Raw genomic sequence first — 114,923 nt, forward strand, 5'->3', positions numbered from 1 at the left:
CAGGCATCGGTGGAGTAGGCATGGGTCGTACCCCCAGGTCAGAGGGTGTTGCGACATTCCCCTGACCTCACCGACCGGTCGATGGTTCAGAAGTGACCGCTCGGCCGCGTCAGGGGCGGTCGGCGAGGCGAGCGAGGGCCAGGACCAGCCCGGCGGCGGCCACGGCCGGGGCGACGACCCAGGGGTGGGCGTCCGCGGCGACGAGGCCGAACGACGTGCTCAGCAGCAGCAGCGCGCCCGCACCCCCGGCGAGGGTCAGCGTGGTGCTCCGTGCCCGCGAGAGGGCGGGGGCGTCGCGCTGCAGCAGCACCGCCAGCACCGCACCGCCGACGAGGGTGAGCACCAGCCCCGCCTGCCCTGAGGTCTCGGGCAGGGCCGGGGAGGCCACGAAGGCCCCCACCAGCAGGGCCATGCCCACCTGCAGCCAGGTCCGGTCGGTGCTGCCGACCTCGAACGTCCTACCTGTGCCTGTCCCTGTGCCGGTGCCTGCCGGTGTGGCGGGCACGTGGTGGTCGGCTCCCATGTCGCACTCCCTCTCCGCGGGCTGCCCGAACAGCCCGTCGCGCGCGACGCTACCCGGCGTCCAGCGGCCGGTCCAGGGGGTCGCGCGGGTCAGGCGAAGGCGGCGACCGCCGCCTCGCAGAACGCGTCGAGGTCGCCGGGGTTGCGGCTGGTGACCAGCGTCCACCCGTTGTGCTCGCAGGTGAACGACTCCTCGTCGACCCAGGTGGCGCCGGCGTTGCGGATGTCGGTCTGCAGGCTCGGGAAGCTGGTCAGCGTCTTGCCCTCGAGGCGCCCGGTCTCCACCAGGGTCCACGGGCCGTGGCAGATCGACGCCACCGGCTTGCCCGCGCCGATGACCTCGCGCATGAAGGCCACCGCGTCCTCCTCGACGCGCAGGGCGTCGGCGTTGGTGGTCCCTCCGGGCAGCACCACGGCGTCGAAGGTCGCCGGGTCCGCGTCGCCGAGGGCGAGCGTCGCCTCGAAGGTGCCGGCCTCGTTGACGTCGCTCTCGAACGCCTGCACCTTGCCGGTCTCGGGTGCGATCAGCACGGCGGTCGCGCCGGCGTCCTCGACGGCCTGCCAGGGCTGGGTCAGCTCGGGCTGCTCCACGCCCGACTGGGCCACGATGAACGCCACGCGCTTGCCGGTCAGGTCGTTGCTCATCAGGTCCTCCTGGGGTCGGGGCCTCGGGCCCGCGTCTGGGGGTCGTCGTACGTCGCTGTGCGTGCCCTCCACTGCACCAGCCGGTCCGGCGGCGTTCGACACCCCCAGGGGTGGGCGGGGGCGCTGCAGCGGGGCGGGTAGACAGGAGGCATGCAGACACGAGAGATCGGCAACGACACCGTCGGGCGCGTCCAGGTCGGGGCGATCGGGCTGGGCCTGATGACCTTCGACCAGTCCGGCACCCAGCCGCGCGAGCAGCTGCTCGACACGATGCGCGCGGCGCTCGACGCGGGCGTGACGCTCTGGGACACCGCCGACGCCTACGGCCCCGGCGACGAGCTGGGTGCCGACGCCCAGGGCGCCAACGAGCGCCTGGTCGCCGGTCTGATCGACGAGCTCGGGGTCCGCGACCAGGTGCTGCTGGCCACCAAGGGTGGCCACGTGCGCGCCGGGGGAGGCGCGTGGGCGCTCGACAGCTCCGCCGCCCACCTGCGCTCGGCCGTCGACGCCAGCCTCGACCGGCTCGGCGTCGACCAGATCGCGCTGTGGCAGCACCACCGCCCCGACCCCGAGGTGCCCTACGAGGACGTCGTCGGCACCCTCAAGGAGATCGCCGACTCGGGCAAGGTCGCCCGCGTCGGTCTCTCCAACGCCGACCCCGCCCAGATCCGCCTGGCCCACTCGGTGCTCGGCGACCGGCTGGTCAGCGTGCAGAACCAGTTCTCGCCCGCCTTCCGCTCCAGCGCGCCCGAGATCGACGTGTGCGAGGAGCTGGGCCTGGCGTTCCTGCCGTGGAGCCCGCTCGGCGGCCTCTCCGACGCCAAGGGGCTCGCCGAGAAGCACCCCGGCTTCGCCCGCGTCGCCGAGGACCGCGGGATCAGCGCCCAGCAGGTCGCCCTGGCCTGGGAGCTCGCCCAGTCGCCCGTGGTCATCCCGATCCCCGGCGCCAAGCGGCCCCAGTCGATCACCGACTCCGCCGCCGCCGCCGAGATCGTCCTGAGCCCCGACGAGCTGGCGGCGCTCGACGCGTCCTGAGGCCCACCGGCGGCCCCTACCCGAGGGGGTCGGTGGGGCAGTCGCGGCCGGGGAGGTGCTCCGCGCACTCCGCGGCGCTGAGCCCGCGGCTCACCCGGTCGGCCGCGATCCGTCGCAGCTCGTCGAGCTCCAGCGCCCACACCCGCACGAACGACTCCCCGAGCCCAGCCGTGGCCAGGTGCCGACCGTCGGGCGAGAGGGCGACGTCGGTGAGCTCGTGGTCCAGGGCGGGCAGCCGCAGCGTCGGGGTCCCGTCGGCGGCGTCCCACACGATGGCCGTGCCGTCGAGGCCGGCGGTGGCGAGCCGGTGCCCGTCGCTGCTCCACACCACGTCCCCCACTCCGGCGGCGTGGCCCTCGAGCTCGAAGGCCACCTGTCCGCCGGGCAGGTCGAGCACACGGGAGGAACCGCTGGGGTTGGCGACAGCCACCCGCCGCCCGTCGGGTGCCACGGCGATCCGGTGGCCGGGTTCCGTCGGCAGGGCCTGGCTCTCCCCGGAGTCGACGTCCCAGGTGACCAGCTCCCAGTCCGTCGGCCGGTTGCGCTGCACGGGCCGGTGCATCGCCAGCACGGTCCGCTGGTCCGGGCCGAACACGGGGTCCAGGAACCCGAACCCCGGCTCGGCCGGCAGACGGGCGAGCTCCGCACCCTCGCGCGAGCGCAGCTCCAGGTGGTGGTCGGTGGCCAGTGCGACCAGCTGCCCGTCCCGGCTCAGGGCGGGCCTGGCCTGCCACTGCCCGCTCGGTGTGGTGAAGAGGGGCCGCCCGCTGGGCACGTCCCAGACGACGGCCCCCTGCCGGGTGTGGCCGCTCGCCGCGGTGCTGCCGTCCGCACTCACCGTGAGCGCCCCCGGCCGCCCACCGGTCCGCGCCCGCCGGGGCGGGGCCTCCAGGCGTCCCCCCGGGTCCTGCGTGACGTCGGACCACACGAGCAACGACCCGCCTGGGCCGGGCGTGAACAGCCGTCCGGACCGGTCGTACGCCAGGCCGCCGGCCTCGCCGGGGGCGGTGGCGAGGTGGGCGACCTCGGCGTCGCCGCCCGACCCGACGTCCCAGACGGCGGTCCGGGCCGCCAGATGGTCACCGGAGACCAGGCTCGAGCCGTCGGGTGAGAACGCCAGACCGACCACGCCGGCGTTGGTCGAGGTGCCGGCGAGCGAGAGCGACAGGTGCGTGCCCGCCCGGGTCAGCGTGTGCACCCGGATCTGACCGTCGAAGCCGCCCGAGGCGAGACGACCGGAGTCGGGGGACCAGGCCAGGGCCGTGACGGCGCTGCCCGCCTCGGTCATGGTGTGCCGGGTGCGTCCGGTCGCGGCGTCGATGACGCGCACCACCTGGAAGCCGGACGTCGCCAGCCAGCGGCCGTCGGGACTCCACGCCACCGCCTCGAGCGGGCCGTCGTGGCCACGGATCCGGTACTCGGTGCGACCGGTGCCGACCCGGACGACACGTGCCCGGCGCCCGTCGAGCGTGGCGACCGCGACCAGCTCGCCGTCGGGGCTCAGGGACGTGTCGTGCGGCCGTCCCGGGACGCGGACCTCCCGCACCGCTGGGCCAGCGCCCGGCGTGGCGAGGGTGGCGACCCGGACCCGGTTCCCACCCGGCCACGCGGCCGCGAGCCGCAGCGGGCCCCGCTGCGCGAACGACGGGCCCCAGGCCTCGCCCCTGCCGGCCAGCTCGAACACCGGGTCGCGCGCGCCGGGCTCCCACACCCTGAGCGCGCCGTCGTCACCGGCCGTGGCCAGCAGCTCGTCAGGACCGAAGGCCACGTCGTTGACGTCGATGTCGTGGCCCGGGAAGCTGGCGACGGTCGCGCCCGTGGCGGCGTCGCGGACGTCCACGAGGCCGGTGTCCTCCGGGCCCTCGGTGGCGATCAGGTCCCCGGTGCCGCTCCAGGACACGTTGCCGCCGACCCCCTCGGCGACGAGGACCACGCGCGAGGAGCGAACGGCCGCGTGCAAGGCCTCCACGGCGAGCCGGGGCACGGCTCCAGCCCCCGTCGCCCCGGGTGAGGTCGCCTCGAGCGCCAGCAGCACCGCGAGCTCCGGGTCCTCCGGCTGCACGGCCTGGGAGGCAGCGCTCAAGGCGCGGATCGACGCCAGTCGAGCCTGCTCGTCCGCGCGCCCGCTCTCCCGCAGCGCGACGCCGCCGGCGCCCACCGCCACCAGCAGCAGGACCAGCACCCCGGTGAGCAGGGCGCGCAGTCGTCGGTTGGTCCTGGTCTGCGCGGCGAGCCGCTCCTCGGCCGCGCGGGACTCGGCCTCCGACAGTGCGCTGGAGGCGTCCAGGAACGCCGCCTCGGTCGCGCTGAGCTGCGCGGTCGTCGTACGCCGCCACTCGAGCGCACGGGCCAGCCGCTCGCCCCGGTACAGCTCGCTGTCGGGGCGACCCATGCCCTGCCAGGAGTCGGCGGCCACGCTGAGGTGGCTGAGCAGCAGCTGGCCCTCCGCGTCGGCCTCCAACCAGCCGCGCAGACGGGGCCAGGCGCGGGCCAGCGACTCGTGGGCCAGGGCGACGACCTCGTCGTCGGAGGTGAGCAGGCGGGCGGCGGCGAGCACCTCGACGACCTGGGCGTGCGCGGGGTCGGGCGCGGCGATCCGTCGCGGCAGCGGGTGGTGGGCGGGCTCGTGGCCGGCCTGCGGCAGGACCAGGCGCAGCAGCAGGTCGCGGACAGCGCGCTGCTGGTCGTCGTCGAGACCCGAGAACACCCGCTCCGCCGTCTGGGCCACGGCGCCCTGGATGCCGCCCGAGGCGCGGTAGCCCTCGACGGTCAGGGTGCGGCCCTCGCGCTGGTCCCACGTCTGCGCCAGCGTGTGCGACAGCAGCGGCAGCGCACCCGGCTCGCCGGACACCTCGTGGACGAGCAGGTCGGTCAGGCCCGGCTCCACGAGCAGTCCCGCCTGCCGGGCCGGGCCCTCGACCGCGACCCGCAGGTCGTCCTCGTCCATGGGGCCGAGCAGGTGCAGCCCCTCCTCGAGCAGCCGGGCGAACGGTCGGTGCGTGGACAGGTCGGTGAGGCGGTCGGCGCGCAGCGCGAGCACCACCTCGGCGCCCGGGGCCCGCACGGCGGCGAGGGCGTCGAGGAAGGCTGCCCGCTCGTCGGGGTCGTTGCACACGGTGACCACCTCCTCGACCTGGTCGACGACCAGCACCGCGTGCGGCCGGAGCCCACCTGCTCGGCCCAGGGCCGCGAGGGGGTGGGGACCGGGGGTCATCACCGCCAGCGACCGGCCGGCGCGCACCAGCGAGGCGGCCACCCCGGCACGCACCAGCGAGGACTTGCCGCTGCCGGACGGGCCCACCACCGCGAGCGTGGCGGCGCGGCCCAGGACCTCCAGGCACGTGGACACCTCGTGGTCGCGCCCGAAGTAGCGCTCGGAGTCGTCGACGTCGTAGAAGAGCAGGCCCGGGTACGGGCAGGTGGTGGCCGCCGCGTCCGGGGGCGCCGGGAGCAGGCCCGGGTCCTGCTGCAGGATCGACGCCTCCAGCCGCAGCAAGTCCTCGCCGGGGTCCAGCCCCAGGTCCTCGGCCAGCACGACCCGGCAGCGGCGCAGGGTCGCCAGCGCGTCGCCCTGGTGCCCGGCCTGGTACTGCGCCCGCGCCAACAGCGCCCACCGCGACTCCCGGTAGGGCTGCTCGGTCACCAGCCGGCCGGCCTCGGCGAGCATCTCGCGCCCGGTCCCGGTCTGCAGCGACGTCTCGACTGCCAGCTCCTCGGCGTCGCGGCGCAGCTCCTCCCAGTGCCGGGCCGCGGCCTCGCCGGGTGCCCAGCCCGCCAGGTCCGCGAGGGCCGGCCCGGACCACAGGGCCAGCGCCTGCTCGACGGTGTAGCGGGCGCGCTCGGGCTCGTGCAGGGCCAGGAGCTCGCGGGCACGGTGCAGCAGCTGCTCGAACCTCTGCGTGTCGACGGACTCCTCGGGCAGGTCCAGGACGTAGCCGTGGCGGGTGGTGCGGACCGCGGCGGGCCCCAGCGCCTTGCGGATCCGCACCACGCAGCCCTGCACGACCTTCGGCCAGGTGGCCGGGGGCTCCTGGCCCCACAGCGCGTCGGCCAGGCGGTCCGGGCTCACCGCGCGGCGCGGGGTCATCGCCAGCACGGCCAGCACCACCCGGTCGCGGGGGGACAGCGGCCCGCCGTCGGCGGAGACCGTCAGAGGACCGAGCACGCTCACGTCCATCCTTCGAGAGTCCCCCCGGCCCCGCGCGGGGTCAACACCGCTGTTACCGCGCTGACACCGCTCGTGGTCGCCCCGACACCGTCCGGCGGCACAACTGAGGAGTCCCGCCCGTCGGGACCCCAGGCACCACGAGTGGTGCACCCCCGGAAGAAGTGGACGAACCGATGACCGATCCCCTCACCACCCGGTACGACGCCCGCGTGCTCGTCACCGCCCTGCTGCTCACCATGATCGTCGCCCTGCTCGGCAACCCCGCCCCGGCAGGCGGGGCGACGATCCCCGTCCCCGTCCCCGTGCCGCGGCCACCGGTCCCGGTGGAGACCTCGGCGCCGGCCCACCCGCCGCGGGTGACACCGGACGCCGCCGAGCGTCGTTACGCCAGCTGCATGACCGGCGCCCCCAGGACCCCGCGAGGCTACGAGGTGCGCGCCGACCGGTGCCGGGAACGGGTCGCCGCCGGGCGCCTCTGAGCCCCGCCGGGGGAGTGGGGGGCTCCCCCGGCGCCGTACGCTGCGGACCGTGCGCGCAGTGCTGCTGGAGACCTTCGGCGGACCCCTGTCGGTCGCCGACCTGCCCGACCCGGCCTGCCCCGAGGACGGGGTGGTGGTGCGGGTCGGGGCCACCGGGCTGTGCCGCAGCGACTGGCACGCCTGGCAGGGCCACGACGACGGCGTCCGCCTGCCGCACGTGCCGGGCCACGAGCTCGCCGGCACGGTGGTCGAGGTCGGCCCGGCCGTCTCGACGGTGGCGGTCGGCGACCGGGTGACCACCCCGTTCGTGCTGGCCTGCGGCACCTGTGCCACCTGCCGGCGCGGCGACCAGCAGGTCTGCGAGCGCCAGGAGCAGCCCGGCTTCACCGGGTGGGGCTCCTTCGCCGATCTGGTGGCGCTGCCGCGCGCCGAGGTCAACCTGGTGCGGCTGCCCGACGAGGTGCCCGACGACGTGGCCGCGGGCCTCGGCTGCCGGGTGGCGACGGCGTACCGGGCGGTCGCGCAGGTCGGGGGAGTGCGTCCCGGTGAGCGGGTCGTGGTGCACGGCTGCGGCGGCGTCGGGCTCGCGGCGGTGATGGTGGCCCGGGCGCTCGGCGCCGAGGTGTACGCCGTCGACCCCGCCCCGGCCTCCCGCGACCTGGCCGCGCGGCTCGGCGCGGTGCCGGTCGACCCTGCGGCCGGAGCGGTGGTCGAGGCGCTGGTCGACCTCACCGGCGGTGGCGCCGACGTCTCGCTCGACGCCTTCGGGGCCGCCTCGGTCGCGAGCGCCTCGTTGCGCTGCCTGCGCCCGCGCGGCCGGCACGTGCAGGTGGGTCTCCTCGGCGGAGCCGACGCCGGCGCCGGGGCCGACCTGGGGCTCGTGGTCGCCCGCGAGCTGCAGGTGCTGGGCAGCCACGGCCTCTCAGCCACCGGCTACCCCGAGCTGCTCGCCCTCGTCGCCGACGGCACCCTGCGCCCCGACCTGCTGCTGCGCGACCGGGTGGGGCTCGCCGAGGGCGCCCGCCGCCTCGCCGCCCTGGGCGAGCCCGGCGCCGGCGCCGGCGGCGCCACCGTCGTCCTGCCCCACCGCTGACCCGGCCCGAATCTCACGCTGACCCGGCGCAGATCTCACGCCGACCCGTCACATTCCTCCCCCTAGGAGGGAAGTAGCGCCGGCTCGGCGGGGAAGTAGCGCCGGCTCGGCGGGGAAGTGGCGCCGGCTCGGCGGGGAAGTGGCGCCGGCTCGCGGCTACCCGGCGACGCCGCTGGGCGGGTCGAGGTGGCCGGTGCGCCACAGACCGCCGTTGGTCTCGAGCCAGCGCTGGGCGTCGCGGCGGCCCAGGGCGGCCGCCTCGTCGAAGAAGTCGGGGTCGAACATCAGGTAGGACAGCAGCTCGCCCTGGAGCGGGCTGTCGCTGCCCAGCAGCCGGTGCATCACCTGCAGGTCGGGGTCGCCGATGGTGCGGCGCACCGTGCCGTGGTTGGCGCGGAAGACGTCCATCGCGACCTGGGCCAGCTCCTCGCCCTGCTCGGGGGCGACGGCGGCGTAGGGGAGCACCCGCTGCGGCGCACGCCCGCGCGCACGCCGGTGCCGTTCGAGGTGCGGCGCCAGGTCGGGGTCGTCGACCAGCACGTTGGTCTCGGCGAGGCGGCGCAGGTCGTGGCGCAGCGGGTCGTCCATCACCGCGCCCAGCAGCGTCGCGCCGCCGTCGCCCAGGTCGACGGCCTGCTGGTCGCGCTCGGCGTCGGGCTGCGCGGGGCGGATGCTGCCGGTGCCCACGACCACCACCCGGTCGGCGCCGAGCTCGACCGCGGGAGCGAGCGGCACCCGGCGCCGGGTCGCCCCGTCGACGTACCACCCGGCCGCCTCGGCGGGCTCCTCGACCTGCACCGAGGGGAACAGCGCCGGGATCGCCGCGGAGGCCATCAGGTGCTCGACACCGGTGCGGGCGCGCACGTAGGCGCGGTGGTGCTCGGCCGGCGGCACCGGCAGGTCGCCGTACGCGCCCGTGGCCTCGGTGAACATGGTGACCCGGCCGGTGCGCACCGCGGTGGCCGTCAGCGCGAGCGCCTCCACCCGGCCGGCGTCGACGTTGTCGTGCAGGGCGTCCCAGTCGATGGCGCGGTCCAGGGTCGCGGCCAGCGGTGCGGTGCCGAAGAGCCCCCGCAACCGGAAGCCGGTCAGGCCCAGCGTCTCGGAGGCGTAGCGGGCCAGCACCACCGGCGCCTGGCGCCACAGCGGCTGCATCACCTGCTTCTTGGTGGCCTGGGCCAGCACCTCGAGCAGCCGCGCCCCCTGCTCCTCGGCGTCGAGGTGGGCGGTGGAGGTGAGCGCGGCGCTGAGCAGCGCCCCGGCGCTGGTGCCGACCAGCAGCGTGGGGCGGTGGCCGTCGGCCTCGAGCGCCGGCAGCAGCACCCCCAGGGCCCCCACCTGGTACGCCGACCGGGCGCCGCCGGCGTCGAGCACCAGGCAAGTGCGGCCATCGGTGGGGTGGTCGGCGGGCTGGGCGGTGGAGTCGGCGGTGGAGTCGGCGGCCATCCCCCGAGACTCTCACGCGCCGGCCCTCACGCGATCTGGGTGCGCCCCCCGGGCAGCCGCTTCGCGGCGCTGAGGCGGGCGGCGGCCCCGGACCGGGTGCCGGCCTCCCATGCGGCGACCCCGCCGTCGAGCCCGGTGCGTCGACGACCGGCCTGCCACGAGCCGCGCGCGGTCGAGGTGCGGCCGTAGAAGTCGGCGACCTCGGCCTCCTTCTCGGCCAGCACCAGCGCGGTCGAGGCGCCCGGGTCGGCCTCGGCGGCCTCGAGCCGCTCCCGCTCGGCGCGGGCCTCGGCGTCACGGCGAGCCGCCCACAGCCGGGCCGCGATCTGCTCGACGAACGCCTCGTAGAACGCCAGCCGCGCCGTCTTCTTGCTCGGTGGCGCGAAGGTGCCGGTGCGGGGGTTCCACACGGCGGCGTCGACGAGGTGGGCGTCGCTGGCCAGGAAGGCCCCGGCGTCGTGGACCATCTGCAGCGCCAGGTGCACGTAGAGCGCCTCGACCACCTCGAGGTCGGAGGGGAAGCCGTAGGCGTAGACGGTGGTGGAGTTGCGGGCGACGTCGGCGCGCACGTCGTTGGGCTGCGCGCAGGCCAGGAAGAGCGCCACCAGGCGCGAGTTGCCCATCGCCCGGGCCTCGCCGATCGTGATCGTGCGCTGCACCGGCTCGGCGCGCTGCTCCTGGCGCTCGGTGTGCTGGCGGGCCGTGGCCAGGTCGATCGACCACCGGGTGGAGAGGTACTGCGCCTTGGCCAGGAACGCCTCGGCCTCCTCGGGCGTGGAGGCCGCCTCGGCCTGGGCCAGCACCTTGGCCAGCTTGTCGATGAACGCGCTCACAGCGGTGCTCCTGTCGTCACGCCGCGCTCGGCCAGGGCCACGCGCAGCAGGTGGGCGGCCTCGGGGCCGATGACGTGCTCGTAGAGGTGCAGCAGGTGGGCCAGGAACAGCGGTCCGTGGGCGGGCCGGTCGAGGCACAGGTGGTGGGCCAGCTCGTGCAGCACCGTCGTCTCGGTCAGCGCCCACCGCCCGCCGGCGGCGTACGGCGGCACCGCGATGGTCGGGCCGCCCGCAGCCCGGGGCTCGTAGTGGGCCGCGCGGGCGCCGCGGCGCTCGCGCACCCCGACCGGCACCGAGGCCCGCGGCAGCGCGGCGACCGGGGGGTGCGCCAGGACCCGCTCGAGGTACGCCGGCACGTCGGCGACGTCGCCGAACTTGCGCAGGCCCGGCAGCACCAGCGTCGAGCCGTAGTGCTCGATCGTGCCGCCCCGCTCGAGCACCCGGCCCACGGCGTCCTCGGCGTCGTACACCGTCGAGCGGTGCCGGTCGCGGGGCGTGGCGGTGGCGCTCACGGTGGTCTCCTCTCGGGTGCGGTCCGGGGTCTGCGGGGTCCTTCCTACCCGCTCGCGCCGACAGGCCCACGTCGTCGTCCACAGGCGGTCGGGTCATGATGGGGTGGTGCGCTTCACCGAGAACGAGATGACCCAGGCGATGGCGGGGGCGGCCAAGTCCGTGCTGGCCACGCGCAAGGACGTGCGCAAGCAGAAGCTCGACGTCGACGACGTGTGGGAGCAGATGTCGCGCTACGAGCGCTTCCAGGTGCTCGACGCCCTCGGCGACCAGGTGCTGCCGGTGCTGGTGGCGCTGCCCGACGTCGAGGTCGAGCCGGGCACCCGGCCCACCTTCACCGACGAGCAGGTGCGCGAGACGGTCGAGGCCGGGGTCGGCGACGTGGGCCGGCTGCAGCGCGCCGTGCTGGTGCGCACCCGCATCGCGCTGGTCAACGCGGCGCTCGCGGCGATCCCTCCGCGCCAGGACCCCGACGCGCTCATCGTCCCCGACCACCTCTGAGGCCGACCCGGCTCGTTCGAACCGCCGGCTCGCGCTCAGGCGGGGTCGGTGGGCGCTGCGGCCTGCACGTCGCCGACGCGCGAGGTGCCGCCGCTGGTGCCCAGCGAGCGCGCGATGGCCTCGTCGAGGCCCAGGAACGTGTGCCCGGGCACCAGCTCACGACGTACGTCGTCCTCGCCGCACACCATGTCGTGCGAGAGGCTCTCGGCCAGCGCGACGACGGTGCCGCGCGGCATCCCGGTCAGCAGGGCGCTGGCCCGGCCCACGACCCACATCGGGACGCCCGGGACCATCGGGCGCCAGCGGCGCAGCCCGGCGACCTTCGCGTAGCGCGCGAGCAGGTCGGGGTAGGACAGCACCTCGTCGGCGCCCAGGTCGTAGGCCCGGTTGCGCGGCTCGCCGTCGATGGCGGCGGCCAGCACCGTGACGACGTCCTCGACGGAGACCGGCTGCAGCCGGCGCTTCATCCAGCTCGGCACCGGCGTGATCGGCAGCCGGTCGCTGAGGCGGCGCAGCAGCTCGAAGGAGGTCGACCCGGAGCCGACGATCATCGCCGCGCGCAGCACCGTGGCCGGCACCGACGCGTCGAGGAAGACCTGCTCGACCTCGGCGCGCGAGCGCAGGTGGTCGGAGAGCTCGCCGGGCGGGATCAGCCCGGAGAGGTAGACGATGCGCCCGACGCCCGCGGCCTCGGCGGCGCGGGCGACCCGCTCGGCCGCCTCGCGGTCCTTGCGCACGAACTCGCCCGAGGCCATCGAGTGCACGAGGTAGACGACCGCGTCGGCGCCCTCGACGGCCTTCGCGACGAGCTCCTCGTCGGTGATGTCGAAGCGGCGTGCCTCGACCTGCGCGCCCCAGGGGTAGTCCTCGAGCGCCTCCTCGTCACGGGTGGCGGCGAGCACCTCGTGCCCGGCCTCGAGCAGCACCGGGACCAGCCGCGAGCCGACGTACCCGGTGGAGCCGGTGACCAGGACGCGGCTCACGACCGTGCCTCGGGGCGTACGACGCGCTGGCGGGGGGCGGCAGAGGAGCGGGCGGGAGTGGGAGTCACCGTCGCAACGTAGCGGGGCCGGGGGACCGCCCGGCACCCCCGGAAGGGGCGGGTGGCGGCTCACCCGGGGTGATGTCCGGGCCCGGTGGCGTGCCTAGCGTGGGGGTGACCGACAGCACCGAGACCCGAGGACGCCACCGTGAACCTGCTCGACCCCTTCGGGCTGCTCGCCGGGGCCCTGCCGCTGCCCGCCCGACCCGTCGACGACCCGCGGGTCGTCCTGGTCACCGGTGCCACGAGCGGCATCGGCGAGGCCACCGCCCTGCGCGCCGCCGCCGAGGGCCACGACCTGGTGCTGGTCGCCCGGCGCGAGGAGAAGCTGCAGGAGGTGGCCCGCGCCTGCGACGAGGCCGGCGCGGCCTCCACGCAGGTGGTGCCCACCGACCTCTCCGACGACGACGAGGTCGCCGCGATGGTCGCCACCGTGCTGGAGCGCCACGAGCGCATCGACACGGTCCTGCACTGCGCCGGCGTCGTGTCCTACGGGCGCACCGAGGACACCTCGGCCGCCGACTTCGCCGACGTCGTGTCCACCAACCTGCTCGGCACCGCCTGCGTCGCGCGCCACGTGCTGCCGGTGCTGCGCCGCCAGCGGCGCGGCGACCTGGTCGTCGTCGGGTCGCTGCTGGGCTACATCGCGGTGCCCGAGATGACGCCGTACGTCGTGAGCAAGTGGGGGGTGCGCGCCCTGGTGCGCCAGCTGCGCATCGAGAACGTCGACCTGCCGCACGTGCGGATCAGCCACGTCTCGCCCGGCAGCGTCGACACCCCGATCTACGACAACGCCCTCGACTCCGCGGGCGCGGTCAACACCCCGCCGCCGCCGACGATCAGCCCCGAGCGGGTCGCGCGGGTGGTGCTGGCCCAGGTCGGGTCGCGCCGGGCCACCCGGCAGACGGCGCTGAGCAACTACGGCCTGATGGCGGTCTTCACGATGGCGCCGGCGGCGGCGTACGACCGGCTCGTCGGCCCGCTCTTCCACGTCGCCTCGCGGCGCAAGCAGCCCCAGGACAGCACGGCATGAGCCGGGTGGTGATGGTCGTCGGGGGCACCTCCGGCATCGGGCTGGCCACCGCCCAGCAGGTCGTCGCCGACGGCGGCACCGCGGTGGTCGTGGCCCGCCACGCCGGCCGCGTCGAGGAGGTGGCCGCCGGCCTGACCCGCACGGGCCCGGGCCGCGCCACCGGCACCGCCGCCGACGTGACCGACGAGGCCTCGGTGCGGGCCGCGGTCGACGGCTGCCTGGCCGAGCACGGCCGCCTCGACGCCCTGGTGCTGACCGCCCAGGTGGTCGCCTACGGCACCGTCGAGGAGGTGCCCCCGGAGATCTTCGGGCGGGTCCTCGACACCGGGCTGCGCGGCACCCAGCACGTGGCCCGCGCGGTGCTGCCGCACTTCCGCGCGCACGGCGGCGCCCTGGTCGTGGTCAGCTCGCTGCTCGGCCAGATCGCGGTGCCCTCGATGGGCGCCTACTGCGCCGCCAAGTGGGGCCAGCTGGCGCTGGTGCGCGGGCTGCAGGCCGAGCTGCGCGGCGAGCGCGGGGTCAGCGTCTCGCTGGTGCTGCCCGGGGCCGTCGACACGCCCGTCTACCAGCAGTCCGCGACGTACGCCGGCCGGGCCGGACACGCCCCGCCGCCCGTCGTCGGCCCCGACCGGGTCGCGCGGGCCTGCCTGCGCGCCATCGACCGGCCGCGCCGCCAGGTGCACGTCGGGCCCGCCAACCGGCTCACCGTGCTCGGCTTCCGGCTGCTGCCCGGCGTCTACGACCGCCTCGCCCCGGTGCTGGTGCGCCGGGTGGCGCTGCGCGGGCGCCGGGTCGAGCCGCACACCGGCAACGTCGAGGAGCCCCGCCCCGAGCTCGAGGGCGTGCGCGGCGGCTGGTCGCTGCTGGGGCGCCGCGGCCGCTAGCCCGCCTCGGCGCGCCAGCGCTCGGCCACCTCGGCGCCGGTGAGCACGTCCTGGCGGTGCTGGGTCTCGAGCATGGCCAGCGTGTGGTCGTGCTCCGACCAGTCCACCGAGGCGGTCGCGTCGGAGACCAGCGTCGCCTGGAGGTCGAGTGCGAACGCGTCGCGCGCCGTGGCCGCGATGCAGGACTCGGTCGAGACGCCGCACAGCACCACCCGCCGCACCCCGGCGTCCCGGAGACGCTCGGCGAGGTCGGTGCCGAAGAAGGCGCTGTCGCGGGTCTTCTCGACGACCTCGGCGCCGTCGGGGTCGAGCCCCTCGACCCGCTCGACGCCCTCGGTGCCGCGCTCGACGACCCCCTGGCCGTCCTCGTGCATGGTCAGGGTCCAGGTGCTGCGGTCGGTCTCGTGCACGGTCTGCACCTCCACGACCGGCACGCCGAACTCGCGGGCCGCCCGCACCAGGTCGTTGCAGGTCGCCACCAGGTCCTCGCGGCAGCGGTCGAGCTCGGGGTCGGCGAAGTAGTCGCGCTGCAGGTCGATCAGCAGCAGCGCCTCGGACGGTGCGGGCACGGGGTCTCCTCCTCGATTCGCAGGACGGCCGGACCATGCTGCGACCGGCTCCACCCCGGCGACCACACCCTCGAGGACGACCCGCGCCGCCCCGTGCCGCCCCGTGCCACCCTGCGCCACCCGGCGCCGCCCCGGGTCAGCCGGTGTTGCGCAGCCCCGCGGCGATCCCGTTGATGGTCAGCAGCAGCGCCCGCTGCAGCTCCGCCGGCGGCTCCTGCCCCTCGGGCACGGCGCGCACCCGCGCCAGCAGCGAGACCTGCAGGGCGTGCAGCGGCGCCAGGTAGGAGTCGCGCAGCTCGAGGGTCTGGCGCAGCACCGGCGCGCCCTCGAGCAGCTCGTCCTGGCCGGTCACGCGCAGCACCTCGGCGACGGTGCGCGCGTGCTCCTCGCGCACCCGCTCGAAGAGCGCGGCCGAGTCGTCGTCGACGAGGGTCCGCACGTAGCGCGCGGCGATCTCGAGGTCGGTCTTGGCCAGCGTCATCTGCACGTTGGACAGGAAGGTGCGGAAGAACGGCCACGAGGCGTACATCTCGCGCAGCACCTCGTCGCGCCCGGCCTCCCGCGCGGCCGCCAGCCCCGACCCGACGCCGTACCAGCCGGGCAGGATCATCCGCGACTGCGTCCAGCCGAAGACCCACGGGATCGCGCGGAGGTCGTCGAGGCCGCCCTCGCCGCCGGGGCGCTTGGCCGGGCGCGAGCCGATGTTCATCTTGCCGAGCTCGTCGACGGGGGTGGCGGCCACGAAGAAGCGCACCAGCCCCGGGTCGCGCACCAGGGCGCGGTACGCCGTCTGGCCGCCCGCCGCGACGACGTCCATGGTGTCGTCCCAGCCGTCGAGCACCTCACGGGGCAGCAGCCGGTCGCGGTGCAGCACCGACGCCTCCACGACCGCCGCCAGCGCGCCCTCGAGGTTGTAGCGGCCCAGCTCGGGCAGCAGGTACTTGTCGGAGATGACCTCGCCCTGCTCGGTCACCTTGATCGGGCCGTCGAGGCTGCCGTTGGGCTGCGACAGGATCGCCTCGGCGGTCGGCCCGCCACCGCGGCCCACCGAGCCGCCGCGGCCGTGGAAGAGCCGCAGCAGCACGCCGTGGCGCTGCGCGACGTCGCGCAGCGCGCGCTGGGCGCGGTGGATCTGCCACTGCGAGGCCGCGATGCCGGCGTCCTTGGAGGAGTCGGAGTAGCCCAGCATGATCTCCTGCACGTCGCCGCGCGCCGTCACCACGCGGCGGTACGACGGGTCGCTGAGCAGTGCGTCGAGGAGCGGGCCGGCGATCTCGAGCTCGGCGACGGTCTCGAAGAGCGGCGCGAAGCCGAGGCGGGCCGTCGCGGGCTCGGTCTCGGAGCCGAGGTCGACCAGCCCGGCCTCACGGGCGAGCACGACCACCGCGAAGAGGTCGTCGACGTCGTGGGTCATCGAGACGATGTAGGTCTCGACGACGTCGGGGCCGTAGGTGTCCTGGGCGTGGCGCAGCGTGTGCAGCAGCCGCAGCGAGGCCGCCGCGGGGCCGTCGGGCGGCACCTGGCCCGCCCCGACGAGCGGGCGGCGCCCGGCCATCTCGGCGCTCAGCACCCGGGTGCGGGCGTCGTGGTCGAGGTCGCCGTACGGCGTCTCGAGCTCGTCGAGGCGGTCGTAGAGCTCGGCGAGGGCCTCGTGGTGCTTCTCGGAGTGCTCGCGCACGTCGAGGGTGGCCATGCCGGTGCCGATCGCGGTGGCGGTGCGCAGCAGCCGCAGCACCGAGCCGTCGCCGGTGAGCCGGTCGCCGTCGGCGATCATCGAGTCGCGCACCAGTCGCAGGTCGTCGATCAGCTCGCCCAGGTGCAGGTAGTCGCGGCCCGGCTCGTGGGCCGTGGCGTTGGCGAGCCGGTCGCGGGTGCGCATCAGCCGCACCCGCACGAACGACAGCTTGAGCCGGTAGGGCTCCTCGGCGTTGAGCCGCCGGATGGTCGAGTAGGTGATCGGCAGCGCCTCGGCGTCGGCCTCGAGCGAGGCCAGCAGCTCCTCGCTGGCGCTGACGACACGGGTCGAGGCGGAGACCTCGGTGAGGATCTCCTCGACCTGCGCGACCAGCTCGCGCAGGCCGGTGTCGTGCTGCAGCGCCAGCACCTCGAGGGTCACCTCGGGGGTGACGTTGGGGTTGCCGTCGCGGTCGCCGCCGGCCCAGCTGCCGAAGCGCAGCGGACGCGCCGTGACCGGCAGCTCGACGCCGATCGCCCCCAGGCGCCGGTCGAGCTCCTGCAGCAGGTCGGGCACCACGCGCCGGGCGATCTGGCCCAGGTAGTACAGCGAGGTGCGGGCCTCGTCCTTGGGCTCGGGGCGCGCGATGCGCAGCTCGTCGGTCTGCCACAGCAGGTCGACCAGCTCGGCGAGACGGCGCTCGTGGCGCAGCGCGTCGCCGGGGCGGGCGCGCGGGTCCTCGGCGGCATGCACGACGTCGGCGATCTTGCGCAGCAGCCGCAGCACGGTGCGGCGGCTGGCCTCGGTCGGGTGGGCGGTGAAGACGGGGCGGTACTCCACGCGCTGCAGCACCTCGGAGACGAGGTCGACGTCGACGCTGCCGTCGTCGAGCGCCTTGCCGATGCGGTCGACCGCGACGGCGAGCGGACCCTCGTCCTCGGCGGTGACCTCCTGCCAGCGGTGCAGCTGCTCGGTGACGTTGACCAGCTGGAAGTAGCCGGTGAACGCGCGGGCCAGCACCACCGCGGTGTCGTCGTCGACCCCGGCCAGCAGGTCGTGCAGCGCCCCGTCGTCGGGCTCGCGCGCCAGCGCGCGCACCTGCTCGACGAGCGCGAGGAGCTCGGGGCCCTCGTGGCGGGTCAGCGCCTCGCCCAGCAGGGCTGCCAGCTGGCGCACCGAGGCGCGCAGGGCGGCGTGGTGCTCGTCGGAGGAGACTCCGGCGGCGAAGCGGGTCACGTCGGGCTGGTCGGTGTCGGCCATGCCCCCAGTCTCGCCTGCCTCGGGCATCGGCGGCAGGGGGTGCCCGCGGCGTGGGCACCCGCGGCCCGGCTGGGGGCGGGTGGCAGCATGCGAGGCATGGCTGCTCCCGACCCCGCTCCCGACCCCGCCCCCGCACTCGGCTCCGACCTCGGCTCGCCCCTCGACGTCGACCGGGTCCGGGGCTGGTTCCCGGCGCTGTGGTCCGGCCCGGGTGCGGGGGAGGCCCGCTTCGACGGGCCCGGCGGGTCGCTGGTGCCGAGCCGGGTGGCCGACGCCGTGGCCGACGCGATGACCGCCGGCATGTGCCAGCGCGGCTCGCTGACCCCGGTGCAGCGGCGTACCGAGGAGACGGTGGGGGCGGCCCGGGCCGCCCTCGGCGACCTGCTCGGCACCGACCCGCGCGGCGTGGTCGTCGGGCGCTCGATGACGGCGCTGACCTTCGAGATGGCCCGCACCCTCGCCCGGGGCTGGGGCCCCGGCGACGAGGTGGTCGTCAGCCGCCTCGACCACGACAGCAACATCCGGCCGTGGGTGCTGGCCGCCGAGGCGCGCGGCGCGACGGTGCGCTGGCTCGACTTCGACCCCGCCACCGCCGAGCTGCACGACGTGCGCGAGGTGCTCTCCGAGCGCACCCGCCTCGTCGCGGTCACCGCGGCCTCCAACCTCCTCGGCACCCGCCCCGACGTCGCGGCGATCAGCGCCGCGGCCCACGAGGTGGGCGCGCTGGTCTACGTCGACGCGGTGCACCTGGCCGCGCACGCGGTCGTCGACCGGACCGCGCTGGGGGCCGACCTGGTCGCCTGCTCGCCGTACAAGTTCTTCGGCCCGCACCTCGGCGCGGTCGCCGCCGACCCGGCGCTGCTGGAGACCCTGAGCCCCGACAAGCTGCTGCCCTCGACCGACGCGGTGCCCGAGCGCTTCGAGCTCGGCACCCTGCCCTACGAGATGCTCGCGGGCGTCACCGCGGCCGTCGACGCGCTCGCCGACCTCGTCGCGCAGCCCGCCGACCGGCCCCGCCGCGAGCGGCTCGCCGTGTCGCTGGCCGGCCTCGAGGTGCACGAGGAGACGCTGCTCGCCCGGCTGCTCGACGGGGTCGACCGGCTGCCGGGCGTGCGGGTGCACGGTGCCCCCGCCCGGCGTACGCCGACGGTGCTGCTCGGCGTCGAGGGGCACGACCCGGTCGCGGTGCAGGAGCACCTGGTCACCCACGACGTGCTCGCCCCCGCCGGCAGCTTCTACGCCCTCGAGGCCTCCCGGCACGCGGGCCTGGGCGACACCGGTGGCGTGCGCGTGGGCCTCTCGCCGTACACCACCGCCGACGAGGTCGACCGCCTCCTCGCCGGCCTCGCCTCCCTCTGACCCGGCGCAAATAGTGCGCTGACCCGGCGCGAATGTCGCGCCGACCCGGCGCAGATGTCGCGCCGAGCCGGCGCATATCGCCCACCGACCCGGCCCGGGCCGGCACGTCCGAGCGGCCGTCAGGTCGGCAGGACCTCGCCGCGCTCCTCGAGCAGGTCGGCGGGGGCGCTGAGCCGCCACGCCTCGAAGACCAGCTCGGCGAGCTCGTCGCGCTCGACGTGGCGCAGGTGCGCCACGACCCACCCGAAGCCGCCGGCGGTGAACTGCACCTCGAAGACGTCGGGGCGCATCGCGACCAGCGCGTGCTGCTCGGCAAGGGTCTGCTTGAGGCCGACCGTGACGGTGGGCTCCCACAGGTAGCCGAACGTCCGGCCCGCCACCCTGAGCCGGGTGTAGCGGCCGTGGTCGGTCCGGGCGGTGCCCGGCAGCTGGTCGACCAGCTCGACGACGTCGCGGGTGCTGCTCACCGCCGAGAGCCGCTCAGGTGAGACGGGCCAGGGTGACCGCGAAGTCGCCGGCGGGGTCGGTCCAGGTCTCGCGCACCTCGAACCCGGCCGCGCCCAGCTCACGCGCCACCTGCTCGGGGCGGAACTTGGTGGAGATCTCCACCTGCACCTCCTCGCCCGCGGCGATCTCGACCTCGACGTCGGCGCCGGGCACCTTGACGACCTGCGCCTCGGTGGAGCGCAGCCGGAGGTCCATCCGGCCCCGCCGGGCGTCCCACAGCGGTGCGTAGTCGAAGCGGGCCGGGTCGAAGTCGGCGCCGAGCTCGCGGTTGAGCACCACCAGGCAGTTCCGCACGAACGCCTCGGTCACCCCCTGCGCGTCGTCGTACGCCGCCACCAGCCGGTCGGCGTCCTTGACCAGGTCGGTGCCGAGCAGCAGCCAGTCACCCGGCGCCAGCGCGTCGGCCAGCTCGCCGAGGAAGGCGCTGCGCTCCTCGGCGTAGAGGTTGCCGATGGTGCTGCCGAGGAACGCCACCAGCCGGCGCTGGCCCTCGGGCAGGTGGCCCAGGTGGAGGGTGAAGTCGCCGACGATCGCCTCGACCGCGGTGTCGGGGTAGCGCTGGGTCAGCATCGTCGCGGCGTCGCGCAGCGTCTGCTCGGAGACGTCGACCGGCACGAAGCGGTGCAGCGCGCCCGCCCCGGCGAAGGCGTCGAGCAGCAGCCGGGTCTTGTCGCTGGTGCCGCTGCCGAGCTCGACGACGGTGGTGGCGTCGCAGGCCGCGACGATGTCGTCGGCGTACGCCGCCAGGATCGAGCGCTCGGCCTCGGTCGGGTAGTACTCGGGCAGCCGGGTGATCTCGTCGAAGAGCCGGGAGCCCTCGTCGTCGTAGAGCCACTTGGGGGGCAGCCGCAGCGGCCGCGCGCCCAGCCCGGCGCGCACGTCGTCGACCAGCGACCCGGTCGCCCAGTCTGGGTCGAGCAGCACCTGCACGACCGGCTCGGGCGCGCTCATGCGGGCGCCCCGCCGTCGGCCAGGCGGACCCCCGACAGCGCCCAGCGGGCGGCGTGCGGGAAGAAGTTGCGGTACGACGCCCGCGCGTGGCCCGCCGGGGTCAGGGCGCAGCCGCCCCGCAGCACCATCTGGTTGGACATGAACTTGCCGTTGTACTCGCCGATCGCGCCGGCGGGCGGGTGGAAGCCCGGGTAGGGGTGGTAGGCCGAGGCGGTCCACTCCCAGCAGTCGCCGTGCACCTGGCGCAACCGGCTGCCGGCGGGGGCGGGGCCCGCGGGCCGGGGGTGGAAGGAGGCGTCGTCGGCGAGGTTGCCGACCACCTGCGGGTCGCGGCCGTGCTGGCCGCCCTGGCCGTCGGTGACGACCGCGTGCTCCCACTCGGCCTCGGTCGGCAGCCGCTTCCCGGCCCAGGTCGCGAACGCCTCGGCCTCGTAGAAGCTGACGTGGGCCACCGGCAGGCCCGGGTTGACCGGCCAGGTGCCGTGCAGCGTGTGCTCGAACCAGACCCCGTCGTGCTCGGTCCAGTAGAGCGGGGCCGCCCAGCCCTCGCCGCGCACCTTGCCCCAGCCGTCGGAGAGCCACAGCTCGTGGCGCTCGTAGCCGCCGTCGGCCATGAAGGCCAGCCACTCGCCGTTGGTGACCAGGCGGTCGGCGAGGCGGTAGGGCTCCAGCCACTGCCGGTGCCGGGGCATCTCGTTGTCGAAGGAGAACCCCGCGCCCTCGTGCCCGACCTCCACCAGACCACCCTCCACCTCGACCCAGCCGAGGGTGTCGGGCTCGCAGCGCTCGACCGGGCTGCCGGCGTACACGGGCTGCAGGGGGTTGCGGGAGAGCACGTGCTTGATGTCCATCAGCAGCAGCTCCTGGTGCTGCTGCTCGTGGTGGAAGCCGAGCTCGATGGTCGGGGTCAGCTTCTCGAGGCTGCCGCCGTCGAGGGAGTCGACGAGGTCGCGCACGCGGGCGTCGACGTCGGCGCGGTAGTCACCCACCTCGTGGGCGCCGGGGCGGGTGACCAGCCCCCGGTCGGGCCGGGCGTACCTCGGCCCGAGGGTCTCGTAGTAGGAGTTGAAGAGGAACCAGTACTTGTCCTGGAAGGGCGTGAAGCCCGGCTCGGCCTCGGCGAGCAGGAACGTCTCGAAGAACCAGGTCACGTGGGCGCGGTGCCACTTCGTGGGCGAGACGTCCGGCATCGACTGGACCGTCTGGTCCTCGGGGGAGAGGGGGGCGGCGAGCGCCTCGGTGCGTCCGCGCACCTCCTCGAAGCGCCGCCCGAGCGAGTCGGCGTCCCACTCGCTCCCGGTCTCGCTGCTGGTGCTGCTCGTGGTCGTGGTGGTGCTCGTCTGTGTCATCTGCCGGCAGTCCTCGTGGTTCCGGTGTGAAGGCACGCCGTACGACGCGTCCAGCTCCACCTTGACGCAGTGGTGGTGACGCGTCGACCACCCGCAGGGGCAGGAACCCGGTCCCGGGTGTCGGAACGCGCCGGGTCGGCGCGAGATCTGGGACGGGTCAGCGGGAGATCTGCGCCGGGTCGGCTAATTGGGTGGCGCGGGGTGCGGGTGGCGGCGGAGCCTGGACCGGTGACGACGTACGACGACCCGGCGGCGCCGGCCCTCCGCGAGGAGCTGCTGGCCTGGGTGCGGTCGCGCCTCGAGGTCTTCGGGCTCGGGGTGGACGGCGAGGCCACCCAGCCGCACGTGCGCCCGTGGGGCACGGTGCTGCGGGTGCCGACCACGTGCGGGCCGGTGTGGGCCAAGGCGGTCGTGCCCGCCCTGCGCCACGAGGTGGCGGTCACCACCCTGCTCGCGCGGCGCCGGCCCGAGGCCGTGGCACCGGTGCTCGGGGCCGACGCCGAGCGCGGCTGGCTGCTGCTGGCCGACGCGGGCGAGACGCTGCGCGAGCTCGGCGCCCGCGAGCGCACCCTCGCGCCCTGGCACGAGGCGCTGTCGCTCTACGCCTCGCTGCAGCGCGACGTCGTGGCGGACGCCCCGGCGCTGCGGGCCGAGGGGCTGCCCGACCTGCGCCTGCCGCTCCTGCCCGACCGGTACGCCGACCTGGTCGGCCGGCTGGCTCCCGACCTCGGCGACCTCGGGGCGGCGGCGCTGGCGGCCGTGCCGCTGGTGCGCGACCTGTGCGCCGAGCTGGCCGCCTCGGGGCTGCCCGACACGTTGCAGCACGACGACCTGCACGACGCCCAGGTCTTCGTGCGCGAGGGCCGGGTCCGGGTGCTCGACTGGGGCGACGCCTGCCTGACCCACCCGTTCCTGACCCTGGCCGTGACGCTCGACGGGGTGCTGGCGTGGGGCCTCGACGACGTCGAGCGCTCCGAGGACGTCACGCCCTACCGCGACACCTACCTGGCGGGGTGGCAGGGCGTGGGCGGGGCGAGCCACGAGGACCTCGTGCGGGCCAGCGACGTGGCGCGCCGGCTCGGGTGGGTCTGCCGCAGCGTCAACGACCCGCCGGGCCCCGGGTCGCTGGGCTCGCTGCGCAGCCGCCTGCAGATGTTCCTCGACGGGCGGGTCGCCGCGTGACTCAGGTGGCCGAGGTCGAGACCGGGCTGCCGACGGGGTCGGCGTAGACGACCACGTTGCTGTCGTAGGCGCTGCCGTCCCAGTCGGCGCACGAGACCAGCACCAGCCGGCCGTCGCCGGCGTCCTGGCCGAAGACCGTGGCGGCGTTGCGGGCCAGCTGGTGCTTGTCGTAGACCTTGGTGCGCCGCACCTCGTAGCGCATCGTGCCGTTGCGGGTCAGCACGTCGATCACGGCGCCGCGCCGCACGTCGGCGAGCCGGTCGAGCGAACCGCCGCCCGTGTGCACGGTGTGCCCGGCGATGACGGTGCGCCCGGTGTCCTGGCCCGGCAGGGCGCTGCCGTCCCACCAGCCGACGTCGAGGACGTCGGCCGGCGGGTCGAGCACGCGGTCCTCACCGACCTCGATGGCGTTGACGGGGGCGCGGATGTCGAGCGAGGGCACCGAGAGCCGCACCGGGGCGGCGGGGTCGAGGGAGGTGTAGCCGTCGTCGTCGCCGCTGGGCAGGACGATCCCGAGCAGCACCATCCCGAGCGCCAGCACGCCCAGCGTGGAGGTCAGGGCCCGCAGCCGGGCCGTCAGCACCTCCACGACCGCGCCCGTCTCAGCCGCGCAGGCTGCGGCGCCAGCTCGCGACGCCGGCGCCCGCGGCCAGGGCCAGCAGGCCCACCAGCGAGAGGTTGCCCGCGGCGCCCATGCCGCCGTCGGAGGCGGCGGTCTCGACACCGGCCGGCACCGAGGTCGGCACCGGGGCCGGCGGGTCGGTGGGCTCGGGGGTCGGCTCCGGGGTCGGCGTGCCGACGCGACCGGTCGGGCCGCAGTGCGAGCGGCCGATCTCGGCGCGCAGCAGGTCGACGTCGAACTCCTGGGCGGCCGGCAGCACCGACAGGTTCAGCGCGGTCACCTCGATCTCGTCGTCGGCGACCTGCACCTGCTCGTTGAGCAGGATGTCGATGACGTTGTCCTCGAGCGGGGCCAGCTGCTCGCCGACCTGGCCGAGGGCCTCGGCCAGCACCTCGGCGCCGTCGACGACCGCGGTCAGGGGGCCCAGGGCGCCGTCGACGGCGGTCTCGAGCTCGGTGCGCACGGCGTCGAGCACCTCCTGCGTGACCGCCCCGAGGTCGGTGACCACGTGGGTGTTGGGCTCGGGGTTGACCGGCAGCGCGACCAGGTCGACGCGGCTGCCGCCGACCTCGACGTACGCCGCCGCGTCGACGATCTGCGCGGAGCCCGCGGAGGTGCCGGGGCCGGCGGTGCACTGGCTCTGGATGACGCCGGCGTCGAGGAAGACGCCCAGGTCGCCCAGGCCGGTCAGGGCCTGCTCGAGCCCCCCGGAGAGCGCCGAGAGCAGCTCGTCGAGCACCGGGGCGAGGGCGTCCTGCAGCTGCTGGTCGAGACCGGCGAGGAACTCGGCCTCGACGATGCGCAGGCCGGACAGGTCGACGGTCGCGGCGTTGAGGCGCACGTTCTGGCCCGGGGTGAGGCAGCCGCCCTCGCCGACGCCGACCACGGTGGCGCCGTCGCCGGCGAGCCCGGCGCACGCCTCGGCGTAGCCCTGCTTATCCTCGACGCGGGTGCGGGCGTCCTGGGCGAGGGTGCCGACCTGGGCGAAGGACTGCCCGGTGGCGACCGAGAGTGCCGGCCGGTCGGAGCCGGAGGTGGACTCGGAGCTGCCGTCGTGGGTGGAGGAGAAGGCGCCGGAGTCGGTGGGCGTGCTCGCCACCGTCAGCGTCAGCGCCGTGGCGTCGGCCTGGGCGACGGGGGTCGCGGCCGTGGCGGGTGCGGCCGAGAGCGCGACGAGGGCGCCGGTGGCCACCAGCGCCAGTCCGCGAGCGGGCTTGTGGGTCATGTCCGAGTCCTCCCCTGGGGGCGTCCGAGCGCCCTCGAGTGCATGGTCGCGCCCCCGACGGCCGGCGGCCGAGGGAGGTGCTCACTGGTGCAACTGGCCAACGGGCCGCGGGTTACGCCCGTCACAGCCGGTGTCCGCCATGCGGTCAGGGTGGGCGGGGCCGCGCTAGCGTCGAGGCATGGACGCCACCGAGCCCACCGGGCAGGCCCCCGACCACGACGGCCCCGACCCCGACGCGGTCGCCTCGCGCGCGGAGCTGCTGCCCGAGGAGCGCGAGGCCGGCAGCGCCGACCCGCAGGCGCAGGCCGAGGCGATCCTGGCCGACTCCGAGGAGCGCACCGAGGACCCCGAGGGCACCCGCGACGACTCGACGCAGACCCCCGACTAGTCCCACCAGCTCCCGGACCAGCCCCCGACAGCGCGGGTCTACATCACCCAGCGGAAGAGCGGGCTCTCGGGCGGCACCTGCTCCACGCGCAGCGGCGAGGCCTCCATGCGGCCCAGCAGCCCGGCGAGGTCGCCGGCGTCGGCGAGCTCGACGCCGACCAGCGCCGGGCCGGTCTCCCGGTTGCTGCGCTTGACGTACTCGAAGAGGGTGATGTCGTCGTCGGGGCCCAGCACCTCGTCGAGGAAGCGGCGCAGCGCGCCGGGCTCCTGGGGGAACTCGACCAGGAAGTAGTGCTTGAGCCCCTCGTGGACCAGCGCCCGCTCGACCACCTCGGCGTAGCGGCTGACGTCGTTGTTGCCGCCCGAGACGATCGCCACGACCAGCGACCCGGGCGCCAGCACCGGCCCGCCGGCGTCCATCGGCAGCCGCAGCGCGGCGCTCGCGAGGGCGCCCGCGGGCTCGGCGATGATGCCGTCGGACTGGTAGAGGTCGAGCATCTCGACGCAGGCCAGGCCCTCGGGCACCGCCACCATGGGCGGCTGGTGCCGGGCGACGACGGCGTGGGTCCAGGTGCCGACGCGGCGTACGGCGGCGCCGTCGACGAAGCCGTCGAGGTCGGCCAGCGCCACCGGCTCGCCCGCCTCGAGCGCCGCGGCCATGCTGCCCGCCCCCGCCGGCTCGGCGCCGACGACGCGCACCTGGGGGGCGTGGACGCCCAGGTAGGTCAGCAGCCCGGCGACCAGCCCACCGCCGCCGACCGGCACGACCACCGCGTCGGGCGTGCGGCCGGTCTGCGCGTCGAGCTGGGTGAGCAGCTCGCGCGCCACCGTGCCCTGCCCGGCGATGGTGCGCGGGTCGTCGAAGGCCGGCACCGGCGTCGCGCCGCTCTCGAGGGCGTACGCCGCACTGGCCGCGGCCGCCTCGTCGTAGGTGTCGCCGACGATCACCACCTCGACGAGCCCGGCGCCGAGCACCGCGACCCGCTCGCGCTTCTGGCGCGGGGTGGTGCGCGGCAGGTGGACGCGGGCGCGCACCCCGGCGCGGGCGCAGGCGAAGGCGACGCCCTGCGCGTGGTTGCCGGCGCTCGCGCAGGTCACGCCGCGCTCGCGCGCCTCGGCGGGGAGCTGGTCGATGAGCGTGAACGCGCCGCGCAGCTTGTAGGAGCGCACCGGCTGCAGGTCCTCGCGCTTGAGCCACACCTCGAGCTCGAGCAGGGTCGAGAGCCGGTCGCTGCGGTGCAGCGGCGTCGGGCCCAGGATGTCGGCGAGGCGGTCGGCGGCCGCGTCGACGTCGGCGGCGGTCGGGAGGTCCACCGGGCCAGCCTCCCACCCGGCCTCCCGCTCCCCGCGACCCGGCGCCAGTCCCGCGCCGACCCGTCGCCAGTTCCGCGCCGAGCCGTCGTGAGTTCCCGACCCGGGAGGAACTGGCGTCGGCTCGCGGAGGAAGTGGCGCCGGGTCAGCGGTGGGTGATGGCCCCGGCGGCGTCCTTGTCGAGCGAGCGGGCCACGACCATCCGCTGGATCTGGTTGGTGCCCTCGAAGATCTGCATCACTTTGGCCTCGCGCATGTAGCGCTCGACCGGGAAGTCGCGGGTGTAGCCGTAGCCGCCGAGCACCTGGACCGCGTCGGTGGTGACCTTCATGGCGTTGTCGGTGGCCACCAGCTTGGCGATCGAGGCCTCGCGACCGAACGGCTGGCCGGCGTCCTTGAGCCGGGCCGCGTGCAGCACCGTGGCGCGGGCGCTCTGCACCGCGGCCTCCATGTCGGCCAGCACGAACGCCAGCCCCTGGTGCTCGATGATCGGGCGGCCGAAGGTCTCGCGCTCGCGGGCGTAGGCCAGGGCGTGGTCGAGGGCGCCCTGGGCCAGGCCGGTGGCGACCGCGGCGATGCCCAGCCGCCCGGAGTCGAGCCCGGCCAGCGCGATGCGCAGCCCCTCGCCCTCGGCGCCGAGGCGCCGCTCGACCGGCACCCGGACGCCGTCGAAGCGCATCGTGGCGGTGGCCGAGCCCGTCAGGCCCATCTTGCGCTCGGGCGGGTCGGCGACCAGGCCGGGGGTGTCGGCCGGCACCAGGAAGCAGGAGATGCCGCCGCGGTCCTCGGACGTGCGGGCCATCACCTTGTAGAAGTCGGCGTGCCCGCCATGGGTGGTCCAGGCCTTCGCCCCGTCGATGACGTAGTCGTCGCCGTCGCGGCGCGCGGTGGTGCGCATCGCGGCCGGGTCGGAGCCGGCGTGGGCCTCCGAGAGGCAGTAGGCGCCGAGCAGCTCGCCGCCGAGCATGTCGGGCAGCCACCGGCGGCGCTGCTCGTCGGTGCCGAACTCCGCGAGCCCGAAGCAGCTCAGGGCGTGCACGGAGACACCCACCCCGACCGACGACCACACCGCGGCGATCTCCTCGAGCACCTGCAGGTAGACCTCGTAGGGCAGGCCGGCACCCCCCTGCTCCTCGGGGTAGGGCAGGCCCAGCAGCCCGCTGCGGCCCAGCAGCCGGAAGACGTCGCGGGGGAACTCCTCGTCGGCCTCGGCCGCGGCCACCCGGGGGGCCAGCTCCTCGGTGGCGATGCGACGTACCAGCGCCAGCAGCTCGGCGGACTCGTCGGTGGCCAGGACGCGGCGGGCGGGCATGGGTCCTCCTGAGGACGGGGGGGCGGGGTCGGGTACCAGGCTACGGGATCTGGTACCCGGTCGGTCGCCGAGCGCCTAGGGTGCCGGTGTGAGCACGGTCGACCCCCTCCCACGGGCCGAGCAGCGCCGCGTCGAGCTGCTCGACCGCCTGGCCCGCCTGTTCCTGGCCGAGGGCTTCCTCGGGTTCGGCGTCGGCGACCTGGCCTCCCGGCTGCGCTGCTCGCGCTCCTCGCTCTACCTGGTGGCGGACTCGAAGCCCGAGATCGTGCTCGCCACGCTGCGCGACTGGTTCCGCGGCGCGGCGCAGCGCATCGAGGAGCGGGTGCTCGCCGAGCCCGACCCGGCCGCGCGGCTGCGCACCTACCTGCTCGGCGTCTCCGACGAGCTCGCGCCCGCCTCGCCGCAGTTCTACGCCGACCTCGTGGCGCACCCGCCCGCCGGTGAGGTCTACGAGGAGAACACCCGGTACGCCGCCCGGCGGGTGCGCGCCCTGGTCGACGCGGGGGTCGAGGCGGGGGCCCTGCGCCCGGTCGACGCCGTCTTCGTCGGCGCCGCGGTCGCCGAGGTGATGGCCGGCATCCAGGCCGGCCGGGTCGGCGCCGCGACCGGGCTCAGCGACGCCGCGGCCTACCGGGCGCTGGCCGACGTCGTGGTCGCGGGTCTGGCCCGCCCGGGGCAGGTGACCGACCTCACCCGCACGGGTGAAGCACGCTGACCGCGTGGGGACCGATCTTTACTCTTTGTCCTCACAGTCGGCACACAGTCGGCTCACAGGCGAAGAGGGGGCGGCGCATGGGTACCGAGCAGTCCCGTGGCGCCCCCCTCAAACCCCTCGACGACCCCACGCCCCTCGGCGGCCCGACCGTCGACGTCGGCGTGCGCGTCGGGTGGTTGCTGCGGATGGCCCGGCTCACCGCCCCCGAGCGTCCGGCCCACCGCCTCGGTGACATGGTCACGCGGCTGGAGTGGCAGGGCCTGAGCACCAGCACGTCGTCGCTGCACCGGGTCGAGACCGGCGTCGTGCGCGACGACCGGGTCGTGGCGGCGTACGAGGAGGCGCTGGCGCTGGCCCCGGGGTCCCTGCGTGCCGCCGTCGACGTCGTCTGCCGCACCTTCCCCTACAGCCCGGTCGACCGTGCGCCGCTCGCCCGCGTCGCCGGGCCCGAGGAGATGTCGCGGCTGCACGCGCCCGTCCTCGAGGGCCGCGCCACGGGCGGTCAGTGGCGCGACTGGGCGCGCTCGCTGTCCCAGCCCGGGAACGTCTCGCTACCCGTCGGCATCGCCCAGGAGCGGGTGTGCGCGCTGATGACGGAGCTGGTGCGCGCCCAGGGACCCAGCTACCTGACGCGGTACGACGCCCTGGCCACGCTGCGGCGCAGCGAATGGGGCGGGGTGGTGCGCGCCGCCGCGGCGGAGATGCTCACGGAGCCGCACGTGCAGGTGGTCAACGACCTGATGAGCGCGGTGGGGGAGGCCTCGGACCCCGTGACCCGGTCCTGGCTGGTCGACCTGCTGGGTGACGACCGGGACGTGGTCGTGCAGGGTGCCGCGGTCGGGCTGAGCACGATGGCCGAGTCGCACGGGTCGCCCGACTTCTGGGGCCCGGTGCTGGACCTGCTCGTCGAGCACTACAACGACGCGGGCCCGGCGGGATCTCGCTGGCACTGGCTCTCGCACCTCCTGCGGCTGGTACCGCCGGCCGAGCTGGCCGAGGTGCGGGGGCGGCTCGGGCACGCCCCGGCCCCCGTCGGCGAGGCGCTCCAGCCCGAGGGGCGCGAGGCCCTGGTGCGGGTCTGCCAGCTGCACGCGGAGGAGGCGTCGGCCGCGCTGGGGCTGCCCTACCAGCCGCTGCTGGCCCGGCTGCTCCACGAGTTCATCGGCGACGGCCGGTCGGCGCGCTCGCAGACCAGCGGGATGCTGCTGGCCGCGCTGCCGCCGGTGAGCCGGGTCTGCGTCGACGCCGTCGTCTCGATCTCCGAGGAGCACCCCGACCCGTGGCTGCGGGAGCGGGCGGCGTCCCGCGTCCTCCTCCTGGTCGACGGCTACCTGCCGGCCCGGGTCCGCGAGCGGCTGGTCGGTGACGACCTGCCCCTGCGCGACGTCCTCTGGGCGGTCCGCGCGCACGTCCCGGTCAGCGACGCGTCGCTGCGCCGGGTGGTCTCCGACCCGGAGACCGGGCTGGGCCCGGTCGGTGGCATGCACGCGGCCGGGCTCGCCGGCTGGCCGTTGCTGGGCGAGCTGGCCGACGACCCGGAGGTGCCGGAGCAGGTCCGGGGAGCGGCGCGCTGGTGGCTGCGCATCGGGAGCCACCTGCGCGACCCCCTCCCGGACACCGCGTCCGGGCAGCCCCCCGTCGAGGAGTGACCCGGACGCGGCCCCGAGGTGGGCTCGTCAGGCGTCGACCGGCGTGAGGGCGGCGAGCTCGGCGTCCAGGCGCCGCGAGGCGCGCTCCTGGCGCACGGCCCAGACGATGCCGCTGACCCACAGCACGAACAGCGCCGCGGCGAGCGCGCCCACCTGGGCGCCCGAGGCGCCGAAGGCCTCGGCGATGGTCTTGGAGTTGGTCAGCACGATCAGGCCGCCGGCCGCGACGCCGAGCACGCGGGCAGCCATGATCTTGACCAGCCACGCCGCCACCGGCGCGGCCACGACGCCACCGGCGAGCAGCGCCAGCGCGTAGGACCACGGGATGCCGGCCGAGCCGAGCGCCCAGATGAAGCCGAGCGAGCCGCCGACCGCGACCACGAACTCCGAGGTGTCGATGGAGCCGACCACCTTGCGGGGCTCGAGGCGGCCCGAGGAGAGCAGGGTGGTGGTGCCGACCGGGCCCCAGCCGCCGCCGCCCACGGCGTCGAGCGCGCCACCGACGAGACCCATCGGGGCCAGCATCCGCACCGAGGGGCGCGAGCGGAACTGCGGGCGACGCCCGCCCAGCACCAGGAAGCGCCAGATCACGTAGAGGCCCAGGCCCAGCAGGATGCCGGCGACCCACGGCTTGGCGACCGCTCCGTCGAGGTTGGCCAGGAAGGTGGCGCCGGCGAAGGCGCCGACGAAGCCGGGGCCGGCCAGGATCGAGACGGTGCGCCAGTCGACGTTGCCGAGCTTGTGGTGGCTGATGCCGGAGACGAGCGAGGTGCCGATCTCGGAGAAGTGCACGGCGGCGGAGGCGGCGGCCGGGGCGAGGCCGACGGCGAGCAGCAGCGTCGAGGAGGTGACGCCGTACGCCATGCCGAGCGAGCCGTCGATCAGCTGGGCCAGGAGGCCGACGAAGCCGAGCACGAGGAGCTTGCGCATCTGGGGAAGCCTTTCAGTAGTTACTTACTTAAGTCGAGTGAACAGGTAGAGATTATGCACATAGTGGGGGGTGGTGTGACGCGACACCCGCCGCGTGGCGCGGAGTTCACCGGTCGGGCACCGGCCGGCCGCCCGGCGGCAGGGCGGCGGACGCCTCGCCGTCGCCGTCGCCCCGCACCCTGGCTCGATGAGGACCCCTCTGCTGCTCGCGCTCGGCTGGGCCCTGGTCCTGCTCGGGGTGGTGCTCTACCCGCTCCCCGGCCCGGGGCTGCTGGTGCTGGCCGCGGGCGTGCACGTGCTCGCGCGCGCTGACGAGCGGGTGGCGGCCCGGCTGGCGCCGTGGAAGGCGCGAGGGCTGCGGGCGGCGGCCCGCTCGGTCGCGACCTGGCCGCGCACCCTGGTCTCGCTGGCCGGCACCCTGGCCCTGGCCGCCACCGGCCTGGTCTGGCTGCTCGACCCCGCGGTCCCGTCGTGGTGGGTGCTGCCGGCGTGGGCGTGGCTGCCCGGCGGCACCTGGAGCGGGGTGGCGCAGGTGGCCTCCGGGGCCGTGGGTGTCGCCCTGGTCGTGTGGTCGCGCGTCCGGCTCGAGGCTCCTCCCCCGGGGTCTGGCGGGGCTTGGACACCTCTGGGATGCTCGAGGCCATGAAGTCCGCTGCGCGCCGCGTCACGCTCGAGGTGGTCGGGTGGACGCTGGTCGTCGCCGGCATCGCCGCGCTGATCCTGCCCGGGCCCGGCCTGCTGATGCTCTTCGCCGGCATGGCGGTGCTCTCGCAGCAGTACGACTGGGCCGCCAAGCGGCTCGCCCCCGTGAAGTACCGGGCCATGCGGGGAGCCGCCGACGGGGTCGCGACCTGGCCGCGCATCATCGGCTCCACCCTGGCCGCGCTGTTCGTCGCCGGCCTCGGCGTGCTCTGGATCGTCGGCCCGGAGGCCCCGCGCTGGTGGTTCCTCGACGAGACCTGGTGGTTGGCCGGAGGGGTGGCCTTCGGCATCACGCAGGTCCTCTCCGCGGGCATCGCCCTCGGGCTGATCGTGTGGAGCTACCGCCGCTTCCACGGCAAGCCGGAGGCGATCGACGACCTCGAGCGCGACATCCAGCGGGCCGACTCGGACCACGAGACCAGCTCGCACCGCTAGTCCGCCCGCCGGCCCCACGACCGGCCCCACCACCGGCGGTCCGTCCCGCTGTCGGCGGCGCGTGCGATGCTGCCGCCGTGCCGCTCCACCTCCACCGCGCCACCCGCACCGACCGGCTCGTCGACGGCCTCGGGGCGCTGCTCGCCGAGCCCCTGGCCGACCCGTTCGCCGAGGAGGTCGTGGTGGTGCCCGCCAAGGGCGTCGAGCGCTGGGTGACCCAGCGCCTCTCGCACACCCTCGGCACCGGCCCGCGCGGCTCCGACGGCATCTGCGCCGGCGTCCGGTTCCTCACCCCCCGCTCGCTGGTCTCGCTGCTCCTCGACCGCGACCGCGAAGACCCGTGGGACCCCGACCGGCTGGTCTGGCCGCTGCTCGCGACCATCGACGCCTCGCTCGACGAGCCGTGGTGCGCCACCCTGGCCCAGCACCTGGGCCACGGCCGCGACGGTGACGACGCCGAGCTGCGCCGCGACCGGCGCTGGTCGGTGGCGCGTCGCCTCGCCGGCCTGCTCTCGTCGTACGCCGTGCAGCGCCCGTCGCTGGTCACCGACTGGCGCGAGGGGCGCGACACCGACGGCTGGGGCGGTGACCTGCCCGGCGACCTGGCCTGGCAGCCCGAGCTGTGGCGCCGCCTGCTCGAGCGGGTACCGGCCGACCCGCCCGACGTGCGCCTGGCCCGCACCGTGGCCGCGCTCGAGGCCGGCGGCGACGGCCTCGACCTGCCCGGGCGGCTCTCGCTCTTCGGCCACACCCGGCTGCCCGCGGGCGAGGTCGCGCTGCTGGGCGCGCTGGCCCGCCGCCGCGAGGTGCACCTGTGGCTGCCCCAGCCCTCCCCGCGGCTGTGGGAGGCCCTCGCCGACGTCGAGGGCCCCGTACGCCGCCGCGCCGACCGCTCCACCGAGCGCACCGGCCACCCGCTGCTGGCCTCGCTGGGGCGCGACACCCGCGAGCTGGCGCGCACCCTCGCGCCCCTGTCGCCCCGCGACGAGCCGGTGCCCGGGCCCGACGAGGCCCCCACGACCCTGCTGGGCCTGCTCCAGCACGACCTGCGCGCCAACCACGCCCCCACGCCCGAGGAGCGCGCGAGCAGGGTGCACGACCCCGCCGACCGCAGCCTGCAGGTGCACGCCTGCCACGGCCCCGCCCGGCAGGTCGACGTGCTGCGCGAGGTGCTGGTCGGGCTCCTCGAGGACGACCCGACCCTGCAGCCGCGCGACATCCTGGTGATGTGCCCCGACATCGAGACCTACGCGCCCCTGGTCTCGGCCGGGTTCGGCCTGGCCGAGGCCGTCGAGGACACCCCCGGCGGCGGCCACCCCGCCCACCGGCTGCGGGTGCGGCTGGCCGACCGGGCGCTGAGCAGCACCAACCCGCTGCTGGCGCTGGCGGGCCGGCTCGTCGAGCTCGCCGGCGGCCGGGTCACCGCCTCCGACGTGCTCGACCTGGCCTCCTCGCCGCCCTGCCGGCTGCGCTTCGGCCTGGGTGACGACGACCTCGACCGGGTCGCGCGCTGGGTCGGCTCGGCCGGCATCCGCTGGGGCCTCGACGCGCCGCACCGTGCCGCCTTCTCGATGGCCCGCTTCGAGCACAACACCTGGCGGGCCGGCCTCGACCGGGTGCTCCTGGGCGTGGCAATGAGCGAGGACGACCACCGCCGGGTCGGGCGCGGTCTGCCCCTCGACGACGTCGGCAGCTCCGACATCGACCTCGTCGGGCGCCTCGCCGAGCTCGTCGACCGGCTCGACACCTGCGTCAGCGCGCTGTCGACCGCCGAGGACGCCGCCACCTGGATGAGCGCCCTCGCCGACGGCGTGCGCAGCCTCGGCGACGTGGAGCCCGACGACGCCTGGCAGCTCGCCCAGCTCGACACCGAGCTGTCCCGGGCGGCCGCCTCGGCCGCGGACGGGCCGGGGGTGCGGCTGCGGCTGGCCGACGTGCGCGCCCTGCTCGTCTCACGGCTGGGAGGACGCCCCACCCGGGCCAACTTCCGCACCGGCACGCTGACGGTCTGCACCATGGTGCCGATGCGCTCGGTGCCCCACCGGGTGGTCTGCCTGGTCGGCCTGGACGACGGCGTCTTCCCGCGCAGCCTGGCCCCCGACGGCGACGACGTGCTGGCCCGCGACCCGCTCACCGGCGAGCGCGACGTGCGCAGCGAGGACCGCCAGCTGCTGCTCGACGCGCTGCTCTCGGCGACCGAGACGCTGGTGGTGACCTACACCGGCGCCAACGAGCACTCCGGCGCGTCCCGGCCGCCGGCGGTCCCGCTGGGCGAGGTCCTCGACGCCGCCGACCGCACCTGCGCCGCTCCGGTCCGCCAGCAGGTGCTGACCCACCACCCGCTGCAGCCCCACGACGCCCGCAACCTGACCCCGGCGGGCCTGCTGCCCCACGACCCGCGCCCCTTCAGCTTCGACACCGCCGCGCTCGGCGGGGCCCGCGCCGCGGTGGCCGAGCGGGTCCCTCCGGCGCCGCTGCTCGACGGCGACCTGCCGGCCCAGCCGCCGGGCGACGTCACCCTGGCCGAGCTGCGCTCCTTCTTCCTGCACCCGGTGCGCAGCTTCCTGCGCCAGCGCCTCGACGTGTCGACGCCGCTCGAGCCCGACGAGGTCGGCGACGCGATCCCGGTCTCGCTCGACGCCCTGCAGGCCTGGGCGGTCGGCGACCACCTCCTGCGCGAGGTGCTGGCCGGCCAGGACCCGGTCGCGGTGATGACCGCCGAGCAGCTGCGCGGCACCCTGCCACCGGGCGTGCTGGGTGAGCAGGCGCTGCGGGGGGTCGTCGAGGAGTCGCAGAAGCTCTTCGAGCGCACCGCCGACCTGCGGGTCGGGGCCCCGCGCACCCTCGACGTCGACGTCGACCTGGGCGGCGGCCGCCGCCTGACCGGCACCGTCGCCGGGGTCCACGGCAGCAAGGTGCTCTCGCTGGGCTACTCGCGGCTCCGGGCCAAGCAGCGCCTGGGGTCCTGGATCGACCTGCTCGCCCTCTCCGCCGCCCACCCCGACGAGGTCTTCACCGCCCACGCCGTCGGTCGTGAGCGCGCCGGGCCCCGGCGGGCCCTGGCCGGCCCGCTCGACCACCGGGCCGAGGAGTGGCTGCGCCGCCTCGTCGAGCTGCGCGACCTCGGTCTGCGTCGTCCGCTGCCGCTGCCCGTGGCCACCTCCGCCGCCTGGGCCGAGGCCCACGCCCGCACCCTGCTGGGCGACGACGTCTCGCCCGAGGAGCAGGCGCGCAAGGCGTGGGAGACCGACCCGCACCACCCCTACGGCATCCAGGGCGAGGACGCCGACCCCTACCACCGCCGGGCCTTCGGCGAGCGGGCCGACCTCTCGGTGCTGCTCGACGCCGGGCTGGGCGAGCACGCGTGGACCCTGTGGGAGCCGCTGCTCACCGGTGGCGAGAGGGTGGGGCCGCTGTGAGCACACCCACCCGGCCCGACCAGGCGGACACCGGCTTCGACGTCTGCACGCCCGACCTGCCCGCCCCGGGCACCACCACGCTGCTCGAGGCCAGCGCCGGCACCGGCAAGACCTGGACCATCGGCGCCCTGGTCACCCGCTACGTCGTCGAGGGCACCGCCCGCCTCGACGACATGCTCGTGGTGACGTTCGGGCGGGCCGCCAGCCAGGAGCTGCGCGAACGGGTGCGGGCCCAGCTGGTCGAGGCCGAGCGGGCCCTGGCCGGGGACCCCGACGTGCCCGCCGGCACCGACCTGCTGCGCCTGCTGGTGGGCGACGGGAGCGACCGGGAGGTGCGCCACCGCCGCGTCCTCGAGGCGCTCGCCGGCTTCGACGCGGCCACCATCGCCACCACCCACCAGTTCTGCGCCCTGGTGCTCGAGTCGTTGGGCGTCGCCGGGGACACCGACGCCCGGGCCCGGCTCGTCGAGGACCTCGACGACCTGCTGCGCGAGGTCGTCGACGACCTCTACCTGCGGGCCTTCGCCTACGCCGAGGGCGACCCGGTCTTCAGCCACGCGGACGCCCTGGCCATCGCACGGACCGCCGTCGGCGACCCCCAGGCCCGTCTCGAGCCGGCCGACGCCGACCCCGCCACCCCGGCCGGGCGGCGGGTGGCCTTCGCCCGGGCCGTGCGCGAGGAGCTCGACCTGCGCAAGCGCCGCCTGGGCGTGCTGTCCTACGACGACCTGCTGGTCCAGCTCGCCCACGCCCTCGAGGAGCCCGGCTCCCCGGCCCGCAGCCGCATGCAGGAGCGCTGGCAGCTGGTGCTCGTCGACGAGTTCCAGGACACCGACCCGGTGCAGTGGACCGTGCTCGAGCGCGCGTTCAGCGGCGTGGCGACCATGGTGCTGATCGGCGACCCCAAGCAGGCCATCTACGCCTTCCGCGGCGGCGACGTCACGACGTACCTCGCCGCGGCGCGCAGCGCCGACCGGCACGAGACCCTGGCGGTCAACTGGCGCAGCGACGGCGCCCTGCTCGAGGCCACCCAGGAGCTCCTCGCCGGCGCCCAGCTCGGCGACGAGCAGATCGTGGTGCACCCCGTCACCGCCCACCACCAGGAGCGCCGCCTCGTGGGCGCCCCGGTGGCCGCGCCGCTGCGCCTGCGGGCGGTGCGCCGCGAGACCTTCCGACGCGGGCCCGGCGTCGCCCTGCCCGTCGCCCAGGTGCGCCCGCACGTCGCCCGCGACCTGGCCCTCGACGTGCGCCGCCTGCTGGCCTCGGGCGCCACCTTCGACGGCCGACCGCTCGAGCCCCGCGACGTGGCGGTCATCTCCTACCGCCACGCCGACCTGGCCGCCGCCCAGCGCGCGCTGCTCGAGGAGGGCGTCCCCGCCGTGATCGCCGGCGGCGGCAGCGTCTTCGCCACCCCGGCCGCGGTGGAGTGGCTCAGCCTGCTGGAGGCCCTCGAGCAGCCGCACCGCAGCGCCCGGGTCCGCGCCGCCGCCCTGACCTGCTTCCTCGGCCGCACGGCCGCCGAGCTCGCCGGCGACCCCGGACCGGGCGGACGCACGCCCGACGACGTCACCGACGACGTCGCCGACGTGCTGCGCCGCTGGGCCGACCTGGCCGCGCGCCGCGGCGTCGCCGCGGTGATGGAGGCCGCCTCGGCCGGCGGCCTGCCCGCCCGGGTGCTGCGCGAGGTCGGCGGCGAGCGGCGCCTGACCGACCTGCGCCACATCGGCGAGGCGCTCCACGAGACCGCCCAGCGCGAGCACCTCGGTCTGGTCTCGCTGCTGGCCTGGCTGCGCGAGCAGGTCGCCGAGGGCCGCGCCGGGCGGGGTGCCGAGCGCACCCGGCGCCTCGACTCCGACGCCGCCGCCGTGCAGCTGGTGACGATCCACGCCAGCAAGGGCCTGCAGTACCCCGTGGTCTACCTGCCCGCACTCGCCGACCGGTTCGTGCCCAAGCCGGTGCGTCCGCTCTTCCACGACGACGACGGCGAGCGGTGCCTCGACGTCGGCGGCCCGCGCGACGCCGGCGCCGACGGCTGGGGTGACAGCGTGCGCCGCTGGAACGACGAGGAGGCGGGGGAGTGGCTGCGGCTGCTCTACGTGGCGATGACCCGTGCGCAGTCGCAGGTCGTGTGCTGGTGGGCGCCGACCAAGAACGCGCCGGCCTCGCCGCTGCACCGTCTGCTCGCACGGGCGGAGGGCGAGCCGGTGGTGCCGCGCACGCCGCCGGTGCCCTCCGACGACGAGGTCGTCGGCCTCTTCGGCGCCTGGGCCCGGCGCGGTGGCCCGGCGCCCGAGGCGGCGCTGTGGGCCGACCCGCCGCCGGTGCCCGCGCCCGGCGCGCCGCCCCCGCTCGCGGCGCGCCGCTTCGGGCGCGCCGTCGACACGGCGTGGCGGCGCACGTCGTACTCCGCGCTGACCGCGACCCTGACCGCCGACCAGTCCACGGCCCCCACCGGCGGCGGGACCGGACCGGGCGTGGGCAGCGAGCCGGAGCGCACCCCCCAGGACGACGAGCCCGTCACGGCGGTGCCGGTCCTGCCCCCGACGCTCGCGCCGCAGCCGGCCCCGGCGCAGCTGCAGGTCGCCTCCCCGATGGCCGACCTGCCGGTCGGGGCCACCTTCGGGTCCCTGGTGCACGCCGTGCTCGAGCACGCCGACCCCGCGGCGCCCGACCTGCACGCCGAGCTGCTGGGCCACGTGCGCGAGCAGCTCGTCTGGTGGCCCGTCGACGTCGACCCGGAGGCGCTGGCCGGGGCCCTGGTCACGGTGTGCGACTCCCCGCTCGGCAGCGCCGCGCCCGGGGTGCGGCTGCGCGACGTCGCGCTGGGCGACCGGCTGCGCGAGATGGACTTCGAGCTGCCGCTCTCGGGTGGCGACCTGGCGGCCCCGCTCCAGGGTGGGTCCGAGGTGCGCCTGGGCGACCTGGCACCGCTGCTGCTGGAGCACCTGCCCGCCGGCGACCCGGTGCGCGGCTACGCCGCCGCGCTCGAGCAGCCGGCCCTGGGCGACCAGCCCCTGCGCGGCTACCTGACCGGCTCGGTCGACGTCGTGCTGCGCACCGCTGGTGCCGGCGGGGCGCCGCGCTACCTGGTGGTCGACTACAAGACCAACTGGCTGGGCCCGCCCGACGAGCCGTTGACCGCGCACGCCTACCGGCCCGAGGCGCTCGACGCGGCGATGACGCACTCCGACTACCCGCTCCAGGCGCTGCTCTACGCGGTGGTCCTGCACCGCTTCCTGCGCTGGCGCCAGCCGGGTTACGACCCCGCGCAGCACCTGGGCGGGGTGCTCTACCTCTACCTGCGCGGCATGTGCGGGGCAGAGACCCCGCTCGTCGACGGCGAGCCCTGCGGGGTCTTCCGCTGGACGCCGCCGGTGGCGCTGCTCGAGGCGGTCTCGGACCTGCTGGACGGAGGACGGCCATGACCAGCCCGACGAGCCCGACGAGCACCGGCGCCGTGGCGGGAGCGGGCGAGCCGCCCGAGCCGCTGCCCGCCCACGACCAGCGCCGGGTGCGCTCGGCGACCGGGCTGCTGGCCGGCTTCAACGACACCGGCCTGCTCGAGGCCGCCGACGTCCACGTCGCCCGCCGGGTCTCGGCGCTGGCCGGTGAGGACGACGAGCAGGTGCAGCTCGCGCTCGCCCTGGCGGTGCGCGGGGTGCGCTCCGGCTCGGTGTGCGTCGACCTCGCGGCGGCGCCCACCCTGCTCGAGCACGCCGGGTGGCCCGACCCGGCCGGCTGGGTCGAGGCGGTGGCGGCCTCGCCGCTGGTCGACCAGGGGGTGCTGCACCTGGAGGACGGCACCGTCTACCTCGACCGCTACCACCGCCTCGAGAGCCAGGTCTGCGACGACCTCGTCGAGCGGGTCGGCGCCCGGCCCCCGGTGGTCGACGCGGCGGCCCTCGACGCGGCGCGCGCCCGCATCCGTGGCGACCGGCTCAGCGAGCAGCAGGAGCGCGCCGCCGTCGGTGCGGTCGGGCGCTGGACCACCGTGCTGACCGGCGGTCCCGGCACCGGCAAGACCACCACGGTCGCGCGGCTGCTGGTGCTGCTCGCCGACCAGGCCGCCGCCCGCGGCGAGCGGTTCTCGGTGGCGCTGACGGCCCCCACCGGCAAGGCCGCCACCCGGTTGCAGGAGGCGGTGCTCGACGAGCTCGCCGGTCTCGACCCGGCCGACCGCGAGCGGGTCGGTCGCCCCGAGGCGATGACGCTGCACCGGCTGCTCGGCTGGCGGCCCGACAACGCCACCCGGTTCCGCCACCACCGCGGCAACCGGCTCAAGCACGACCTCGTCGTGGTCGACGAGTCGTCGATGGTCGAGCTGACGATGATGGGGCGCCTGCTCGAGGCGGTGCGCCCGCAGGCGCGGCTGGTCCTGGTCGGCGACCCGCGCCAGCTCACCTCGGTCGGCGCCGGCGCGGTGCTGGCCGACGTGGTGCGCGGCTTCGGCGACCACTTCGGCGAGGGCACCGACGCCTCGCCCGTCGCCTCGCTGACCGAGAACTTCCGCTCCACCGAGGACATCAAGCAGCTGGCCGAGGCGCTGCGCGCCGGCGACGCCGACGAGGTGCTGGCCACGCTGCGCCGGCCCAGCGACGAGGTCGAGCTCGTCGAGCTGCCGGCCGAGGGCGGGGTGGCGGGCGCGGCGGCGGGCCCGTCGACGGGCGAGGTGCTCTCCGGCGCGCTGCGCCAGCACTCCCTCGACCTGGCCCTGCGGGTGCGGCGCCACGCCGTGGCCGGCGAGCACGAGCTGGCGGTCGCGGCCCTCGACGACCACCGGCTGCTGTGCGCCCACCGCGACGGGCCCTACGGGGTGCGCTCGTGGAACCGGCAGGTCGAGCGGTGGCTGGCCGACGAGGTCGGCGAGCCCGTGCTCGGCCAGTGGTACGTCGGGCGCCCCCTGCTGGTGACCACCAACGACTACGCGCTGGAGGTCTACAACGGCGAGACCGGCGCGGTGGTGCGCGCCCCCGACGGTCGGCTGCGGGCCTGGATCTCCGGCTCCGAGCGCCTGCGCGACTTCTCGCCGGCCCGCCTCGAGGACGTCGAGACGATGCACGCGATGACCGTGCACAAGAGCCAGGGCAGCCAGGCGGCCCACGTCACGGTGCTGCTGCCCGAGGCCGACTCGCGGCTGCTGACGCGCGAGCTGTTCTACACCGCCATCACCCGCGCCCAGCAGCAGGTGCGGGTGGTCGCCTCGGAGGCCGCGGTGCGCGCCGCGGTCGCCCGCGAGGCGCAGCGGGCCTCGGGGCTGCGCGACCGGCTGGCGCGGCGGCTCGCGGCCGCCGACCGCGTGCGTCACGTGCCCGCAACACACGAGGGCTAGGGTCGTTGCGTGTCCTTCCTGCTGCGTGTCGAGCTGCCCGACGTCCCCGGTTCGCTGGGCCGCCTGGCGAGCGCCATCGGTGAGGCGGGCGGGGACATCGAGGCGATCGAGATCGTCGAGAAGCGCGACGACGTGGCCGTCGACGACGTGCTGCTGGACCTGGTGCCGGGCACCATGCCCGACACCATCGTCTCGGCCTGCCACGCGCTGCCCGACGTCCGCGTTGTCTGGATCAGCCGGTACGCCGCCGGCGGCAACCTCTTCCTCGACCTCGAGGCCGTCGAGGAGCTGACCGCCAGCCCGGCCCAGGCGATCAACCGGCTCGTCGACCTGCTGCCGGTCACCTTCCGTGCCGACTGGGCCGCCCGCGTGCACCGCGCCGACGGCATCCTGCACGCCACCGACGCGGCCCCGCCCGAGCTGCCGTTCGTCGAGGTCATGCGCACCAAGCGCATCGAGATCGACGGCGACGACAACAACATCTACGTCGCCGCCGACCTCAGCGGCAACGAGGTCGTGCTGCTGGGCCGCCGCGGCGGCCCCGAGTTCCTGGACTCCGAGCTCGCCCGGGTCGGCCACCTGGCCGCCCTCGCGGTCAGCATCGCCCGCCCCTGACTCCCGCCGACCCGGCGCAGATCTCGCGCCGACCCGGCGCATATCTCGCGTCGACCCGGCCCGTTCCGACACCTCGTCGGGGCGCCGATAGCCTGCTCGTCATGAGCGCCATCGACGGGGTGTCGGAGATCTTCGACGCGGAGGCCTGGGACGTCGTGCCCGGCTTCGAGGACCTGACCGACCTGACCTACCACCGGGCCCGCGCCCACGGCACCGTGCGGGTCGCCTTCGACCGGCCCGACGTGCTCAACGCGTTCCGCCCGCACACCGTCGACGAGCTGCTGCGGGTGCTCGAGCACGCCCGCACCACCAGCGACGTCGGGTGCGTGCTGCTGACCGGCAACGGCCCCAGCGACAAGAACGGCAAGTGGGCCTTCTGCACCGGCGGCGACCAGCGCATCCGCGGTCGCGCCGGCTACCAGTACGCCGAGGGCGAGAGCGCCGAGACCGTCGACAAGGCCCGCCTGGGGCGGCTGCACATCCTGGAGGTCCAGCGCCTGATCCGCTTCATGCCCAAGATCGTCATCTGCGTGGTCCCCGGCTGGACCGCCGGCGGCGGGCACTCGCTGCACGTGGTCTGCGACCTGACCCTGGCCAGCGCCGAGGAGGCCCGCTTCAAGCAGACCGACGCCGACGTCGGCTCCTTCGACGGCGGCTTCGGGTCGGCGTACCTGGCCCGCCAGGTGGGGCAGAAGAAGGCCCGCGAGATCTTCTTCCTCGGCCAGACCTACTCCGCCCAGGACGGCGTCGAGATGGGCACCGTCAACAAGGCCGTGCCGCACGCCGAGCTCGAGGCCACCGCCCTGGAGTGGGGCCGGCTGGTCAACGGCAAGAGCCCGACCGCGCAGCGGATGCTGAAGTACTCCTTCAACGCCATCGACGACGGTCTGGTCGGCCAGCAGCTCTTCGCCGGCGAGACCACCCGCCTCGCGTACATGACCGACGAGGCCGCCGAGGGCCGCGACCAGTTCCTCGAGAAGCGCGACCCCGACTGGTCGCCCTACCCCTGGTACTACTGACCCGGCCCGGAACTCGCGACGACCCGGCCCGGACCGACGCCGGTGGTCCAGTCCAGCCGCGCGGCACGAGGGGAGGGGTCGCGGTCGAGGCCGCCGCGGAGGATGCTCGGAGGATCCGGGCGCCGTCGTGGCGCCCCGCCCACCCGTGAGGTCCCGTGCGCCTGCCCACCCCGTCCCCGTCCACGCTCGGCGCGCTGCTCGTCCCGGGCCTGCTGCTGAGCGCCTGCAGCGGGGAGGTGTCTGTCGGCGGGGGTGAGCCCGCCGCCATCACCCCGGACGCCCTCGAGGCCGAGCTCACCAGCAACATGAGCGGCGAGGACGTCGACCAGTTCGACGTGGCCTGCGAGGGCGGGCTCGACCCCGAGGTCGACGCGACGCAGGACTGCCTGATCACCTTCACGGGCGACGGGTCGGTCACCGGGGTGCGGCTCGTGGTCACCGACGTGCAGGGCGAGGAGGTCGAGTTCGACCAGGTGCTCTTCGTCCCCGCCGAGGAGGTCGCCGACGGCGTCGACCGGTTCTACACCGACCAGGGGTTCACCCTCGACGAGGTCACCTGCGACGGGGAGCTGATCGGCGAGGAGGGCGAGACCACCACCTGCGACATCACCTCCGAGGCCGAGGGCGACGTGCAGGTCGAGGCCACGACCACCTCCGTCGAGGGGCTCGTCGTGAACTTCGATCTCACCGTGGTGTCCTGACTCACACGCCCCACAACGACAGGCCTACCCTGGGCGCGTGAGCGTCGTCGTGCTGACCGGGGCCGGTATCTCCGCCGAGAGCGGGGTGCCGACCTTCCGCGACGCCGACGGGCTCTGGGAGGGCCACCACGTCGAGGACGTCGCCACCCCCGAGGCCTACGAGGCGGCCCCCTCGCGGGTGCTGCGCTTCTACGACGAGCGCCGCAGCGCCCTGGCCCGGGTCGAGCCGAACGCCGCGCACCACGCCCTGGCCCGGCTCGAGGAGACCCTGGGCGACGACCTGCTGCTGGTCACCCAGAACATCGACGACCTGCACGAGCGTGCCGGCTCCCGCAACGTGGTGCACATGCACGGCGAGCTGCTCTCGGCGCTGTGCCGGGCCTGCGAGGGCCGGGTGCGCTGGGAGCGCGAGCTGCTCGACCACCCGCCGTGCCCCGGCTGCGGCCACGCCGAGCTGCGCCCCGACGTGGTGTGGTTCGGGGAGATCCCCTACGAGATGGACCGCATCCTCGAGCACCTCGGTCGCGCCGACACCTTCGTCTCCATCGGCACCTCCGGCGCGGTCTACCCCGCGGCCGGGTTCGTGCAGCACGCACGCCGCAGCGGCGCTCGCACCCTCGAGCTCAACCTGGAGCCCTCCGAGGGGTCGATGTGGTTCCACGACTCGCGGCACGGCCCTGCCGGTGTGCTGGTGCCGGCCTGGGTCGACCAGCTCCTCGGGGCCCGGCTCGCCTGAGCCCGCCCCCGGGGCCACTGCTCAGCCGCGCGCGATCCGCTCGCGCACCAGCACCTCGAGGCGCGGCATCTCGTCGGTGACCCCGATGGTGGGCGCGAAGCGGGTCAGCACGTCGACGAACATGTCGCCGCTCTCGATCAGCCGCGGGTCCATGTGGCCGAAGACCTCGAGCGCGACGACGCCGTACAGCTGGGTCCAGCCCTGCATGTAGACCCACATCAGCCCGCGGTCCTCGGGCGCGATGCCCTCGCTCTCGGCGGGGATGAGCGGGTCGAGCACGGAGGTGCGCGCGGTCTCGGTGAGGTCCTCCAGCGCCGGCACCGGGAAGCGGCGCTGCTCCCAGATGGCGCGCATCTGGTCGGTGAAGAGCAGCCCCGAGCTCGACAGCGTCAGCGCCTCGCGCCGGCCGCACACCGGGTCGGCGACGGGGTTGGCGAAGACCAGCCCGAACTCGCGGGGCGCGTCGAGGGCCCACATCCGGAACTCCGTCGTGGAGAGCACCAGCCGGCCCGCGACGTCGTCGGGGGGCAGGGTGTCGGCGGCCGCGGCGAACCGCGCGGTGGCCGCCTTGTCGATCTCGAAGGCGACCAGGTCGACGAGGTCCTGGTAGCTGGACACGTAGCGGTACAGCGCCGGCGCCGTCATCCCCATCCGGGCGGCGACCGCGCGCAGCGACAGCTCCGCGCCCGCGACCAGCAGCTCGCGGGAGACCCGCACGATCTCGTCGTACGTCGCCTCGCGCTGGCGCTCGCGTCGCGTCGGCTGGCCGGTCTGGGTCATCCGGGCTCCCTCTCGGTGTCGTGCGGCCGCTCCCGAGGACCGTTGACAGCCGGAGTTTACACCGTTTACGGTTTACACCGTTCACTTTCATGATGCCCCGTCACGGCAACCGGCCGCGGGGCAGCCGCACCGGGGGTTGGGTCCGATGATCGATCGTTGGGGTGCCTTCGTGGCCCGTCGTGCCCGAGCGGTGCTGCTGGTGGCCGTCGCCCTCGTCCTGGCCGCCGGGGCCTACGGCGCCGGTGTCTTCGACTCCCTCGAGCAGGGCGGCTTCGACGACCCCTCCTCCGAGACCGCACGCGAGCTGGTGGCCGAGCGCGAGCTCTTCGGCAACCGCACGGTCGACGTCGTGGCCGTCTACTCCGACGAGGACCGGCTGGCCGGCGACCGGGGCTTCCGCGCCGCGGTCGAGGAGGTCGTGGCGGGCATCCCGGGCGACCTGGTCACCCAGGTGGTGCCCTACTATGCCGCCGGGCCCGACAGCGGGCTGGTGAGCGCCGACGGCCACCACGCCCAGGTGCTGGTCTCGCTGGCCGGCGAGAGCCAGGACGACTTCCTCACCGCCTACGACGAGCTGGCGCCGCTGCTGGAGGCCGACGGGCTCGAGACCGGGCTCACCGGCTCGTACGCCGTCTACAACGACGTCAACGAGATCACGTCGAAGGACCTCAAGCGGGCCGAGCTGATCTCGCTGCCGCTGGTGGTGCTGCTGGCGCTGCTCATCTTCGGCTCGGCGGTCGCCGCGCTGATGCCGGCGATGGTGGGCCTGGTGGCGATGCTCGGGGCGCTGGCGGTGGTGCGGGTGATCGCCGGCCTCACCGACGTCTCGGTCTTCTCGATCAACATCATCTCGCTGCTCGGCATCGGGCTGGCCATCGACTACGCGCTCTTCGTGGTGAGCCGCTTCCGGGAGGAGCTCGCGACCCTGCCGGTCGAGGACCCCGACGCGGCCGCGACCGCGATCCGGCGCACGATGGCCACCGCGGGCCGCACGGTGCTCTTCTCGGGCCTGACCGTCGCCGCGGCGATGTCGAGCCTGCTGATCTTCCCGCAGGGCTTCCTGCGCTCGATGGGGTACGGCGGCATGGCCGCGGTCGTCGTGGCGATGCTGGCCGCGCTCACGGTCCTGCCCGCCGTGCTGCGGCTGCTCGGGCGCCGGGTCGACGCCGGGCGGATGCCGTGGCGGCGCCCCGGGGCCGAGGCCGCCGACGGGGGTCGCTGGGCGGTGCTGGCGCGCGGCGTGATGCGCCGCCCGGTGGCCGTGATCGCCGTGACCGTGGTCGTGCTGCTCGCGGTGGCCGCCCCGTTCCTCGGGGTGCGCTGGGGCAGCGTCGACCACCGGGTGCTGCCGGCCGACGCGCCGGCCCACCGGACCGCCGACCTGCTCGCCGAGGAGTTCGGTGCCGAGACCTCGACCGCGAGCCTGCTGCTGCGCGGCACCCGCGCCGACGACGTGGCGGCGTACGTCGCCGCGGCCCAGCAGGTCGACGGGGTGGGGACGGTGCAGACGGTCGCCGGCCCCGAGCAGGCCCGCGGCGGCGAGGAGGCCACGCTGCTGCGCGCCACCTGGACCGGCAACAGCCAGACCGAGCGCTCCCAGGAGATCGTGCGCGACCTGCGTGCGGTCGAGCCGGCGAGCGGCGCCGCCCTGGTGGGCGGGGTGAGCGCCGACACCGTCGACCTCGTCGACTCGGTCGCCGACCACCTGCCGTGGATGGCCCTGGTCGTGGTGGTGGTGATGCTGGTGCTGCTCTTCGTGGCGTTCGGGTCGGTGGTGCTGCCGGTCAAGGCCGTCGTGATGAACCTCTTCTCCATCGCCGCGGCCTTCGGCGTCGTCACCTGGATCTTCAGCGACGGCCACCTGGCCGACCTGCTCGGCTTCACCCCCCAGGGCTTCCTCGACGCCACCAACCCGATCCTGATGGTAGCGATCCTCTTCGGGCTCTCGATGGACTACGAGGTGTTCCTGCTCAGCCGGGTGCGCGAGGAGTGGGACCGCACGGGCGACAACGACCTCGCCGTGGCCACCGGGGTGCAGAAGACCGGGCGGATCATCACCAGCGCCGCGCTGCTGCTGGGCGTGGTCATCGGCGCCTTCGGCACCAGCGGCATCGTCTTCATGAAGATGCTCGGCGTGGGCATGCTCGTGGCCCTGCTCATCGACGCCACGGTGGTGCGGGCGCTGCTCGTGCCCGCGACGATGAAGCTGCTCGGGCGCTGGAACTGGTACGTCCCCGCCCCGATGGCGGCGTGGTGGGCGCGGCACGGCTTCCGCGAGGAGGTCGCGTCCACCCCTGTGGAGAACACTCCCGAGCGGACGCCGCACGTGGTGTGATCGTGGGCAGCACCCACGAGAGAGGCGACACCACATGAGCACCTGGGTACGACGAGCGGCCGGTGCCGCGGCACTGGTGACGGCCACCGCCGGGCTGGCCGCCTGCGGCAGCGACGACGACACGGCTGACGGCGGGGACGCCACCGGCGCCGAGACCTCGGCGTTCGCCGAGCAGGACGGCGCCGAGGTCCGCGACGCCGCCGCGGCGGCGATGGGTGAGCTGGAGAGCCTGCGGGTCACCGGCGAGCTGACCGTCGACGGGGAGCAGATCTCCATCGACCTGGCCTCGAGCAGCGGCGGCGACTGCACGGGCACGATCGGCGTCGACGGCGCCGACGCCGAGGTGCTCAGCGCCGGCGGCGAGACCTGGTTCCGGCCCAGCGAGGAGTTCTGGCGCGCCCAGGGCGGCGCGCAGGCCGACCAGATCATCGAGCTCGTCGACGGGCGCTGGGTCGTGCTGGGCGGCGACGAGGGGTTCGCCGAGCTCTGCGACCTCGACCAGCTGCTCGAGGAGCTGCTCGACGAGGCCGACGAGGGGACGACGTACGAGACGGGCGAGGTCAGCGACGTCGACGGGGTCTCCGCGGTCGCGGTGGTCTCGACCGACGAGGACGGCGAGGTCTCGACGGGCTACATCGCCGTCGAGGAGCCGCACCTGCTGCTGCGCATCGAGAAGACCGAGGGGGAGGAGCCCGGCACGGTCGACTTCTCCGAGTTCGACGAGCCGGTCGAGGTCGAGGCGCCCGCCGCCGACGACACCGTCGACCTCGACAACCTGTGAGCCGCCGCGAGCCGGCCGGTCCGCACCGGCCGGCTCGCGATCAGGCGTGGACGACGGCCCCGGCGTGGCCGGGCAGCACCAGCAGCCCGTCCGCGTCGAGCTCGGCGCCGGAGGCGGTGGCGACCAGCACCTCGCCGGGCCCGGTGTGCACCTCGAGCGGGCGCTCGCCGAGGTTGAGCACGACCTGCAGCCGCCCGCGGTGCAGCACCACGAGCCGGGCCGCCTCGTCGACGTCGCAGGTGGTGGCCGCGAAGGACGGGTCGGTCAGCTCGGGCCAGGTGCGGCGCAGCCGGCCCAGGGAGCGGTAGAGCTCGAGCAGCCGGGCGTGACGACCGTGCTCGAGCTCGCTCCAGTCGAGCTTGGAGCGCTCGAAGGTGGCCGGGTCCTGCGGGTCGGGCACGACCTCGGGGTCCCAGCCCATCTGCTCGAACTCCGCGATCCGGCCCTCGGCCGTCGCGGTGCCGAGCTCGGGCTCGGGGTGGCTGGTGAAGAACTGGAACGGTGTCGAGGCCGCCCACTCCTCGCCCTGGAAGAGCATCGGGGTGAACGGGCCCAGCAGCGTCAGCATGGCCGCGCAGCCGAGCTGGTCGTCGTCGAGGTGGCCGGGCGAGGGGTCGCTGAGCCGGTCGCCGACCGCCCGGTTGCCGACCTGGTCGTGGTTCTGGTTCGCCACGACCAGGCGCCAGGTGGCGGTGTGGTCGGTGTCGATCGGCACCCCGTGGTCACGGCCGCGGAAGGAGCTGAAGGTGCCGTCGTGGAAGAAGCCGCGCTCCACGACCTTCTTCAGCGCGGTGAGCGGCTCGAAGTCGGCGTAGTAGCCGGTCGTCTCACCGCTCAGCGCCACGTGCACGGCGTGGTGGTAGTCGTCGCTCCACTGGGCGTCGAGCCCGCGGCCACCGGCCTCGCGGGGCCGGATCATCACCGGGTCGTTGAGGTCGGACTCCGCGACCAGCGTCAGCGGACGCCGCTGGTGGGCCGACAGGGCCGCGACCTCGACGGCCATCTCCTCCAGCAGGTGCACCTCGGAGTCGTCGGAGAGCGCGTGCACGGCGTCGAGCCGCAGCCCGTCGACGTGGTAGTCGCGCAGCCACGTCGCGACGTTGTCGAGGATGTAGCGGCGCACCTCGGCCGAGCCCTCGCCGTCGAGGTTGACCAGGTCGCCCCAGGTGTTGCGGCCGTCCTTGAGGTACGGCGCGTAGAGCGGCAGGTAGTTGCCCGAGGGGCCGAGGTGGTTGTGCACCACGTCCTGGATGACACCCAGGCCGGCCGCGTGGCAGCCGTCCACGAAGCGCTGGTAGGCCTCGGGGCCGCCGTACGACTCGGCGACCGCGAACCAGGCGACGCCGTCGTAGCCCCAGTTGTGGGTGCCGTTGAAGGCGTTGACCGGCATCACCTCGACCAGGTCGACGCCCAGGTCGACGAGGTGGTCGAGGCGTCCGAGCGCGGCGTCGAGGGTGCCCTCGGGGGTGAAGGTGCCCACGTGCATCTCGTAGATCACCGACCCGGCCAGCTGGCGGCCGGTCCACGCCCGGTCGGTCCAGGCGAAGGCCGACGGGTCGTAGGTGCGCGAGAGCCCGTGGACCCCCGCGGGCTGGCGGCGCGAGCGCGGGTCGGGCCGCGGGTCGGAGTCGTCGTCGAGCAGGTAGCCGTAGTCGACCTCGCCGTCGGGGACCGGCCCGTCGGGCGACCACCAGCCGTCGTCGCCGCGCCGCATCGGCACGGTCCGGCCGTCGACCAGCAGCCGCACCCGCTCGGGGCGCGGCGCCCAGACGTCGAAGCGGCCGCGGCCGTGGGCTGTCGAGACCATCAGTCCTCCTGGACGAGCAGGGCGACCGGGTAGGTCGCCAGCAGCGTGGCGAGGTCGCCGTCGGTGACCTCGCCGGTCAGGGCGTCGCGCCAGGTGCCGGGCGGCAGGGCGAGCCGGGTGCCGCCCCAGCCGCCCCGGGCCGCGAGCCCCAGCGGGAGCCGGGTCGCGACGCTCACGGCCCCGCCGCGGTCGAAGGCGACCACGTGGTCGGCGGCCTCGCCGGAGGCGGCCACCGGCGTGTAGCCGGTGAACAGCTCGGCCCGGTCGCGGCGCAGCCGCAGCGCGGTGGCGGTGACGTGGAGCTTGGCGGTGCCGGGGTCGTCGACGCCCGAGGGGGCGGGCGGTCGCTGTCCCGCGTCGATCTCGGCGAGCAGCCGGGCGCGCAGGTCGAGGTCGACGGGGCGCCGGTTGTCGGGGTCGACGAGCGACTGCTCCCACAGCTCGGAGCCCTGGTAGACGTCGGGCACGCCCGGCATCGTGATCGCCAGCGCCTTGGCGGCCAGCGCGTTGGACCAGCCCGCGTCGACGACCTCGGCCAGCAGGCCCTCGAGGGCGCTGCGGACCTCCTGGTCGTCGAAGGCCGCGTCGACCGCGGCGTGCACGGCCGCCTCGTACGTCTCGTCGGGCTCGGTCCAGGTGGTGCGGTCGCCGGCCTCGCGCATCGCCTTCATCGCGTAGCCGTGCAGCCGCTCGCGCAGCACGTCGTCGGGGTCGGAGCCCCAGGCACCGAGCACGGCCTGCCACAGCAGGGACCCGAAGCCCGGGTCGGGCAGCGGCGCCAGCGCGAGCAGCCGGTCGAGGGTCTCCTCCCAGCGCTGCGGCACCTCGGCGAGCACGGTGATGCGGGCGCGCACGTCCTCGCCGCGCTTGGTGTCGTGGGTCGAGAGCGTGGTCATGGCGTGCGGCCAGTCGCGCTGGCGCGCTGCCAGGTGCTCGTGCAGCCCGTCGACCCCGAGCGAGAACTCGTGTGGGTCGCCGCCGACCTCGTTGAGCGAGGTCAGGCGCGAGTAGCGGTAGAACGCGCAGTCCTCGACACCCTTGGCCATCACCATCCCGCTGGTCTGCTGGAAGCGGCGGCAGGCGTCGAGCGAGGGGTCGCGCAGCCACGGCTCGATGGTGTCGAGGGTGGCCGCGAGGTCGGGCCGGCGCTCGCGGGCCGCGGCGAACGCCTCGTCGACGTGCTCGTAGCCCTCGGGCAGGTAGGAGCGGTAGACCGGGAAGCAGGCCATCAGCTCGGCGACGGCGTCGGCGGTGCTCGAGGGCACCCGCTCGGGCACGTCGCGGCGCAGGTCGCGCACGATTCGGCGCACCTCGCTGTGCAGGATCCCGTCGGCCACCTCGCGCTTGAGGTCGTGCACCATCGCGGGGTAGTCGACGACCTCGCCCGCGGGCAGCCCCCGCAGCCGTGCCTCGAGCGCGTCGAGCGGCGCCTGCCCGGCCGGGTCGGTGAGCACCCGGTCGACCCAGGCCAGGGCGTCGTACCCGGTGGTGCCGTCGGTGGCCCAGCTCGTCGGCAGCGCCTCGCCGGGCTCGAGGATCTTCTCCACCAGCGTGTACGCCGACCCGGTCAGCTCGGCGAGGTCGTCGAGGTAGCCCTTCGGGTCGCGCAGGCCGTCGGGGTGGTCCACGCGCAGCCCGTCGACGAGCCCCTCGGTGAACCAGCGGCGGATCTCGACGTGGGTCTCGTCGAAGACCTCGGGCTCCTCGACCCGCACCGCGGCGAGGGTGTTGACGGCGAAGAAGCGGCGGTAGTTGAGCGCGTCGTCGGCGCGGTGCCAGTCGACGAGCTCGTAGTGCTGGCGCGCGTGCACGGCCTGCGGGTCGTCGTCGACGCCCGAGGCGGTGCCGTCGGCCACCGGGAAGGCCTGGTCCCAGTAGTGCAGCTCGAGGCCGCGCCCGCCCTCGACGAGGCGCAGGTGGTCGACCTGCCCGTCGGGCAGCAGGTCGTCGTCGCCGACGACGGGGATGCGCAGTCGCTGGTCGGCGGTGTCCCAGTCGATGTCGAAGGCACCCGCGTGCTCGGCGTCGCGGCCGTCGCGCAGCACCTCCCACCACCAGGGGTCCTCGCTCGGGGTCGCGACCCCGACGTGGTTGGGCACGATGTCGACGAGCACGCCCAGGCCCCGGCGCCGGGCCTCGGCGCTCACGGCGGCCAGGCCCTCGGCCCCGCCCCGCGACTCGTCGAGGTGGTCGTGGGCCACGACGTCGTACCCGTGGCTGCTGCCGGGCTCGGCGGCCAGCAGCGGGGAGAGGTAGACCCAGTCGACGCCCAGCCCGTGCACGTACTCCAGCCGGCGCGCGACCTCGTGCAGGTCGAGGTCGGCGCTGACCTGGAAGCGGTACGTCGAGACCGGTCGACGCGTGGGCCCGGAGCCGCCCACGTCAGGCGTCCTCGGGGGCCGCGCCGGTCGCGGTCTGCGACCGGGTGGTGGAGTGGGCTGCGATCGAGGCGGCCACCGAGTGGTCCACGTCGGTCTCGGGCTCGGAGTGCTCCTGCAGCACCAGCACGCTGCGCGAGGCCATCGTCAGGGTGCTGGCCGGCTCGATCGGCTCGGGCCGGTCGCCGTTCCCCGCGGTGTTGATGGCGACCTGCCAGCGCGCGGCGTACTCCTCGGGCGGCAGGGTCACCTCGACGTCGAAGTCGGCGGCGTTGAAGTAGAGCAGGAAGTGGTCGTCCTCGATGACCTGGCCGCGCGGGTCGCGCCCGGCGATGCCGTGGCCGTTGAGGTACATGCCCAGCACCCGGTCGTCGCCCTCCCAGTCCTCGTCCTCCATCGGGCGGCCCTCGGGGTGCAGCCACACGATGTCGTTGAGGCGCTCGGCGCCCTCGGGGCCGGTGCGCACGGTGTGGCCGGTGAAGAACCGCTTGCGGCGGAACGTCGGGTGCTCGGCGCGCAGCCGCGAGACCGCGGCGGTGAACTCCACCAGCGGGGTGTCGAGGCGGTCCCAGTGCATCCAGGCGATCTCGGAGTCCTGGGCGTAGGTGTTGTTGTTGCCGTCCTGGGTGCGCCCGGCCTCGTCGCCGTGCAGCAGCATCGGCACGCCCTGGCTCAGCAGCAGCGTGGTGATGAAGTTGCGCTGGGCGCGGGCGCGCAGCTCGAGCACGGCGGGGTCGTCGGTGGGGCCCTCCGCGCCGTGGTTCCACGAGCGGTTGTGGCTCTCGCCGTCGTTGTTGTCCTCGCCGTTGGCCTCGTTGTGCTTCTCGTTGTAGGAGACCAGGTCGCGCAGGGTGAACCCGTCGTGGGCGGTGACGAAGTTGATGCTGGCGAACGGGCGGCGCCCGGAGTGCTCGTAGAGATCGGAGGAGCCGGAGAGCCGGCTGGCGAACTCGCCGAGCGAGGGCTCGCCGCGCCAGAAGTCGCGCACCGTGTCGCGGTAGGCGCCGTTCCACTCGGTCCACTGTGGCGGGAAGCCGCCGACCTGGTAGCCGCCGGGCCCGACGTCCCAGGGCTCGGCGATGAGCTTGACCTGGCTGACCACCGGGTCCTGCTGCACGAGCTCGAAGAACGTCGCGAGCCGGTCGACCTCGTAGAACTCGCGCGCCAGCGCCGAGGCCAGGTCGAAGCGGAAGCCGTCGACGTGCATCTCGGTGACCCAGTAGCGCAGGGAGTCCATGATCAGCTGCAGCGAGTGCGGGTGGCGCACGTTGAGGGTGTTCCCGGTGCCGGTGTAGTCCATGTAGTAGCGCGGGTCGTCCTCGACGAGGCGGTAGTAGGCCTGGTTGTCGATGCCCTTCATGCTCAGGGTCGGGCCCAGGTGGTTGCCCTCGGCGGTGTGGTTGTAGACCACGTCGAGGATCACCTCGATGCCCGCCGCGTGCAGCTCCTTGACCATCGCCTTGAACTCCTGGACCTGCTGGCCGCGACCGACCCCGGCGTGCGCGGAGGCCGAGTAGTCGGCGTGCGGGGCGAAGAAGCCCAGGGTGTTGTAGCCCCAGTAGTTGCGCAGGCCCTTCTCGAGCAGCGTGTTGTCCTGGATGAACTGGTGCACCGGCATCAGCTCGACGGCCGTGACCCCGAGCTTCTTGAGGTGCTCCACGACGGCCGGGTGCGCGACGCCGGCGTACGTGCCGCGCAGCTCCTCGGGCACGTCGGGGTGCAGCTGGGTCAGGCCCTTGACGTGGGCCTCGTAGACGACGGTGTCGTTGTAGTCGACGCGCGGGCGGCGGTCGCCCTCCCAGTCGAAGAAGGGGTTGATGACCACGCCGAGGGTCATGTGGGCCGCGGAGTCGTCGTCGTTGCGCGAGTCCTCCTCGCCGAAGGTGTAGGCGAAGAGGCTGGGGTCCCAGTCGATCTCGCGCCAGGTGGCCTTGGCGTAGGGGTCGAGCAGCAGCTTGTTGGGGTTGCAGCGCAGGCCCTGGTCGGGGTCCCACGGCCCGTGCACGCGGTAGCCGTAGCGCTGGCCCGGCTGGACGGTCGGCAGGTAGCAGTGCCAGACGTGGGCGTCGACCTCCTGCAGCTCCACGCAGGTCTCGAGCAGGGGGCCGTCGGGGGCCTCGGGGTCCTCGTCGAAGAGGCAGAGCACGACGCTGTCGGCCACCTCGCTGAAGAGCGCGAAGTTGGTGCCGCTCCCGTCGAACGTCGCGCCGAGCGGGTAGGCGGTGCCGGGCCAGGTCTCCATGCGGGTGGTGCTCCCTCGAGTTGCGTGGTGGGGCGGGTTGGATCGATCAAAGCACGACCGGCGGCCGCGGCTGTCCACCCGGCAGGGGGCCTTCCCCGATCACCCCTGTGCCACACGCCCTACCCGTCGGTAGCATGTGCGGCATGAAGCGGAGCATCTACGACGAGGACCACGAGGCCTTCCGCGCATCAGTGCGCGAGTTCCTGGAGCGTTCGGTCATCCCGGACGTCGAGCAGCACGCGGCCGACAAGGCCCTGCCGCGCGAGTTCTGGCTCGAGGCCGGCAAGCAGGGCTTCCTGGGCCTGGAGATCCCCGAGGAGTACGGCGGCGCCGGCGCCGAGGACTACCGGTTCAACGCGGTGGCGGCCGAGGAGCTCAACAAGGTCAACGCCGCGCTGGGCTCGTGCTGGGGCATCCACGCCGACATCACCGCGCCGTACATCGTCGAGCTCGGCACCGAGGAGCAGAAGCAGCGCTGGCTGCCCGGCGTCGCGGCCGGCGAGATCCTGCTGGCCATCGGCATGACCGAGCCCTCCGGCGGCTCCGACCTGGCCGCGCTGAAGACCACCGCCGTGCGCGACGGCGACCAGTGGGTCATCAACGGCTCGAAGACCTTCATCACCAACGGCTACTCCGCCGACCTGGTGATCACCGCCGTGCGCACCGACCCCGAGAAGGGCGCGCGCGGCATCACCCTCTTCGCGATCCCCTCCGACGCGCCCGGCTTCAGCCGCGGCCGCAAGCTCGACAAGGTCGGCCAGGACGAGTCCGACACCGCCGAGCTGTTCTTCGAGAACGTCCGCCTCGGCGACGACCACGTGCTCGGCGAGCTCGGCGGCGGCTTCATCGCGATGATGCAGAAGCTGCCGCAGGAGCGCCTGGGCTGCGCCATCTCCAACGTCGCGCACGCCAAGCAGATCCTCGTCGAGACGCTGCAGTACACCAAGGACCGCAAGGCCTTCGGCCAGTCCATCGGGCAGTTCCAGCACAACAAGTTCCTGCTGGCCGAGCAGTTCACCGCCATCGAGGTCGCCGAGGCGTACGTCGACCAGTGCGTGGTGGCCCACGACAAGGGCGAGCTGACCCCCGTCGACGCGGCGAAGGCCAAGTGGTGGACCAGCCAGGCGCAGAACGACGTGCTCGACCACTGCGTGCAGCTGCACGGTGGCTACGGCTTCATGAACGAGTACCGCGTGGCCCGCGCCTGGCGCGACGCCCGCGTCTCGAAGATCTGGGCGGGCTCCAACGAGATCATGAAGGAGCTCATCGGCCGCGACCTGGGGCTGTGACCCAGGCCGCCCAGCGCAGCCTCACCTTCGTTGCGAGGGGGTCGTGGGCCCGTCGATGATGGGCCCATGACCTCCGACCTCGAGCACGCCCCGATCGACGTCGGCCCGCACGACGACGAGCCGCACGGCGAGGGCATCAACTCGAGGCTCAACTGGCTGCGCGCCGCCGTGCTCGGCGCCAACGACGGCATCGTGTCGACGGCCGGCGTGGTGGTCGGCGTGGCCGGCGCGACCACCGACCGCAACGCGATCCTCATCGCCGGCGTCGCCGCGGTCGTCGCGGGGGCGCTGAGCATGGGTGCCGGCGAGTACGTCTCGGTGAGCACCCAGAGCGACTCCGAGCGCGCGCTGCTCGACAAGGAGCGCCGCGAGCTCGAGGAGGAGCCCGAGGAGGAGCTGGCCGAGCTGGCCGCGATCTACGTCGGCAAGGGCCTCGACGAGGACCTCGCCCTGCAGGTGGCCCGCCAGCTCACGGAGCACGACGCCCTCGGGGCGCACGCCGAGGCCGAGCTCGGCATCGACCCCGACGACCTGACCAGCCCCTGGCACGCGGCCTGGGCCTCGATGCTCTCCTTCACCCTGGGCGCCCTGCTCCCGCTGCTCACGATCCTCTTCGTGGTCGCCGACCTCCGGGTGGGGGTCACCATGGGCGCGGTCGCCCTGGCCCTGGCCCTCACCGGCTACGCCAGCGCCAAGCTCGGCTACGGACCCGCCGGCCGGGCCGTGCTGCGCAACGTCGGCGGCGGTCTCTTCGCCATGGCCGTCACCTTCCTCATCGGCACCCTGCTCGGCACCCAGGTCGGCTGACCCGGCGCAAACTTCGCGTTGACCCGGCGCGAACTTCGCGCTGACCCGGCGCGGATCTCGTTGACGCCAGAACGGGCCGGCTCGAGGGGAGATCTGCGCCGGCTCACTGGGAGATATGTGCCGGATGGGCGAGATATTCGCGCTGGGTCGTGGTGGGGTGGGCGGGTGCGACTGTTCGCTGCGCTGGTGCCGCCGCCGGAGGCGGTGGAGCACCTCGACGCGTTCCTGGAGGTGCGCCGCAGCGCCGCCGGGTTCCGCTGGAGCGCGGCCGAGCACCTGCACGTGACGCTGGCCTTCTACGGCGACGTCGAGGAGTGGCGCCTCGACGAGCTGGTCGAGCGGCTGCGCACCGCGGCCGCGCGTCGTACGCCGCTCGCCGCCCGGGTCGCGGGTGGGGGCGCCTTCCCCGACCCCGCCGCCGCGCGGGTGCTCTGGGCCGGGCTCGAGGTCGAGCCGGCCGGCGAGCTCGACCGGCTGGCCGAGGGCTGCCGCACCGCGGGTGCGGTCAGCGGCGCCCGGGTCGACGGGCAGCGCTTCCGCCCGCACGTGACGCTCGCCCGCCTGGGGCGCCCGGCCCACGTCGACGACTGGGTGCGGCTGCTCGACGGCTACCGCGGACCGGAGTGGCGCGCCGAGACCGTGGCCCTGGTCGCCTCCCACCTCGGCGAGGGGCCGCGGCGCCGCCCGCGCCACGAGCTGCTCGAACACATCGGGGTCGGCCCCGGCGCGTGACGCGCGGGCGTCGGCGATCTCCCCTAGGTTGACCAGGGTGAGAGTCGCAGTCGTGCGCGAGACCCGCGAGGCCGAGGCCCGGGTCGCGCTGGTGCCCGAGCTGGTGGCCAAGCTCACCGCCGTGGGCCACACGGTCGCCGTCGAGACCGGCGCCGGGCTGGGCGCCCTCGCCGACGACGCGGCGTACGCCGAGGCGGGCGCGAGCGTCGTCGACGACCCGCTCGCCGACGCCGAGCTGGTGCTCTCGGTGCAGCCGCTGGACCGGGAGGCCGCCCGGCGCCTGCCGGAGCACGCGGTGACGGTCTCGTTCCTGCCGACCGCGCTCGAGACCGACCTGGTGCGCGACCTGCGTGACCTCGGCATCACCAGCCTGGCCATGGAGCTGGTGCCGCGCATCTCGCGCGCGCAGTCGATGGACGCGCTGTCGTCGCAGTCGCTGGTGGCCGGCTACCGCTGCGCGGTCGTCTGCGCCGGGCTGCTGCGCCGCTTCTTCCCCCTCAACATGACCGCCGCGGGCACCGTGCCGCCCGCCGAGGTCGTCGTCCTCGGCGCCGGCGTCGCCGGGCTGCAGGCGATCGCGACCGCCAAGCGCCTCGGCGCCGTCGTCAAGGCGTACGACGTGCGCGCGGCCGCCGCCGAGGAGATCCGCTCGATGGGCGCCCAGGCCATCGAGCTCGACCTGCCGACCCTCGAGGGCGCCGGCGGCTACGCCCGCGAGATGGGCGAGGAGCGGGCCCGGCTCCAGCGCGAGCTCCTGGCGCCGTACGTCGCCAACGCCGACGGGCTGATCACCACCGCTGCGGTGCCGGGGCGCACCGCGCCGGTGCTGGTGACCCGGGCGATGGTCGAGCAGATGCGCCCCGGGTCGGTCGTGGTCGACCTGGCCGCCGACTCCGGCGGCAACGTCGAGGGCGTCGTGGCCGGCGAGGTGGTGCGCATCGGCCAGGCCCAGGTCTGGGGCGGTCGCAACGTGCCGGCGCAGATGCCGGGGCCGGCCTCGCGGCTCTACGCCCAGAACGTGGTCAACCTGGTCGCGCTGCTGGCGCCCGAGGGCGAGCTGGTGCTCGACCTCGACGACGAGATCCTGGCCGGGGCCTGCGTGACCCACGCCGGCGTCATCCGGCACGAGCCGACCCGGGTGCTCCTCGAGGGCCCGGCGGAAGGGGGTGGCGCATGAGCGAGGGCGTGGTCTGGCTGACCATCTTCGTGCTCAGCGTCTTCGTGGGCATCGAGGTCATCTCGAAGGTCTCCTCGACGCTGCACACACCGCTGATGTCGGGCGCCAACGCGATCCACGGGATCATCCTGCTCGGCGCCGTCATCGTCACGGGCAGCACCGACTCGACCGTCGCCCTGGTCGTGGGCCTGGTCGCGATCGTGCTGGCGGCCATCAACATGGTCGGCGGCTTCGTGGTCACCGACCGGATGCTGCAGATGTTCTCGCGCCGCAAGCCGCGGGCCGCGTCCTCCGAGCGGACGGAGCGCTGATGCCGACCTGGGTCCAGCTGGTCTACCTGGGCTGCGCGGTCTGCTTCATCCTGGCGCTGAAGGGGCTCTCGGGCCCGCGCACCGCGCGGCTGGGCAACCTCGTCGGCGCCGCTGCCGCGGTCGTGGCCGTGGTGGTGCCCTTCGCCTACCTCGAGCTCGACCACGTGCCGCTGATGCTGGCCGCGATCGCGGTCGGCTCGCTGGTCGGGGTCGTGGGGGCGCGCAAGGTCCAGATGACCCAGATGCCGCAGATGGTGGCGCTCTTCAACGGCGTCGGTGGTGGCGCCGCCGCGCTGGTGGCGCTGCTGGAGCTGCAGCACATGGGGGCGCGCACCCCCGCCTTCGACCTGGCCGCCACGGCTTTCACCGTCGTCGTCGGCTCGGTCTCCTTCGCCGGTTCGGCGGTCACCTTCGCCAAGCTCCAGGAGCTGATGACCTCGCGCCCGGTGGTCTTCCCCGGGCTGCCGGTGGCCTTCGGCGGCGCCCTGGTGGCCGGCGTCGGGCTCTCGGTGCTGGTGGTGCTCGACGCCTCGCTCGCGGTGGGCGTCGTGCTGGGGCTCGTGGGCCTGGCCCTGGGCGTCCTGCTCGTGCTGCCCGTCGGCGGGGCCGACGTGCCGATCGTGATCTCGTTGCTCAACGCCTTCACCGGCCTGACCGTCGCCGCGGGCGGCTACGTGCTCGGCAACGTGGTGCTGCTGGTCGCCGGCACCCTGGTCGGCGCGGCCGGCACCTTCCTGACGCTGCTGATGGCCGGTGCGATGGGCCGTTCGGTGGCCAACATCCTCTTCGGCGCGCTGCGCGGCGGCTCCACCCTCGGGGCGGGCGAGGCCTCCGACCGGCCGGTCCGCTCGGCCGGGCCCGAGGACGTCGCGATCCTGCTGGCGTACGCCGACCGGGTCATCGTCGTGCCCGGCTACGGCCTGGCGGTGGCCCAGGCCCAGCACACGCTGCGCGAGCTGGTCGAGGTGCTGCTGGCGCGCGGCGCGAAGGTCGACTACGCCATCCACCCGGTCGCCGGGCGGATGCCCGGCCACATGAACGTGCTGCTCGCCGAGGCGCAGGTGCCCTACGACCAGCTCGCCGAGATGGACGACATCAACGGCGAGTTCCGCCAGACCGACGTCGTGCTGGTCGTGGGCGCCAACGACGTGGTCAACCCGGCGGCGCGCACCACGCCCTCGGCGCCGATCTACGGGATGCCGATCCTCGACGTCGACCAGGCCAAGCAGGTGGTCTTCCTCAAGCGCTCGATGCGCCCGGGCTTCGCCGGCATCGAGAACGAGCTGCTCTTCGAGCCCACGACCACCCTGCTCTTCGGCGACGCCAAGGACTCGCTCACCAAGCTGCTGGCGGCGCTCAAGGCGGTCTGAGCCCCCGCGGGCCCACCCTGGGGGTGAAACAGGTCGTCGCGGCGCCGGGTTGGCTGGTCCGCATGACCAACACACCGGAGAAGATCGTCTACACCGCCCGCGCCACCGTCCGCGGCGGCCGCGAGGGCCACGCCAAGTCCGACGACGGCGTCCTCGACCTGACCCTGACCGCCCCGAGGGAGACCGGCGGGCCGGGCACCGGCACCAACCCCGAGCAGCTGTTCGCGGTCGGCTACGGCGCCTGCTTCCAGGGTGCGCTGGCCATGGTCGCCAAGCAGCACGGCGTCGACGCCCGCGACTCGGTGCTCGAGATCGCGGTGGGCTTCGGGCCGGAGGGCGACTCGTTCGCCATCACCGCCGACATCACCGCCACGATCCCGGGGGTCGACGACGCCAAGGCCCAGGAGCTGGTCGAGGCCGCGCACCAGGTGTGCCCCTACTCCAAGGCGACCCGCGGCAACGTGCCGGTGACCGTCACCGGCAAGGGGGCCTGAGCCCGGCCAGCGCCGCGGCGCCCGGACGTCATGCGTCGAGCAGGGACGGACGTCCCGCCCGTACGACGTCCCGGGCGGCTCAGCGCGCGTGCCGCAGCGCCTCGCCGAAGGAGATCCGGCGGTCGGTCTGCAGCAACGTGCGCTCGTAGACGCGGGCGGAGAGCCGCACCAGCAGCACGGCGGCGAGCAGGGTGAGCCCGACGGCCAGCGCCAGCTGCCACCCGGGCACCGGACCCTGGGCCAACCGGGCCGGCATCACCATGGTGCTGACCACCGGCAGCATCGAGAACACCGTCTGCACGCTCTCGCCGGCCATGATCGAGACGAAGTACGGCGCCATCAGCAGCACCTGCAGCGGGGCGGTGGTGCCCTGGAGGTCCTGCTGGCGCCCGGCCAGCGACCCCGCGACCGACCACAGGCTGGCCAGCGTCACGAAGCCCAGCACGAAGAAGACGACGTACCAGGCGATGGCGCTGCCGAGCACACCGAGCGCGTCGCCCTGCCCGGTGACCACCAGGGCGACCACACCGATGAGGACCAGCAGCAGCGTCTGGGCGAGGGCCAGGACGCTGGTGCCGGCCACCTTGCCCCACAGCAGGGCCCGGAGCGGCACGGCGGCTGCCAGGATCTCCACCACCCGGCTCTCCTTCTCCTGCGTCACGGTCGCGGCCATCGCCATGCCGAAGCTGATGGCGGTGACGAAGAACAGCACGACGAAGACGAGCGCCGCGGCCTCGCGCAGCCCGGCGTCGTCGGGGCCGGGGTCGAGGAGCCGCTCGTCGACCTGCACGCCGCGGGCCAGTGCCTCGAGGTCGACGTCCTGCCGCTCGGCGTTGCGCTGCGTCAGCAGATCGGTGGTCGCCGCGGTGAGCGCCTGCGCCGTGGTGCCGGACAGCTCGTCGTCCCCCACGAGCTCGTAGCCACCCGCGGTCGTGGGCACGAGCGCCACGTCGGCCTCGCCGTCGCGCACGGCCTGCTCGGCCTCGTCGGGCGAGTCCGACCTGGTGGCCTCCAGGCTCAGCCCGTCGTCGAGGTCGCGCGCCAGCTCCGCGGCCTGGGCGACGGCGGCGGTGCCGAGCTCGTCGACGACCGCCACCTGGCGCGTCGTCTCGCGCCCGGAGACGACGCTGAGCACGACGACCAGCGCCACGAGCCCCAGGGCCAGGAAGCCGGCGCTGAGCAGGAACGTCTTGCTCCGGGCCTGGGTGCTGACCTCGCGCACGGCGACGGCGCGCCACACGTGCCGGGTGCTGGACGGCGTGGTGCTGGTCATCTGGTGGCCTCCCGGAAGATCTCGGACAGCGACGGCCGCACCCGGGCGACCTCCAGGACGGGTCCGCGGGAGACGAGGTCCGCCACCAGGTCGGCGGCCGGCAGGCCGGCCAGGCTCAGCGTGGCCACCGCCCCGTCGATCTCCTGCACCAGCACCCCGTCGAGCCCCTTGACCCACCCGGCGTCCTGCCCGGCCACCTCGACGCGGTAGCTCTCGGCGCCCTGCGAGCGCAGCTCCTCGACCGTCCCGGCGCTGACGACCCGGCCCCCGGCGAGCACGACCAGGTCGTCGCAGATGCGTTCGACCAGGTCGAGCTGGTGGCTGGAGAAGAGCACCGGCACGTCGCCGGCCTCGCGCTGGAGCAGCTCGAGCATGGCGTCCACGGCGTGCGGGTCGAGCCCGCTGAAGGGCTCGTCGAGCACCAGGGCGGTGGGGCGGTGCACGAGCGCCGCCGCGATCTGGACGCGCTGCTGGTTGCCCAGCGACAGGCTGTCGAGCAGGTCCTGGGCCCGGTCCTCGAGACCGAAGAACCCGAGCAGCTCCAGCGCCCGGTCGCGGGCCTCGCGGGCCGGGGCGCCGTGCAGCCGGGCGAAGAAGGCTAGCTGGTCGACGAGGTTCATCCGGGGGTAGAGGCCGCGCTCCTCGGGCATGTAGCCGAAGCTGCGCCGGTCCTCGGCGGTGGCGGGGCGCCCGTGCCAGTGCACCTCTCCCGAGGTGGCGCCCAGGACCCCCATCAGCATCCGCATCGTGGTGGTCTTGCCGGCGCCGTTGGCGCCGACGAAGCCGGTGATACGGCCGGGACGCACGGTCAGGTCGACCCCGTCGACGGCGCGCCGGTCACCGAAGTCGCGGGTCAGGGCATGGGCGGAGAGCATGCCCCCGAGGGTAAAGGAGCCGTGAGGAGAGGTGCTTGACCAGGTGCTCGACCGGGCTCAGTGGGTCACGCCGTACAACCGGTCGCCGGCGTCGCCGAGACCAGGCACGATGTAGCCCTTCTCGTTGAGCCGCTCGTCCATCGCGGCGGTGACGACCGTGACGGGCACGTCGAGGCCCTCGAGGTCGGCGGCCAGCCGCTCGCAGCCCTCGGGGGCGGCCAGCAGGCAGATCGCGGTGATGTGGTCGGCGCCGCGGTCGGTGAGGAAGCGGATCGCCGCGGCCAGGGTGCCGCCGGTGGCCAGCATCGGGTCGAGCACGTAGCACTGGCGCCCCGACAGGTCGTCGGGCAGCCGCTCGGCGTACGTCGACGCCTCGAGCGTCTCCTCGTTGCGCACCATGCCCAGGAAGCCGACCTCCGCGGTCGGCAGCAGGCGCATCATCCCGTCGAGCATGCCCAGCCCGGCGCGCAGGATCGGCACCACCAGCGGCTTCGGCGAGTCGAGCCGGACGCCGGTGGCGGGGGAGACGGGGGTCTGGATCTCGACGGTGGAGACCCGCACGTCACGGGTCGCCTCGTAGGCCAGCAGGGTCACCAGCTCGTCGGTCAGCGCCCGGAAGGTCGGGGAGTCGGTGCTCTGGTCCCGCAGCGTGGTGAGCTTGTGGGTGACGAGGGGGTGGTCCACGACGTGGGTGCGCATGGCGACCACCCTAGTGGCCGGGCCCGGAGGGGTGGAGCGCGGGAAAGGGGCTGGTCGCCGGGCGTGGGCGTCTGTCACTGTAGGAGGTGCCGCACACCCGTGCGGCAGCGTGGTTCGTCCGTCCACCGGAGGGTGCCCCCATGGCCGAGCAGCTCGACGAGGTCGACTTCGCCCTGGCGGCCTACCGCACCGAGGGCGAGTGGGTCGTGGCCGAGCTGACCCACGACCACCTCGAGGACGTCGACGTGCTGGCCAGCGCGCTGCGCCGCTTCCCCGGAGACGCCGGCACGCTGGGCCTGGTCGCGATCGACGAGGACTTCTTCGTGCTCGTGCGCGTCTCGGGCGGCTCCACCCGGCTGCTGCTCTCCGACGTCACGGCAGCCGAGGAGTGGGAGCTGGCGGCCTCGGTGCTGGAGCACCTGCATCTGCCCGACCCCGAGGACGACGACGAGCCCGAGCCCGCCGGCGAGGTGGGGCTGCTGGCCGACCTCGGCGTCAGCGCGGCCACGATGGCCGAGCTCATCGACGACGAGGAGCTCTACCCCGACGAGCTGCTCTCGGAGGTCGCGCGGCTGGTCGGCTTCGGCGAGCTCTTCGACGACGTGGTCGGCCTGACCTCGGCGTGAGCGCCTCGCTCCACCCCACCGGCCCGTGGGAACCAGCGATGCGGGCCGCCCTCGACGAGGCGCGCGCCGCCCGCGCCACCGGTGACGTGCCGATCGGCGCCGTGGTCGTCGACGCCGCCGGAGCCGTGCTGGGCCGCGGCCGCAACGTGCGCGAGGCCGAGGCCGACCCCACCGGGCACGCCGAGGTGGTCGCGCTGCGCGCGGCGGCCCGGGCCCGGGGGGAGTGGCGCCTCGAGGGCTGCACCCTCGTGGTCACCCTCGAGCCGTGCACGATGTGCGCCGGTGCCGCGGTGCTGAGCCGGGTCGAGCGCGTCGTCTTCGCGGCGTACGACGACAAGGCCGGCGCCGTGGGCAGCCTCTGGGACGTGGTGCGCGACCGCCGCCTCAACCACCGGCCCGAGGTCCTCGCCGGGGTGCTGGCCGAGGAGTCGGCGGCTCTGCTGCAGGAGTTCTTCGCCGCCCACCGCTGAGCGGTCGACCCGGGGCCCTGAGCGCGCTTGCTTCCTGTCCGGGCCGGTCGTGGCCCGGGTCGTGGGTTCGGTCGTGGTCTGGGTCGTGGTCCGGAGGCGCGCCAGAGCGCGGCCCCAGGCACACGACCCGAACCACGACCCAAGCCACGACCCGAACCACGACCTCGCCGATCGGCTGGACGTAGCCGGAGGCGTCAGCTCCGCGTCGACTGGCGAGCGATCAGCTCGGGTGTGAAGAGCACCTGCTGGTGGGTGTGCCCCGTGCTCGTGGCCTCGTCGAGCACCAGGGCTGCGGCCCGGGCGCCGAGCTCCTGCCGGGGCTGGCGCACCGAGGTGAGGGGCACCGCGGCGGCGGCGGCGAAGTCGATGTCGTCGTACCCGACGATCGCCAGCTGCTCGGGGACCCTGGTGCCCGAGCCGATCGCCTGCTGCAGCAGGCCGAGCGCGACGAGGTCGTTGAGGCAGAACGCGGCGGTCGGCCGGCGGGCCGAGGAGAGCCCGGCCAGCCGATCGCCCGCCTCGCGCCCCGCGGCCACGTCGAGCGCCGGCGTGGGCAGGTGCAGCAGCGTGTCGGCCGGCCGCCCCGCCTCCGCCCAGGCCTCCCGGGCGCCCTTGAGCCGGTCGCGCACCTGTCCCAGGTTGTCGGGCCCGCCGACGACCGCGACCCGGGTGTGGCCACGGTCCAGGAGGTGCTCGACAGCCAGGCGGCCGCCGAGCACGTCGTCCACGGCCACGGAGCAGAACGAGTCGTCGGTGCGTCGTCGGTCGACGATGACCAACGGCGTGCCCCGCCGAGCCAGCTCGTCCAACTCAGGGGAATCGGGGTCGACCGGCGTGACCAGCACGCCCTGGACCCGCTGCTGCTCCAGCAGGGCGAGGTGGGCGCGCTCGCGGTCGGCGCGGTTGGCGCTGTTGCACAGCACCACCGTGAGGTCGGCGCCCTCGGCAGCGTCCTCGATGCCCTGCGCCACGTCGGTGAAGAAGGGGTTGCCCGCGTCGAGCATCACGTAGGCGAGGGTGCGGCTGGTGCCGGCCCGCAGCTGGCGCGCCGACTCGTTGCGGACGAAACCCAGCTCGCTCATCGCCTGCTGCACCCGAGCGCGGGTCGCCGGACTGACACGGTCGGGTCGGTTCAGCACGTTGGAGACGGTGCCGAGCGAGACGCCGGCAGCTGCCGCCACGTCCTTGACGGACGCGCTGCGACTGGGGTCGAACGGCACCGGTGCTCCTGCATCTGAGATGGCTTGAAACGATCAATCCTCACACTATCGCTTCTCGAGGCCCTTCTTCCGGATGCAGGACGAGACGAAGTAGGTGAAGTTGAGACGTGGTGCTTGACGAGTGTGACCGCGGCCACCTACCGTGACGGCATCGATTAAAACGTTTCAAAAGGAGGAGTCATGGCAGACGCCACGCTGGTGCTCCAGGACGTGACCAAGTCCTTCGGCGCCGTGGCCGCCCTGCGGTCGGGCAGCCTGACGGTGCGCCCGGGCTCCATCCACGCCCTCGTGGGCGAGAACGGTGCCGGCAAGTCGACCCTGGTCAAGATCGTCTCGGGAGTGCACCGACGCGACGGTGGGCGGTTCGCCTTCCAGGGTCGCGACGTCGACTTCTCCTCGACGGCCGAGTCGAAGGCGGCCGGCATCGCGGTCATCTACCAGGAGCCGACGCTCTTCCCGGACCTCTCGGTCACCGAGAACATCTTCATGGGCCGCCAGCCGTTGGGCCGGGGTCGACGCATCGACCGCGCGCGGATGCACAGCGAGGCGACCGCCCTCTTCGATCGCCTCGGGGTCGCTCTCGACCCGCGCCGCCCCGCCCGCGGCCTCTCCATCGCCGACCAGCAGATCATCGAGATCGCCAAGGCCATCTCGCTCGACGCGGCCCTGCTGGTCATGGACGAGCCGACCGCCGCGCTGAGCGGTGTCGAGGTCGAGCGGCTCTTCGCGGTCGCGCGGAGCCTGCGCGACGAGGGGCGGGCGCTGGTCTTCATCTCGCACCGCTTCGACGAGGTCTTCGACCTGTGCGACACCGTCACCGTGATGCGCGACGGCGAGTACGTCTCCACGCACGCCATCGCCGAGACCGACGTCGAGAGCATCGTCGGGGAGATGGTCGGTCGCGAGGTCGGCGAGCTCTTCCCCAAGACCCCGGCCCCCCTGGGTGACGTTGTCCTCGACGTCGAGGGGCTCTCCTCCGCCGGCGTCTTCCGCGACGTCTCCTTCCAGGTGCGGGCCGGGGAGATCGTCGGCCTGGCCGGACTGGTCGGCGCCGGACGCAGCGAGATCGCCCGAGCGGTCTTCGGTGTCGACGGCTACGACAGTGGCGCCGTCCGGCTCGGCGGGACGCCGGTGGCGCGCAGCAACCCCCGCGCAGCCATCCGGGCCGGCATGGCCTTCGTGCCCGAGGACCGTCGCAAGCAGGGTCTGGTCACCGAGGGCTCCGTGGCGCGCAACGTGGCCGGCGTGATCCGCCGCGGCCTGACCCGCGCGGGGCTGCTCACCTCGGCCGCCGAGAACCGTGCGGCCGCCCCGTGGGCGGCGCGGCTGCAGGTCAAGACGAGTGCCCTCGACATGGACGCCACCACGATGAGCGGCGGCAACCAGCAGAAGGTCGTGATCGCCAAGTGGCTGGCCACCCAGCCGCGGCTGCTGATCATCGACGAGCCCACCCGCGGCATCGACGTGGGGACCAAGGCGGAGGTGCACCGGCTGCTCTCCGACCTGGCCGGCCAGGGGATGGCGATCGTGATGATCTCCTCCGAGCTGCCCGAGGTCCTCGGCATGGCCGACCGTGTCCTGGTCGTCTGCGAGGGGCGCATCACCGCCGAGCTCGACCGTGCCGAGGCCACCCCCGAGAAGGTCATGCACGCGGCCACCCGCACCGGCCCGACCCCCGGGTCCACCCCGACCGCGACCGAGGAGGTGCCGGTGTGAGCACCGCACTGGCCAACGATCCCGCCACCCCGACCCGAGGTGCCCGCGGCACCCAGCTGCTCGGCGCGCTGCTGCGTTCGCGCGAGCTCGCGGTGCTGGTGGTGCTGCTGCTGATCGTGCTCGGCACGACCCTGAAGAGCAACGGATTCCTCTTCAGCTCCGACGGCTTCCGCAACCTGCTGGTGACCCCCTCGCTGCTGCTGCTCCTGGCGGTGGGCCAGACCCTGGTGATCGTCACCCGCAACGTCGACCTCTCGGTCGGGTCGGTGCTCGGCCTCACGGCGTACCTGACCGGCCGCCTCTTCGCCGACAACCCGGGCATCCCCGTCATCGCGGTCTTCGCGGCGGGCCTGGCCATGGGGGCCCTGCTCGGGCTGGTCAACGGGGTGCTGGTCGCGTTCGGCCGGGTGCCGGCACTCGTGATCACCCTGGGCACCCTCTACATCTACCGCGGCATCTTCCTCACCTGGGCCGGCAGCGACCGGATCAACGCCTCCGACATGGACCCGGCCTTCCTGGCCCTGGGCACCCGCAGCATCCTGGGCATCCCGGTACTGACCCTGATCGCGCTCGCGGTGCTCGCGGCGGTCGGCTACTACCTGCACACCGCCCGGGGCGGCCGTGAGCTCTACGCCATCGGCTCCGACCCCGACGCAGCGACGCTCTACGGCCTGAGGGTCACCCGCCGCGTGCTGGTCGCGTTCGTCCTCAGCGGGGCCCTCGCCGGCCTCGCCGGGGTGGTGTACGCCGCTCGCTACGGCACCGTCAGCTCGGGGGCCGGCTCCGGCATCGAGCTGCAGGCCGTGGGGGCGGCCGTCATCGGCGGCGTGGCCATCTTCGGGGGCAGCGGCACCGTGTGGGGCGCCGCCATCGGTGCCTTCCTCCTGGTCACCATCAACCGGGCGCTGCCCATCGTCGGCATCTCCGACTTCTGGCAGCGCGCCGTGGTCGGCGCCCTCATCCTCGCCGCCATCGTCCTGGACCGGGTGCTGGCCAACCGCCAGGAGCGCCGCCTGCGGGAGCAGCAGGGTTCGAGCGCCGCCGAGGCGGCACCGCCCGGACCCGACGGGCCGCCCGTGCTGCCGGCGGGACCGACCGACCCCACGACCCACCACGACGAGGAGGCCCGCGCATGAGCGCCCCCACGCTGAGCGACGCGCCCACCTCCCGCGAGCCCCGAGGCGAGCGGACCTACCCGGCGTACTCCCGGCCCCTGTGGCGCCGCGCGCTGCTGACCCGTGAGTTCGCGGTGGTCGCGCTCCTCGGGGTCGTCTACCTCTACTCGTTCAACGAGGTCCCCGCCTTCGACGGGCCCCTGACGCTGTACTACCTCTTCCTCGACATCGCCCCGATCCTGCTGATCGCGATGCCGATGACGATGGTGATCATCACCGGCGAGATCGACCTGTCCGTCGCCAGCGTCGTCGGGCTCTCGAGCGTGCTGACCGGCGTGCTGCACCAGGACGCCGGACTGTCGATCCCGGTGGCCGCCCTGGTGGCGGTGCTGGTCGGTGGGCTGTGCGGCGCCTTCAACGGCTTCCTGGTCGCCTACGTCGGACTGCCCTCGCTGGCCGTCACCATCGGCACGCTGGCGCTCTACCGGGGGATCGCGGTGGGGCTGCTCGGCACCACCGCCGTCACCGACTTCCCCGAGCACTGGACCGACCTGGCCAAGCAGCGCATCGTCGAGGGCTCGAGCTGGCCGATGGTCCTGGTCCCGTTCCTGCTCCTGCTGCTCTTCACGACCTGGCTGCTGCACTTCTCGACCTTCGGGCGCGGCGTCTACGAGATCGGTCTCAACGACGAGGCGGCCCACTTCACCGGGGTGAACGTCGAGCTCACCAAGTTCTGGCTGTTCGTCTTCGCCGGCGCCGTGGCCGGGTTCGCCGGCGTCTACTACACGCTGCGCTACGGCAGCGCCCGCGGTGACAACGCCACGGGGCTGGAGCTGCAGGTCATCGCGGCCGTGCTGCTCGGCGGCGTGTCGATCTTCGGTGGTCGGGGCGCCCTGCACGGGGTCGTGGCCGGGGCGGTGCTCATCGGCGTCATCTCCAGCGCGATGCGCCTCGAGAACCAGACCGTCAACCTCATCAACATCGTCATCGGGGTGCTCCTCGTGCTCTCCGTGACCTCCACCAGCTTCCTCGCCTGGGCCTCGGGTCTTGCCGCGGGCAGGAGACGGGCGCGGTCGACCGACCGTTCTCGCACGTCGTCCGGCTGACGGCGACCGACCCACCTCTGCACAGCACCAGACAGCACGACACAGCATCCGACAGCACCGGGCGGACCGGGCTGCACCGACGAAAGGGCACCACCATGAAGCTCCACACCCGACGCGCCTCGGGCCTCGCGGCTCTCGCACTCGCCGCCGGCATGAGCCTGACCGCCTGCGGCGGCGACGGCGACGCCGCCTCCGGCTCCGACGGCGGCGACGGTGACGTCACGGTCACGATGCTGCCCAAGAACCTCGGCAACCCCTACTTCGACACCAGCACCTCCGGTGCCGAGGAGGCCGGCGACGAGCTGGGCGTCACCGTCGAGGAGGTCGGCCCCGACGCCGCCTCGCCCGAGGCCCAGGTGCCCTTCATCAACACCGCCGCCCAGCAGGGCGTCGAGGCACTCGTCGTCTCGGCCAACGACCCCACCGCGATCTGCGACGCGCTCGACGAGGCGCGCAGCGCCGGCACCAGCGTCGTCACCTTCGACTCCGACACCGATCCCGAGTGCCGCGACATCTACGTCAACCAGGCCGACGCCGAGGGCATCGCCCAGGTGCAGGTCGACCTGATCGCCGAGCAGATCGGCGACAAGGGCGAGGTGGCGGTGCTCTCGGCCGCCGCCAACGCCACCAACCAGAACGCCTGGATCGAGCTGATGGAGGCGGAGATCGAGGAGAACCACCCCGACATCGAGCTCGTCGACGTGGTCTACGGCGACGACGACGACCAGAAGTCCTTCGACCAGACCGCAGCGCTGCTGCAGCAGTACCCCGACCTGGCCGGCATCATCTCGCCGACCACGGTGGGCATCTCCGCCGCTGCGCGCTACCTCTCGACCTCGAACGCCAAGGGCAGGGTCTCGCTGACCGGCCTCGGCACGCCCAACCAGATGCGCGAGTACGTCGAGGACGGCACCGTCGAGGCGTTCGCACTGTGGAACCCCGCCGACCTCGGCTACCTGGCGACCTTCACCGCCGCCGCGCTGGCCAACGGCGACATCGAGGGCGAGGAGGGCGACACCTTCGAGGCCGGCCGCCTGGGTGAGTACACCGTCGGCGCCGACGGGGTGGTGCTGCTCGGCGACCCGTTCGTCTTCGACGGCGAGAACATCGGCGACTTCGACTTCTGAGTCGTCGGCCCGCTACCCACCCACCCGCAGGAACAGGGAGACCGCCGTGCCGCGCTACTGCTTCACGCTCCAGGTCAGGAAGGACCGGATGACGGAGTACGTCGAGCGGCACCGCGCCGTGTGGCCCGAGATGTGCCAGGCCCTCCACGAGACCGGCTGGCGCAACTACTCCCTGTTCCTGCGGGAGGACGGTCTGCTGGTCGGGTACGTCGAGTCCGACGACCTGGCCGCCTCGCAGACCGCGATGGCCGCCACCGAGGTCAACGCCCGGTGGCAGGCCGAGATGTCGCCGTTCTTCGTCGGCATCGACGCCCGCCCGCCCGACGAGGGGTTCTGGCTGCTCGAGGAGGTCTTCCGCCTGGACGACCAGCTCGCGCCCGCCCCACCTGCCCCACCCGCCGTACCCGCCACCTCGCTACCCGGATCGAGAGCTGACCATGACTGACTTCGCCGCCATCGCGCCCCTGCTGGAGGGCCAGGCCATCGAGCTGCCCTCCTGGGCCTTCGGCAACTCGGGGACCCGCTTCAAGGTCTTCGGCACCCCGGGGACCCCGCGCTCGGTCCAGGAGAAGATCACCGACGCCGCGACCGTGCACCGCTTCACAGGGCTGGCGCCGAGCGTCGCCCTGCACATCCCCTGGGACCTCACCGACGACTGGGCGGCGCTGAGGGCGCACGCTGAGGAGCAGGGGGTCGCCCTGGGCACGATCAACTCCAACACGTTCCAGGACGACGACTACAAGCACGGTGCCCTGACCCACACCGACCCCAAGGTCCGGCAGAAGGCCATCGACCACCACTTCGAGTGCATCGACGTGATGCACCAGACCGGCAGCCGGGACCTGAAGATCTGGCTGGCCGAGGGCAGCAACTACGCGGGCCAGGCCGACCTGCGCGGCCGCCAGGACCGGCTCGCGGAGTCGCTCGCCACGATCTACGAGCGCATCGGCGAGGAGCAGCGCCTGGTGCTGGAGTACAAGTTCTTCGAGCCGGCGTTCTACCACACCGACGTCCCCGACTGGGGCACGTCCTACGCCCAGGTCGCGGCGCTCGGGGAGCGGGCCGTGGTCTGCCTCGACACCGGTCACCACGCCCCCGGGACCAACATCGAGTTCATCGTCATGCAGCTGCTGCGGCTGGGGAAGCTCGGCTCCTTCGACTTCAACTCCCGCTTCTACGCCGACGACGACCTGATCGTGGGCTCGGCGGATCCCTTCCAGCTCTTCCGGATCCTCTTCGAGGTGATCCGGGGCGGCGGCTACGGGCCCGCCAACCCCGACGGCCACAGCGACGTCGCCTTCATGCTCGACCAGTGCCACAACGTGGAGGAGAAGATCCCCGGGCAGATCCGCTCGGTCCTCAACGTGCAGGAGATGACCGCCCGGGCGCTCCTGGTCGACCGTGTGGCCCTGGCCTCGGCCCAGGAGGCCGGTGACGTCCTCGGTGCTCACGAGGTGTTCATGGACGCCTTCAGCACCGACGTGCGCGCCGACCTGGCCGCCTGGCGCGAGGAGCGTGGCCTGCCCGCGCACCCGATGCGCGCCTACGCCGAGTCCGGCTACCAGCAGCAGATCGAGTCCAGCCGCGTCGGCGGCACCCAGCTCAGCTGGAACTGACCCTTCCCCTTAGGACGTGAAAGGCATCATGACCAACCCCACCCCGAGCACCGCCGCCGCGCTGATCGCGCGCTCCAACCGTCTCGGCGCCGACCCCAAGAACACCAACTACGCGGGCGGCAACACCTCGGCCAAGGGTTCCGAGACCGACCCGGTCACCGGCGAGCCCGTCGAGCTGCTGTGGGTCAAGGGGTCCGGCGGAGACCTGGGCACCCTGACCGAGAAGGGCCTGGCCGTGCTGCGGCTGGACCGGATGCGCGCCCTCGTCGACGTCTACCCCGGCGTCGAGCGCGAGGACGAGATGGTCGCCGCCTTCGACTACTGCCTGCACGGCAAGGGCGGTGCCGCGCCGTCGATCGACACCGCGATGCACGGCCTCGTCGACGCCCCGCACGTCGACCACCTGCACCCCGACTCCGGCATCGCGATCGCGACCGCGGCCGACGGGCAGGAGCTGACCACCACGATCTTCGGCGACCGCGTCGTCTGGGTGCCGTGGCGCCGCCCCGGTTTCCAGCTCGGCCTCGACATCGCCGAGATCAAGGAGAAGAACCCGCAGGCGGTCGGCTGCATCCTGGGCGGGCACGGCATCACCGCTTGGGGCCAGACCTCCGAGGAGGCCGAGGCGAACAGCCTGTGGATCATCGACACCGCCGCGGCGTACATCGACGAGCACTCACGGCCCGAGCCCTTCGGCCCCGCCCTCGACGGGTACGCCGCCCTGCCGGCGGACGAGCGGCGCGCCAAGGCCGCCGCGCTCGCCCCCACCATCCGCGGCATCGCCTCGGTCGACCGCCCCATGGTCGGTCACTTCACCGACTCCGACGTGGTGCTGGACTTCCTGGCCGCCTCCGAGCACCCCCGCCTGGCTGCCCTGGGCACCTCCTGCCCCGACCACTTCCTGCGGACCAAGGTCAAGCCGCTCGTGCTCGACCTGCCCGCCGGCGCCGGCGTGGAGGAGAGCATCGCCCGGCTCAAGGAGCTGGCGAGCGCCTACCGCGAGGACTACCAGGGGTACTACGACCGCCACGCCACCGCCGACTCGCCCGCCATCCGCGGCGCCGACCCGCTGATCGTGCTGGTGCCGGGCGTGGGCATGTTCAGCTTCGGCAAGGACAAGCAGACCGCGCGCGTGGCCGGGGAGTTCTACACCAACGCCATCAACGTGATGCGCGGCGCCGAGGGGCTCTCGACGTACGCCCCCATCGACGAGGCCGAGAAGTTCCGCATCGAGTACTGGGCCCTCGAGGAGGCCAAGCTGCAGCGGATGCCGAAGCCGAAGCCGCTCGCCACCCGGATCGCCCTGGTCACCGGTGCTGCCGGCGGCATCGGCCGGGCCACCGCCCAGAAGCTGGCGGCCGAGGGGGCCTGCGTGGTCGTCGCCGACCTCGACCTCGCCAGGGCCGAGGCCGCCGCCGCCGAGATCGGTGGTCCCGACGTGGCGATCGGGGTGGCCGCCGACGTCAGCAAGGCCGACGCCGTGCAGGCCATGGTCGACGCCGCGGTGCTCGCCTTCGGCGGCCTCGACCTGGTCGTCAACAACGCCGGGCTGTCGTTGTCGAAGTCGCTGCTCGAGACCACCGAGGCCGACTGGGACCTGCAGCACGACGTGATGGCCAAGGGCTCGTTCCTCGTCTCGAAGGCCGCGGCCAAGGTGCTCATCGAGCAGGAGATGGGCGGCGACATCGTCTACATCTCGTCGAAGAACTCCGTCTTCGCCGGCCCCAACAACATCGCCTACTCCGCCACCAAGGCCGACCAGGCCCACCAGGTGCGGCTGCTGGCCGCCGAGCTCGGCGCCCACGGGGTCAAGGTCAACGGCGTCAACCCCGACGGTGTCGTGCAGGGCTCGGGGATCTTCGCCTCGGGCTGGGGCGCCAACCGTGCCGCGGTCTACGGCGTCGAGGAGAAGGACCTGGGCAAGTTCTACGCGCAGCGCACCATCCTCAAGCGCGAGGTGCTGCCCGAGAACATCGCGAACGCGGTCTTCGTGCTGTGCGGGCCCGACATGACGCACACCACCGGCCTGCACGTCCCGGTCGACGCAGGTGTCGCCGCGGCCTTCCTCCGATGACGGGCGGGGACGCCGGGGTGCGGGTCGCGGCCGTCGACCTGGGCGCCACGAGCGGCCGGGTCATGGCCGGCACCGTCACCCCGGCGACCCTGAGCCTGGAGGAGGTGCACCGCTTCCCGAACGGTGGCGTGCGTGCCGGTGGCGCGCTGTTCTGGGACGTGCTGGGCATCCACCGCGAGATGCTGGTCGGGATCGCCGAGGTGGCCCGCACCGGACGCCTCGACGGCATCGGCATCGACTCCTGGGCCGTCGACTACGGATTGCTGGACCGCGACGGCCAGCTGTTGGGCAACCCCTACAGCCACCGCGACACCCGCACCGACGGGGTCATGGCCCGGGTGCTGGAGCAGGTCGGCGCCGACGAGATGTACGCCGTCACGGGGCTCCAGCAGCTGCCGTTCAACACCATCTACCAGCTGGTGGCGGCCCGGGGGACCGCAGCGCTGGAGTCGGCCGACTCGCTGCTGCTGCTGCCCGACCTGCTCGGCTACTGGCTCACCGGCGAGGTCGGTGCCGAGCGCACGAACGCCTCGACCACCCAGCTCTACGACGTCACCACCCAGGACTGGTCGGTCGAGCTGGCCAAGCGGGTCGGCCTGCCGTGGGCGGTGCTACCGCCGCTGCGCGACCCCGGGTCCGTCGTCGGCCCCCTGCTCCCCGACCTGGCCGAACAGGTGGGCGCCGACCCCGGCACACCCGTGGTGGCCGTGGGCTCGCACGACACCGCCTCGGCGGTCGTCGGGGTGCCGGCCGAGGGTGACGACGTCGCCTACATCTCCTCGGGCACCTGGTCGCTGGTCGGCCTCGAGCTGGACCGTCCGGTCCTCACCGAGGCGGCGAGGCTGGCCGACTTCACCAACGAGGGCGGCGTCGACGGCACCATCCGCTTCCTGAAGAACGTGATGGGGCTGTGGGTGCTCTCGGAGTCGGTGCGCCAGTGGCAGCACGAGCGCGTCGCCGGTGCCGACCTGGCCACGCTGCTCGACGCGGCCGCGGGCCTGACCCCGCTGCGCACGGTCGTCGACATCAACGCCCCGCGCCTGCTGCCACCCGGCGACATGCCCGCCCGCATCCGGGCGCTCGCCCACGAGGCCGGCGAGCCGGTGCCACAGACACCGGCCGAGGTGACCCGCACGATCCTCGACTCGCTGGCGCTGGCCTACCGGCGCCACCTGCGCAGCGCCGCCGAGCTCTCGGGCCGCTCCTTCGACATCGTGCACGTGGTGGGCGGCGGGTCGCAGAACCACCTGCTGTGCCAGCTCACCGCCGACGCCCTGGGCGTGCCGGTGCTCGCCGGCCCCGCCGAGGCCGCGGCCCTGGGCAACGTGCTCGTGCAGGCGCGGGCGCTCGGCGCCGACCTGCCCGACCTGGCGGCGATGCGGGCGCTGGTGCGGCGTACGCACGGGCTGCGACGCTTCGAGCCCCGCCCGGGTCTCGACTGGGACGCCGCCGAGGTCCGGGTCGTCCGCGGGGGCGGATGAGTCCAGGAGGAGCAGAGCAGGAGCAGGAGGCATGACATGACGGGGTCGGGCAGCCCCGGGTCCGGTGCTCCCTGGGCACCCGACGAGACCGACGTCCGGATCCTCGGGGCCCTGGCGCGCGGGCAGACGCTGCGCGCCGTCGCGCGCAGCGTCGGTCTGTCGGAGCGGACCGTGCGGCGGCGGTTGCGCGCCGCCGCCGAGGAGATCGGGGTGGAGTCGACCATCGAGGCCGTGGTGCACGCCGTGCGCAGCGGCGTGATCTGAGCGGATCTGGTCGCCGCCTGCTGAATCGTGTCAACCCTCCCGAGCAGGTGTCCGATACCGGCCAAGGGATTCCCGTCATGAATCGATTCATCTAGGGTCCGTCGAAGTGATGTGACGGCAGTCACCGACCCAGCAGAAGTGGATGGTCCATGCTCAGACGTCTCGTAGTCCTCTCGCTCGCCTCGGCGACGGCTCTCTCGGGGGTAGCGGCGCTCCCCGGGCAGCCCGGTGCCACGGCCGCCCCGGCGCTCGCAGCCGGACCGCTCTCCGCCCAGGACGCGCAGGCGCCCACCGGCCTGTCCGTCGACGGGATCGCGCGGCGCCTCGACGTCGACGAGGCGCCCGACTTCGGCTGGCACGTGGGCTCCGCGGCACAGAGCGGCTACCAGGTGGTCGTGTCCACCGACGCCGCGCTCGCCGCGTCCGGTGAGGGTGACGTCTGGGACAGCGGCCAGGTGGCGTCCGACCAGCAGCGTGGGGTCACCTACGAGGGCCCGGCCCTCGAGGCGTCAGAGCGCTACTACTGGGCCGTGCGCACCTGGGACGGCCAGGACGTCGCCTCGGCGTGGTCGGAGGCGGCCGAGCTGGGCACCGGACCGGGCGCGTCGTGGACGTCGTCGACCCCGATCTGGACCCCCGACGGGTTCGGCAACTGGGCCGACTACACGGTCGAGACCGACTTCACCGTGGTCCGCAACGCCGCCACCCTCACCTTCCGCACGAGTGCGGCCGACTCGGGCTACCTGTGGCAGGTCCGCAGCGACACCGACACGCTGCGGACCCACGAGGGCACCACGCTGGTCGACGAGGTCGCGCTCGGAGACCTGGGCATCTCGATCGAGGAGGGCGAGCAGCACCACCTCGAGGTCGAGGTGCGAGGCTCCTCGGTGCGCACCTGGATCGACGACGTCCTGGTGCACGAGGACGACGCACTGACCACCTTCGCCGGCGGCGGCGTGGGCTTCCGCAGCGGCAGGTCCGAGGAGGCGCGGTTCGACGACCTGACGGTCACCGCCGCCGGTGGCGAGACCCTCTACTCCAACAACTTCGAGGGTCCGGTGCCCGAGCTGCCCCGCCTGGGCACCAGCGACGGCCGGCTGGTCGTGGCCCCGTCCGAGCAGGACTTCCTGGCCGGTTCGTGGTCGAACTACACCTTCTCCGCCACGATGAGCATCGCGGAGGTCGCCAGCGGGCTGACCTTCCGCGCCACCGACGCCCGCAACGGCTACATGTGGCAGCTGCGGGCCGACAACCGCCTGGTGCCGCACGTGCAGGTCGACGGCACCTTCTCGCTGCTGAAGTCGGTCTCCCTGCCGGCCGGCACCCTGCGCCAGGGCACGCCGTTCGCGGTGCGCATCGAGGTCGTCGGCGAGACCATCCGGACCTGGATCGACGACGTGCTCGTCGACACGACCGTGGACCCCACCTTCCGCCGCGGCTACGTCGGCCTGCGCAACGGCTCCTCCGAGTCGGGCACCGTGGACGACGTCGAGGTCGTCGAGGCGAGCACCGGGGCCACGCTGCTGGAGGACGACTACTCCGAGGGCAACGGCTCCTTCGCCTGCGGCACCGCGACCGACGGCGTGCTCAAGGTCGCCAAGCGTGAGGTCTGCCTGGTCCAGGGGCTCGACACCAGCTGGGCCTTCCTGCGCGGCGAGGTCGAGCTCGCCGACAAGCCGATCGCCTGGGCGACCCTCTTCGCGACCGGGTCCAGCGCCGAGCCGGCCAAGCAGTACGTGCACAAGGCCTACGTCAACGGCGAGTTCGTGGGCCTGGGCCCGACCCACGCGATCGGCGACGAGGCCCGCTACGACGGCTTCGACGTCACCGACCTGCTGGTCCCCGGACGCAGCAACGCCGTCGGGGCACTCGCCTACACCACCAAGGACCACGCGTTCCAGGCCGAGCTGGTCGTCGAGTACGCCGACGGCACCCGCGACGTCCTGGGCACCGGACCGACGTGGCGGGCCATGCCTGGCTACGCCGTCTACCCCGCGGCCGGCAGCATCGGCACCGGCTTCTACGCGGCTCCCAAGGAGAACCTCGACGCCCGTGAGTTCCCCTGGGGCTGGGACGAGCCCGGGTTCGACGACGCGGGCTGGCGCGCCGCCGCGGTGCGGCCCGCCATCGGTGACCTCGTGGCCACGCCCACCGACAAGGTCGAGCAGCAGCTGCACGAGCCGGTGGACGTCACCCAGCGCGACGGCGGCAGCTACGTCGTCGACTTCGGTCGCTCCTGGATCGGTGGTGTCGACTACACCGTCGAGGGCCCGCCGGGCACCGAGGTCGAGCTGCGCTTCGGCGAGGTGCTGAACCCGGACGGGTCGGTGCGCTACCAGCTCAACACCACCAACACCTACCTCGACGTGGTCACGCTGGGCGAGGGCGAGCACACGCTGCAGACCTGGGGCGCACGGGTCTTCCGCTACGTCGAGGTCGTCGGGGCCCCGGCCCCGGTCACGGCCGAGAACCTGCGGGCGCTGGCGCTGGTCTACCCCTTCGACGCCTCCGCCTCCGCCTTCGCGGCCTCGGACCCCGACATCGAGGCGGTCTACGAGCTGTCGAAGAACTCCATCGAGGCGCTGAACCTCAACTTCTACACCGACTCGTGGACCCGGGAACGGATCAACTACGAGGCCGACGGCTACCTGCAGCAGATGTCGACCCTCTACCTGATGGACGACCTGTCGCTCGGGCGCTACTCCATGGACTACTTCAAGAACAACCGCACCTGGCCCACGGAGTGGCCGATCTACGTGGTGCTGGCCGTGCGGGACGCCTGGCGGCAGACCGGTGACCTGAGCCAGGCCGAGGAGTACTACTCCAACCTCGAGGACAAGCTGCCCACCGAGTGGGTGGAGGAGAGCACCGGGCTCGTGCGCAAGACCACGGGCTCCGACGGCTGCAGCAGCCGCACCGAGTGCGACATCGTGGACTGGCCGCGCAGCGAGCGTGACGGCTACGAGTTCCGCCAGTACAACACCGTGCTCAACGCGCTGTCCTACCGCGCCTTCCGCGACATGGCGGAGATGGCGCAGGCGCTGGGCCGGGACGCCGACGTGGTGACCTACACCGACCTCGCCGACGGGGTGCGCAGCGGTCTCAACGAGCGCCTCTACGACCCGACGACCGGACGCTACGACGACGGTCTCGACGCCGAGCTGCAGCCCACCGGCCACGCCTCGGTGCACGCCAGCGCCTTCGCGCTCGCCTTCGGCGTCCCCACCGACGACGAGGCCGGCAAGGTCGCCGACTACGTCGCCTCGCGCGGCATGGCCTGCAGCGTCTACTGCGCCGCGTTCCTCGTGAAGGGCCTCTACGACGGCGGCAACGGCCAGGCCGCGCTCGACATGCTCACGACCGGCACCGGCGTCCGCAGCTGGCTGAACATGATCGACCTGGGTGCCGGCGCGACGATGGAGGCGTGGGACCCCTCCCTCAAGTCGAACCTCACCTACTCCCACCCCTGGGCGGCCTCGCCCGCCTTCAACGTGCCGGCCGGCCTCTTCGGCATCCAGCCGGAGTCGGCGGGGTACGCGAGCTTCCGGGTGAAGCCGCAGCCGGGCGACCTCGAGTGGGCGAGCATCAAGACTCCCACGGTGCGTGGCTCGGTCGGTGTCGCCTTCGACCACGGTGAGCAGGGCGACCTCCGGGTCGTGACATCGGTGCCGGGCAACACCACGGCCACCGTGCTGGTGCCCACCGAGCAGACCGGTCCGACCACGCTGTACGTCGACGGGGTGGCGCGCACGGTCGTGGCCTCGGACGGCTTCCTCGAGGTGCGCAGGGTCGGGACCGGGTGCCACCTGCTGAGCACCGAGGCCGAGGTCGAGCCCTCCACGCGCCTCACCGACGTGTGCACGGAGCCGTTGGCCGAGGGCGCCGCGGTGACCGCCGCGATCGAGCCGTCGGGCCGTGAGGGCTGGGCGGGCGCCGGTGCCGAGCTGGTGCTGGACGTCACCGGCGGGGTCGGCGGCCGAGAGGTCGAGTACGCCCTGGACGGTGGCGAGTGGACCTCCTACGAGACCCCGGTGGCGCTGCCCGCGGGCCAGTACCCGGTGGCCTACCGGCTGCTCGAGGACGAGGAGGTCGTGGACGCCGGCAGCATCGAGGCGAGGATCGACCTCGTCGAGCCGAGCGTGCGCGCCGAGGTCGACGAGGACCGTGTCCTCACCGTCACCGGTGAGGACGCCGACTCCGGCGTGGCCCTGGTGGAGATCCGCGAGGACGACGGCTCCTGGACCGAGTACGTCGAGCCGGTGCAACTGGACGGCGGTGCGCACACGATCGCTGCCCGGTCGACCGACCTGGCCGGCAACACGAGCGAGGTCACGACCCTCGAGGTCGACGCCGTGGCGTCGGTCGTGTCGGGTGAGCTGGTCCCGGTGCGGGCGAGCGCCGGCAAGGTCGTGCTGCGCCTGGAGCTGACGGGTGAGCAGGCGGCTGAGGTGCCGGTCTCGGTCTCCACGTCGCGCACGCGGCTCCTCGACCGTCTGACGGTGCAGGACGCCGGTACGTCGCGGCGGGTGGTCGTGTCGCCGCACGGTAGGCGCACCGGGACCGCCGAGGTGCGCCTGGTGATCGGCGAGGGCGAGCAGGCCAGCGAGGTGGTCGCCCGGGTGGTGGCCGCCGGGAACCGGTGGAACACCGTCGAGGGCACCCCGGGGACGGACATCGTCTTCGGTCGAGGCGGTCGTGACGTGCTGCGTGGTGGCGGGGGTGTCGACGTGCTGGTCGGCGGCGCCGGTCGCGACGTGCTGCGGGGCGGGGCCGGCGACGACCTGCTGGTGGGTCTCGGTGGGCGTGACCGGATGCGTGGCGGGCGCGGCGCCGACACCTTCGTCGGCAGTGCGCGGGCCGACCGCTGGCTCGACTTCGACGCCTCGGAGGGCGACCGCGTCGGGTGAGGTGGGACCGACGTCCTGGCCGGGTCCCGCACGGGGCCCGGCCAGGCGCCGTCCGGCGTCGCCTGCCGGTTGTAACGTTTCACTGCATCTGAGAGAGTGGTCACATGCGAGTCGCCCTGTCGGTCACCTGCGTCAACGACGCGATGTTCCCCGAAACCGGCAAGGCGGTCGTGCGGCTCCTGCGGCGCCTCGGCTGCGAGGTGGACTTCCCGGCGGCCCAGACCTGCTGCGCCCAGCCGATGGTCAACACCGGCTACCTCGACGAGGCGGTGCCGGTGGTGCGGACCTACGTCGACGCCTTCGCCGGGTACGACGCGGTCGTCACCCCGAGCGGGTCGTGCGCCGGGTCGGCGCGTCACCAGCACGCGCTGGTGGGCCGTCGTGGCGCCGAGAACGGCAGCGACCCGGGGCTGGGCGCGGCGGTGGCGGGTGCGCCGCCGACGTACGAGCTCTCGGAGTTCCTCGTCGACGTGCTGGGCGTGGTCGACGTGGGGGCCTACTTCCCGCACACGGTGACCTACCACCCGACGTGCCACTCGCTGCGGATGCTGGGGGTCGGTGACCGGCCTCGGCGGCTGCTGGAGGCGGTGCGGGGGCTGCGGCTGGTCGAGCTGTCCGGCGCGGAGGAGTGCTGCGGCTTCGGCGGCACCTTCGCGGTGAAGAACGCCGACACGTCGGTGGCGATGGGCGCCGACAAGGCGCGGCACGTGCGCTCGACCGGCGCCGAGGTGCTGGTCGCCGGCGACAACTCCTGCCTGATGCACGTGGGCGGGGTGCTGTCGCGGCAGCGCTCGGGGGTGCGGGTGGTGCACCTGGCCGAGGTGCTGGCGGCCACCGAGGGCACGGAGGGGCAGTCGTGAGTGGGACGTTCGTGGGGATGCCGGCCTTCCCGGAGGCGGCGCGCGCGGCGCTGGGCGACACCCAGCTGCGCCACAACCTGGCGCACGCGACCGGGGTGATCCGCGGCAAGCGGGCGGCCGTGGTCGGCGAGCTGGAGCAGGCCGGGATCTGGGAGGACCTCCGACTGGCCGGGGCCGCGGTCAAGCAGCGTGCCCTCGACGACCTGGCCACCCACCTCGAGGAGCTGGAGCGCACCCTCACCGCGGCGGGTGCGACCGTGCACTGGGCGCGCGACGCCGCCGAGGCCAACGCGATCGTGGCCGAGGTCGCCCGGGCCCACGGGGCCGACGAGGTGGTCAAGGTCAAGTCGATGGCGACCCAGGAGATCGGCCTCAACGAGGCGCTGGAGGCGCAGGGGATCGCGGCGTGGGAGACCGACCTGGCCGAGCTGATCGTGCAGCTGGGCGAGGACCTGCCCTCGCACATCCTGGTGCCGGCCATCCACCGCAACCGTGCCGAGATCCGCGAGATCTTCCTGCGCCGCATGGCCGACGTCGGCCGCCCCGCCCCCGCCGGCCTGACCGACGAGCCCGCCGTGCTCGCCGGGGCCGCCCGCGAGCACCTGCGCGAGAAGTTCCTGCGCGCCAAGGTCGGCGTCTCGGGGGCGAACTTCGCGGTGGCCGAGACCGGCACGCTGGTGGTGGTGGAGTCGGAGGGCAACGGGCGGATGTGCCTGACCCTGCCCGAGGTGCTCGTCAGCGTGGTCGGTATCGAGAAGGTCGTGCCGACCTGGGCCGAGCTCGACCCGCTGCTGCGGCTGCTGCCGCGATCCTCGACCGGGGAGCGGATGAACCCCTACACCTCCACCTGGTCGGGCACCACGCCCGGCGACGGGCCTCAGGAGGTGCACGTGGTGCTGCTCGACAACGGACGCACCCGCGCGCTGGCCGACGAGACCGGGCGCCAGGCGCTGCGCTGCATCCGCTGCTCGGCCTGCCTGAACGTCTGCCCGGTCTACGAGCGCACCGGCGGGCACGCCTACGGCTCGGTCTACCCCGGTCCGATCGGGGCGATCCTGAACCCGCTGCTGGCCGATCCCGACGAGCCGGACGCGGGCGCCCGGGCGCAGACCGACTCGCTGCCCTACGCCTCGTCGTTGTGCGGGGCCTGCTTCGAGGCCTGCCCGGTGCGCATCGACATCCCCGAGGTGCTGGTGCACCTGCGCTCCAAGGTCGTCGACTCCCACCGCGCCGACCGGGTGCCGAAGGCCGAGGCGGTGGCGATGCGGGCCGCGGCCTGGGTCCTCGCCGACGCCTCCCGCCTGGGTCTGGTCGAGAAGGCCTCCGGTCTGTCGGGCCGGGTGCTGTCGCGGCTCTCGCGCACCACGCTGCCCGGCGGTCGCGCCGCGGCGGGCCGCCTGCCCGGCCCGGGTGCTGCGGCCTGGACCGGCGCCCGCGACCTGCCCGCCCCGCCGGCGGAGTCCTTCCGGGCCTGGTGGGCCCGCACCGGCGGTGGGAGCGGTGAGCCGGCAACCGACCTGCCGAGCCGGACGGTTGCCGACGCACCGCCCCCGGCGACGCCGTACGACGACCCGCACCCGGTTGCTGCGCCGGCGGTGAGCCCGCAACCGGAACCGGCCCCCGGACGGTTGCCACCTCACCGCTCCGACGACAAGCTCGACGCCCCCGCCGACCCGACCGGTGCCAGAGCCGAGGTCCTGGGGCGGGTCCGCGCGGCGCTCGAGGGGGTCGCCCCGACGCCGGAGCCGGTCGTGGCCCCGGTCGGCACGCCGGGCTCGCCCGCCGAGGTCGTCGGCCTGTTCGCCGAGCGGGTCGCCGACTACCGCGCCGTGGTCGAGCGGGTCGGGGCCGCCGACCTCGCCGAGCACCTGGCGTCGCTCTTCGCCCCGACCGACCGGGTCGTCGTGCCGCCCGGGACCGACCCGGCGCTGCTCGCGGCGCTGGGGGAGCGGGCCGTGGCCGACGACGACCTGTCGGCCGCCGACCTCGACGCCCTCGCCGCCGTGGTCACCACTGCCAGCGTCGGGGTCGCCGAGACCGGCACGATCGTGCTCGACCACGGGCCCGGGCAGGGCCGCCGGGCGCTGAGCCTGGTGCCCGACCGGCACGTGTGCCTGGTGCGCGCCGACCAGGTCGTGCCCGACGTCCCCGACGCGGTGGCCCGGCTGGCCGCAGCGGTGGAGGACGGCCGCGCGCTGACCTGGATCAGCGGCCCCTCGGCCACCAGCGACATCGAGCTCGACCGGGTCGAGGGCGTCCACGGCCCCCGCCGGCTGCACGTCGTCGTCGTCGAGGACCGCGCGTGAGCGCGGCGCCGGTCCGCAACTGGGCCGGCAACCACGGCTACCGGTTCGGGGCCTTCGCCGAGCCGACGAGCCTGGCCGAGCTCCAGGAGGTGGTGTCGCAGGCCGAGCGGGTGCGGGTGCTCGGCACCGGCCACTCCTTCAACGCCCTGCCCGACACGACCGGCACGCTGGTCTCGCTGCGCCGGATGCCCGACGCGGTGCGCGTCGACCCGCAGCGAGCGGTGGCCGCCGTGGGCGGGGGAGTGCCGTACGCCCGGGTGGTCACCGAGCTGCACCGGCGCGGCTGGGCCCTGCCCACCACCGGGTCGCTGCCCCACATCTCCGTGGCCGGCGCCGTCGCCACCGGCACCCACGGCTCGGGCGTGGGCCACCAGGTGCTGGCGGGCCCGGTCTCGGCGATCACCACGGTGCTGGGCGACGGCTCGCTGCACACCGCCCGCCGCGGCGAGCCCGGCTTCGAGGGCCACGTGGTCGCCCTGGGCGCCACCGGGGTCGTGGTCGACCTCGAGCTCGACCTGGTGCCGACGTACGACGTCGTCCAGCAGCTGCACCCCGGGCTGACCTGGCGCGACCTGCTCGCCGACCCGGCGGCGGTGCTCGCGCTCGGCAGCAGCGTCAGCGTCTTCACGCTCTGGAGCGGTGCCGACGACGAGCCGGTGGGCGAGGTGCTGGTCAAGCAGCGCACCGACGCCGACCCGGCCACCACCCCCGACCGCGAGCGGCTCCTCGCCCGGTTGGGCGACCCGCGGCCGCCCGAGGCCCCCTCGAGCGTCCTGGGCGACGGCGACAACCTGACGCCGCGCGGCGGCGCCGGGCCGTGGCACACGCGCATGCCCCACTTCCGCCACGACCGCGAGCCCAGCTGGGGCGACGAGCAGCAGAGCGAGTGGTTCGTGCCGCTCGAGCGGGCCGCCGAGGCGGTCGACGCGGTGCGCTCGGTCGCCGACGTCCTCGCCCCGGCCCTGATCGCCGGCGAGCTGCGCAGCATCGGCGCCGACGACATCTGGCTCTCGATGGTCCACGGCCGCGACTCGCTGGCGCTGCACTTCACCTGGCGCAACGACGACGCCCTGGTCGGCGAGGCCGTCCGTGCGGTCGAGGCCGCGCTGGCGTCGTACGACGCCCGCCCGCACTGGGGCAAGGTCGCCGGCCCGGTCGACGTCGACCGGCTCTACCCGCGGGCGGCCGACTTCCGGGCGCTGCGGCGCACCCTGGACCCCGCCGGGGTGTTCGTCAACGACCACCTCGAGCACCTCGGCCTGGTCTGACCGCGGGCCCGACCGGGCAGCCGGTGGGCGCCGATCGACCCCATCCGGGTGCCCGACCGGGCCGGAACGGTGGGAAGCGGGTCCCGCCAGGCGGACGATCCGGTCCCAATCGGGCACCACTCGGGCATCCGGTTACCGCCAACCGGACTCGCCACGGACATGTGACGAGGGGCACCATGGAGGGGTACCGCTCGCCGTGACACCAGTCACAGCCCGACTCGGCCCGAACGGGCACACCCGGAGAGGAGATCGACATGGAAGCCGTCCGGCGCCAGCGCGAGATCCTCGACCGGGCCCGGTCCGACGGCCGGGTCGACGTCGTCGCCCTGGCCAACGACCTGGGCGTGGCTCCCGAGACCGTGCGTCGCGACCTGCGCCACCTGGCCGACCGCGGGGTCGTCCAGCGGGTGCACGGCGGGGCCTACCCCGTCGAGAGCGCCGGCTTCGAGAGCGACCTCGCCGCCCGGACCCTCAGCGGGGTCAGCCAGAAGCGTCGGGTGGCCGCGGCCGCCGCCGAGCACCTCGAGGGCGCCGAGACCATCTACGTCGACGAGGGCTTCACCCCGCAGCTGGTGGCCGAGGCGCTGCGGCCCGAGGGGCCGCTGACCGTGGTCACCTCCTCGCTGCTCACCGCCACGGCGCTGGCCGGCCAGGCCGGCGTGACCGTGCTGGTGCTCGGCGGCCGGGTGCGCGGGCGCACCATGGCCACCGTCGACCACTGGGCCACCAGGATGCTCGACGACCTGGTCATCGACCTGGCCTTCCTGGGCGCCAACGGCGTGTCCCGCGAGCACGGGCTGACCACCCCCGACCCGGCCGTGGCCGCGGTCAAGAACCTGGTCGTCCAGCGCTCGCGACGACGCGTCTTCGTCGGGGTCGCCAAGAAGTTCGGGGTCTCGAGCTTCTGCCGCTTCGCCGACATCACCGATTTCGAGGCTCTGGTCACCGACACGGGTCTCAGCGCCACCGAGGCGCACCGCTATGCAGCACTCGGACCCCAGGTGGTGCGCGCCTAGCCGGCGCGCCCCTCTCCCGCTGACCGTCGCCCGACGGTCGGCCTGCCGGCCACGCCCGTGACCGGTGCCAGACCGCACACGCACGACCTCATGGAGGACTGAAGATGGGCACCACGACAAAGCGGCTCGCCGCAGCCGCCATCGCACCCGCGGTGGCAGGCCTCGTACTCAGCGGATGCGCAGGCGCCGGTGGGGGCGGGGAGGCCGGCACCGACGGGGAGGGTGGCGCGATCACCGTCCTCATGGTCGGCAACCCGCAGATGCAGGACATCCAGCAGATCACCGAGGACACCTTCACCGCCGACACCGGCATCGAGGTCAACTACACGGTGCTGCCCGAGAACGAGCTGCGCGACAAGGTCACCCAGGACGTCGCCACCGGCGCCGGGCAGTACGACGTGGTCTCGGTGGGCGCCTACGAGGTGCCGATCTGGGCCAAGAACGGCTGGCTCAAGCCGCTCGACGAGTACGTCGAGGGCGACGACGAGTACGACGTCGACGACCTGCTCGACCCGATGATCGCCTCGCTGTCCTCCGACGACCAGCTCTACGCGCTCCCGTTCTACGGCGAGTCCTCGTTCCTGATGTACCGCAAGGACGTGCTCAAGGACGAGGGCCTCGAGATGCCCGAGCGGCCCACCTGGGACGAGGTCGCCGACATCGCGGCCAAGGTCGACGGCGCCCAGCCGGGCATGAAGGGGATCTGCCTGCGCGGGCTGCCGGGCTGGGGCGAGATGTTCGCTCCGCTGACGACGGTGGTCAACACGTTCGGCGGCACCTGGTTCACCGAGGACTGGGAGGCCCAGGTCGATGGCCCCGAGTTCACCGAGGCCGTGCAGTTCTACGTCGACCTGGTGCGCGAGCACGGTGAGGCCGGCGCCTCGCAGGCGGGCTTCACCGAGTGCCTCAACGCGATGAGCCAGAGCAAGGTCGCGATGTGGTACGACGCCACCTCGGCCGCCGGCTCCCTGGAGGACCCCAAGGTCAGCAACGTGGCCGGGAAGATCGGCTACGCCTTCGCGCCGGTCAAGGAGACCGACTCCAGCGGCTGGCTGTGGACCTGGTCGTGGGCGATGCCCGAGACCACCACCAACTCCGACGCGGCCGCCGAGTTCATGAAGTGGGCCACCTCGAAGGAGTACGAGCAGACCGTCGGCGAGGAGCTCGGCTGGTCGCGGCTGCCCGCGGGCAAGCGTGAGAGCACCTACGAGATCCCCGAGTACCAGGAGGTCTCGGAGGCCTTCGGCCCGATCACGCTGCAGGCCATCGAGGAGGCCGACCCGACCGACCCGGGCGTCCAGCCCCGCCCGACCGTGGGCGTCCAGTTCGTCGGCATCCCCGAGTTCGCCGACCTCGGCACCAAGGTCTCGCAGGAGATCTCGGCCGCCATCGCCGGCAGGGGCACCGTCGAGGAGGCGCTGGCCCAGGGCCAGAAGCTCGCCGAGGAGGTCGCGGCCGAGTACCAGTGACCACGCCCGGGCGGGTCGGCGCGAGCCGGCCCGCCCGGTCCCCGCGCCGGCGTCGCCGACGTAGACCCCGCTCCACCCGCCCCATCTCGCACCACGTCGAGACCGCCCGACCGGAGGACGCATGAGTGCCACCGCCACCCCGGCGCCGGAGGACCAGGCCCGTTCGGGCCACCGCTCCCGCCCGCCTCGCCACGAGCTGACCCGCGCCCAGAAGTGGCGTCGCCGCGGCCCGCTGATGCCGGCGCTGATCTTCACGATCATCGTCACCCAGCTGCCGTTCCTGCTCACCATCGCCATCTCGACGCTGAACTGGAACGTTCTGCAGCCCGGGGACAAGAACTTCCTCGGGATGGGCAACTTCAGCTCGTTCGCCGGGTTCGACAACTACCGGACCGTCTTCACCGACAGCCGGCTGCGCGACGCCGTGGTCAACACCATGGTGCTCACCGTCTCGGTGGTCCTGATCAGCATGCTGCTGGGCCTGATGCTCGCGCTGCTGCTGGACCGCAAGTTCCCGGGTCGCGGCCTGGCCCGCACGCTGCTGATCGCACCGTTCCTGGTGATGCCGGTGGCCTCCGCGCTGATCTGGAAGCACGCCCTCTACAACCCCGACTACGGCCTGTTCAACGGCACGCTCAACTGGGTCTGGCAGCTGTTCGGGGCCGAGGAGGGACCGGTCATCGACTACGTCTCGACCTTCCCGATGCCGGCGGTCATCGCCGCGCTGGTCTGGCAGTGGACGCCGTTCATGATGCTGATCCTGCTCGCCGGGCTGCAGTCGCAGCCGGGTGACGTGCTCGAGGCCGCCAAGATCGACCGGGCCTCGGGGATGCAGACCTTCCGCTTCATCACCCTGCCGCACCTGCGCCGCTACATCGAGCTGTCCATCCTGCTCGGCTCGATCTACGTCCTGCAGACCTTCGACGCCATCTTCACCATCACCCAGGGCGGCCCCGGCTCGGCGACGACCAACCTGCCCTACGAGATCTACCTGACCCTGTTCCGCAAGTTCGAGTACGGCGAGGCCGCTGCGGCCGGCGTCGTGGTCGTCATCGGCTCCATCGTCGTGGCGACCTTCGCCCTGCGGGTCATCTCGTCCCTCTTCAGCGAGGAGCACCAGCGATGAGCACGCGCACCCCCGACCAGAGCGCCGGTACCCGGTACCCGGCCGACCCGCTCGACGCCCACGGGGCCGACCCCGGCGACGTCGCCGAGGGCATCGCGCCACCGCCGGCCCAGAAGCGCCGCCGCCGGCGCAGCAGCGGCGGCGACGGCGACCGGGCCGGGTGGCGCTGGGCCACGCTGGCCTGGGTGCTGACCCTGCTCTTCGTCGCCCCGGTCTTCTGGATGGTCCTGACCTCGTTCCACCAGGAGTCCGACGCCGCGACCAGCCCGCCGTCGATCTTCGCGCCGCTGAGCTTCGACAACTACGCGGCCGTCTTCGACCGCGGGGCCAGCACCTTCCTGATCAACTCCGCGATCGCCAGCGGCGTCTCGACGCTGCTGGTCCTGATCCTGGCGGTCCCGGCGGCGTACGCGCTGTCGATCCGGCCGGTGGAGAAGTGGACCGACGTGATGTTCTTCTTCCTCTCCACCAAGTTCCTGCCGCCGATCGCCGCGCTGCTGCCGGTCTACCTGATCGTCAAGCAGATCGGTGGGCTCGACAACGTCTTCACGCTGGTCATCCTCTACACCGCGATGAACATGCCGATCGCGGTCTGGATGATGCAGTCCTTCCTGGCCGAGATCCCGCCCGAGATCCTCGAGGCCGCCCAGGTCGACGGTGCCGGCTTCCTGCGCACCGTGTGGAGCATCGTGACGCCGATGGCCTCGCCGGGCCTGGCCGCGACCGCGCTGATCTGCTTCATCTTCAGCTGGAACGAGTTCATGTTCGCGGTGAACCTGACGGCCACGGTCTCCGCGACCTCGCCGATCTTCCTGGTCGGGTTCATCTCCAGCCAGGGCCTGTTCCTGGCCAAGCTGTGCGCCGCGGCCACCCTGGTCTCGCTGCCGGTGATGATCGCCGGGTTCGCAGCGCAGGACAAGCTCGTCCGCGGCCTGTCCCTGGGAGCCGTCAAGTGAGCGCTGCCACCACCGCCCGCACCCCCCTGCGCCAGGACACCCTGGCGCAGGTGGGGGAGCGGGTCCCCGTCCCGACGTACGACCGCGGCGCGCTGCGCCACGGGATCGCCCACCTCGGCGTGGGCGGCTTCCACCGCGCCCACCAGGCGATGTACCTCGACGAGCTGATGAACCGCGGGGAGGCGCTCGACTGGGCCATCACCGGCGTCGGGCTGATGCCCGGCGACGCCCGGATGGCCGAGGCGATGGCCGCCCAGGACTGCCTCTACACCGTCGTGGTCAAGCACCCCGACGGCTCGCGGGAGCCCCGGGTGGTCGGCTCGATGGTCGACTACCTCTTCGCCCCCGAGCGCGGGGCCGAGGTGCTCGACCTGCTCGCCGACCCCGCCACCCGGATCGTGTCGCTCACGGTCACCGAGGGCGGCTACCACGTCCACCAGGTCACCGGCGAGCTCGACGCCGACGACGACGGGCTGCGCCACGACCTCGCGCTGGCCGACGGCGAGCTGCCCGTCACCGCGTTCGGGTACGTCGTCGAGGCGCTGGCCCGCCGCCGGGCCGCCGGCACGGCGCCGTTCACGGTGATGTCGTGCGACAACATCCAGGGCAACGGCCACGTCGCCAGCCGGATGCTCACCGCGTTCGCGCGGCTGCGCGACCCCGGGCTGGCCGACTGGATCGCCGCCGAGGTGCGCTTCCCCAACTCGATGGTCGACCGGATCACCCCGGTCACCACCCCCGAGGACCGCGAGGACCTGGCCGCCCACTCGGGCGTCGAGGACGCCTGGCCGGTCGTCTGCGAGCCGTTCACCCAGTGGGTGCTCGAGGACGACTTCGTCAGCGGCGATCGCCCGGCGCTCGAGGACGTCGACGTGCAGGTGGTGCCCGACGTGACGCCGTACGAGCTGATGAAGCTGCGGCTGCTCAACGCCGGTCACCAGGCGCTGGCCTACCTCGGCGTGCTCGCGGGCTACACCTACGCCCACGAGGCGGCCGCCGACCCGCTCCTGGAGCGCTACCTGCTCGGCTACATGGAGCAGGAGGCCAGCCCGACGCTGGCGCCGCTGCCCGGGCTCGACCTCGACGCCTACCGGCACCGGCTCATCGAGCGCTTCGCCAACCCCGAGATCCGCGACACCCTGGCCCGGCTGTGCGCCGAGAGCTCCGACCGCATCCCCAAGTGGCTGCTGCCGGTGGTCCGCGAGCGGCTCGCGGCCGGGGGCGAGGTGCGGCACGCCGCGCTGACGGTGGCCGCCTGGTCGCGCTACGCCGAGGCGGTCGACGAGCAGGGGCAGCCGATCGAGGTCGTCGACCGGCGCCGCGACGCGGTGCTGGCGCGGGCCCGGGCCCAGGCGGAGGACCCGCTGGCCTTCCTGCGCGACCCCGACCTCTTCGGCGACCTCGTCGACGAGCCGGGGTTCACCGGCCCCTACCTCGAGGCGCGCGCGCTGCTGCACGAGGTCGGCGCCGAGGAGACCCTGCGCCGCTGGGTCGGCTGATTTCGCCCGAGCGCGGCGCCTCCGGTACATTCACCGGCGGTGGCGTGTCCGAGAGGCCGAAGGTGCATCACTCGAAATGATGTGTGGGGAAACCCACCGTGGGTTCAAATCCCACCGCCACCGCCAGCTGAGCCGAACGCCCCGGAGCACCGCTCCGGGGCGTTCGTCGTGCGTGGGGTGGGCCCACCGGCGGCGCCGCACCGGGCAGGATGTGCGCCGTGAACCTCTTCGAGCTCGACGGCAAGCGACCCTCCGTGCACCCCGAGGCCTGGGTGGCCCCCACCGCGACCCTCATCGGCGACGTGGTCGTCGAGAAGGACGCCAGCATCTGGTACGGCGTCGTGGTGCGCGCCGACGTCTGCTCGATCGTGGTGCGCGAGGGCACCAACGTGCAGGACAACTCGGTGCTGCACGCCGCCCCCGGCGAGCACCTGGTCATCGGCCCGAACGCCACGATCGGGCACGGCTGCGTCGTGCACTGCAGCGAGGTGGGCGAGCAGGCTCTGGTGGGCAACGGCTCGACGCTGCTCGACGGGGCGCGCATCGGCGGCGGCACCCTCGTCGCGGCCGGGTCGGTGGTCACCCCGGGCACCGAGATCCCCGCCGGCGTGGTCGCGGCCGGCGTCCCGTGCAAGGTGGTCAAGCCGATCGAGGGCACCAGCTCCCAGCAGTGGGTCGAGCACAACGCGGCTGGCTACCAGGAGCTGGCCCGCCACCACGCCACGAGCGCCCGGCGGGTCGAGGGCTCGTGAGCCCGGCGGCGTACGACCCGGAGCCGGGGGCGGTGCGGGTCGAGGTCGACGGCCCGGTCACCACGGTGGTGCTGCACCGCCCGCACGCCCGCAACGCCGTCGACGGACCCACCGCCACCGCGCTGGCCGACGCCTTCCGTGCCTTCGAGGCCGACGAGACCCAGCACGTCGCGGTGCTGTGGGGCGACGGCGGCACGTTCTGCGCCGGCGCCGACCTCAAGGCCGTCGGCACCGAGCGGGGCAACCGGGTGCTCGACCCGGCCGACGGGGTCGACGCGCCGATGGGGCCGACCCGGATGCGGCTCTCGAAGCCGGTGGTCGCCGCCATCGAGGGGTACGCCGTCGCCGGCGGCCTCGAGCTCGCCGCCTGGGCCGACCTGCGCGTGGCCGCGACCGACGCCGTCCTGGGTGTCCTCTGCCGGCGCTGGGGCGTGCCGCTCATCGACGGCGGCACGGTGCGCCTGCCGCGCCTCATCGGCACCAGCCGGGCCCTCGACCTGGTGCTCACCGGCCGCGAGGTCGGTGCCGAGGAGGCCGAGCGGATCGGCCTGGTCAACCGCGTCGTGGCCCCCGGCACCGCGCGGGCCGAGGCCGAGGCCCTGGCCCACCACCTCGCCGCGCTGCCCCAGGTGTGCCTGCGCCGCGACCGGGCCTCGGTGCTCGACCAGCACGGTCTCGACGAGGAGGCCGCCCTGGCGGTCGAGCTCGACCACGGCCGGGTCTCCCTCGCGGCCGGGGCCCTCGACGGGGCCGCCCGCTTCGCCGCCGGCGCCGGCCGGCACGGCGAGCCGGTCTGACGGCCGAGCAGTCACTTTCGAACCATCCACCGGTCACTTCTGAACCCGGCGCGTCCACCGGGGTGGACCGTAAGTGACTGCTCGAGGGTTCAGAAGTGACCGCTCGGCCGTCAGGTGAGGGGGCGGGCGCAGACGGCGACCAGCGTGCCCGAGGCCGTCCCCTCGTACGCCGCCCAGCCGCGCTCGAAGTCGACCATCCGCAGGGCGCCCTCCTCGGAGCGCAGCACCGCCGAGGCCGGCACGGCGCCGTCCTCGAGGCCGGCCGTCGAGCACCCGTACAGCGTCATCAGCCGGTCCAGGCGGTCACTCGTGGGGTCGGAGGGTGCGACCGAGGGGGAGGGGGCGCCGGTGAGGGTGCCGGTCAGCACGGCGACGACCGCCAGCACGGCGCCGAGCTTGACCGCGCCCAGCAGGAGACGCCTGCGGGGGCCGGGGGAGGGGCGGGGGGAGCTCACTGCCTCGATTTTACTCGCGCGGTGGTGACGGGTGGGGCTCATGCGTCCTCGGCCGCCCGGGTGCCGAGGCACACCGCGACGAGGGTCCCGGGCCGCACCCCCTCGTGGGCCGCCCAGCCGCGGGCGAAGCTCACCACCCGCAGCTGCCCGCGGGGGGTGCGCAGCAGGGCCGCCGAGGGCAGGGAGCCGTCGAGGAAGCCGGTGGTGGAGCAGCGGTGGTCGGCCATCAGGTCGGCCACCTGGGCGACCGGGTCGGGGCCCGCCGGGGACGCCGGCTCGGCCTGGCCGTGCACGCCCAGGGCGACGCTCACCACCGTCGCGAGCGCGCCCCAGCGGAACAGGCGCAGCCCGCGCAGCACGGCCCGCGACGGGGCGGGGGCGGCGAGGCGGTCGGGGACGGGCACACGGGTCCAACGAGCCAGGGTGAGCCGGGTCACGAGCCGGTCCGGCCCAGGCGTGGGACAGGATGGGCCCATGACCTGGTTCAGCTCGCCGACCGACGCCGCCGACCGCCTGGGTGCGACCGGCTACCTCACCGACGCGGCGACCGCGACGACGACGTACCTGGCGGGGGCGTTGGAGAAGCCGCTGCTCATCGAGGGCCCGGCCGGTGTCGGCAAGACCGAGCTGGCCAAGGCGGTGGCCCGCGCGAACGGCGCCGAGCTGGTGCGGCTGCAGTGCTACGAGGGGCTCGACGAGGCCCGCGCGCTCTATGAGTGGAACTACAAGAAGCAGCTGCTGCGCATCCAGGCCAGCCAGGGCACCGACGCGTCGTGGGACGAGACCCACGACGACATCTTCACCGACGAGTTCCTCCTGACCCGGCCGCTGCTGACCGCGATCCGCCGCGAGGAGCCGACCGTGCTGCTCATCGACGAGGTCGACAAGACCGACGTCGAGGTCGAGGGGCTGCTGCTCGAGGTGCTCTCCGACTTCCAGGTCACGATCCCCGAGATGGGCACCGTGGCCGCGGTGCGCCGCCCGTTCGTGGTGCTGACCTCCAACGCGACCCGCGAGCTGTCGGAGGCGGTCAAGCGCCGCTGCCTCTACCTGCACCTGGACTACCCCGACTCCGAGCGGGAGCGCGAGATCGTCGTCTCGCAGGTGCCCGGCCTCGAGGAGGCGGTCGCCACCCAGCTCGTCGCCATGGTCGCGCGGCTGCGCGAGCTGGAGCTGAAGAAGGCGCCGTCGATCGCGGAGTCCGTCGACTGGGCGCGCACCCTCATCGCCCTCGAGATCAGCGACCTCGACGACGCGGCCGTCAACGCCACGCTCGGCGTGGTGCTCAAGCACGTCTCCGACCAGGAGCGCGCGGTCAAGGAGCTGCGCCTCGACCGCGCGGGGCGCTGACCCACGATGAGCACCCCTGACGACGCCGCCCCGCACCCTCCGGGGGCGCGCTCGGGCCTGCTCGACCGCCACATCTCCTTCCTCGAGGCGCTGCGGGCGGCCGGGCTCCCGGTCTCGCTGGCCGAGGACCTCGACGCCGTCGCGGTGCTGACCGCGCTGCCGTGGGACGACCGGGCCGTCGTGCGCGAGGGGTACGCCGCCGCCGTGGTCAAGCGGCACGCCCAGCGCGCGACCTTCGACGCGCTGTTCGACCTCTACTTCCCGCGCCTGGTGGGCGACGGGTCCACCCGGCTCGACGGTGGCGAGGGTGAGGGCCCCGACGGCCCCGACAGCCCCGACAGCCCCGACAGCAGTACCCGGGACGCCGACGAGCGGCCGGTCGTGCCGGGCTCGCGCGACAACGCGGAGGCGCTGCGCGACTTCCGCGAGCGCCTCGAGGCCGCGATGGCCGCCGGCGACGAGGAGCAGCTGGCCCGCCTGGCCGCGGAGGCCGTGGGCCGCTTCGGCGCGATGCCCGGGCGGGGGCCGGGGCTCTCGTCGTGGTCGGCGTACACCGCGCTCCAGCGGGTGGCGCCCGGCGAGATCGTCGAGCGCCTGGTGCAGGGCCTGCTGGCCGAGGGCCGCGGCGAGGAGGAGGCGCAACGGGCGGCGGGGCAGCGCGTCGGCGACTTCACCCGCCGCGTCGAGGCTGACGCGCGGCGCCGCATCGGGGAGGAGAAGGGCGCCGACCACGTGGCCCGCACCGCCCTGCGCCCGACCATCGACCGCCTCGACTTCCTGCAGATGCGGCGCAGCGACCTGGAGCAGATGCGGCGCGAGATCTACCCGCTGGCCCGCCGGCTCGCGACCCGGCTGACCCAGGAGCACCACGCGCAGCGCCGCGGTCCGCTCGACTTCCGGCGCACCGTCCGGGCCTCGGTGTCGACCGGCGGGGTGCCGCTGACCACCCACCACAAGCCCAAGCGGCCGCACCGCAGCGAGCTCGTGGTGCTCTGCGACGTCTCCGGCAGCGTCGCCAACTTCGCGCAGTTCACCCTGCTGCTGGTCTTCGCGCTGCGCGAGCAGTTCACCAAGGTGCGCGCCTTCACCTTCATCGACCACGTCCACGAGGTCACACACCACTTCAAGCCCGGCGCCGACGTGGTCGACGTGATGGCCGACCTGGCCGCGAGCGCCTCGCACGCCGCGCTGTGGGGGCGCACCAGCTACGGGCGCGCCATCGACAAGTTCGCCGAGCAGCACGCCGACGCGATCGGCCCGCGCACCTCGCTGCTGGTCCTCGGCGACGCCCGCTCCAACTACTCCGACCTGGCCCTCGACACCCTGGCCGACCTGGCCGGTCAGTGCCGCCACGCCTGGTGGCTCAACCCCGAGCACCGGCGCCACTGGGACACCGGCGACTCCGCGGCCAGCCGCTACGCCGAGGTGGTGCCGATGGTCGAGTGCCGCAACCTCACCCAGCTCTCCGAGCTGGTCCACGACCTGCTCTGAGTCAGCGGCGCAGGTAGCCGAGGGCCGACAGCCGGTCGAGCTCGGCGACCAGGCGCGGGTGGGAGGAGCTGTCGGCGGCGCGACCACCGGCGACGTAGACCTCGCCGCGGCGGCCGTGGCCCTGCTCGGGGCCGCCGGGGCCGTCGGGGCCGTCGAAGACGACGGTCAGGCGGTGCTCGGCGCCGGCGTTGATGAGCGAGCCGAGCAGGGCGACCGGGTCGCCGCGGTGCTCCAGGCTCAGCACCCGCGTGGTGGGCGGGATCCGCGGGACCTGCGCGGCGGGCGCACCGGCGGTGACCACCTGCTCGACGGTGAAGGTGGCCGGCAGCGCGCCGGCCGCCACCTCCGCCGCGGTGGCCCCGCCGTGGGCGCCGCCCACCAGCATCACCCGGGCGTCGGGGGTCTCGCCCACCGCCCGCTCGAGCGCGTCGACCACCGCGTCGGCGTACGCCGCCCGGTCGCCGCTGACCAGCCGCAGCCGGCCGGTGCGGCCCGAGTCGGGCCCGGCCAGGTAGGCGATGAACCGGCCGCCACCGACCGCGCGCACCTCGACGCTGCGCTGGGAGTGGGTGAGGGTGACCAGCAGCTCCTCGAGCCCGGTCGGCGCGGCGCCGGTCGCGGTGCCCGGCTGCGGGGCCGGGCCGGGACCGTCGGCGTCCGGGGACCGGCCCGAGGACGCACCCGGCGCGGTGCCGCCGGGCTCGAGCATGCCGCCGGCGATGTCGCGCACCGCGGCGCCGACGTCGAGGCCCAGGTCGTCGATCCCGACCGCGCGGAGCCCACCGGCGGCCGCGAGGCCCGTGTCGTCGCGGGCCAGGGCGCCCACGGTGAGCAGCGAGCGCATCTGCAGGCTGTCGAGGAGCCCGCCGCCGCTGCTGACGTGGTCCATCAGGTCGGGGTGGTGCTCGGCGAGCTCCTCGAGGTAGCCCGCGACGCCGTCGCGGTCGAGGGCGTCGGTCTCGATCAGGCCCGCCGAGACGATCGCACCGCCCAGCGCCACCTCGGGCGCCAGGTAGCCGATCGCGCGCCCGGCGATCGAGCCGAGCGTCTCGTAGGCGGCGCTCTGCAGCTCGTCGATCCACCGGTAGGTCTGCACGGTGGCCCGCACCACGAGCGCGTCCGCGTCGAGCTCGACCGAGCGGTCGTGCAGTCCGCCGCGTCCGGTGGTCGCCCCCCGTACCGCGGCCTCGGCCTCGGCCCACGTGGGCGGGGAGAGCGGTGCGGAGCCGTGCACGGCGGGGTCGTCGAGCACCGCGCCGCCCAGGCGGGCACGCCCGCGCAGGTCCGCCCCGGCCCGGTCGAAGAGGTCGGCCAGGCGCAGCAGCTGGTCGTAGCCGTCGTCGCGGTCGGCGCGCTCGATCGCGCTCGGCGGCTCGGTCACCGGGGCACCTGCCCCGGCTCGTCCAGGACCTCGGCGAGCACCGGCGCCAGGTCGGCGGCCAGGCCGGCAGGCTCCACCCGTACGACGTCGACCCGGTGCTCGACGCCGTCCTGGCGCCCCTGCCGGGCACCGGTGCCGTGCGGGCGCACGGCGCGCCAGGCGTCGGCCAGCAGCACCCACGACACGACACCCACGACGGTGGTCTCGGTGCCCGAGACGTCGGCCACCAGCGCGCGCAGGCGTCCGCGCGGCTCGTGCAGCAGCGCCGCCAGCGCGGCTGCGGCCTCGACCTCGTCGAGGGGGCGGCCGCTGCCGTCGCGCAGCACGCCGGGGTGGCGCGCCAGCAGCACGGGCAGCAGGTCGGGCCGGTCGCTGCGCACCGCCTCCCCGGCGGCGTCGAGCAGCTCGTAGGGCACGTCGAGGCGGTCGGGCACGCTGCTGCGGCCGGTGGCGGCGTCCTCGGGCAGCACCGCGACCCGGGCCAGCTCGAGCGGCCACTGGTCGACCCCGAACCAGGCCAGCTCGAAGACCAGCCCGTCGACGGTGGCCAGGGTCGCGACGGCGCCGCCCGCCTGGCGGTGCCAGGCGCGGGCCCGCTGTCCCTCGACCGCCAGGTCGAGGTCGAGGGCCACCTCGGGCGTGGCGAGCAGGCCGACGGCGCCGGCGAGACCGTCGTCGACGCGGCCGTCGGCGAGCAGGCCCCGGCGCGCCAGGCTGTCGGCGGGGTCGTGCAGCGAGCCCAGCGCCTCGGCGTACGCCGCCTCCTCGCTCGAGCCGCGGCTGCGCCCGAGCCGGTCCTCCAGCCCACCGGGCACCGGCTCGGCGCCGGCCTCCGGGGCGGCCGCGAGGTCGAAGGGCAGCGGCGCGCCGCCGGCGGCCTCGGCGACGAGCTGCAGCTCGCGCAGGGTCACCGTGATGCGTCGCGGCAGCGCCTTGAGCCGGGTGGGCCGGGGCGGCGGGCTGCTCAGGTCGATGGTCGGCGGCACTCGGTGCTCACAGCCCCGGCAGCTCGACGTCGAGCCAGTCGCGGTGGCCCGGGGGCGGCAGCTCGGCGTCGAGGAGCTGCTGGTCGGCGGGGTCGGGCTCGCGCACGATCCCGGCCTCGCGGTCGGCGGCCGCGTGGGCCAGCACCGCTGCGACCCGCGCCCCGGCCTCGGCGCGCAGCGACCCGGCCCGCCGCTCGCGCTCGGCGATGGTGTCGCGGGCCCGCTCGGCCTCGGCGAGGTGGCGCTGCATCGCCTCGGCGGCCGCGTCGTGCCGGCCGGCGGCCTCGCGCAGGTGGGCGGCGCGCTCGCGCACGCGTTCGCGCATCGACGCGGCGGCCCGGCCGCTCCAGCCGACCGCCTCGGCCTGGGCCACGAGCCGGTCGGCCAGTGCGCGCACGTCGACCCCCTGCTCGCGCAGCTGGTCGACGCGTCTGCGGATCACCTCGGTGTCGCCGTACACGTCGTCTCCCTGCTCTGCTCGTGGCTCGGCATGGTCGGTCAGGACCCTTCCCCGGCCCTCCGGGACCAAACGCCTGACCAGACCGGTCGCACCGGGCATTGTGCTGGGTGTCGTCACCGTGAACGTCGTCACCCCCACGGGCGTGACCGTCGGCACACCGCGCTCGTTGCACAGGCGAGGCACCCGCTGCGAGAGGACCCCCATGTCGCTGCCCACCCCGCACGCCCAGCCCCCGTCGCGACGGCCCGGGCCCACACGACGCCGGGCCCTGACGGCGCCCCGCCGTGCCCTGGTCGGTGCGCTCGGCATCGCCCTGGCCGCCGGTCCGGTGGCCGCCGTGGCCGTCGCCGCCCCCGACCGGGCCCGGACGACCACCGCCGTCGCCGCGGCCCTCGAGCCCGGCGCCGGGACCCTGCTCGACGACGTGCGGGCCGCCGAGGTCCGGGCGGTCGAGCGCGGCTCGACCCAGGACGTCCGGGTCGGGCGCAAGAAGCGCCGCGTGGTGTTCGTCGGCAACAACTGGGAGGGCACCGCCGACCTGCTGCGACCCGGCTCGTTCAAGCGGATCGCGCGCGTCGACGTCGTGCCCGACCGGGAGGAGCGGATGGCCGAGATCCTCTCCAACCCGGTGCGCCTGGCCTTCTACGCCGCCATCCAGCAGTTCATCGGCGAGGGCAACGACCAGCTCGTCGACGACATGTACTCCTCCAACGACGGGCGTCTGCTGGTCGTCTCGCGGCCCTCGTACGCCGACGTCGTCGCCATCGACCTGCGCACCCGCGAGATCGTGTGGCGCTTCGCGGTCGACGGCTACCGCTCCGACCACATGGCGCTCTCGCCCGACGGGCGCACCGTGGTGGTCTCGGCCTCGACCGGCAACGTCGTGCACGCCCTCGACGTGCGCACCGGTGAGGAGGTGGGTCGCTTCGAGTCCGGCGGCTCGCCGCACGAGAGCGTCTTCATCGACGGTGGGCGACGCATCCTGCACGCCAGCATCGGCATGGTCTACACGCCCTTCGACCAGCCGGCGCTCGACCCGACGAAGGACGAGCGGGTGCTGCAGGTCGTCGACGCCCGCACCTTCGAGATCGAGCGCCGCTACGACCTGCGCGCCGCCCTCGACGCCGCCGGTCTCGAGGACGCCTCGACCGCGGTGCGGCCGCTGACCCTCTCGCCCGACGAGCAGCAGGTCTACTTCCAGCTCTCCTTCATGCACGGGTTCGTGCAGATGGACCGGCGCAGCGGCGAGATCGTGCGGGTCAAGCGGCTGCCCGACCTCGTCCCCGAGCTGCCGCGCGAGCTCTACCTGCTCGACTCCGCCCACCACGGGATCGCGATGGACCCCACCGGGCGCCGGATCTGCGTCGCCGGCACGATGTCCGACTACGTCACCGTGGTCGACGCCCGGTCCTTCCGGCGGACCAGGCTGGTGGTGCGCGAGGACGGCAAGCCCTACTGGGTCACGCCCAGCCACGACGGCCAGCACTGCTACATCTCCTGGAGCGGCACCGACGAGGTCTCCAAGGTCTCCTACCGCACCGGCCGGATCGTGCGCACCACCAGCGTCGGCGACCACCCGCAGCGGGTGCGCAACGGCGTGGTGCGCAAGAGCCACCTGCGCTGAAGGGGGCGGGGCGCGCCTCACGGCGCCCGGGTGATCCGGTAGACGGTGTGGCGCACCCCGCCGGGCGGCTCCCCGCCCAGGAACCCGGCGTCGTGCAGGCTGCGCACCTGCTCGGCCACGCCGGGGTCGGTGCTGGCGTCGGCGGCCGCCGCGCCGGCGGCGTACGCCGCGAAGCCGTGGTGGCCGCCCACGTCGTCGCCGGCGAGGTGCCCGGCCTCGAAGGTGAGCGTGAGGTGCTCGGGCGAGTCGGGGTTGGCGGCGCCGTCGAGCAGCGGCACCACGTCGCCCTGCTGCTCGAGGGAGAGCACGTGGCTGCCGGGCGGGAAGGGACCGAGGTGGGCCACGGGTGAGCCGGCGGTGACCACGTGGGTCACCGAGTAGCCGTGGTCGGCGGCGCCCAGCGAGCCCAGCAGCTGGGCGGCCTGCAGCCCGCCCTGGGAGTGCCCCGCGAGCAGCACCGGCTCGTCGGGACCGACCCCGGCCTGCTCGAGCGCCGCGAGCACGCCGTCGCCGTACGCGGTGGGCGCGTCGCCGACCAGCATCAGGTTGGCGCCCAGGTCGCGCACGTCGTCGTCCTGGGTCCACGGCAGGGTCGTCATGTCGTCGGTGCCGGGCAGGTAGACGACGTGGCGGGCGCCGCCGTCGGGCCCCTCGAACGACTGCACCTCGATGGTCCCGTTCATCTCGGGACGCGCCGGGCCCGACAGCTCGCTGAGCTGCGAGAGGTGGTCGACGAGGTCCTCGACGCTGCGCGGGCGGCGGGCCGAGCCGGCGACCGTGACGTCCGGCAGCGCCAGCACCCGGGCCCGGCCCGGGTCGTAGGCACCCGCGAGCAGCCGGGCGAGCACCGCGGTCTCCGTCACCCGCAGGGGCAGCCCCACCAGTCCGTCGAGCCCGCCACCGGCCCCGCCGGCCAGCCGCTCGACCAGGCGGGGGTGGTCGGTCACCCACTCCTCGAGCGCCTCCCCGCCGGGCTCGAGCCGCCCGCGCAGGCGCTCGCGCCCGTCGGCGGGCAGGTGCGGCCAGAACAGCGCGGTGGCGCAGGTGGCGCCGGCGAGCGTCGGCAGCCAGAGCGGGGCACCCAGCCCGAGGGTGCGGCCCAGCGCCCGGCCCAGGGCGTGGTCGAGCGACGAGACCGCGCCCTCGGCCAGCTCGTCGGCCCCCTCCAGCAGGCGCACGGCCAGCCGCACCGCCTCGGCGTCCAACGTCCAGCCGAACGACTCGGTCAGCACCCCGTCGCGCCCGGTCGTGGCGCCGGCGACCGCCGCGCCGGCCTCGGCCAGGCTCAGCGGGGCCAGGACCGCGGAGGCGACCAGGTCGTCGTCGACCAGGGTGCGGGCGCCGAGCGCGGCCCAGTCGCGCATCCGGCCGGCCGCGGCGTCGTACGCCTCCGCGAGCGCGAGCAGGCGCGCGTACGTCGCCGCCAGGCCCGCGACGCCGCCGGTCACCGAGACGACGACGGCGCCGTCCGCCCCGCTCACGCGACCACGCCCCGCAGCACGTCGGGCAGCAGGTCCGGCAGCCCGTCCGGCAGCACCTCCGGCAGCAGGTCCGGCAGGGCGCGGGCGTCGTCCAGCAGCTCCTCGGCGCGTCGCGCGGCGGCCAGCAGCAGCGCCAGCCGCTCCTCGACGGCCTCGGCGTGCCGCTCCAGCGCGGCGGCCGCGTCGTCGTGGTGGGCCGCGCAGCGACGCAGCGCCGCCCCCTGCTCGCGCACCCGCCCCAGCAGGGCCTCCCCGGCGCGGCCCTGCCAGCCGGCCGCCTCGGTGAGCGCGACCAGCCGGTCGGCCTCGGCGCGGACGTCGTCGCCCTGCTCGTGCAGGGCGCGGGCCAGGGAGCGGATGGCGGCGGGGTCGGCGGTCACGGGGCCTCCCGGGGGCGAGGACGGGGTCGAGGACGGGCCTCGATGGTGGCCCCGGGGCCGGGTGTGCGGCAGCGGCCGCGGTGGTGCCTGTGGAGGAGCGCCTGCGGGGGCGTCGGATCAGTGCGCCGTGAGCGCCGGCGCCAGCCGCTCGAGCCCGGCCTCCACGTCGCTGCGCGGCCCCGCGAAGGAGAAGCGCAGCGAGCGGTGGCCGTGCACGGTGTCGAAGTCGACGCCGGGGGCCAGCGCCACGCCGGTGGTGGCCAGCAGGTGGTGGGCGAAGGCCATCGAGTCGTCGGTGAGGTGGGAGACGTCGGCGTAGACGTAGAACGCCCCGTCGGCCGGGGCCAGCCCGGTGACGCCGAGGCCGCGCAGGCCCTCGATCAGCACGCGACGGTTGTCGGCGTAGCGCGCGACGTGCCCGTCGAGCTCGGCGTACGACGCCTCGGTGAAGGCCGCGACCCCCGCGCGCTGGGCGAGCACCGGGGGGCAGATGGTGAAGTTGCCGGTCAGCACGTCGACGGCGCGGCGCAGGCGGCGCGGCACCAGCATCCAGCCGATCCGCCAGCCGGTCATCGAGAAGTACTTGCTGAAGCTGGAGAAGACGACCGCCTCGCGGCTGGTCTCCCACGCCGAGCGGGCCAGGGTCGCGCCGCCGTCGACGGCGGCGTGCTCGATGCCGTGGTAGATCTCGTCGGAGATGAGCTGCACCCCGTGCTCCTCGCACCAGGCGGCGAGCGCGGCGAGCTCCTCGGGCAGCAGCATGGTGCCGGTCGGGTTGGCGGGGCTGGCCACCACCAGCCCGCGCAGCCCGCCGCTGCCGGCGAGCCCGGCGTGCAGCGCCGCGACCTGCTCGACGGTGGGCTGGAAGCGGGTCTCGGGGCCGGCGTCGATCTCGACGACCTCGCAGCCCAGCGCCGCCAGCACGTTGCGGTAGCAGGGGTAGCCCGGCCGGGCCATCGCGACCTTGTCGCCGGCCTCGAACGCCGCCAGGAACGCCAGCAGGAACCCGCCGCTGCTGCCGGTGGTCACCACCACCGCGTCGGGGTCGACGTCGATGCCGTGGGCGCGCGCGTGGTGGCCGGCGATCGCCTCGCGCAGCTCGACGACCCCGGTCGAGGGGGTGTAGCCCAGCGGGTCGCCCGAGCCGAGCAGCCGCACCGCCTCGGCGTTCACCGGCGCCGGAGCACCGGTGCTGGGCTGGCCGGCCAGCAGGTTGATGACGTCGCCGTGGGTGCGCTGGCGCCGCGTCGAGGCCTCCAGCAGGTCCATCACGTGGAAGGGCGGCACGTTCGCCCGCGAGGCGACCCGCAGTCGCTGGGCGGGAGGCTCGGGCTGGCTCACCTCCCCGAGGCTAGGCGAGGCGGCCGGGAGGTTCATCGGGTACCCGATGGAACTCGCGCCACCCCCACGAAGGTTCAGCCAGGCAGCGCCAGTTTCATCGGGTGCCCGATGAACCATTCCGGGCGTGGGCCGCAGCCGCCACCCCGGCCCGGCGGCCGAAGAACGAGCCCTCGCCGAGCTGGGTGCCCGAGCAGTAGCCGTTGCCGTCCTGGGCGAGGTTGGAGGCGCAGGCGCCGGCGGCGAAGAGGCCGGTGACGGGGGAGCCGTCGGGGCGCAGGGCTCGGCCGTCGACGTCGGTGGCGATGCCGCCGAGGGTGAAGCCGGCGTAGAGCGCCTTGCCCAGGCGCAGGTCGAAGACCGCCCACGGGCCGGTGGACTGCGGGGCCAGCCACTGCGGGTGCTTGTGGAAGTCGGGGTCCTCGCCGCGCGCGGCGTGCTCGTCGTAGCGGGCCAGGGTCGCGCGCACCGACCCGACGGGCAGCCCCAGCGAGGTCTCGAGCTCCTCGAGCGTCTCGTAGCCGTCGACCAGCGGCGCGAGCGGGAACGCGGGGTACTCCACGTGCTCGCTGTCGACCACCAGGTAGGCCTCCGAGCCGGGCTGGGCCATCACGTGCTGGCTGGTGCGGGAGTGGTAGCTGTCCTCGGCCACGAACCGCTCGCCGCGGTTGTTGACGATCACCCCGGTCAGCAGGGTCGCCGGCGGGTAGACCGGCGCGGTGATGAAGGGCTCGTCCATGTGCTGCAGCGCCGCCCCCGCCGACCGCCCCAGGCGGATCCCCAGCCCGTCGTCGTACGTCGAGCCGAGGGTGAAGAGCTTCTCGGCCAGGGCCGGGGTGTGCTCGGCGACCATGTCGGGGTTCATCACGAACCCGCCGGCGGCCAGCACCACGGCGTCGGCCAGCACCACGCCGGTGCGCTCGAAGCTGCGCCAGCCCACGCCGCGCACCGTCCCGGTCTCGTCGAGCACCAGCGCGGCGGCCCCGGTCTCGTAGCGCACCTCGACGCCCGCCTCCTCGACGCGCTCGCGCAGCAGGTCCATCACCAGCCGGGTGCCCTCGGTGTCGCCGGCGACCGGCACCTTGTGCCCGCGCGGCGCCGGGCGGGCCAGGTCGCGGAAGGGCCAGACCTTCTCGTTGCCGGTGTACATCAGGCCCTGCGTGCCGGGTTGGATGACCGCCTTCTCGGGGTAGTAGGAGCGCTCGAACTCGAAGCCCAGCGCCTCCAGCCAGTCGAAGTGGGCCACCGACCCCTCGCAGTAGGCCCGGATCTTCGTCGCGTCGGGTGCCTTCGACGACGCGGTCAGGTAGGCGACCATGTCCTCGACGCTGTCGTCGTGGCCGGTCGCGCGCTGCACCGCGGTGCCGCCGCCGAGGTAGAAGTGCCCGCCCGACATCGACGACGTGCCGCCGTGCACCGCGGCCCGTTCCAGCAGCAGCACGCGCGCCCCCGCGCGCGCCGCCTCGAGCGCCGCGCAGCCGCCCGCGATGCCGAAGCCGACGACCACCACGTCGTACGCCGGGGCGCCGGGTGCGACGTCGGTGGCCGCAATGGTCTCGGGGACGGTCGTGCCGGGGCTGCTCACCCTGCAAATCTAGAACATGTTCCAGTCGATGGCGACGGTAGGCTGCGACCTCGCGGCCCACCGTCTGATCGGATGAGATGACCATCGACGTCCAGATGCTCAACGAGTTCGTCCTCGTGGGCTCGGCCGTCCTGCTGCTGGCCATCCTCGCCGTGCGGCTCTCGAGCCGCGCCGGGCTGCCCAGCCTGCTGGTCTACCTGCTGATGGGCGTGCTGCTCGGGGAGTCCTTCATCGGCGTGCCCTTCGAGGACGCGATGCTCGCGCAGGTCATCAGCTTCGGGGCGCTCGCGATCATCCTGGCCGAGGGTGGGCTGACCACCAGCTGGCGCGAGACCCGGCCGGTGCTGCGCCTGGGCCTGTCGCTGGCCACCGTCGGCACGCTCGTCTCGATCACCGTGGTGGCGGTGGGGGCCCACTACGTGCTGGGGCTGCCGTGGGAGCTCGCGGTGCTGCTCGGGGCGGTCTGCTCGCCCACCGACGCGGCCGCGGTGTTCTCGGTGCTGCGCGTGGTGCCGCTGCCGCGCCGCGTCACCAGCGCCCTCGAGGCCGAGTCGGGCTTCAACGACGCGCCCACCGTCGTGCTGGTCACCCTCATCTCCACCGGCGCCGTCGGCGACCACCACCCCGGCGTGGTCGGGCTCATCGTGCTCGGCCAGCTCGCGCTCGGCATCGGCGTGGGCCTGGCCGCGGGCTTCGGCGGGGCCTGGCTGATGCGCCGCGTCGCGCTCCCGACCGCCGGCCTCTACCCCCTGGCGGTGCTCTCGATCGCGCTGCTCGGCTACGGCTCCGCGGCCGTCCTGGAGGGCAGCGGCTTCGCGGCGGTGTACGTCGCCGCGCTGGTGCTGGGCAACTCCGAGCTGCCGCACCGCGCCGCGACCCGCTCGTTCGCCGAGGGGGTGGCCTGGCTGAGCCAGATCGGGCTGTTCGTGGTGCTCGGGCTGCTGCTCAGCCCCGGCACCATCACCCTCGAGACGGTCGGCCTGGCGCTGGCGGCGGGGCTGCTGCTCACGCTGGTCGCCCGGCCGGTCTCGGTGGCGGTCAGCGCCCTGCTGCAGCCGATGCCGTGGCGCGAGCTGTCCTTCATGAGCTGGGCCGGGCTGCGCGGCGCGGTCCCGATCGTGCTGACGACCATCCCGCTGTCGCAGGGCGTGGAGGGCGCCGAGCGGCTCTTCGACCTGGTCTTCGTGATGGTGGTCGTCTTCACCGTCGTCACCGCCCCGAGCCTGCCCCTGGTGGCCCGGCTGCTGCGGGTGGCCCGCCGCTCCGAGCCGCGCGACCTGGAGGTCGAGACCGCGCCGCTGGAGCGGATCGCGGCCGACCTGCTGCAGGTCACCATCAGCCCCGTCTCGCGCCTGCACGGGGTGGAGGTGGGCGAGCTGCGGCTGCCGCCGGGGGCGTCGGTCTCGCTGGTGGTGCGCGACGGCGCCTCGCTGGTCCCGCAGGGCTCGACCTCGCTGCGGCACGGCGACGAGCTGCTGGTGGTCACCCCCCGCAAGGTGCGGGAGCGGACGGAGGCGCGGCTGCGCCAGGTCAGCCGCGGCGGGCGGCTGGCGCAGTGGCTGCAGGACGACGAGCGCCCCGAGGGCTGAGGCGGCTCAGCCCGCGGTCGGCGGCGGGGCCACGCAGACCTCGACCGCGCTCTGGACGGTCACCTTCTTGCGACCCTTGGCGACCTTGTCGAAGCGGTCACCCACGACGACGACCACCCCGGGCGCGGTCACCTCGCGGTCGACGACGGGGACCTTCTTGCCCAGCGTCGACAGCACGAGCTGCACCTCGGGGGCGCTGCGGTCGGGGGCCCAGACCTGCACCCGCTCGACCTCGGCGTCACCGGGCGCGTTGCCGCTGGTGCCCTCGGCGAACCCGCGGGCGGCGAGCTGGGCCAGCACCCGGGCGGCGAAGCTGCCGCGGTTGCCGGCGTTGAGGACGCTGACCTCGACCTGGTCGGTGTAGAGCTTGTCGCCGGCCTCCAGGGTGGTGGGCGTGCAGCTCTCGTCGGAGGTCGTCGACTCCGGCAGCGGCTCGGTGGCCGCCGACCAGCCCCACACGACCCCGACGACGAGCAGGAGGCCCAGGACGGCGAGGGTCAGGGCGGAGCGGGCCGGGGCGGGGAGCTGGTTCATCGGTCCACGGGGTCCACGCGCTCGGAGGTCACACCCGGGAGTGTAACGAGCGGCCCGGGTGTGACCTCGCGGTGAGCAGGTGGGTGGGCGAGCAGGCTCAGACCGACCAGCGCACCGCGTCGTCGACCAGGTCGGCCAGGGCGTGCACGCCGCGCAGGTCGTCGCGCGCGGTCATCAGCCGGGTCAGGCCCTCGGTGTGCCGGTCGCGCAGGGCGTCGCGGCGGGCCCGCTCGAGCGCCGGGTCGAGGCCCTGGTCACGGGTGCTGGTACGGGTGCCGGTGGTGCGGGTGCTGGTGGTGCGGGTGCTCGCGGTGCGGGTGCTGACGCGGGCGCGGGACCGGGCGTCGCTGCTGGTGCGGAGCTGCTGGGTCATCAGTTCTCCTCGGGTCGGCCATTGCTGGCGGGGTGGGTGCGCCCAGACTCACCCGCCCAGGTCGCCGGGGTGTTGACGCCAGGTGTCGCGCACGTTTCCTCTTCGCGGAAGGGCCGTGACCTGCGCCACGTCCGTGCCGTAGGTTGCCCCCGTGACCCGAACTGATACACGTTCTAGTTCCGTGGTGGGGGAGCGCGACCTCGCCGCCGAGCTCGACCGCCTGCACGCGCTCGAGGACGTCCGTGCGCTCAAGCACCGCTACCTGCGCTGCCTGGACACCAAGCAGTGGGGCGAGTTCGAGGACTGCTTCGTGCCCGCCGCGACCGGCGACTACAACGGGCTGGTCTTCGAGGACCGCTCGGCACTGGTCGACTACATGCGCACCCACATGGGCCCCGGGCTGATCTCCCTGCACCAGGCCCACCACCCCGAGGTCGTCGTCGACGGCGACCACGCCACCGGTCGCTGGTACCTGCAGGACAAGGTGATCGTCGCCGAGCACGGCTTCATGCTCGAGGGCGCGGCGATCTACGACGACCGCTACGTGCGCACCCCCGAGGGGTGGCGCATCGAGCACACCGGCTACCGCCGCACGTACGAGGCGACGTACCGGCTCGCCGACCTCCCGGGGATGCGGGTGCGCGGTCCCGGGGAGCACACCCACGCGTGACTGGGGGGCCCCGTGTCTCGGCTGCGCTCTCTCCGAGAGCCGAGCGCGCTGGTGGTGGCGATTGCCGACGATCGGCGAGAGCGCAACAGCCTGCCGCTCCGGGAGGACGAATCTGCATCGGGTAGGCGACGTGGCTTTACAGATAACCACCGGAAGAGGCACTATTCTGTCATGGCGAGCAGGGGCGACCTCCTGACGACCCGCGAGGTATCCGACCTCCTGGGGATCGAGTCGCGCCAGGTCCGCGGCCTCGCCGAGAAGGGGGTCATCACGCGCATCGCCCGAGGCGTCTTCGACCGCACCTCGGTGGAGCGGCACCGCCTCGAACGCGGTTCGGGCCGGACCCGGACCTGGGCCGAGCACACCGCCTGGGGAGCGATCGCACTGCTCTCCAACGCCGCGCCGCTCGGCCTCGGCGACACCCAGCGGTCCCGGCTCCGCGCCACCCTGCGCGAGATCACCGACCCGACCGAGCTGACCGTCAGGCTGCGCGACCGCGCGGTCGTCACCACCTGCTCCGGGCACCGCTCCGTCGCCGAGCGCCTCCGCGCCGAGCTCGTCGTCCCCGGCCGCCAGCGACTCGGCCTCGTCGAGGACGACACGGTCCTCGACGGCTACGTCCACGCCGACCAGCTCGCGGACCTCGTACGGCGCTACCGACTGATCGAGGACCCCGCCGGGCCCATCGTCCTGCGCAGCACCCACACGGACATCGACTTCGTCCGGTACCTCGCGGCCTCCAACCGGACGCTGGCGGCCGTCGACGCCGCCACTTCCCTCGACCCGCGCGAGCGTGGCATGGGGGAGCACAACCTGCTCAGCAGGCTCGAGCTGTTCCGCGAGAATGACCGCCTCTGACCAGCCGGGCGCCGTCGAGCGCCCGAACATCGACGTCGCGACCCCGATCGGCGGGTGGCCCGACCCGTGGCCGAACGTCGCCGAGATCGCCGCGGTCCTGCCGAGTGACAAGTGGACCTTGGTCGGCGGCCTGATGACCCAGTTGCACTCCATCCACCGCGACCTCGGGATCGTGCGGCCGACCAACGACGTCGACATCGTGCTGCACATCGAGACCACTCGCGGCATCGCAGCCGAGACCGCGGATGCGCTCCGGTCCCTCGGCTACAGCCTGCGCCCGGCCGTCGACCCGCGCGACAACACCGCACACCGCTTCTACCGCGGCACCAGCAAGGTCGACCTGGTCGCCGGACACCCGGACGAGGGCTCCGAGGGGCCAGCAGCACGAACAGGAAGAACAGGAAGGGGAGCAGCAGGAGGAGGTCGTGGACGTCCTGGTCGCCGACCACCACGCACCGAGGGTCACCCAGCGGCTCGAGGGCCGCGACATGGTTCGCATCGAGGGCGGAACGCAGGCGCTCCGGCGCACTGTCTACGCGCGCCTGGAGATCGAGCCTGGAGCCCTCACCACGGTCTCGGTGCCCGGCCCGTTCGGGGCGCTCGTCTTGAAGGCTGCCGCCTACACGGCCGACACCCGTGACCGCGACCGCCATCTGCGCGACGCCGTCGTGCTGCTCGCCTGCATCGACGACCCGTTCGCCGAGCGCGACGGCTTCACCGGCTCAGACCGATCCCGGATCCAGACGCTCCGCACCAGGCTCACACCTGACGAGCTGTCGTGGAGCGCGCTGTCCGGCCAGGACCTCGTCGACGCGAGAACCGCGCTGGAGATCCTGGCCGACGAGAACTGACAAGCACGCCGGTAGCGGCCGACAAGCGGTCGACGACGCCTGCGCAAGAGCGCGAGTGACGCGCGCGCAGCCGCGGGCACACTGTGGTCATGACCGACGTGCAGTGGCTGTTCGAGAGGGCCTCGGTGCAGTTCCAAGATGTCGTGGCCTCGCTCCAGCAGGCGGATTGGACCCAGCCCACGAACTGCCAGGTATCTGTGCGTGAGCTCGTCGAGCATGTGGTCGCAGGGATGGAGTTCGCGGTACGACTCCTGTCGGGCGCAGAAGACGCCCGATCCGGGATCGACGAGTTCCGACTCGGGCCAGACCCTGTGGGTCAGCTGGAGCGCTCGTGCCATGCTCAGGCAGAAGCCTTCGCTCGTGCTGACCGCGCCCGGCCGCTGCGGCACTCCTCGGGCGACATCGACTTCGAGACCTTCGTCAGATTTCGGCTGGGCGACCTGACCATTCACGCCTGGGACCTCGCCGTCGCCGCAGACCTCGACGCAACCTTGGAGCCAGGGCTGGTGGGTGCGTTGTGGGAGTTGGTCGAGCCGCACTTGGCGACGATGCAAGCGATGGGGGCCTACGGGGCGGGAGCCAGCGGCAGGCTTGCTCCCGACACCGATGCTCAGAGCCGACTGCTCGATGCGTTCGGTCGTACACCGAGTTGACGGTGGCTGTACCTGCCGCCGCTCACGCTGCGATAGGAACGGCGCGCCCGAATAGGACTCGCTCAGTGAGCGCGCGGGTCAGACGGTGGGGTCGGTCCAGGCCGTCTGCACCACCTCGGTGCCCCGCTCGCGGGTCAGCAGCCGGCCCCGGCCGGGCGCGGTCGGGGTGGGGCGCAGGGTGCCGATGAGCGGCCCCTCGTCGGGCGAGCCCGAGAGCAGCAGCCCGGGCATCGCCAGGTCGCGCAACGACTGGATGACCGGCTCGTAGAGGGCGCGCGAGGCGCCGCCGGAGCGACGGGCCACCACCACGTGCAGGCCGACGTCGCGGGCCTGGGCCATGAGCGGCGCGAGAACCTGCACCGGCGAGGACTGCTGGGTCGCCACCAGGTCGTAGTCGTCGACCAGCACGAAGACCTCCGCGCCCTGCCACCACGACCGGTTGCGCAGCTGGTCGGGGGTCACGTCGGGGCCCGGCAGGCGCTGCTCGAGGTAGGCGGCCACGTCCTTGAGCGCGGGGCCGGCCTGGGTCGCGGAGGTCAGGTAGTTGAGCAGGTACTGCTCGGGGACCTCGCCGAGCATCGAGCGGCGGTAGTCGACGACGATGATCTGCGCCTGCTGCGGGCTGCGGGTGCGCATGACCTCCTGGGCGTAGGTGCGCAGCAGCGCGCTCTTGCCCGACCGGCCGTCGCCGAAGACCAGCAGGTGCGGCTCGGCGTCGGGGTCGAGGGAGACCGGCGCGAGCTCCTTCTCGTTGACGCCCAGCAGCAGGCGGCCGCCGACCTTGGCGTCGTCGGCGGGCGCCGGGTCGACCTGCGCCTGCTCGCGGACCCGCGCCAGCTCGATGCGCTCGGGCAGCAGCCGCAGCTTGGGACCGCGGGGCCCGGTCCAGGCGGCGCCCACCCGCGCGACGAGGTCCTCGATGCCCTCGCCCAGGGTGCTGCCGTCGTGGTCGGCGTCGACGCGGGGCAGCGCGCCGAGGAAGTGCAGCTTCGACTGCACCAGGCCCCGCCCCGGCCGCCCGGTCGGCACCAGGGCGGCCAGCTTGCGGTCGACCTCGGAGTCGATGTGGTCGCCCAGCCGCAGCTCGAGGCGGGTGCCGAAGACGTCGCGCATCGCCGCGCGGAAGTCCGACCAGCGCGCCGCCCCCGCGACGACGTGCAGGCCGAAGGTCAGGCCGCGCCCGGCCAGCTGCTGCAGCGCCAGCTCGAGGTCGTCGAAGTCGGCGCGCAGGGTGCTCCAGCCGTCGACGACCAGGAAGACGTCGCCGTAGCCGTCGTCGACGCGACCGGCGGCCCGGCGCGCGCGGTAGGTCTCGATCGAGTCGATGCCCTGGGCGCGGAAGTAGGCCTCGCGACGGTCCACGATGCCGTGCACCTCCGCGACGATGCGGCGTACGACGTCGGGCTCGGAGCGGGTGCCGACGCCGGAGACGTGCGGCAGGTCGGCCAGCGGGGCGAAGGTGCCGCCGCCGAAGTCGAGCACGAAGAACTGCGACTCCAGCGGCGTGGTGATCAGCGAGGTGCTGGCCACGATGGTGCGCAGCAGGGTGCTCTTGCCGCTGCGCGGGCCGCCGACGACCGCGACGTGGCCCGAGGCGCCGGCGAGGTCGACGGTGAGGGTGTCGCGGCGCTGCTCCCGGGGCCGGTCGACGGTGCCGAGCGGGACGGCCAGGCCGCCGAGGCGGCGCCAGGACGGTGAGACCAGGCCGAGCTCGGGGTCCTCGACCAGGTCGGGGAGCAGGTCGTCGAGGGTGTCGGGCACGTCGAGCGGCGGCAGCCAGACCTGGTGGGCGGCCGGGCCGTGCCCGCGCATCCGGGCGACGGCGACGTCGAGCAGCGAGGGCTGGTTGCCGTCGGCGACCGGCGCCGCCGGGGCCGGGACGGCGGGCTCGGTCTCGGGCTGCTCGAGCTGCTGGACCTCCGAGATCGTGAACGGCAGGATGCCGGGCACCTTGCCGCCCTCGTCGCGACGCACCCGCACCCGGCCCGAGGGCGGACCGGAGACGTAGGCGGCCTTGAAGCGGACCATGCTGGTCGGGTCGGGCTTGAGGTAGCCCAGGCCGGGCACGGCCGGCAGCTCGTAGGCGTCGGGCACGCCGAGCACGGCGCGCGACTCCTGGGCGCTGAAGGTGCGCAGCCCGATGCGGTAGGACAGGTGCGACTCGAGCCCGCGCAGGCGGCCCTCCTCCAGCCGTTGCGAGGCCAGGAGCAGGTGCAGGCCCAGGGAGCGGCCGAGGCGCCCGATGGCCACGAAGAGGTCGATGAACTCGGGCTTGGCCGAGAGCATCTCGGAGAACTCGTCGACGACGATGAACAGCGAGGGCAGCGGCTCGAGGTCCTCGCCGGCGGCACGGGCCCTCTCGTAGTCGCGCACCGAGGCGAAGTTGCCGGCCTCGCGCAGCAGCTCCTGGCGGCGCACCATCTCGCCCGACAGCGCGTCCTGCATGCGGTCGACGAGGGTCAGCTCCTGGGAGAGGTTGGTGATCACCGCGGAGACGTGCGGCATCTCGGCCATCCCGGCGAAGGTGGCGCCGCCCTTGAAGTCGACGAGCACCAGGTTGAGCTGCTCGGGGGAGTGGGTCAGCGTCAGGCCCAGCACCAGGGTGCGCAGGAACTCCGACTTGCCCGAGCCGGTGGCGCCGATGGCCAGGCCGTGGGGACCCATGCCCTGCTGCGCCGACTCCTTGATGTCGAGGTGCACCAGCGCGCCGCCCTCGCCGAGCCCGATCGGCACCCGCAGCCGGTCGCGGGCCGGTCGCGGCCGCCACGCCGCCTGCGGGTCCAGGGTGTGCACGTCGCCGAGCGCGAGCAGCTCCATGAAGTCGGTGGGGCCCGAGATCTCGCCGCTGCCGGCCCCGGCCTCCGCGCCCGCACCGGCGCCCCCGTGGGTGACCGTGTGCAGCGGGGTCAGCCGGCGCGCCAGCGCCTCGGCGGTCGCCAGGTCGCACTGGTCGGCGGTGGCGCGCACCGGTGCCTCGCGCAGCCGCACCGCCAGCAGCGGCACCCGGCCGGCGGCATCGGGGGCGGAGCCGACCTCGAGGCGCAGCCGGGTGGCGTCCTCCAGCTCGTCCCAGCGGGTCGGCAGGTCGAGCACGGTGACGCCGTGCAGGCCGTCGGGCGGTACGACGTGGTTGCCGGGCGGCAGCGCCACCCCGTCGGTGACGAGCAGGATGTGGGGCGAGGCCGCGCGCTCGTCGGCGCCGAAGCGCGGGCGGTCGCCGAGGTCGGGGGGCAGCAGGTCGGCGAGGTCGTCGAGGGAGGTGGTGACCATCCGTTGCGCACCGACGGCGTCGGAGCGCTGGGCCGAGAGCCCGTGCGGCAGCCACTTCACCCAGTCCCAGTGCGCCAGGTTCTGCTCGGAGGCGAGCACCGCCACCACCAGGTGCTCGGGCGACTGGAAGGTCGCGGCCGAGCAGATCAGCGCCCGCGCCAGCGACCGGGCCGTCTCTTCGGCGCCGCAGAGCTCGATGCGGTCGAAGGCCCGCAGGTCGACCGAGGCCGGCAGGTCGGGCTGGTTGCGGTGCACCACGAGCAGGCGGTGCAGCGCGGAGGCGGCGACCGGGTCGACCTGGTCGATGGGGGCGCTGTCGGGC

At 74.3% G+C, this 114,923-nt stretch carries 96 protein-coding genes and 1 tRNA gene (1 of these 97 running past the window's edge); 60 read left to right on the forward strand and 37 right to left on the reverse strand.

Annotation, left to right across the window (positions count from 1 at the left end; all coding sequences use genetic code 11):
• Window positions 1-109: 109 nt before the first annotated feature.
• Window positions 110-523, reverse strand: a complete 414-nt coding sequence (locus OCU29_RS04240; protein ID WP_261818917.1) for a hypothetical protein — start codon at window positions 521-523, stop codon at window positions 110-112.
• Between the two features lie 89 nt (window positions 524-612).
• Window positions 613-1,167, reverse strand: coding sequence for a type 1 glutamine amidotransferase domain-containing protein (locus tag OCU29_RS04245; RefSeq protein ID WP_261818918.1), 555 nt, complete (start codon window positions 1,165-1,167; stop codon window positions 613-615).
• Window positions 1,168-1,317: 150 nt separating this feature from the next.
• On the opposite strand from OCU29_RS04245, the gene OCU29_RS04250 reads away from it, so the two are divergent.
• Complete coding sequence (locus OCU29_RS04250) at window positions 1,318-2,202, forward strand: aldo/keto reductase (protein WP_261818919.1); 885 nt, start codon at window positions 1,318-1,320, stop codon at window positions 2,200-2,202.
• 16 nt (window positions 2,203-2,218) lie between these two features.
• Here OCU29_RS04250 and OCU29_RS04255 read toward each other — a convergent pair whose 3' ends face one another.
• A complete protein-coding gene (locus tag OCU29_RS04255) occupies window positions 2,219-6,379 on the reverse strand; it encodes a BTAD domain-containing putative transcriptional regulator (RefSeq protein ID WP_261818920.1) in 4,161 nt (1,386 codons plus the stop codon).
• A 164-nt stretch (window positions 6,380-6,543) separates the two neighbouring features.
• Here OCU29_RS04255 and OCU29_RS04260 point away from each other — a divergent pair, with 164 nt between their 5' ends.
• Window positions 6,544-6,849, forward strand: coding sequence for a hypothetical protein (locus OCU29_RS04260; protein WP_261818921.1), 306 nt, complete (start codon window positions 6,544-6,546; stop codon window positions 6,847-6,849).
• A 49-nt stretch (window positions 6,850-6,898) separates the two neighbouring features.
• The gene (locus OCU29_RS04265; protein ID WP_261818922.1) at window positions 6,899-7,942 is read left to right on the forward strand and encodes an alcohol dehydrogenase catalytic domain-containing protein; all 1,044 of its coding nucleotides are present in this window, start codon (window positions 6,899-6,901) and stop codon (window positions 7,940-7,942) included.
• 156 nt (window positions 7,943-8,098) lie between these two features.
• Here the strand turns inward: OCU29_RS04265 and OCU29_RS04270 are convergent, their stop codons facing one another.
• Genes OCU29_RS04270 through OCU29_RS04280 form a run of 3 tightly spaced genes read right to left on the reverse strand, consistent with a single transcriptional unit; the run spans window position 8,099 to window position 10,733 of the window.
• The gene (locus OCU29_RS04270; RefSeq protein ID WP_261818923.1) at window positions 8,099-9,388 is read right to left on the reverse strand and encodes a patatin-like phospholipase family protein; all 1,290 of its coding nucleotides are present in this window, start codon (window positions 9,386-9,388) and stop codon (window positions 8,099-8,101) included.
• A 26-nt stretch (window positions 9,389-9,414) separates the two neighbouring features.
• A complete protein-coding gene (locus tag OCU29_RS04275) occupies window positions 9,415-10,221 on the reverse strand; it encodes a DUF2786 domain-containing protein (RefSeq protein ID WP_179615019.1) in 807 nt (268 codons plus the stop codon).
• Window positions 10,218-10,733 carry a TIGR04338 family metallohydrolase gene (locus tag OCU29_RS04280; protein WP_261818924.1) on the reverse strand — a complete coding sequence of 172 codons (516 nt, stop codon included), beginning with the start codon at window positions 10,731-10,733 and terminating at the stop codon, window positions 10,218-10,220. Before OCU29_RS04280 ends, OCU29_RS04275 begins: the two co-directional genes overlap by 4 nt.
• A gap of 106 nt (window positions 10,734-10,839) precedes the next feature.
• On the opposite strand from OCU29_RS04280, the gene OCU29_RS04285 reads away from it, so the two are divergent.
• Complete coding sequence (locus tag OCU29_RS04285) at window positions 10,840-11,232, forward strand: hypothetical protein (protein ID WP_179615021.1); 393 nt, start codon at window positions 10,840-10,842, stop codon at window positions 11,230-11,232.
• 35 nt (window positions 11,233-11,267) lie between these two features.
• On the opposite strand, the gene OCU29_RS04290 is transcribed toward OCU29_RS04285, so the two are convergent.
• Window positions 11,268-12,215: an NAD(P)H-binding protein gene (locus tag OCU29_RS04290; protein WP_261818925.1), complete on the reverse strand. Its 948-nt coding sequence runs from the start codon at window positions 12,213-12,215 to the stop codon at window positions 11,268-11,270.
• 207 nt (window positions 12,216-12,422) lie between these two features.
• Here OCU29_RS04290 and OCU29_RS04295 point away from each other — a divergent pair, with 207 nt between their 5' ends.
• The gene (locus OCU29_RS04295; protein ID WP_179615023.1) at window positions 12,423-13,307 is read left to right on the forward strand and encodes an SDR family oxidoreductase; all 885 of its coding nucleotides are present in this window, start codon (window positions 12,423-12,425) and stop codon (window positions 13,305-13,307) included.
• Window positions 13,304-14,191, forward strand: a complete 888-nt coding sequence (locus tag OCU29_RS04300) for an SDR family oxidoreductase (protein WP_261818926.1) — start codon at window positions 13,304-13,306, stop codon at window positions 14,189-14,191. Before OCU29_RS04295 ends, OCU29_RS04300 begins: the two co-directional genes overlap by 4 nt.
• On the opposite strand, the gene OCU29_RS04305 is transcribed toward OCU29_RS04300, so the two are convergent.
• Together OCU29_RS04305 and ppc are read right to left on the reverse strand one after the other, a co-directional pair.
• A complete protein-coding gene (locus tag OCU29_RS04305; protein ID WP_261818927.1) occupies window positions 14,188-14,760 on the reverse strand; it encodes a cysteine hydrolase family protein in 573 nt (190 codons plus the stop codon). The genes OCU29_RS04300 and OCU29_RS04305 overlap by 4 nt on opposite strands.
• Before the next feature lie 136 nt (window positions 14,761-14,896).
• Window positions 14,897-17,695 carry a phosphoenolpyruvate carboxylase gene (ppc, locus tag OCU29_RS04310; RefSeq protein ID WP_261818928.1) on the reverse strand — a complete coding sequence of 933 codons (2,799 nt, stop codon included), beginning with the start codon at window positions 17,693-17,695 and terminating at the stop codon, window positions 14,897-14,899.
• A 96-nt stretch (window positions 17,696-17,791) separates the two neighbouring features.
• On the opposite strand from ppc, the gene OCU29_RS04315 reads away from it, so the two are divergent.
• The gene (locus OCU29_RS04315; protein ID WP_261818929.1) at window positions 17,792-19,054 is read left to right on the forward strand and encodes a cysteine desulfurase-like protein; all 1,263 of its coding nucleotides are present in this window, start codon (window positions 17,792-17,794) and stop codon (window positions 19,052-19,054) included.
• Window positions 19,055-19,173: 119 nt separating this feature from the next.
• Here OCU29_RS04315 and OCU29_RS04320 read toward each other — a convergent pair whose 3' ends face one another.
• From OCU29_RS04320 to egtB, 3 genes are read right to left on the reverse strand one after another with little or no spacing between them, the layout of a single operon-like run.
• A complete protein-coding gene (locus OCU29_RS04320) occupies window positions 19,174-19,521 on the reverse strand; it encodes an MmcQ/YjbR family DNA-binding protein (protein WP_219633637.1) in 348 nt (115 codons plus the stop codon).
• A 13-nt stretch (window positions 19,522-19,534) separates the two neighbouring features.
• Window positions 19,535-20,512 carry an L-histidine N(alpha)-methyltransferase gene (egtD, locus tag OCU29_RS04325; RefSeq protein ID WP_179615028.1) on the reverse strand — a complete coding sequence of 326 codons (978 nt, stop codon included), beginning with the start codon at window positions 20,510-20,512 and terminating at the stop codon, window positions 19,535-19,537.
• Window positions 20,509-21,861, reverse strand: a complete 1,353-nt coding sequence (gene egtB / locus OCU29_RS04330; protein WP_179615029.1) for an ergothioneine biosynthesis protein EgtB — start codon at window positions 21,859-21,861, stop codon at window positions 20,509-20,511. Before egtB ends, egtD begins: the two co-directional genes overlap by 4 nt.
• A 228-nt stretch (window positions 21,862-22,089) precedes the next feature.
• On the opposite strand from egtB, the gene OCU29_RS04335 reads away from it, so the two are divergent.
• On the forward strand, window positions 22,090-23,043 hold the full coding sequence (locus tag OCU29_RS04335; protein WP_261818930.1) for an aminoglycoside phosphotransferase family protein: 954 nt from the start codon (window positions 22,090-22,092) through the stop codon (window positions 23,041-23,043).
• A gap of 1 nt (window position 23,044) precedes the next feature.
• On the opposite strand, the gene OCU29_RS04340 is transcribed toward OCU29_RS04335, so the two are convergent.
• Complete coding sequence (locus OCU29_RS04340; protein WP_261818931.1) at window positions 23,045-23,632, reverse strand: class F sortase; 588 nt, start codon at window positions 23,630-23,632, stop codon at window positions 23,045-23,047.
• A gap of 13 nt (window positions 23,633-23,645) precedes the next feature.
• The gene (locus tag OCU29_RS04345; protein WP_261818932.1) at window positions 23,646-24,890 is read right to left on the reverse strand and encodes a hypothetical protein; all 1,245 of its coding nucleotides are present in this window, start codon (window positions 24,888-24,890) and stop codon (window positions 23,646-23,648) included.
• Between the two features lie 178 nt (window positions 24,891-25,068).
• Here OCU29_RS04345 and OCU29_RS04350 point away from each other — a divergent pair, with 178 nt between their 5' ends.
• The gene (locus OCU29_RS04350) at window positions 25,069-25,278 is read left to right on the forward strand and encodes a hypothetical protein (RefSeq protein WP_261818933.1); all 210 of its coding nucleotides are present in this window, start codon (window positions 25,069-25,071) and stop codon (window positions 25,276-25,278) included.
• Window positions 25,279-25,316: 38 nt separating this feature from the next.
• Here OCU29_RS04350 and ilvA read toward each other — a convergent pair whose 3' ends face one another.
• Both ilvA and OCU29_RS04360 read right to left on the reverse strand, forming a co-directional pair.
• Window positions 25,317-26,591 carry a threonine ammonia-lyase IlvA gene (gene ilvA / locus OCU29_RS04355; protein WP_261818934.1) on the reverse strand — a complete coding sequence of 425 codons (1,275 nt, stop codon included), beginning with the start codon at window positions 26,589-26,591 and terminating at the stop codon, window positions 25,317-25,319.
• A 143-nt stretch (window positions 26,592-26,734) separates the two neighbouring features.
• Window positions 26,735-27,901 carry an acyl-CoA dehydrogenase family protein gene (locus OCU29_RS04360; RefSeq protein WP_261818935.1) on the reverse strand — a complete coding sequence of 389 codons (1,167 nt, stop codon included), beginning with the start codon at window positions 27,899-27,901 and terminating at the stop codon, window positions 26,735-26,737.
• Between the two features lie 88 nt (window positions 27,902-27,989).
• On the opposite strand from OCU29_RS04360, the gene OCU29_RS04365 reads away from it, so the two are divergent.
• Complete coding sequence (locus OCU29_RS04365) at window positions 27,990-28,616, forward strand: TetR/AcrR family transcriptional regulator (protein WP_261818936.1); 627 nt, start codon at window positions 27,990-27,992, stop codon at window positions 28,614-28,616.
• Between the two features lie 77 nt (window positions 28,617-28,693).
• Complete coding sequence (locus tag OCU29_RS04370) at window positions 28,694-30,265, forward strand: hypothetical protein (protein WP_261818937.1); 1,572 nt, start codon at window positions 28,694-28,696, stop codon at window positions 30,263-30,265.
• 27 nt (window positions 30,266-30,292) lie between these two features.
• Here OCU29_RS04370 and OCU29_RS04375 read toward each other — a convergent pair whose 3' ends face one another.
• The gene (locus tag OCU29_RS04375) at window positions 30,293-31,195 is read right to left on the reverse strand and encodes a sulfite exporter TauE/SafE family protein (protein WP_261818938.1); all 903 of its coding nucleotides are present in this window, start codon (window positions 31,193-31,195) and stop codon (window positions 30,293-30,295) included.
• Between the two features lie 187 nt (window positions 31,196-31,382).
• Here OCU29_RS04375 and OCU29_RS04380 point away from each other — a divergent pair, with 187 nt between their 5' ends.
• From OCU29_RS04380 to OCU29_RS04420, 9 genes are all read left to right on the forward strand, one after another.
• Window positions 31,383-31,841 carry a PGPGW domain-containing protein gene (locus OCU29_RS04380; protein WP_261818939.1) on the forward strand — a complete coding sequence of 153 codons (459 nt, stop codon included), beginning with the start codon at window positions 31,383-31,385 and terminating at the stop codon, window positions 31,839-31,841.
• Window positions 31,838-32,332, forward strand: a complete 495-nt coding sequence (locus OCU29_RS04385) for a PGPGW domain-containing protein (RefSeq protein WP_261818940.1) — start codon at window positions 31,838-31,840, stop codon at window positions 32,330-32,332. The genes OCU29_RS04380 and OCU29_RS04385 overlap by 4 nt, the downstream gene beginning before the upstream one ends.
• A gap of 77 nt (window positions 32,333-32,409) precedes the next feature.
• Complete coding sequence (recC, locus tag OCU29_RS04390) at window positions 32,410-35,751, forward strand: exodeoxyribonuclease V subunit gamma (protein ID WP_261818941.1); 3,342 nt, start codon at window positions 32,410-32,412, stop codon at window positions 35,749-35,751.
• Entirely contained in the window at window positions 35,748-39,176 is a 3,429-nt protein-coding gene (locus tag OCU29_RS04395; RefSeq protein ID WP_261818942.1) for a UvrD-helicase domain-containing protein, read from the forward strand. The genes recC and OCU29_RS04395 overlap by 4 nt, the downstream gene beginning before the upstream one ends.
• On the forward strand, window positions 39,173-41,080 hold the full coding sequence (gene recD / locus OCU29_RS04400) for an exodeoxyribonuclease V subunit alpha (protein WP_261818943.1): 1,908 nt from the start codon (window positions 39,173-39,175) through the stop codon (window positions 41,078-41,080). Before OCU29_RS04395 ends, recD begins: the two co-directional genes overlap by 4 nt.
• A gap of 18 nt (window positions 41,081-41,098) precedes the next feature.
• On the forward strand, window positions 41,099-41,695 hold the full coding sequence (locus tag OCU29_RS04405) for an ACT domain-containing protein (protein WP_370463659.1): 597 nt from the start codon (window positions 41,099-41,101) through the stop codon (window positions 41,693-41,695).
• Between the two features lie 101 nt (window positions 41,696-41,796).
• A complete protein-coding gene (locus OCU29_RS04410; RefSeq protein ID WP_179615043.1) occupies window positions 41,797-42,714 on the forward strand; it encodes a 1,4-dihydroxy-2-naphthoyl-CoA synthase in 918 nt (305 codons plus the stop codon).
• Window positions 42,715-42,869: 155 nt separating this feature from the next.
• Window positions 42,870-43,415 (forward strand): DUF4333 domain-containing protein, encoded by a 546-nt coding sequence (locus OCU29_RS04415; RefSeq protein ID WP_261818945.1) that lies wholly within the window; start codon window positions 42,870-42,872, stop codon window positions 43,413-43,415.
• A gap of 37 nt (window positions 43,416-43,452) precedes the next feature.
• On the forward strand, window positions 43,453-44,151 hold the full coding sequence (locus OCU29_RS04420) for an NAD-dependent deacylase (protein WP_261818946.1): 699 nt from the start codon (window positions 43,453-43,455) through the stop codon (window positions 44,149-44,151).
• 21 nt (window positions 44,152-44,172) lie between these two features.
• Here OCU29_RS04420 and OCU29_RS04425 read toward each other — a convergent pair whose 3' ends face one another.
• Window positions 44,173-44,931: a TetR/AcrR family transcriptional regulator gene (locus OCU29_RS04425; RefSeq protein ID WP_261818947.1), complete on the reverse strand. Its 759-nt coding sequence runs from the start codon at window positions 44,929-44,931 to the stop codon at window positions 44,173-44,175.
• A gap of 145 nt (window positions 44,932-45,076) precedes the next feature.
• Here OCU29_RS04425 and OCU29_RS04430 point away from each other — a divergent pair, with 145 nt between their 5' ends.
• Window positions 45,077-47,266, forward strand: a complete 2,190-nt coding sequence (locus OCU29_RS04430; RefSeq protein WP_261818948.1) for an MMPL family transporter — start codon at window positions 45,077-45,079, stop codon at window positions 47,264-47,266.
• A gap of 34 nt (window positions 47,267-47,300) precedes the next feature.
• Window positions 47,301-48,047: a hypothetical protein gene (locus OCU29_RS04435; RefSeq protein ID WP_261818949.1), complete on the forward strand. Its 747-nt coding sequence runs from the start codon at window positions 47,301-47,303 to the stop codon at window positions 48,045-48,047.
• A gap of 40 nt (window positions 48,048-48,087) precedes the next feature.
• Here OCU29_RS04435 and treZ read toward each other — a convergent pair whose 3' ends face one another.
• The 3 genes from treZ to glgX are packed head-to-tail and all read right to left on the reverse strand — an operon-like array spanning window position 48,088 to window position 54,474.
• The gene (gene treZ / locus OCU29_RS04440) at window positions 48,088-49,854 is read right to left on the reverse strand and encodes a malto-oligosyltrehalose trehalohydrolase (protein ID WP_261818950.1); all 1,767 of its coding nucleotides are present in this window, start codon (window positions 49,852-49,854) and stop codon (window positions 48,088-48,090) included.
• On the reverse strand, window positions 49,854-52,235 hold the full coding sequence (gene treY / locus OCU29_RS04445) for a malto-oligosyltrehalose synthase (RefSeq protein WP_261818951.1): 2,382 nt from the start codon (window positions 52,233-52,235) through the stop codon (window positions 49,854-49,856). The genes treZ and treY overlap by 1 nt, the downstream gene beginning before the upstream one ends.
• A gap of 1 nt (window position 52,236) precedes the next feature.
• Window positions 52,237-54,474 (reverse strand): glycogen debranching protein GlgX, encoded by a 2,238-nt coding sequence (gene glgX, locus OCU29_RS04450; RefSeq protein WP_179615052.1) that lies wholly within the window; start codon window positions 54,472-54,474, stop codon window positions 52,237-52,239.
• Between the two features lie 143 nt (window positions 54,475-54,617).
• Here glgX and OCU29_RS04455 point away from each other — a divergent pair, with 143 nt between their 5' ends.
• From OCU29_RS04455 to OCU29_RS04485, 7 genes are all read left to right on the forward strand, one after another.
• On the forward strand, window positions 54,618-55,763 hold the full coding sequence (locus OCU29_RS04455) for an acyl-CoA dehydrogenase family protein (RefSeq protein ID WP_261818952.1): 1,146 nt from the start codon (window positions 54,618-54,620) through the stop codon (window positions 55,761-55,763).
• Between the two features lie 66 nt (window positions 55,764-55,829).
• Window positions 55,830-56,570, forward strand: a complete 741-nt coding sequence (locus OCU29_RS04460) for a VIT family protein (protein ID WP_261818953.1) — start codon at window positions 55,830-55,832, stop codon at window positions 56,568-56,570.
• Between the two features lie 165 nt (window positions 56,571-56,735).
• Window positions 56,736-57,302: an RNA 2',3'-cyclic phosphodiesterase gene (gene thpR / locus OCU29_RS04465; RefSeq protein WP_261818954.1), complete on the forward strand. Its 567-nt coding sequence runs from the start codon at window positions 56,736-56,738 to the stop codon at window positions 57,300-57,302.
• A gap of 37 nt (window positions 57,303-57,339) precedes the next feature.
• Window positions 57,340-58,479 carry an NAD(P) transhydrogenase subunit alpha gene (locus tag OCU29_RS04470; protein ID WP_179615056.1) on the forward strand — a complete coding sequence of 380 codons (1,140 nt, stop codon included), beginning with the start codon at window positions 57,340-57,342 and terminating at the stop codon, window positions 58,477-58,479.
• Window positions 58,476-58,790 carry an NAD(P) transhydrogenase subunit alpha gene (locus OCU29_RS04475; RefSeq protein WP_179615057.1) on the forward strand — a complete coding sequence of 105 codons (315 nt, stop codon included), beginning with the start codon at window positions 58,476-58,478 and terminating at the stop codon, window positions 58,788-58,790. Before OCU29_RS04470 ends, OCU29_RS04475 begins: the two co-directional genes overlap by 4 nt.
• Complete coding sequence (locus OCU29_RS04480; RefSeq protein ID WP_261818955.1) at window positions 58,790-60,160, forward strand: NAD(P)(+) transhydrogenase (Re/Si-specific) subunit beta; 1,371 nt, start codon at window positions 58,790-58,792, stop codon at window positions 60,158-60,160. Before OCU29_RS04475 ends, OCU29_RS04480 begins: the two co-directional genes overlap by 1 nt.
• A 62-nt stretch (window positions 60,161-60,222) precedes the next feature.
• Window positions 60,223-60,654, forward strand: a complete 432-nt coding sequence (locus OCU29_RS04485) for an organic hydroperoxide resistance protein (RefSeq protein ID WP_261818956.1) — start codon at window positions 60,223-60,225, stop codon at window positions 60,652-60,654.
• 79 nt (window positions 60,655-60,733) lie between these two features.
• Here the strand turns inward: OCU29_RS04485 and OCU29_RS04490 are convergent, their stop codons facing one another.
• The 3 genes from OCU29_RS04490 to upp are packed head-to-tail and all read right to left on the reverse strand — an operon-like array spanning window position 60,734 to window position 63,501.
• On the reverse strand, window positions 60,734-61,927 hold the full coding sequence (locus OCU29_RS04490; RefSeq protein ID WP_261818957.1) for an ABC transporter permease: 1,194 nt from the start codon (window positions 61,925-61,927) through the stop codon (window positions 60,734-60,736).
• The gene (locus OCU29_RS04495) at window positions 61,924-62,802 is read right to left on the reverse strand and encodes an ABC transporter ATP-binding protein (protein ID WP_261818958.1); all 879 of its coding nucleotides are present in this window, start codon (window positions 62,800-62,802) and stop codon (window positions 61,924-61,926) included. The genes OCU29_RS04490 and OCU29_RS04495 overlap by 4 nt, the downstream gene beginning before the upstream one ends.
• 57 nt (window positions 62,803-62,859) lie before the next feature.
• The gene (gene upp / locus OCU29_RS04500; protein ID WP_261818959.1) at window positions 62,860-63,501 is read right to left on the reverse strand and encodes a uracil phosphoribosyltransferase; all 642 of its coding nucleotides are present in this window, start codon (window positions 63,499-63,501) and stop codon (window positions 62,860-62,862) included.
• Between the two features lie 140 nt (window positions 63,502-63,641).
• Here upp and OCU29_RS04505 point away from each other — a divergent pair, with 140 nt between their 5' ends.
• Both OCU29_RS04505 and OCU29_RS04510 read left to right on the forward strand, forming a co-directional pair.
• Window positions 63,642-64,127: a tRNA adenosine deaminase-associated protein gene (locus OCU29_RS04505; RefSeq protein WP_261818960.1), complete on the forward strand. Its 486-nt coding sequence runs from the start codon at window positions 63,642-63,644 to the stop codon at window positions 64,125-64,127.
• Between the two features lie 38 nt (window positions 64,128-64,165).
• On the forward strand, window positions 64,166-64,597 hold the full coding sequence (locus OCU29_RS04510) for a nucleoside deaminase (protein ID WP_179615062.1): 432 nt from the start codon (window positions 64,166-64,168) through the stop codon (window positions 64,595-64,597).
• A gap of 194 nt (window positions 64,598-64,791) precedes the next feature.
• Here the strand turns inward: OCU29_RS04510 and OCU29_RS04515 are convergent, their stop codons facing one another.
• The gene (locus OCU29_RS04515) at window positions 64,792-65,817 is read right to left on the reverse strand and encodes a LacI family DNA-binding transcriptional regulator (protein ID WP_261818961.1); all 1,026 of its coding nucleotides are present in this window, start codon (window positions 65,815-65,817) and stop codon (window positions 64,792-64,794) included.
• Window positions 65,818-65,997: 180 nt separating this feature from the next.
• Here OCU29_RS04515 and OCU29_RS04520 point away from each other — a divergent pair, with 180 nt between their 5' ends.
• From OCU29_RS04520 to OCU29_RS04620, 21 genes are all read left to right on the forward strand, one after another.
• Window positions 65,998-67,533: a sugar ABC transporter ATP-binding protein gene (locus tag OCU29_RS04520; RefSeq protein ID WP_261818962.1), complete on the forward strand. Its 1,536-nt coding sequence runs from the start codon at window positions 65,998-66,000 to the stop codon at window positions 67,531-67,533.
• Window positions 67,530-68,669 carry an ABC transporter permease gene (locus OCU29_RS04525; RefSeq protein ID WP_261818963.1) on the forward strand — a complete coding sequence of 380 codons (1,140 nt, stop codon included), beginning with the start codon at window positions 67,530-67,532 and terminating at the stop codon, window positions 68,667-68,669. Before OCU29_RS04520 ends, OCU29_RS04525 begins: the two co-directional genes overlap by 4 nt.
• A complete protein-coding gene (locus tag OCU29_RS04530) occupies window positions 68,666-69,754 on the forward strand; it encodes an ABC transporter permease (RefSeq protein ID WP_261818964.1) in 1,089 nt (362 codons plus the stop codon). The genes OCU29_RS04525 and OCU29_RS04530 overlap by 4 nt, the downstream gene beginning before the upstream one ends.
• 95 nt (window positions 69,755-69,849) lie before the next feature.
• Complete coding sequence (gene rhaS / locus OCU29_RS04535) at window positions 69,850-70,881, forward strand: rhamnose ABC transporter substrate-binding protein (protein ID WP_261818965.1); 1,032 nt, start codon at window positions 69,850-69,852, stop codon at window positions 70,879-70,881.
• Between the two features lie 46 nt (window positions 70,882-70,927).
• Window positions 70,928-71,326, forward strand: a complete 399-nt coding sequence (locus OCU29_RS04540; RefSeq protein WP_261818966.1) for an L-rhamnose mutarotase — start codon at window positions 70,928-70,930, stop codon at window positions 71,324-71,326.
• Window positions 71,319-72,497, forward strand: a complete 1,179-nt coding sequence (gene rhaI / locus OCU29_RS04545) for an L-rhamnose isomerase (protein WP_179615068.1) — start codon at window positions 71,319-71,321, stop codon at window positions 72,495-72,497. Before OCU29_RS04540 ends, rhaI begins: the two co-directional genes overlap by 8 nt.
• Window positions 72,498-72,525: 28 nt before the next feature.
• Window positions 72,526-74,571, forward strand: coding sequence for a bifunctional aldolase/short-chain dehydrogenase (locus OCU29_RS04550; RefSeq protein WP_261818967.1), 2,046 nt, complete (start codon window positions 72,526-72,528; stop codon window positions 74,569-74,571).
• Entirely contained in the window at window positions 74,568-76,052 is a 1,485-nt protein-coding gene (locus OCU29_RS04555; RefSeq protein WP_261818968.1) for a rhamnulokinase family protein, read from the forward strand. The genes OCU29_RS04550 and OCU29_RS04555 overlap by 4 nt, the downstream gene beginning before the upstream one ends.
• A 36-nt stretch (window positions 76,053-76,088) precedes the next feature.
• Window positions 76,089-76,316 (forward strand): LuxR C-terminal-related transcriptional regulator, encoded by a 228-nt coding sequence (locus OCU29_RS04560; protein WP_261818969.1) that lies wholly within the window; start codon window positions 76,089-76,091, stop codon window positions 76,314-76,316.
• Window positions 76,317-76,465: 149 nt separating this feature from the next.
• Window positions 76,466-81,223 (forward strand): family 78 glycoside hydrolase catalytic domain, encoded by a 4,758-nt coding sequence (locus OCU29_RS04565; RefSeq protein ID WP_261818970.1) that lies wholly within the window; start codon window positions 76,466-76,468, stop codon window positions 81,221-81,223.
• Between the two features lie 104 nt (window positions 81,224-81,327).
• The gene (locus OCU29_RS04570; protein WP_261818971.1) at window positions 81,328-82,083 is read left to right on the forward strand and encodes a (Fe-S)-binding protein; all 756 of its coding nucleotides are present in this window, start codon (window positions 81,328-81,330) and stop codon (window positions 82,081-82,083) included.
• The gene (locus OCU29_RS04575) at window positions 82,080-84,389 is read left to right on the forward strand and encodes an LUD domain-containing protein (protein WP_261818972.1); all 2,310 of its coding nucleotides are present in this window, start codon (window positions 82,080-82,082) and stop codon (window positions 84,387-84,389) included. Before OCU29_RS04570 ends, OCU29_RS04575 begins: the two co-directional genes overlap by 4 nt.
• On the forward strand, window positions 84,386-85,657 hold the full coding sequence (locus tag OCU29_RS04580; protein WP_261818973.1) for an FAD-binding protein: 1,272 nt from the start codon (window positions 84,386-84,388) through the stop codon (window positions 85,655-85,657). The genes OCU29_RS04575 and OCU29_RS04580 overlap by 4 nt, the downstream gene beginning before the upstream one ends.
• A gap of 254 nt (window positions 85,658-85,911) precedes the next feature.
• Window positions 85,912-86,673: a DeoR/GlpR family DNA-binding transcription regulator gene (locus tag OCU29_RS04585; protein WP_261818974.1), complete on the forward strand. Its 762-nt coding sequence runs from the start codon at window positions 85,912-85,914 to the stop codon at window positions 86,671-86,673.
• Window positions 86,674-86,777: 104 nt separating this feature from the next.
• Window positions 86,778-88,142, forward strand: coding sequence for a sugar ABC transporter substrate-binding protein (locus OCU29_RS04590; protein WP_261818975.1), 1,365 nt, complete (start codon window positions 86,778-86,780; stop codon window positions 88,140-88,142).
• 121 nt (window positions 88,143-88,263) lie between these two features.
• On the forward strand, window positions 88,264-89,268 hold the full coding sequence (locus OCU29_RS04595; protein ID WP_179615076.1) for a carbohydrate ABC transporter permease: 1,005 nt from the start codon (window positions 88,264-88,266) through the stop codon (window positions 89,266-89,268).
• Complete coding sequence (locus tag OCU29_RS04600) at window positions 89,265-90,224, forward strand: carbohydrate ABC transporter permease (RefSeq protein ID WP_261818976.1); 960 nt, start codon at window positions 89,265-89,267, stop codon at window positions 90,222-90,224. Before OCU29_RS04595 ends, OCU29_RS04600 begins: the two co-directional genes overlap by 4 nt.
• On the forward strand, window positions 90,221-91,723 hold the full coding sequence (locus OCU29_RS04605; RefSeq protein ID WP_261818977.1) for a mannitol dehydrogenase family protein: 1,503 nt from the start codon (window positions 90,221-90,223) through the stop codon (window positions 91,721-91,723). The genes OCU29_RS04600 and OCU29_RS04605 overlap by 4 nt, the downstream gene beginning before the upstream one ends.
• Before the next feature lie 38 nt (window positions 91,724-91,761).
• Window positions 91,762-91,849 (forward strand) — tRNA-Ser (locus tag OCU29_RS04610).
• A gap of 92 nt (window positions 91,850-91,941) precedes the next feature.
• A complete protein-coding gene (locus tag OCU29_RS04615) occupies window positions 91,942-92,475 on the forward strand; it encodes a gamma carbonic anhydrase family protein (RefSeq protein WP_261818978.1) in 534 nt (177 codons plus the stop codon).
• Window positions 92,472-93,272 (forward strand): crotonase/enoyl-CoA hydratase family protein, encoded by an 801-nt coding sequence (locus OCU29_RS04620; protein WP_261818979.1) that lies wholly within the window; start codon window positions 92,472-92,474, stop codon window positions 93,270-93,272. The genes OCU29_RS04615 and OCU29_RS04620 overlap by 4 nt, the downstream gene beginning before the upstream one ends.
• 110 nt (window positions 93,273-93,382) lie before the next feature.
• On the opposite strand, the gene OCU29_RS04625 is transcribed toward OCU29_RS04620, so the two are convergent.
• Window positions 93,383-93,727: a hypothetical protein gene (locus OCU29_RS04625; RefSeq protein WP_261818980.1), complete on the reverse strand. Its 345-nt coding sequence runs from the start codon at window positions 93,725-93,727 to the stop codon at window positions 93,383-93,385.
• 38 nt (window positions 93,728-93,765) lie between these two features.
• Complete coding sequence (locus tag OCU29_RS04630; protein ID WP_261818981.1) at window positions 93,766-94,164, reverse strand: hypothetical protein; 399 nt, start codon at window positions 94,162-94,164, stop codon at window positions 93,766-93,768.
• A gap of 37 nt (window positions 94,165-94,201) precedes the next feature.
• Here OCU29_RS04630 and OCU29_RS04635 point away from each other — a divergent pair, with 37 nt between their 5' ends.
• The gene (locus OCU29_RS04635) at window positions 94,202-95,077 is read left to right on the forward strand and encodes a MoxR family ATPase (protein ID WP_179615083.1); all 876 of its coding nucleotides are present in this window, start codon (window positions 94,202-94,204) and stop codon (window positions 95,075-95,077) included.
• Between the two features lie 6 nt (window positions 95,078-95,083).
• Window positions 95,084-96,568 carry a VWA domain-containing protein gene (locus tag OCU29_RS04640; RefSeq protein WP_261818982.1) on the forward strand — a complete coding sequence of 495 codons (1,485 nt, stop codon included), beginning with the start codon at window positions 95,084-95,086 and terminating at the stop codon, window positions 96,566-96,568.
• Window position 96,569: 1 nt separating this feature from the next.
• On the opposite strand, the gene OCU29_RS04645 is transcribed toward OCU29_RS04640, so the two are convergent.
• Genes OCU29_RS04645 through OCU29_RS04655 form a run of 3 tightly spaced genes read right to left on the reverse strand, consistent with a single transcriptional unit; the run spans window position 96,570 to window position 99,395 of the window.
• Window positions 96,570-97,949, reverse strand: coding sequence for a hypothetical protein (locus tag OCU29_RS04645; protein WP_261818983.1), 1,380 nt, complete (start codon window positions 97,947-97,949; stop codon window positions 96,570-96,572).
• Window positions 97,946-98,935, reverse strand: coding sequence for a hypothetical protein (locus tag OCU29_RS04650; RefSeq protein WP_261818984.1), 990 nt, complete (start codon window positions 98,933-98,935; stop codon window positions 97,946-97,948). Before OCU29_RS04650 ends, OCU29_RS04645 begins: the two co-directional genes overlap by 4 nt.
• Before the next feature lie 7 nt (window positions 98,936-98,942).
• On the reverse strand, window positions 98,943-99,395 hold the full coding sequence (locus OCU29_RS04655) for a hypothetical protein (protein ID WP_261818985.1): 453 nt from the start codon (window positions 99,393-99,395) through the stop codon (window positions 98,943-98,945).
• Window positions 99,396-99,597: 202 nt separating this feature from the next.
• Between OCU29_RS04655 and OCU29_RS04660 the strand changes: the two genes are divergently transcribed.
• The gene (locus tag OCU29_RS04660) at window positions 99,598-101,019 is read left to right on the forward strand and encodes a YncE family protein (RefSeq protein WP_261818986.1); all 1,422 of its coding nucleotides are present in this window, start codon (window positions 99,598-99,600) and stop codon (window positions 101,017-101,019) included.
• A gap of 17 nt (window positions 101,020-101,036) precedes the next feature.
• Here the strand turns inward: OCU29_RS04660 and OCU29_RS04665 are convergent, their stop codons facing one another.
• The 4 genes from OCU29_RS04665 to OCU29_RS04680 all read right to left on the reverse strand — a co-directional run bounded on the left by OCU29_RS04665 (window position 101,037) and on the right by OCU29_RS04680 (window position 105,803).
• Window positions 101,037-102,500, reverse strand: coding sequence for a DUF3089 domain-containing protein (locus OCU29_RS04665; RefSeq protein WP_261818987.1), 1,464 nt, complete (start codon window positions 102,498-102,500; stop codon window positions 101,037-101,039).
• Window positions 102,497-102,880, reverse strand: a complete 384-nt coding sequence (locus OCU29_RS04670; RefSeq protein ID WP_261818988.1) for a hypothetical protein — start codon at window positions 102,878-102,880, stop codon at window positions 102,497-102,499. Before OCU29_RS04670 ends, OCU29_RS04665 begins: the two co-directional genes overlap by 4 nt.
• A gap of 117 nt (window positions 102,881-102,997) precedes the next feature.
• Window positions 102,998-104,221, reverse strand: a complete 1,224-nt coding sequence (locus OCU29_RS04675; protein ID WP_261818989.1) for a pyridoxal phosphate-dependent aminotransferase — start codon at window positions 104,219-104,221, stop codon at window positions 102,998-103,000.
• Window positions 104,222-104,315: 94 nt separating this feature from the next.
• Window positions 104,316-105,803 (reverse strand): FAD-binding protein, encoded by a 1,488-nt coding sequence (locus OCU29_RS04680; protein WP_261818990.1) that lies wholly within the window; start codon window positions 105,801-105,803, stop codon window positions 104,316-104,318.
• A 77-nt stretch (window positions 105,804-105,880) separates the two neighbouring features.
• Between OCU29_RS04680 and OCU29_RS04685 the strand changes: the two genes are divergently transcribed.
• A complete protein-coding gene (locus OCU29_RS04685) occupies window positions 105,881-107,392 on the forward strand; it encodes a potassium/proton antiporter (RefSeq protein WP_261818991.1) in 1,512 nt (503 codons plus the stop codon).
• A gap of 6 nt (window positions 107,393-107,398) precedes the next feature.
• Here OCU29_RS04685 and OCU29_RS04690 read toward each other — a convergent pair whose 3' ends face one another.
• Together OCU29_RS04690 and OCU29_RS04695 are read right to left on the reverse strand one after the other, a co-directional pair.
• The gene (locus OCU29_RS04690) at window positions 107,399-107,926 is read right to left on the reverse strand and encodes a LytR C-terminal domain-containing protein (protein WP_261818992.1); all 528 of its coding nucleotides are present in this window, start codon (window positions 107,924-107,926) and stop codon (window positions 107,399-107,401) included.
• Between the two features lie 97 nt (window positions 107,927-108,023).
• On the reverse strand, window positions 108,024-108,299 hold the full coding sequence (locus OCU29_RS04695) for a hypothetical protein (protein ID WP_261818993.1): 276 nt from the start codon (window positions 108,297-108,299) through the stop codon (window positions 108,024-108,026).
• Between the two features lie 151 nt (window positions 108,300-108,450).
• On the opposite strand from OCU29_RS04695, the gene OCU29_RS04700 reads away from it, so the two are divergent.
• The 4 genes from OCU29_RS04700 to OCU29_RS04715 all read left to right on the forward strand — a co-directional run bounded on the left by OCU29_RS04700 (window position 108,451) and on the right by OCU29_RS04715 (window position 111,331).
• Window positions 108,451-108,969 (forward strand): nuclear transport factor 2 family protein, encoded by a 519-nt coding sequence (locus tag OCU29_RS04700; protein WP_261818994.1) that lies wholly within the window; start codon window positions 108,451-108,453, stop codon window positions 108,967-108,969.
• A gap of 171 nt (window positions 108,970-109,140) precedes the next feature.
• Window positions 109,141-109,827, forward strand: coding sequence for a type IV toxin-antitoxin system AbiEi family antitoxin domain-containing protein (locus OCU29_RS04705; protein WP_261818995.1), 687 nt, complete (start codon window positions 109,141-109,143; stop codon window positions 109,825-109,827).
• Between the two features lie 425 nt (window positions 109,828-110,252).
• Window positions 110,253-110,678: a hypothetical protein gene (locus tag OCU29_RS04710; protein WP_261818996.1), complete on the forward strand. Its 426-nt coding sequence runs from the start codon at window positions 110,253-110,255 to the stop codon at window positions 110,676-110,678.
• Window positions 110,679-110,767: 89 nt separating this feature from the next.
• Window positions 110,768-111,331 carry a TIGR03086 family metal-binding protein gene (locus OCU29_RS04715; RefSeq protein WP_261818997.1) on the forward strand — a complete coding sequence of 188 codons (564 nt, stop codon included), beginning with the start codon at window positions 110,768-110,770 and terminating at the stop codon, window positions 111,329-111,331.
• A 78-nt stretch (window positions 111,332-111,409) separates the two neighbouring features.
• Here the strand turns inward: OCU29_RS04715 and eccCa are convergent, their stop codons facing one another.
• Window positions 111,410-114,923, reverse strand: the 3' portion of a protein-coding gene (gene eccCa, locus OCU29_RS04720) for a type VII secretion protein EccCa (RefSeq protein ID WP_261818998.1). 521 nt of this gene lie beyond the right edge of the window; only the last 3,514 of its 4,035 coding nucleotides appear in the window; the start codon falls outside the window, past its right edge; the stop codon is at window positions 111,410-111,412.

It is taken from the genome of Nocardioides sp. OK12 (assembly GCF_024341885.1).
GTDB lineage: Bacteria > Actinomycetota > Actinomycetes > Propionibacteriales > Nocardioidaceae > Nocardioides > Nocardioides marinisabuli.

What these genes read in the sequence shown, in the direction of transcription:
- OCU29_RS04240 (WP_261818917.1), bottom strand. Translation starts at nt 523, where the DNA reads ATGGGAGCCGACCACCACGTGCCCGCCACACCGGCAGGCACCGGCACA.
- OCU29_RS04245 (WP_261818918.1), bottom strand. Translation starts at nt 1,167, where the DNA reads ATGAGCAACGACCTGACCGGCAAGCGCGTGGCGTTCATCGTGGCCCAG.
- OCU29_RS04250 (WP_261818919.1), top strand. Translation starts at nt 1,318, where the DNA reads ATGCAGACACGAGAGATCGGCAACGACACCGTCGGGCGCGTCCAGGTC.
- OCU29_RS04255 (WP_261818920.1), bottom strand. Translation starts at nt 6,379, where the DNA reads ATGGACGTGAGCGTGCTCGGTCCTCTGACGGTCTCCGCCGACGGCGGG.
- OCU29_RS04260 (WP_261818921.1), top strand. Translation starts at nt 6,544, where the DNA reads ATGACCGATCCCCTCACCACCCGGTACGACGCCCGCGTGCTCGTCACC.
- OCU29_RS04270 (WP_261818923.1), bottom strand. Translation starts at nt 9,388, where the DNA reads ATGGCCGCCGACTCCACCGCCGACTCCACCGCCCAGCCCGCCGACCAC.
- OCU29_RS04300 (WP_261818926.1), top strand. Translation starts at nt 13,304, where the DNA reads ATGAGCCGGGTGGTGATGGTCGTCGGGGGCACCTCCGGCATCGGGCTG.
- ppc (WP_261818928.1), bottom strand. Translation starts at nt 17,695, where the DNA reads ATGGCCGACACCGACCAGCCCGACGTGACCCGCTTCGCCGCCGGAGTC.
- OCU29_RS04315 (WP_261818929.1), top strand. Translation starts at nt 17,792, where the DNA reads ATGGCTGCTCCCGACCCCGCTCCCGACCCCGCCCCCGCACTCGGCTCC.
- egtD (WP_179615028.1), bottom strand. Translation starts at nt 20,512, where the DNA reads ATGAGCGCGCCCGAGCCGGTCGTGCAGGTGCTGCTCGACCCAGACTGG.
- egtB (WP_179615029.1), bottom strand. Translation starts at nt 21,861, where the DNA reads ATGACACAGACGAGCACCACCACGACCACGAGCAGCACCAGCAGCGAG.
- OCU29_RS04345 (WP_261818932.1), bottom strand. Translation starts at nt 24,890, where the DNA reads ATGACCCACAAGCCCGCTCGCGGACTGGCGCTGGTGGCCACCGGCGCC.
- OCU29_RS04350 (WP_261818933.1), top strand. Translation starts at nt 25,069, where the DNA reads ATGGACGCCACCGAGCCCACCGGGCAGGCCCCCGACCACGACGGCCCC.
- OCU29_RS04360 (WP_261818935.1), bottom strand. Translation starts at nt 27,901, where the DNA reads ATGCCCGCCCGCCGCGTCCTGGCCACCGACGAGTCCGCCGAGCTGCTG.
- OCU29_RS04370 (WP_261818937.1), top strand. Translation starts at nt 28,694, where the DNA reads ATGGGTACCGAGCAGTCCCGTGGCGCCCCCCTCAAACCCCTCGACGAC.
- OCU29_RS04375 (WP_261818938.1), bottom strand. Translation starts at nt 31,195, where the DNA reads ATGCGCAAGCTCCTCGTGCTCGGCTTCGTCGGCCTCCTGGCCCAGCTG.
- OCU29_RS04380 (WP_261818939.1), top strand. Translation starts at nt 31,383, where the DNA reads ATGAGGACCCCTCTGCTGCTCGCGCTCGGCTGGGCCCTGGTCCTGCTC.
- OCU29_RS04385 (WP_261818940.1), top strand. Translation starts at nt 31,838, where the DNA reads ATGAAGTCCGCTGCGCGCCGCGTCACGCTCGAGGTGGTCGGGTGGACG.
- recD (WP_261818943.1), top strand. Translation starts at nt 39,173, where the DNA reads ATGACCAGCCCGACGAGCCCGACGAGCACCGGCGCCGTGGCGGGAGCG.
- OCU29_RS04410 (WP_179615043.1), top strand. Translation starts at nt 41,797, where the DNA reads ATGAGCGCCATCGACGGGGTGTCGGAGATCTTCGACGCGGAGGCCTGG.
- OCU29_RS04425 (WP_261818947.1), bottom strand. Translation starts at nt 44,931, where the DNA reads ATGACCCAGACCGGCCAGCCGACGCGACGCGAGCGCCAGCGCGAGGCG.
- OCU29_RS04430 (WP_261818948.1), top strand. Translation starts at nt 45,077, where the DNA reads ATGATCGATCGTTGGGGTGCCTTCGTGGCCCGTCGTGCCCGAGCGGTG.
- OCU29_RS04435 (WP_261818949.1), top strand. Translation starts at nt 47,301, where the DNA reads ATGAGCACCTGGGTACGACGAGCGGCCGGTGCCGCGGCACTGGTGACG.
- treZ (WP_261818950.1), bottom strand. Translation starts at nt 49,854, where the DNA reads ATGGTCTCGACAGCCCACGGCCGCGGCCGCTTCGACGTCTGGGCGCCG.
- glgX (WP_179615052.1), bottom strand. Translation starts at nt 54,474, where the DNA reads ATGGAGACCTGGCCCGGCACCGCCTACCCGCTCGGCGCGACGTTCGAC.
- OCU29_RS04455 (WP_261818952.1), top strand. Translation starts at nt 54,618, where the DNA reads ATGAAGCGGAGCATCTACGACGAGGACCACGAGGCCTTCCGCGCATCA.
- OCU29_RS04460 (WP_261818953.1), top strand. Translation starts at nt 55,830, where the DNA reads ATGACCTCCGACCTCGAGCACGCCCCGATCGACGTCGGCCCGCACGAC.
- OCU29_RS04475 (WP_179615057.1), top strand. Translation starts at nt 58,476, where the DNA reads ATGAGCGAGGGCGTGGTCTGGCTGACCATCTTCGTGCTCAGCGTCTTC.
- OCU29_RS04480 (WP_261818955.1), top strand. Translation starts at nt 58,790, where the DNA reads ATGCCGACCTGGGTCCAGCTGGTCTACCTGGGCTGCGCGGTCTGCTTC.
- OCU29_RS04485 (WP_261818956.1), top strand. Translation starts at nt 60,223, where the DNA reads ATGACCAACACACCGGAGAAGATCGTCTACACCGCCCGCGCCACCGTC.
- OCU29_RS04490 (WP_261818957.1), bottom strand. Translation starts at nt 61,927, where the DNA reads ATGACCAGCACCACGCCGTCCAGCACCCGGCACGTGTGGCGCGCCGTC.
- OCU29_RS04495 (WP_261818958.1), bottom strand. Translation starts at nt 62,802, where the DNA reads ATGCTCTCCGCCCATGCCCTGACCCGCGACTTCGGTGACCGGCGCGCC.
- upp (WP_261818959.1), bottom strand. Translation starts at nt 63,501, where the DNA reads ATGCGCACCCACGTCGTGGACCACCCCCTCGTCACCCACAAGCTCACC.
- OCU29_RS04505 (WP_261818960.1), top strand. Translation starts at nt 63,642, where the DNA reads ATGGCCGAGCAGCTCGACGAGGTCGACTTCGCCCTGGCGGCCTACCGC.
- OCU29_RS04510 (WP_179615062.1), top strand. Translation starts at nt 64,166, where the DNA reads ATGCGGGCCGCCCTCGACGAGGCGCGCGCCGCCCGCGCCACCGGTGAC.
- OCU29_RS04520 (WP_261818962.1), top strand. Translation starts at nt 65,998, where the DNA reads ATGGCAGACGCCACGCTGGTGCTCCAGGACGTGACCAAGTCCTTCGGC.
- OCU29_RS04530 (WP_261818964.1), top strand. Translation starts at nt 68,666, where the DNA reads ATGAGCGCCCCCACGCTGAGCGACGCGCCCACCTCCCGCGAGCCCCGA.
- rhaS (WP_261818965.1), top strand. Translation starts at nt 69,850, where the DNA reads ATGAAGCTCCACACCCGACGCGCCTCGGGCCTCGCGGCTCTCGCACTC.
- rhaI (WP_179615068.1), top strand. Translation starts at nt 71,319, where the DNA reads ATGACTGACTTCGCCGCCATCGCGCCCCTGCTGGAGGGCCAGGCCATC.
- OCU29_RS04550 (WP_261818967.1), top strand. Translation starts at nt 72,526, where the DNA reads ATGACCAACCCCACCCCGAGCACCGCCGCCGCGCTGATCGCGCGCTCC.
- OCU29_RS04555 (WP_261818968.1), top strand. Translation starts at nt 74,568, where the DNA reads ATGACGGGCGGGGACGCCGGGGTGCGGGTCGCGGCCGTCGACCTGGGC.
- OCU29_RS04560 (WP_261818969.1), top strand. Translation starts at nt 76,089, where the DNA reads ATGACGGGGTCGGGCAGCCCCGGGTCCGGTGCTCCCTGGGCACCCGAC.
- OCU29_RS04565 (WP_261818970.1), top strand. Translation starts at nt 76,466, where the DNA reads ATGCTCAGACGTCTCGTAGTCCTCTCGCTCGCCTCGGCGACGGCTCTC.
- OCU29_RS04570 (WP_261818971.1), top strand. Translation starts at nt 81,328, where the DNA reads ATGCGAGTCGCCCTGTCGGTCACCTGCGTCAACGACGCGATGTTCCCC.
- OCU29_RS04585 (WP_261818974.1), top strand. Translation starts at nt 85,912, where the DNA reads ATGGAAGCCGTCCGGCGCCAGCGCGAGATCCTCGACCGGGCCCGGTCC.
- OCU29_RS04590 (WP_261818975.1), top strand. Translation starts at nt 86,778, where the DNA reads ATGGGCACCACGACAAAGCGGCTCGCCGCAGCCGCCATCGCACCCGCG.
- OCU29_RS04595 (WP_179615076.1), top strand. Translation starts at nt 88,264, where the DNA reads ATGAGTGCCACCGCCACCCCGGCGCCGGAGGACCAGGCCCGTTCGGGC.
- OCU29_RS04600 (WP_261818976.1), top strand. Translation starts at nt 89,265, where the DNA reads ATGAGCACGCGCACCCCCGACCAGAGCGCCGGTACCCGGTACCCGGCC.
- OCU29_RS04635 (WP_179615083.1), top strand. Translation starts at nt 94,202, where the DNA reads ATGACCTGGTTCAGCTCGCCGACCGACGCCGCCGACCGCCTGGGTGCG.
- OCU29_RS04640 (WP_261818982.1), top strand. Translation starts at nt 95,084, where the DNA reads ATGAGCACCCCTGACGACGCCGCCCCGCACCCTCCGGGGGCGCGCTCG.
- OCU29_RS04660 (WP_261818986.1), top strand. Translation starts at nt 99,598, where the DNA reads ATGTCGCTGCCCACCCCGCACGCCCAGCCCCCGTCGCGACGGCCCGGG.
- OCU29_RS04685 (WP_261818991.1), top strand. Translation starts at nt 105,881, where the DNA reads ATGACCATCGACGTCCAGATGCTCAACGAGTTCGTCCTCGTGGGCTCG.
- OCU29_RS04690 (WP_261818992.1), bottom strand. Translation starts at nt 107,926, where the DNA reads ATGAACCAGCTCCCCGCCCCGGCCCGCTCCGCCCTGACCCTCGCCGTC.
- OCU29_RS04695 (WP_261818993.1), bottom strand. Translation starts at nt 108,299, where the DNA reads ATGACCCAGCAGCTCCGCACCAGCAGCGACGCCCGGTCCCGCGCCCGC.
- OCU29_RS04705 (WP_261818995.1), top strand. Translation starts at nt 109,141, where the DNA reads ATGGCGAGCAGGGGCGACCTCCTGACGACCCGCGAGGTATCCGACCTC.
- OCU29_RS04715 (WP_261818997.1), top strand. Translation starts at nt 110,768, where the DNA reads ATGACCGACGTGCAGTGGCTGTTCGAGAGGGCCTCGGTGCAGTTCCAA.